109 protein-coding genes, 1 tRNA gene, 2 rRNA genes, 6 pseudogenes and 2 riboswitches (2 of these 120 only partly in view) are annotated in these 115,343 nt (G+C 46.0%); of the genes and pseudogenes, 71 read left to right on the plus strand and 47 right to left on the minus strand.

Annotation, left to right across the window (positions count from 1 at the left end):
• From QUE24_RS13150 to QUE24_RS13210, 13 genes and pseudogenes are all read left to right on the plus strand, one after another.
• Positions 1 to 4: transfer RNA gene (locus tag QUE24_RS13150), tRNA-Ala, on the plus strand (it extends 72 nt beyond the left edge of the window).
• 204 nt (positions 5 to 208) lie between these two features.
• A 23S ribosomal RNA gene (locus QUE24_RS13155) occupies positions 209 to 3,103 on the plus strand.
• Between the two features lie 96 nt (positions 3,104 to 3,199).
• Positions 3,200 to 3,314 (plus strand): 5S ribosomal RNA (rrf, locus tag QUE24_RS13160).
• 689 nt (positions 3,315 to 4,003) lie between these two features.
• Entirely contained in the window at positions 4,004 to 5,263 is a 1,260-nt protein-coding gene (rho, locus tag QUE24_RS13165; protein ID WP_286304264.1) for a transcription termination factor Rho, read from the plus strand.
• Between the two features lie 33 nt (positions 5,264 to 5,296).
• Entirely contained in the window at positions 5,297 to 6,217 is a 921-nt protein-coding gene (gene miaA / locus QUE24_RS13170; RefSeq protein WP_286304265.1) for a tRNA (adenosine(37)-N6)-dimethylallyltransferase MiaA, read from the plus strand.
• A 69-nt stretch (positions 6,218 to 6,286) separates the two neighbouring features.
• A complete protein-coding gene (hfq, locus tag QUE24_RS13175; RefSeq protein ID WP_286304266.1) occupies positions 6,287 to 6,511 on the plus strand; it encodes an RNA chaperone Hfq in 225 nt (74 codons plus the stop codon).
• A 10-nt stretch (positions 6,512 to 6,521) separates the two neighbouring features.
• Positions 6,522 to 7,667, plus strand: coding sequence for a ribosome rescue GTPase HflX (hflX, locus tag QUE24_RS13180; protein ID WP_286304267.1), 1,146 nt, complete (start codon positions 6,522 to 6,524; stop codon positions 7,665 to 7,667).
• Between the two features lie 87 nt (positions 7,668 to 7,754).
• The gene (gene hflK, locus QUE24_RS13185) at positions 7,755 to 8,951 is read left to right on the plus strand and encodes an FtsH protease activity modulator HflK (RefSeq protein WP_286304268.1); all 1,197 of its coding nucleotides are present in this window, start codon (positions 7,755 to 7,757) and stop codon (positions 8,949 to 8,951) included.
• Complete coding sequence (hflC, locus tag QUE24_RS13190) at positions 8,952 to 9,824, plus strand: protease modulator HflC (protein WP_286304269.1); 873 nt, start codon at positions 8,952 to 8,954, stop codon at positions 9,822 to 9,824.
• A complete protein-coding gene (locus QUE24_RS13195; RefSeq protein WP_286304270.1) occupies positions 9,821 to 10,018 on the plus strand; it encodes a DUF2065 domain-containing protein in 198 nt (65 codons plus the stop codon). Before hflC ends, QUE24_RS13195 begins: the two co-directional genes overlap by 4 nt.
• 84 nt (positions 10,019 to 10,102) lie before the next feature.
• Positions 10,103 to 10,938: pseudogene (locus tag QUE24_RS16005) on the plus strand (ATP phosphoribosyltransferase regulatory subunit); the annotation flags it as partial.
• 48 nt (positions 10,939 to 10,986) lie between these two features.
• Positions 10,987 to 11,214, plus strand: coding sequence for a hypothetical protein (locus QUE24_RS16010; protein WP_491562457.1), 228 nt, complete (start codon positions 10,987 to 10,989; stop codon positions 11,212 to 11,214).
• Entirely contained in the window at positions 11,207 to 12,502 is a 1,296-nt protein-coding gene (locus tag QUE24_RS13210) for an adenylosuccinate synthase (protein WP_286304272.1), read from the plus strand. Before QUE24_RS16010 ends, QUE24_RS13210 begins: the two co-directional genes overlap by 8 nt.
• Positions 12,503 to 12,534: 32 nt before the next feature.
• On the opposite strand, the gene QUE24_RS13215 is transcribed toward QUE24_RS13210, so the two are convergent.
• The gene (locus QUE24_RS13215) at positions 12,535 to 13,398 is read right to left on the minus strand and encodes an NAD(P)-dependent oxidoreductase (RefSeq protein WP_286304273.1); all 864 of its coding nucleotides are present in this window, start codon (positions 13,396 to 13,398) and stop codon (positions 12,535 to 12,537) included.
• A gap of 109 nt (positions 13,399 to 13,507) precedes the next feature.
• Between QUE24_RS13215 and glyA the strand changes: the two are divergent.
• The 15 genes and pseudogenes from glyA (at position 13,508) to olsF (ending at position 26,931) form a co-directional block, all read left to right on the plus strand.
• Positions 13,508 to 14,760 (plus strand): annotated as a pseudogene (glyA, locus tag QUE24_RS13220) (serine hydroxymethyltransferase).
• Positions 14,761 to 14,779: 19 nt separating this feature from the next.
• Positions 14,780 to 15,253: a transcriptional regulator NrdR gene (gene nrdR, locus QUE24_RS13225; RefSeq protein WP_286304274.1), complete on the plus strand. Its 474-nt coding sequence runs from the start codon at positions 14,780 to 14,782 to the stop codon at positions 15,251 to 15,253.
• A 105-nt stretch (positions 15,254 to 15,358) separates the two neighbouring features.
• Positions 15,359 to 16,465 carry a bifunctional diaminohydroxyphosphoribosylaminopyrimidine deaminase/5-amino-6-(5-phosphoribosylamino)uracil reductase RibD gene (ribD, locus tag QUE24_RS13230; RefSeq protein WP_286304275.1) on the plus strand — a complete coding sequence of 369 codons (1,107 nt, stop codon included), beginning with the start codon at positions 15,359 to 15,361 and terminating at the stop codon, positions 16,463 to 16,465.
• A 3-nt stretch (positions 16,466 to 16,468) separates the two neighbouring features.
• Positions 16,469 to 17,107, plus strand: coding sequence for a riboflavin synthase (locus QUE24_RS13235; protein ID WP_286304276.1), 639 nt, complete (start codon positions 16,469 to 16,471; stop codon positions 17,105 to 17,107).
• Between the two features lies 1 nt (position 17,108).
• A pseudogene (gene ribBA, locus QUE24_RS13240) lies at positions 17,109 to 18,229 on the plus strand (bifunctional 3,4-dihydroxy-2-butanone-4-phosphate synthase/GTP cyclohydrolase II).
• A gap of 2 nt (positions 18,230 to 18,231) precedes the next feature.
• Positions 18,232 to 19,374, plus strand: coding sequence for a lipid-A-disaccharide synthase (lpxB, locus tag QUE24_RS13245; protein WP_286304277.1), 1,143 nt, complete (start codon positions 18,232 to 18,234; stop codon positions 19,372 to 19,374).
• Positions 19,371 to 19,946 (plus strand): ribonuclease HII, encoded by a 576-nt coding sequence (gene rnhB / locus QUE24_RS13250; RefSeq protein ID WP_286304278.1) that lies wholly within the window; start codon positions 19,371 to 19,373, stop codon positions 19,944 to 19,946. Before lpxB ends, rnhB begins: the two co-directional genes overlap by 4 nt.
• 53 nt (positions 19,947 to 19,999) lie before the next feature.
• Positions 20,000 to 21,364, plus strand: a complete 1,365-nt coding sequence (gene pcnB, locus QUE24_RS13255) for a polynucleotide adenylyltransferase PcnB (protein WP_286304279.1) — start codon at positions 20,000 to 20,002, stop codon at positions 21,362 to 21,364.
• Positions 21,364 to 21,849 (plus strand): 2-amino-4-hydroxy-6-hydroxymethyldihydropteridine diphosphokinase, encoded by a 486-nt coding sequence (gene folK / locus QUE24_RS13260; protein WP_286304280.1) that lies wholly within the window; start codon positions 21,364 to 21,366, stop codon positions 21,847 to 21,849. Before pcnB ends, folK begins: the two co-directional genes overlap by 1 nt.
• Positions 21,849 to 22,508 (plus strand): deoxynucleoside kinase, encoded by a 660-nt coding sequence (locus QUE24_RS13265; RefSeq protein WP_286304281.1) that lies wholly within the window; start codon positions 21,849 to 21,851, stop codon positions 22,506 to 22,508. Before folK ends, QUE24_RS13265 begins: the two co-directional genes overlap by 1 nt.
• Positions 22,509 to 22,510: 2 nt before the next feature.
• Positions 22,511 to 23,305: a 3-methyl-2-oxobutanoate hydroxymethyltransferase gene (panB, locus tag QUE24_RS13270; protein ID WP_286304282.1), complete on the plus strand. Its 795-nt coding sequence runs from the start codon at positions 22,511 to 22,513 to the stop codon at positions 23,303 to 23,305.
• Positions 23,305 to 24,159: a pantoate--beta-alanine ligase gene (gene panC / locus QUE24_RS13275; RefSeq protein ID WP_286304283.1), complete on the plus strand. Its 855-nt coding sequence runs from the start codon at positions 23,305 to 23,307 to the stop codon at positions 24,157 to 24,159. The genes panB and panC overlap by 1 nt, the downstream gene beginning before the upstream one ends.
• 51 nt (positions 24,160 to 24,210) lie before the next feature.
• The gene (panD, locus tag QUE24_RS13280; RefSeq protein WP_091714420.1) at positions 24,211 to 24,591 is read left to right on the plus strand and encodes an aspartate 1-decarboxylase; all 381 of its coding nucleotides are present in this window, start codon (positions 24,211 to 24,213) and stop codon (positions 24,589 to 24,591) included.
• Between the two features lie 21 nt (positions 24,592 to 24,612).
• On the plus strand, positions 24,613 to 25,125 hold the full coding sequence (locus QUE24_RS13285) for a YqhA family protein (RefSeq protein ID WP_286304284.1): 513 nt from the start codon (positions 24,613 to 24,615) through the stop codon (positions 25,123 to 25,125).
• Positions 25,126 to 25,212: 87 nt separating this feature from the next.
• Complete coding sequence (olsF, locus tag QUE24_RS13290; RefSeq protein WP_286304285.1) at positions 25,213 to 26,931, plus strand: bifunctional ornithine lipid synthase OlsF; 1,719 nt, start codon at positions 25,213 to 25,215, stop codon at positions 26,929 to 26,931.
• Here the strand turns inward: olsF and QUE24_RS13295 are convergent.
• Both QUE24_RS13295 and QUE24_RS13300 read right to left on the minus strand, forming a co-directional pair.
• The gene (locus QUE24_RS13295; protein WP_286304286.1) at positions 26,928 to 27,386 is read right to left on the minus strand and encodes a YchJ family protein; all 459 of its coding nucleotides are present in this window, start codon (positions 27,384 to 27,386) and stop codon (positions 26,928 to 26,930) included. The two genes, olsF and QUE24_RS13295, sit on opposite strands and share 4 nt — an antisense overlap.
• A complete protein-coding gene (locus tag QUE24_RS13300) occupies positions 27,379 to 28,164 on the minus strand; it encodes an NAD(P)H-binding protein (protein ID WP_286306122.1) in 786 nt (261 codons plus the stop codon). The genes QUE24_RS13295 and QUE24_RS13300 overlap by 8 nt, the downstream gene beginning before the upstream one ends.
• Positions 28,165 to 28,405: 241 nt before the next feature.
• On the opposite strand from QUE24_RS13300, the pseudogene QUE24_RS13305 reads away from it, so the two are divergent.
• Positions 28,406 to 28,794, plus strand: a pseudogene (locus tag QUE24_RS13305) (retropepsin-like aspartic protease family protein).
• Here the strand turns inward: QUE24_RS13305 and QUE24_RS13310 are convergent.
• The 7 genes from QUE24_RS13310 to QUE24_RS13340 form a co-directional block, all read right to left on the minus strand.
• Positions 28,786 to 29,064, minus strand: a complete 279-nt coding sequence (locus tag QUE24_RS13310) for a hypothetical protein (RefSeq protein WP_286304287.1) — start codon at positions 29,062 to 29,064, stop codon at positions 28,786 to 28,788. The pseudogene QUE24_RS13305 and the gene QUE24_RS13310 overlap by 9 nt on opposite strands.
• Entirely contained in the window at positions 29,054 to 29,716 is a 663-nt protein-coding gene (locus QUE24_RS13315; RefSeq protein WP_286304288.1) for a lytic transglycosylase domain-containing protein, read from the minus strand. Before QUE24_RS13315 ends, QUE24_RS13310 begins: the two co-directional genes overlap by 11 nt.
• Positions 29,717 to 29,730: 14 nt before the next feature.
• Entirely contained in the window at positions 29,731 to 30,195 is a 465-nt protein-coding gene (locus QUE24_RS13320; RefSeq protein ID WP_286304289.1) for a CopD family protein, read from the minus strand.
• A 25-nt stretch (positions 30,196 to 30,220) separates the two neighbouring features.
• Entirely contained in the window at positions 30,221 to 31,744 is a 1,524-nt protein-coding gene (locus QUE24_RS13325; RefSeq protein ID WP_286304290.1) for a fumarate hydratase, read from the minus strand.
• Between the two features lie 10 nt (positions 31,745 to 31,754).
• Complete coding sequence (locus tag QUE24_RS13330) at positions 31,755 to 33,464, minus strand: proline--tRNA ligase (protein ID WP_286304291.1); 1,710 nt, start codon at positions 33,462 to 33,464, stop codon at positions 31,755 to 31,757.
• A gap of 62 nt (positions 33,465 to 33,526) precedes the next feature.
• The gene (locus QUE24_RS13335) at positions 33,527 to 33,862 is read right to left on the minus strand and encodes a phenylpyruvate tautomerase MIF-related protein (protein ID WP_286304292.1); all 336 of its coding nucleotides are present in this window, start codon (positions 33,860 to 33,862) and stop codon (positions 33,527 to 33,529) included.
• 11 nt (positions 33,863 to 33,873) lie between these two features.
• Positions 33,874 to 34,329, minus strand: coding sequence for a DUF4124 domain-containing protein (locus tag QUE24_RS13340; protein ID WP_286304293.1), 456 nt, complete (start codon positions 34,327 to 34,329; stop codon positions 33,874 to 33,876).
• Positions 34,330 to 34,386: 57 nt separating this feature from the next.
• Here QUE24_RS13340 and QUE24_RS13345 point away from each other — a divergent pair, with 57 nt between their 5' ends.
• Both QUE24_RS13345 and QUE24_RS13350 read left to right on the plus strand, forming a co-directional pair.
• Complete coding sequence (locus QUE24_RS13345) at positions 34,387 to 34,575, plus strand: hypothetical protein (protein WP_286304294.1); 189 nt, start codon at positions 34,387 to 34,389, stop codon at positions 34,573 to 34,575.
• A 14-nt stretch (positions 34,576 to 34,589) separates the two neighbouring features.
• The gene (locus QUE24_RS13350) at positions 34,590 to 35,225 is read left to right on the plus strand and encodes an RluA family pseudouridine synthase (RefSeq protein ID WP_286304295.1); all 636 of its coding nucleotides are present in this window, start codon (positions 34,590 to 34,592) and stop codon (positions 35,223 to 35,225) included.
• Here QUE24_RS13350 and QUE24_RS13355 read toward each other — a convergent pair.
• Together QUE24_RS13355 and QUE24_RS13360 are read right to left on the minus strand one after the other, a co-directional pair.
• Positions 35,218 to 36,549: an MATE family efflux transporter gene (locus tag QUE24_RS13355; RefSeq protein WP_286304296.1), complete on the minus strand. Its 1,332-nt coding sequence runs from the start codon at positions 36,547 to 36,549 to the stop codon at positions 35,218 to 35,220. The genes QUE24_RS13350 and QUE24_RS13355 overlap by 8 nt on opposite strands.
• Before the next feature lie 66 nt (positions 36,550 to 36,615).
• Positions 36,616 to 38,625, minus strand: a complete 2,010-nt coding sequence (locus QUE24_RS13360) for a sodium-translocating pyrophosphatase (RefSeq protein ID WP_286304297.1) — start codon at positions 38,623 to 38,625, stop codon at positions 36,616 to 36,618.
• A 122-nt stretch (positions 38,626 to 38,747) separates the two neighbouring features.
• Between QUE24_RS13360 and QUE24_RS13365 the strand changes: the two genes are divergently transcribed.
• The 6 genes and pseudogenes from QUE24_RS13365 to clpA all read left to right on the plus strand — a co-directional run bounded on the left by QUE24_RS13365 (position 38,748) and on the right by clpA (position 44,179).
• Positions 38,748 to 39,533: a sulfite exporter TauE/SafE family protein gene (locus tag QUE24_RS13365; RefSeq protein ID WP_286304298.1), complete on the plus strand. Its 786-nt coding sequence runs from the start codon at positions 38,748 to 38,750 to the stop codon at positions 39,531 to 39,533.
• Between the two features lie 165 nt (positions 39,534 to 39,698).
• Positions 39,699 to 40,238, plus strand: a complete 540-nt coding sequence (gene ppa / locus QUE24_RS13370) for an inorganic diphosphatase (RefSeq protein WP_286304299.1) — start codon at positions 39,699 to 39,701, stop codon at positions 40,236 to 40,238.
• Positions 40,239 to 40,311: 73 nt separating this feature from the next.
• Positions 40,312 to 41,157, plus strand: coding sequence for a phosphoserine phosphatase SerB (gene serB, locus QUE24_RS13375; RefSeq protein ID WP_286304300.1), 846 nt, complete (start codon positions 40,312 to 40,314; stop codon positions 41,155 to 41,157).
• A 75-nt stretch (positions 41,158 to 41,232) separates the two neighbouring features.
• Positions 41,233 to 41,544 carry a Grx4 family monothiol glutaredoxin gene (grxD, locus tag QUE24_RS13380; RefSeq protein ID WP_286304301.1) on the plus strand — a complete coding sequence of 104 codons (312 nt, stop codon included), beginning with the start codon at positions 41,233 to 41,235 and terminating at the stop codon, positions 41,542 to 41,544.
• 8 nt (positions 41,545 to 41,552) lie between these two features.
• The gene (clpS, locus tag QUE24_RS13385) at positions 41,553 to 41,879 is read left to right on the plus strand and encodes an ATP-dependent Clp protease adapter ClpS (protein WP_286304302.1); all 327 of its coding nucleotides are present in this window, start codon (positions 41,553 to 41,555) and stop codon (positions 41,877 to 41,879) included.
• 37 nt (positions 41,880 to 41,916) lie between these two features.
• A pseudogene (clpA, locus tag QUE24_RS13390) lies at positions 41,917 to 44,179 on the plus strand (ATP-dependent Clp protease ATP-binding subunit ClpA).
• A 344-nt stretch (positions 44,180 to 44,523) separates the two neighbouring features.
• On the opposite strand, the gene cobO reads toward clpA, so the two are convergent.
• From cobO to QUE24_RS13440, 10 genes are read right to left on the minus strand one after another with little or no spacing between them, the layout of a single operon-like run.
• Positions 44,524 to 45,132 carry a cob(I)yrinic acid a,c-diamide adenosyltransferase gene (gene cobO, locus QUE24_RS13395; RefSeq protein ID WP_286304303.1) on the minus strand — a complete coding sequence of 203 codons (609 nt, stop codon included), beginning with the start codon at positions 45,130 to 45,132 and terminating at the stop codon, positions 44,524 to 44,526.
• 9 nt (positions 45,133 to 45,141) lie between these two features.
• Positions 45,142 to 45,864 (minus strand): adenosylcobinamide-GDP ribazoletransferase, encoded by a 723-nt coding sequence (locus QUE24_RS13400; protein ID WP_286304304.1) that lies wholly within the window; start codon positions 45,862 to 45,864, stop codon positions 45,142 to 45,144.
• Entirely contained in the window at positions 45,864 to 46,925 is a 1,062-nt protein-coding gene (cobT, locus tag QUE24_RS13405; RefSeq protein ID WP_286304305.1) for a nicotinate-nucleotide--dimethylbenzimidazole phosphoribosyltransferase, read from the minus strand. The genes QUE24_RS13400 and cobT overlap by 1 nt, the downstream gene beginning before the upstream one ends.
• The gene (cobU, locus tag QUE24_RS13410; RefSeq protein WP_286304306.1) at positions 46,909 to 47,439 is read right to left on the minus strand and encodes a bifunctional adenosylcobinamide kinase/adenosylcobinamide-phosphate guanylyltransferase; all 531 of its coding nucleotides are present in this window, start codon (positions 47,437 to 47,439) and stop codon (positions 46,909 to 46,911) included. Before cobU ends, cobT begins: the two co-directional genes overlap by 17 nt.
• The gene (locus QUE24_RS13415; RefSeq protein ID WP_286304307.1) at positions 47,436 to 48,899 is read right to left on the minus strand and encodes a cobyric acid synthase; all 1,464 of its coding nucleotides are present in this window, start codon (positions 48,897 to 48,899) and stop codon (positions 47,436 to 47,438) included. Before QUE24_RS13415 ends, cobU begins: the two co-directional genes overlap by 4 nt.
• Positions 48,896 to 49,885 (minus strand): threonine-phosphate decarboxylase CobD, encoded by a 990-nt coding sequence (gene cobD / locus QUE24_RS13420; protein WP_286304308.1) that lies wholly within the window; start codon positions 49,883 to 49,885, stop codon positions 48,896 to 48,898. The genes QUE24_RS13415 and cobD overlap by 4 nt, the downstream gene beginning before the upstream one ends.
• Entirely contained in the window at positions 49,878 to 50,786 is a 909-nt protein-coding gene (cbiB, locus tag QUE24_RS13425) for an adenosylcobinamide-phosphate synthase CbiB (RefSeq protein ID WP_286304309.1), read from the minus strand. Before cbiB ends, cobD begins: the two co-directional genes overlap by 8 nt.
• Entirely contained in the window at positions 50,783 to 51,445 is a 663-nt protein-coding gene (gene bluB / locus QUE24_RS13430) for a 5,6-dimethylbenzimidazole synthase (RefSeq protein ID WP_286304310.1), read from the minus strand. The genes cbiB and bluB overlap by 4 nt, the downstream gene beginning before the upstream one ends.
• Entirely contained in the window at positions 51,442 to 52,731 is a 1,290-nt protein-coding gene (locus QUE24_RS13435) for a cobyrinic acid a,c-diamide synthase CobB (protein ID WP_286304311.1), read from the minus strand. Before QUE24_RS13435 ends, bluB begins: the two co-directional genes overlap by 4 nt.
• 7 nt (positions 52,732 to 52,738) lie before the next feature.
• Positions 52,739 to 53,317 carry a hypothetical protein gene (locus tag QUE24_RS13440; RefSeq protein WP_286304312.1) on the minus strand — a complete coding sequence of 193 codons (579 nt, stop codon included), beginning with the start codon at positions 53,315 to 53,317 and terminating at the stop codon, positions 52,739 to 52,741.
• 54 nt (positions 53,318 to 53,371) lie between these two features.
• Positions 53,372 to 53,565: riboswitch (cobalamin riboswitch) on the minus strand.
• 100 nt (positions 53,566 to 53,665) lie between these two features.
• Positions 53,666 to 53,857: riboswitch (cobalamin riboswitch) on the plus strand.
• Between the two features lie 62 nt (positions 53,858 to 53,919).
• Here QUE24_RS13440 and QUE24_RS13445 point away from each other — a divergent pair.
• The 11 genes and pseudogenes from QUE24_RS13445 (at position 53,920) to QUE24_RS13490 (ending at position 68,362) form a co-directional block, all read left to right on the plus strand.
• Entirely contained in the window at positions 53,920 to 55,740 is a 1,821-nt protein-coding gene (locus QUE24_RS13445; protein ID WP_286304313.1) for a TonB-dependent receptor domain-containing protein, read from the plus strand.
• A 128-nt stretch (positions 55,741 to 55,868) separates the two neighbouring features.
• Positions 55,869 to 57,059: an O-succinylhomoserine sulfhydrylase gene (locus QUE24_RS13450; protein WP_007144755.1), complete on the plus strand. Its 1,191-nt coding sequence runs from the start codon at positions 55,869 to 55,871 to the stop codon at positions 57,057 to 57,059.
• Positions 57,060 to 57,167: 108 nt separating this feature from the next.
• Entirely contained in the window at positions 57,168 to 58,967 is a 1,800-nt protein-coding gene (locus QUE24_RS13455) for a vWA domain-containing protein (RefSeq protein WP_286304314.1), read from the plus strand.
• Between the two features lie 346 nt (positions 58,968 to 59,313).
• Entirely contained in the window at positions 59,314 to 63,531 is a 4,218-nt protein-coding gene (locus QUE24_RS13460; RefSeq protein WP_286304315.1) for a hypothetical protein, read from the plus strand.
• Positions 63,532 to 63,627: 96 nt separating this feature from the next.
• The gene (locus QUE24_RS13465; RefSeq protein ID WP_007144758.1) at positions 63,628 to 64,956 is read left to right on the plus strand and encodes an FAD-dependent oxidoreductase; all 1,329 of its coding nucleotides are present in this window, start codon (positions 63,628 to 63,630) and stop codon (positions 64,954 to 64,956) included.
• Positions 64,957 to 65,040: 84 nt separating this feature from the next.
• Positions 65,041 to 65,463 carry a chemotaxis protein CheW gene (locus tag QUE24_RS13470; protein ID WP_286304316.1) on the plus strand — a complete coding sequence of 141 codons (423 nt, stop codon included), beginning with the start codon at positions 65,041 to 65,043 and terminating at the stop codon, positions 65,461 to 65,463.
• The gene (locus QUE24_RS13475; protein ID WP_286304317.1) at positions 65,463 to 65,894 is read left to right on the plus strand and encodes a hypothetical protein; all 432 of its coding nucleotides are present in this window, start codon (positions 65,463 to 65,465) and stop codon (positions 65,892 to 65,894) included. The genes QUE24_RS13470 and QUE24_RS13475 overlap by 1 nt, the downstream gene beginning before the upstream one ends.
• Positions 65,895 to 66,235: 341 nt before the next feature.
• Positions 66,236 to 66,706, plus strand: a pseudogene (locus QUE24_RS15945) (methyl-accepting chemotaxis protein); the annotation flags it as partial.
• Positions 66,707 to 66,769: 63 nt separating this feature from the next.
• Positions 66,770 to 67,147 (plus strand): CZB domain-containing protein, encoded by a 378-nt coding sequence (locus QUE24_RS15950; protein WP_417500337.1) that lies wholly within the window; start codon positions 66,770 to 66,772, stop codon positions 67,145 to 67,147.
• Between the two features lie 262 nt (positions 67,148 to 67,409).
• Complete coding sequence (locus QUE24_RS13485) at positions 67,410 to 67,898, plus strand: hypothetical protein (protein ID WP_286304319.1); 489 nt, start codon at positions 67,410 to 67,412, stop codon at positions 67,896 to 67,898.
• Positions 67,850 to 68,362 (plus strand): helix-turn-helix domain-containing protein, encoded by a 513-nt coding sequence (locus QUE24_RS13490; RefSeq protein WP_286304320.1) that lies wholly within the window; start codon positions 67,850 to 67,852, stop codon positions 68,360 to 68,362. Before QUE24_RS13485 ends, QUE24_RS13490 begins: the two co-directional genes overlap by 49 nt.
• On the opposite strand, the gene QUE24_RS13495 is transcribed toward QUE24_RS13490, so the two are convergent.
• The 4 genes from QUE24_RS13495 to QUE24_RS13510 form a co-directional block, all read right to left on the minus strand.
• Positions 68,309 to 69,037, minus strand: a complete 729-nt coding sequence (locus QUE24_RS13495) for a cytochrome c oxidase assembly protein (protein ID WP_286304321.1) — start codon at positions 69,035 to 69,037, stop codon at positions 68,309 to 68,311. The genes QUE24_RS13490 and QUE24_RS13495 overlap by 54 nt on opposite strands.
• A gap of 4 nt (positions 69,038 to 69,041) precedes the next feature.
• Positions 69,042 to 71,054 (minus strand): primary-amine oxidase, encoded by a 2,013-nt coding sequence (locus tag QUE24_RS13500; protein ID WP_286304322.1) that lies wholly within the window; start codon positions 71,052 to 71,054, stop codon positions 69,042 to 69,044.
• Between the two features lie 109 nt (positions 71,055 to 71,163).
• Positions 71,164 to 71,511 carry a hypothetical protein gene (locus tag QUE24_RS13505; RefSeq protein ID WP_286304323.1) on the minus strand — a complete coding sequence of 116 codons (348 nt, stop codon included), beginning with the start codon at positions 71,509 to 71,511 and terminating at the stop codon, positions 71,164 to 71,166.
• 11 nt (positions 71,512 to 71,522) lie between these two features.
• Positions 71,523 to 71,774 carry a hypothetical protein gene (locus QUE24_RS13510; RefSeq protein ID WP_286304324.1) on the minus strand — a complete coding sequence of 84 codons (252 nt, stop codon included), beginning with the start codon at positions 71,772 to 71,774 and terminating at the stop codon, positions 71,523 to 71,525.
• A 265-nt stretch (positions 71,775 to 72,039) separates the two neighbouring features.
• Here QUE24_RS13510 and QUE24_RS13515 point away from each other — a divergent pair, with 265 nt between their 5' ends.
• Together QUE24_RS13515 and QUE24_RS13520 are read left to right on the plus strand one after the other, a co-directional pair.
• Positions 72,040 to 72,918: a sugar phosphate isomerase/epimerase family protein gene (locus QUE24_RS13515; RefSeq protein WP_286304325.1), complete on the plus strand. Its 879-nt coding sequence runs from the start codon at positions 72,040 to 72,042 to the stop codon at positions 72,916 to 72,918.
• Positions 72,911 to 73,924 carry a fatty acid desaturase family protein gene (locus tag QUE24_RS13520; RefSeq protein ID WP_286304326.1) on the plus strand — a complete coding sequence of 338 codons (1,014 nt, stop codon included), beginning with the start codon at positions 72,911 to 72,913 and terminating at the stop codon, positions 73,922 to 73,924. The genes QUE24_RS13515 and QUE24_RS13520 overlap by 8 nt, the downstream gene beginning before the upstream one ends.
• A 21-nt stretch (positions 73,925 to 73,945) precedes the next feature.
• Here QUE24_RS13520 and QUE24_RS13525 read toward each other — a convergent pair whose 3' ends face one another.
• Positions 73,946 to 74,557 carry a TetR family transcriptional regulator gene (locus QUE24_RS13525; protein WP_286304327.1) on the minus strand — a complete coding sequence of 204 codons (612 nt, stop codon included), beginning with the start codon at positions 74,555 to 74,557 and terminating at the stop codon, positions 73,946 to 73,948.
• Positions 74,558 to 75,021: 464 nt separating this feature from the next.
• Between QUE24_RS13525 and QUE24_RS13530 the strand changes: the two genes are divergently transcribed.
• From QUE24_RS13530 to QUE24_RS13560, 7 genes are all read left to right on the plus strand, one after another.
• Positions 75,022 to 75,807 (plus strand): PhzF family phenazine biosynthesis protein, encoded by a 786-nt coding sequence (locus QUE24_RS13530; protein ID WP_286304328.1) that lies wholly within the window; start codon positions 75,022 to 75,024, stop codon positions 75,805 to 75,807.
• Between the two features lie 80 nt (positions 75,808 to 75,887).
• Positions 75,888 to 76,886, plus strand: coding sequence for an IS4 family transposase (locus QUE24_RS13535; RefSeq protein WP_286304329.1), 999 nt, complete (start codon positions 75,888 to 75,890; stop codon positions 76,884 to 76,886).
• A gap of 97 nt (positions 76,887 to 76,983) precedes the next feature.
• The gene (locus QUE24_RS13540; protein ID WP_286304330.1) at positions 76,984 to 78,183 is read left to right on the plus strand and encodes a hypothetical protein; all 1,200 of its coding nucleotides are present in this window, start codon (positions 76,984 to 76,986) and stop codon (positions 78,181 to 78,183) included.
• 125 nt (positions 78,184 to 78,308) lie between these two features.
• Positions 78,309 to 78,698, plus strand: a complete 390-nt coding sequence (locus QUE24_RS13545) for a hypothetical protein (protein ID WP_286304331.1) — start codon at positions 78,309 to 78,311, stop codon at positions 78,696 to 78,698.
• Between the two features lie 79 nt (positions 78,699 to 78,777).
• Positions 78,778 to 79,338: a WG repeat-containing protein gene (locus QUE24_RS13550; RefSeq protein WP_286304332.1), complete on the plus strand. Its 561-nt coding sequence runs from the start codon at positions 78,778 to 78,780 to the stop codon at positions 79,336 to 79,338.
• A 278-nt stretch (positions 79,339 to 79,616) separates the two neighbouring features.
• Positions 79,617 to 80,642: a sodium:calcium antiporter gene (locus QUE24_RS13555; RefSeq protein WP_286304333.1), complete on the plus strand. Its 1,026-nt coding sequence runs from the start codon at positions 79,617 to 79,619 to the stop codon at positions 80,640 to 80,642.
• Between the two features lie 44 nt (positions 80,643 to 80,686).
• Positions 80,687 to 81,196, plus strand: a complete 510-nt coding sequence (locus tag QUE24_RS13560; protein ID WP_286304334.1) for a hypothetical protein — start codon at positions 80,687 to 80,689, stop codon at positions 81,194 to 81,196.
• Between the two features lie 44 nt (positions 81,197 to 81,240).
• Here the strand turns inward: QUE24_RS13560 and QUE24_RS13565 are convergent, their stop codons facing one another.
• The 3 genes from QUE24_RS13565 to QUE24_RS13575 all read right to left on the minus strand — a co-directional run bounded on the left by QUE24_RS13565 (position 81,241) and on the right by QUE24_RS13575 (position 83,925).
• Positions 81,241 to 82,026, minus strand: a complete 786-nt coding sequence (locus QUE24_RS13565) for a hypothetical protein (RefSeq protein WP_286304335.1) — start codon at positions 82,024 to 82,026, stop codon at positions 81,241 to 81,243.
• A gap of 28 nt (positions 82,027 to 82,054) precedes the next feature.
• Positions 82,055 to 82,624, minus strand: coding sequence for an HD domain-containing protein (locus tag QUE24_RS13570; RefSeq protein WP_286304336.1), 570 nt, complete (start codon positions 82,622 to 82,624; stop codon positions 82,055 to 82,057).
• 344 nt (positions 82,625 to 82,968) lie between these two features.
• Entirely contained in the window at positions 82,969 to 83,925 is a 957-nt protein-coding gene (locus tag QUE24_RS13575; protein WP_286304337.1) for a hypothetical protein, read from the minus strand.
• A gap of 400 nt (positions 83,926 to 84,325) precedes the next feature.
• Between QUE24_RS13575 and QUE24_RS13580 the strand changes: the two genes are divergently transcribed.
• The 3 genes from QUE24_RS13580 (at position 84,326) to QUE24_RS13590 (ending at position 88,528) form a co-directional block, all read left to right on the plus strand.
• On the plus strand, positions 84,326 to 85,081 hold the full coding sequence (locus QUE24_RS13580) for a hypothetical protein (protein ID WP_286304338.1): 756 nt from the start codon (positions 84,326 to 84,328) through the stop codon (positions 85,079 to 85,081).
• A gap of 162 nt (positions 85,082 to 85,243) precedes the next feature.
• Positions 85,244 to 86,464, plus strand: coding sequence for a peptide antibiotic transporter SbmA (gene sbmA, locus QUE24_RS13585; protein ID WP_286304339.1), 1,221 nt, complete (start codon positions 85,244 to 85,246; stop codon positions 86,462 to 86,464).
• Between the two features lie 219 nt (positions 86,465 to 86,683).
• Positions 86,684 to 88,528 carry a lytic transglycosylase domain-containing protein gene (locus QUE24_RS13590; RefSeq protein WP_286304340.1) on the plus strand — a complete coding sequence of 615 codons (1,845 nt, stop codon included), beginning with the start codon at positions 86,684 to 86,686 and terminating at the stop codon, positions 88,526 to 88,528.
• Positions 88,529 to 88,681: 153 nt separating this feature from the next.
• On the opposite strand, the gene QUE24_RS13595 is transcribed toward QUE24_RS13590, so the two are convergent.
• Positions 88,682 to 89,844, minus strand: a protein-coding gene (locus QUE24_RS13595) for an IS3 family transposase (RefSeq protein WP_286304341.1) whose coding sequence is annotated in 2 segments (ribosomal slippage) — positions 88,682 to 89,589 and positions 89,589 to 89,844 — 1,164 coding nt in all. Because the reading frame shifts where the segments join, the coding sequence is not laid out codon by codon here.
• Positions 89,845 to 90,071: 227 nt separating this feature from the next.
• Between QUE24_RS13595 and QUE24_RS13600 the strand changes: the two genes are divergently transcribed.
• Together QUE24_RS13600 and QUE24_RS13605 are read left to right on the plus strand one after the other, a co-directional pair.
• Positions 90,072 to 90,383 carry a hypothetical protein gene (locus QUE24_RS13600; protein WP_286304342.1) on the plus strand — a complete coding sequence of 104 codons (312 nt, stop codon included), beginning with the start codon at positions 90,072 to 90,074 and terminating at the stop codon, positions 90,381 to 90,383.
• 180 nt (positions 90,384 to 90,563) lie between these two features.
• Positions 90,564 to 90,818, plus strand: a complete 255-nt coding sequence (locus QUE24_RS13605) for a ubiquitin-activating E1 family protein (RefSeq protein ID WP_286304343.1) — start codon at positions 90,564 to 90,566, stop codon at positions 90,816 to 90,818.
• A 14-nt stretch (positions 90,819 to 90,832) separates the two neighbouring features.
• Here the strand turns inward: QUE24_RS13605 and istA are convergent, their stop codons facing one another.
• Positions 90,833 to 92,299: an IS21 family transposase gene (gene istA, locus QUE24_RS13610; protein ID WP_286304344.1), complete on the minus strand. Its 1,467-nt coding sequence runs from the start codon at positions 92,297 to 92,299 to the stop codon at positions 90,833 to 90,835.
• 146 nt (positions 92,300 to 92,445) lie between these two features.
• Here istA and QUE24_RS15870 point away from each other — a divergent pair, with 146 nt between their 5' ends.
• Both QUE24_RS15870 and QUE24_RS13615 read left to right on the plus strand, forming a co-directional pair.
• Positions 92,446 to 92,562: an antitoxin Xre/MbcA/ParS toxin-binding domain-containing protein gene (locus tag QUE24_RS15870; RefSeq protein ID WP_350226588.1), complete on the plus strand. Its 117-nt coding sequence runs from the start codon at positions 92,446 to 92,448 to the stop codon at positions 92,560 to 92,562.
• A gap of 112 nt (positions 92,563 to 92,674) precedes the next feature.
• Positions 92,675 to 92,959 (plus strand): hypothetical protein, encoded by a 285-nt coding sequence (locus tag QUE24_RS13615; RefSeq protein WP_286304345.1) that lies wholly within the window; start codon positions 92,675 to 92,677, stop codon positions 92,957 to 92,959.
• Here the strand turns inward: QUE24_RS13615 and QUE24_RS13620 are convergent.
• The 9 genes from QUE24_RS13620 to QUE24_RS13655 all read right to left on the minus strand — a co-directional run bounded on the left by QUE24_RS13620 (position 92,949) and on the right by QUE24_RS13655 (position 101,687).
• Positions 92,949 to 93,428, minus strand: a complete 480-nt coding sequence (locus tag QUE24_RS13620; RefSeq protein ID WP_350226589.1) for a sodium/glutamate symporter — start codon at positions 93,426 to 93,428, stop codon at positions 92,949 to 92,951. The two genes, QUE24_RS13615 and QUE24_RS13620, sit on opposite strands and share 11 nt — an antisense overlap.
• A 29-nt stretch (positions 93,429 to 93,457) precedes the next feature.
• Positions 93,458 to 94,198 (minus strand): sodium/glutamate symporter, encoded by a 741-nt coding sequence (locus QUE24_RS13625; protein ID WP_286304346.1) that lies wholly within the window; start codon positions 94,196 to 94,198, stop codon positions 93,458 to 93,460.
• A gap of 85 nt (positions 94,199 to 94,283) precedes the next feature.
• The gene (locus QUE24_RS13630) at positions 94,284 to 95,036 is read right to left on the minus strand and encodes an SDR family NAD(P)-dependent oxidoreductase (RefSeq protein WP_286304347.1); all 753 of its coding nucleotides are present in this window, start codon (positions 95,034 to 95,036) and stop codon (positions 94,284 to 94,286) included.
• 179 nt (positions 95,037 to 95,215) lie between these two features.
• Positions 95,216 to 96,073 (minus strand): ABC transporter permease, encoded by an 858-nt coding sequence (locus QUE24_RS13635; protein WP_434013665.1) that lies wholly within the window; start codon positions 96,071 to 96,073, stop codon positions 95,216 to 95,218.
• 26 nt (positions 96,074 to 96,099) lie between these two features.
• Positions 96,100 to 96,345, minus strand: coding sequence for a hypothetical protein (locus QUE24_RS15955; RefSeq protein ID WP_434013666.1), 246 nt, complete (start codon positions 96,343 to 96,345; stop codon positions 96,100 to 96,102).
• 1 nt (position 96,346) lies between these two features.
• A complete protein-coding gene (gene rbbA / locus QUE24_RS13640; protein ID WP_286304348.1) occupies positions 96,347 to 99,109 on the minus strand; it encodes a ribosome-associated ATPase/putative transporter RbbA in 2,763 nt (920 codons plus the stop codon).
• 2 nt (positions 99,110 to 99,111) lie between these two features.
• Complete coding sequence (locus tag QUE24_RS13645; protein WP_434013667.1) at positions 99,112 to 100,128, minus strand: HlyD family secretion protein; 1,017 nt, start codon at positions 100,126 to 100,128, stop codon at positions 99,112 to 99,114.
• A gap of 72 nt (positions 100,129 to 100,200) precedes the next feature.
• On the minus strand, positions 100,201 to 100,572 hold the full coding sequence (locus QUE24_RS13650) for a TolC family protein (protein WP_286306124.1): 372 nt from the start codon (positions 100,570 to 100,572) through the stop codon (positions 100,201 to 100,203).
• Positions 100,573 to 100,577: 5 nt separating this feature from the next.
• A complete protein-coding gene (locus QUE24_RS13655; RefSeq protein WP_286304349.1) occupies positions 100,578 to 101,687 on the minus strand; it encodes an efflux transporter outer membrane subunit in 1,110 nt (369 codons plus the stop codon).
• A gap of 58 nt (positions 101,688 to 101,745) precedes the next feature.
• Between QUE24_RS13655 and QUE24_RS13660 the strand changes: the two genes are divergently transcribed.
• From QUE24_RS13660 to QUE24_RS13675, 4 genes are all read left to right on the plus strand, one after another.
• Positions 101,746 to 102,048 (plus strand): hypothetical protein, encoded by a 303-nt coding sequence (locus QUE24_RS13660; RefSeq protein ID WP_286304350.1) that lies wholly within the window; start codon positions 101,746 to 101,748, stop codon positions 102,046 to 102,048.
• A gap of 71 nt (positions 102,049 to 102,119) precedes the next feature.
• Positions 102,120 to 102,755 (plus strand): TetR/AcrR family transcriptional regulator, encoded by a 636-nt coding sequence (locus tag QUE24_RS13665; protein WP_286304351.1) that lies wholly within the window; start codon positions 102,120 to 102,122, stop codon positions 102,753 to 102,755.
• Complete coding sequence (locus tag QUE24_RS13670; protein ID WP_286304352.1) at positions 102,752 to 103,795, plus strand: Lnb N-terminal periplasmic domain-containing protein; 1,044 nt, start codon at positions 102,752 to 102,754, stop codon at positions 103,793 to 103,795. Before QUE24_RS13665 ends, QUE24_RS13670 begins: the two co-directional genes overlap by 4 nt.
• Positions 103,796 to 103,866: 71 nt before the next feature.
• Positions 103,867 to 105,735 (plus strand): lipase family alpha/beta hydrolase, encoded by a 1,869-nt coding sequence (locus tag QUE24_RS13675; protein WP_286304353.1) that lies wholly within the window; start codon positions 103,867 to 103,869, stop codon positions 105,733 to 105,735.
• A gap of 349 nt (positions 105,736 to 106,084) precedes the next feature.
• Here the strand turns inward: QUE24_RS13675 and QUE24_RS13680 are convergent, their stop codons facing one another.
• Positions 106,085 to 106,810: a phospholipase A gene (locus QUE24_RS13680; RefSeq protein WP_286304354.1), complete on the minus strand. Its 726-nt coding sequence runs from the start codon at positions 106,808 to 106,810 to the stop codon at positions 106,085 to 106,087.
• A 258-nt stretch (positions 106,811 to 107,068) separates the two neighbouring features.
• Between QUE24_RS13680 and QUE24_RS13685 the strand changes: the two genes are divergently transcribed.
• From QUE24_RS13685 to QUE24_RS13695, 3 genes are all read left to right on the plus strand, one after another.
• Positions 107,069 to 108,231 (plus strand): IS3 family transposase gene (locus tag QUE24_RS13685; protein WP_286304341.1). Its coding sequence is split into 2 segments (ribosomal slippage): positions 107,069 to 107,324 and positions 107,324 to 108,231, totalling 1,164 coding nucleotides; the frame shifts between segments, so codons are not numbered across the junction.
• Positions 108,228 to 109,454 carry a DEAD/DEAH box helicase gene (locus QUE24_RS13690; RefSeq protein WP_286304355.1) on the plus strand — a complete coding sequence of 409 codons (1,227 nt, stop codon included), beginning with the start codon at positions 108,228 to 108,230 and terminating at the stop codon, positions 109,452 to 109,454. The genes QUE24_RS13685 and QUE24_RS13690 overlap by 4 nt, the downstream gene beginning before the upstream one ends.
• A 429-nt stretch (positions 109,455 to 109,883) precedes the next feature.
• Positions 109,884 to 110,108 carry a hypothetical protein gene (locus QUE24_RS13695; protein WP_286304356.1) on the plus strand — a complete coding sequence of 75 codons (225 nt, stop codon included), beginning with the start codon at positions 109,884 to 109,886 and terminating at the stop codon, positions 110,106 to 110,108.
• A 341-nt stretch (positions 110,109 to 110,449) separates the two neighbouring features.
• On the opposite strand, the gene greB is transcribed toward QUE24_RS13695, so the two are convergent.
• The 5 genes in view from greB to gmtY are tightly spaced (at most 53 nt apart) and all read right to left on the minus strand, a layout consistent with a single transcriptional unit that may run on beyond the window.
• Complete coding sequence (greB, locus tag QUE24_RS13700) at positions 110,450 to 110,926, minus strand: transcription elongation factor GreB (protein ID WP_286304357.1); 477 nt, start codon at positions 110,924 to 110,926, stop codon at positions 110,450 to 110,452.
• A 3-nt stretch (positions 110,927 to 110,929) separates the two neighbouring features.
• A complete protein-coding gene (gene gmtX, locus QUE24_RS13705) occupies positions 110,930 to 111,520 on the minus strand; it encodes a gamma-mobile-trio protein GmtX (RefSeq protein WP_286306125.1) in 591 nt (196 codons plus the stop codon).
• A gap of 24 nt (positions 111,521 to 111,544) precedes the next feature.
• Entirely contained in the window at positions 111,545 to 112,462 is a 918-nt protein-coding gene (locus QUE24_RS13710) for a hypothetical protein (RefSeq protein ID WP_286304358.1), read from the minus strand.
• Positions 112,463 to 112,515: 53 nt separating this feature from the next.
• Positions 112,516 to 114,276: a VPA1269 family protein gene (locus QUE24_RS13715; RefSeq protein WP_286304359.1), complete on the minus strand. Its 1,761-nt coding sequence runs from the start codon at positions 114,274 to 114,276 to the stop codon at positions 112,516 to 112,518.
• On the minus strand, positions 114,273 to 115,343 hold the 3' portion of the coding sequence (gene gmtY, locus QUE24_RS13720; RefSeq protein ID WP_286304360.1) for a gamma-mobile-trio recombinase GmtY. The gene runs 246 nt beyond the window's last position; 1,071 of the gene's 1,317 nt are visible here — the last part of the coding sequence; its start codon lies off the right edge, out of view — the gene reads right to left on this strand; its stop codon occupies positions 114,273 to 114,275. Before gmtY ends, QUE24_RS13715 begins: the two co-directional genes overlap by 4 nt.

Consider the following 115,343-nt stretch of genomic DNA (forward strand, 5'->3'; position numbering starts at 1 on the left):
ACCACTATTTCTCTTTACGTGATACATACTGGATAGCTTATTTGATAAGTAAGTTACTCAGTGTTTATACACTGCTCTTTAACAAAACGGAAAGAAGTAACAAGGCAGAATGAAATACTGTAGTGATACAGCGTGACATTCTAAGTAAAGAAAAACTTATGTCGCAATAAGATAGACAATATGACTTCAAGTTAATTTGGGGTTATATGGTCAAGTGAATAAGCGCACATGGTGGATGCCTTGGCGATAAGAGGCGAAGAAGGACGTAGAAATCTGCGATAAGCGTTGGCGAGTTGATAAACGAGCTGTGACCCAACGATCTCCGAATGGGGCAACCCACTTACCTATGGTAAGTATCCTTAAGTGAATACATAGCTTAAGGAGGCGAACCCGGCGAACTGAAACATCTAAGTAGCCGGAGGAAAAGAAATCAACCGAGATTTCCCTAGTAGCGGCGAGCGAACGGGAAGTAGCCTGCAAGTGATATTTAACGTATTAGTGGAACATTCTGGAAAGGATAGCGATACAGGGTGATAGCCCCGTACACGAAAATGCGTTATTGGTACTAGGCTTGCGACAAGTAGGGCGGGGCACGAGAAACCTTGTCTGAACATGGGGGGACCATCCTCCAAGGCTAAATACTCCTTATCGACCGATAGTGAACCAGTACCGTGAGGGAAAGGCGAAAAGAACCCCGTTGAGGGGAGTGAAATAGAACCTGAAACCGTGTGCGTACAAGCAGTAGGAGCAGACTTGTTCTGTGACTGCGTACCTTTTGTATAATGGGTCAGCGACTTAATTTATGTAGCGAGCTTAACCGAATAGGGGAGGCGCAGGGAAACCGAGTCTTAATAGGGCGACTAGTTGCATGGATTAGACCCGAAACCTGGCGATCTATCCATGGTCAGGATGAAGGTTGGGTAACACTAACTGGAGGTCCGAACTCACGTATGTTGAAAAATGCGGAGATGAACTGTGGATCGGAGTGAAAGGCTAATCAAGCCAGGAGATAGCTGGTTCTCCTCGAAAGCTATTTAGGTAGCGCCTCGTATCTCACTCTCGGGGGTAGAGCACTGTTTGGGCTAGGGGGTCATCCCGACTTACCAACCCCATGCAAACTCCGAATACCGAGAAGTGCAATTACGGGAGACAGACGGCGGGTGATAACGTCCGTCGTCAAAAGGGAAACAACCCAGACCATCAGCTAAGGTCCCAAAATTATGGCTCAGTGGAAAACGATGTGGGAAGGCCCAGACAGCTAGGAGGTTGGCTTAGAAGCAGCCACCCTTTAAAGAAAGCGTAATAGCTCACTAGTCGAGTCGGCCTGCGCGGAAGATGTACCGGGGCTTAAGCCATATACCGAAGCTATGGATGCGTGTTTACACGCATGGTAGAGGAGCGTTGTGTAAGTCTGTGAAGGTGTGTTGAGAAGCATGCTGGAGATATCACAAGTGCGAATGCTGACATGAGTAACGATAAAGGGGGTGAGAGGCCCCCTCGCCGAAAATCCAAGGTTTCCTGCTCAACGTTAATCGGAGCAGGGTGAGTCGGCCCCTAAGGTGAGGCAGAAATGCGTAATCGATGGGAAACAGGTTAATATTCCTGTACTTGTTATTACTGCGATGGGATGACGGAGAAGGTTAGGTCAGCCAACTGTTGGATATGTTGGTTTAACTGCGTAGGCGTGCTGAATAGGAAAATCCGTTTGGCTTAGCTGAGACAGGACGACGAGTGCCATTAGGCGCGAAGTGATTGATACCCAGCTTCCAGGAAAAGTCTCTAAGCTTCAGGTAATAACGAACCGTACCCCAAACCGACACAGGTGGATGGGATGAGAATTCTAAGGCGCTTGAGAGAACTCTGGTGAAGGAACTAGGCAAAATAGCACCGTAACTTCGGGAGAAGGTGTGCCCCTGTTAGGTGAAGTGACTTGCTCACGGAGCTGAAGGGGGTTGCAATGACCAGGTGGCTGCGACTGTTTATTAAAAACACAGCACTCTGCAAACTCGAAAGAGGACGTATAGGGTGTGACGCCTGCCCGGTGCTGGAAGGTTAATTGATGATGTTAGTTTAGGCGAAGCATTTGATCGAAGCCCCAGTAAACGGCGGCCGTAACTATAACGGTCCTAAGGTAGCGAAATTCCTTGTCGGGTAAGTTCCGACCTGCACGAATGGCGTAACGATGGCCACACTGTCTCCACCAGAGACTCAGTGAAATTGAAATTGCGGTTAAGATGCCGTATACCCGCGGCTAGACGGAAAGACCCCGTGAACCTTTACTACAGCTTTGCACTGAACTTTGAACCTACTTGTGTAGGATAGGTGGGAGACGTTGAAGCGATGACGCTAGTTATCGTGGAGTCAACCTTGAAATACCACCCTGGTATGTTTGGAGTTCTAACCTACGCCCATTATCTGGGCGAGGGACAGTGTATGGTGGGTAGTTTGACTGGGGCGGTCTCCTCCCAAATTGTAACGGAGGAGCACGAAGGTACACTAAGCATGGTCGGACATCATGCGGTTAGTGCAATGGCAAAAGTGTGCTTGACTGCGAGACAGACACGTCGAGCAGGTACGAAAGTAGGTCATAGTGATCCGGTGGTTCTGAATGGAAGGGCCATCGCTCAACGGATAAAAGGTACTCCGGGGATAACAGGCTGATACCGCCCAAGAGTTCACATCGACGGCGGTGTTTGGCACCTCGATGTCGGCTCATCACATCCTGGGGCTGTAGCCGGTCCCAAGGGTATGGCTGTTCGCCATTTAAAGTGGTACGCGAGCTGGGTTTAGAACGTCGTGAGACAGTTCGGTCCCTATCTGCCGTGGGCGTTTGAGAATTGAGAGGAGCTGCTCCTAGTACGAGAGGACCGGAGTGGACGTACCCCTGGTGTTCGGGTTGTTGTGCCAACAGCATTGCCCGGTAGCTATGTACGGACGGGATAACCGCTGAAAGCATCTAAGCGGGAAGCCCCCTCAAGATAAGTTCTCACTGGGATTTAATCCCCTGAAGGGCCGTGGAAGACTACCACGTTGATAGGCTGGGTGTGGAAGTGCAGTAATGTATGGAGCTAACCAGTACTAATTGCCCGTGAGGCTTGACCATATAACCCCAAGGGAACTTGGGGAGTTGCGACCTCTTTACGCAATATCTTGTTACCGATTTCCGAGAGTCAGTTTAGAACTGACTATGCCAGTTATGCCTGGCGGCCATAGCGAGTTGGCCCCACCTGATCCCATCCCGAACTCAGAAGTGAAACGACTTAGCGCCGATGATAGTGTGGGAGTTCCCATGTGAAAGTAGGTCACTGCCAGGCTTTAATATAAAATAAGCCCATCCAAACGGATGGGCTTTTTTTATATCTAAAACCCTGACATGACTTCTCTTGATTTAAGTAAAGCCCCATGTGACCGCCATCGCTCCTGCATTGGCGGCATACCGTCCATCTATGGACATAACAAAAACGTCAGGAACGTTTTTGGACGACCAAAGGGAACTTGCGTAGCGATTTGCCCCTGGAATAGGGCAAACAAAGTAGGTCACCGATAACGGCTCCTGTGTTATCGCCATACATGACATCCCTGTAAATAACCGCCAGGCTTTTTTTATTATCTGCCGTTCAGACGTGTATACGTGAACGAAGTAACTGCCAATGGATTATGCATTTAAACTGAATGGGGTAGGAGCAAATTGAGACTGCCCTAAATTTCATAGGCTCCCTAAAAAGTCGATATGAATGGTGTAATTCTCGACTTGTACTAACTCACAGTATTTCAGCCAAGCTATTTTGATTAGTCAGTTTACTGACAGGAATAGAAAAACTGTTGGTATAATTAGCTTTTATTTCTAACATCGCGATATTTTGTACATAAAACTAGACGCCAGTCTTTATTACTGTTATTCTTACTTGCAGTTTTTAAAACCCCTCCAAAATTAAGTTAATTCAACTCATCAATCGGTGTGTTCAAGGCATTTCTATATCAAAATCCCATTCTTAGGTAATACATGAATCTGACAGAACTGAAAAAGCAGTCAGCTGCTGAATTAATGGAACTGGCTCTCTCCATGAATCTTGAGGGCTTAGCAAGAAACCGAAAACAAGAACTTATCTTTGCCATAGTCAAAGCGCACTCTAAACAAGGCGAAGATGTTATCACTACAGGTGTATTAGAACTCTTACCAGATGGTTTTGGTTTTTTAAGATCACCCGAAGATTCCTACGTTGCAGGTCCTGATGATGTTTATGTCTCACCTAGCCAGATTCGTCGTTTCCACCTTAGAACTGGCGACACAATAAAAGGTAAAATTCGTCCACCCAAAGATAGTGAGCGTTATTTTGCCTTGGTTAAAGTAGAAGAAATTAACTACGAAAAACCTGATAAGTCTAGAAATAAAGTCCCTTTTGAAAATCTTACGCCGCTCTTCCCCAATGAACGTTTTACATTAGAGCGGGGGAATGGAAGTACTGAAGACCTGACAGCACGTGTTATTGATCTTGCTTCACCACTAGGCAAAGGACAACGTGGTTTGATTGTTGCTCCGCCTAAATCAGGTAAGACAATGATCATGCAGTCAATCGCACAGTCAATTGCCTCTAACTATCCTGATAGTGATCTGATTGTGTTGCTGATTGATGAGCGTCCTGAAGAAGTCACGGAAATGCAACGATCTGTCAGAGGTGAAGTGGTCTCCAGTACGTTCGATGAGCCTGCCTCACGACACGTACAGGTTGCTGAAATGGTGATCGAGAAAGCGAAGCGCCTTGTTGAGCATAAACATGACGTTGTTATCTTACTTGACTCAATCACTAGACTCGCCCGTGCTTATAACACTGTTTCACCATCATCGGGTAAGGTTTTGACTGGTGGTGTTGATGCCAATGCCTTACAACGCCCGAAGCGTTTCTTTGGTGCGGCTCGAAATATTGAAGAAGGTGGCAGCTTGACAATCATTGCCACAGCCCTGATTGAAACTGGCTCTCGAATGGATGAAGTCATCTTCGAAGAGTTCAAGGGTACTGGTAATATGGAAGTATTGCTGGAACGTAAACTTGCTGATCGTAGAATGTATCCTGCCATCAATGTGACACGTTCAGGCACGCGTCGTGAAGAACTGCTGACAACAGAAGAAGATCTCCAAAAACTTTGGATCTTGAGAAAAATTATTGCTCAGATGGAACCTGTTGAAGCCATGGAATTCTTGATGGATAGGTTAAAATCGACGAAAACAAATGTTGAGTTTTTTGATTCAATGAAACAGGGGTAATCAAACTCTGTGCTTCCACCCGCCATATTTATTATGGGGCCTACAGCAGCTGGAAAAACAGATATTGCTATCGCCCTTGCAAAGAAGTATCCAGTAGAGATCATCAGTGTCGATTCCGCGCTTGTCTATAAAGGCATGGATATCGGCACTGCAAAACCAAATCGTTCCGTTCTAAGCCACTATCCTCATCATTTAGTTGATATTGTCGAACCTCATGAGCCTTATTCTGCTGGTCAATTCAAAGAAGACGCCCTCAATCTGATGGCTGATATTTCCGCCAGAGGTAAAGTTCCTTTATTGGTTGGCGGAACAATGCTCTATTTCAGAAGTCTTCAATATGGACTTGCTGACTTGCCCCCAGCAAATATGCTTATCAGAGAAAAGCTAAATCTGGAAATTCAGCAATTGGGCATTGAAGCCTTACACAATCGGTTAAAAGAAATCGACCCAGTCTCAGCAGCACGAATACACATTAATGATCCACAGCGTTTACAACGTGCTCTGGAAGTGTATGAAGTATCGGGTAAAAGTCTGACTGAATTGACTCAAGCAAGCCATGATAGTTTTGACTATAAAGTCACTAAGATCATTGTTTCACCATTTGATAGAGCCATTCTTCACAACAGAATAGCTGAGCGATACCAGACAATGATGAATGCAGGCTTTATTGAAGAAGTGAAAACATTATTTAATCGAAATGACTGTCATGCGAACTTACCATCAATACGTGCAGTCGGTTACCGGCAGGCATGGTCATATCTTGAAGGTAAGTACGATTATGATGAATTTGTTTATCGTGCAATTGTTGCCACACGTCAGATGGCGAAACGCCAGCTAACCTGGTTACGATCCCAGAATGATGGAATCTGGTTTGATAGTGGTTTAGCCTTGCCTATCAATGATGTAGAACGATACTTAACAGAGCAAGTACCCGAGTTGACGAATAATGCTTGACGATTCTGTTAAGGCTTTTAGAATGAGATATTAAACAGTCAAAAATAATAACAATATATGGAGTGAAAGATGGCAAAAGCACAGACTCTTCAGGACCCTTTCTTGAATGCTTTAAGAAAAGAAAATATTCCAGTTTCTATTTATTTAGTAAACGGTATCAAACTTCAAGGTCAGATTGATTCCTTCGATCAGTTTGTCATCTTACTTAAAAACTCTGTCAATCAAATGGTATACAAGCATGCTATATCAACTATCGTGCCTGCACGTAATGTTAATGTTAACCAAGAAGAATAGGAGTATTTGATTGTTCGACAGACCGGATATTCAAACAGCTTTCGATGATGCGTCAGAGAAAGAAGCTGTTGTCTTGGTTCATCTGAATTTTAATGATCCAGATTACGATGATTCTCAACAAGAGTTTATTGAATTAGTTGGCTCAACAGGTGCAGCGATTGCAGCGATTATTCAAGGAAAACGCCACCGCCCCGATCCTAAATTTTTTGCTGGTAGTGGTAAAGTTGATGAAATTGCAGAACATGTTCATGCCTCGCATGCAGCCTTAGTCATTTTTAACCATGAGTTGTCACCTAGTCAGGAAAGAAATCTTGAGCAGAAACTCAAATGCAGGGTGCTGGGCAGAACAGGTCTGATATTGGATATTTTTGCCAGAAGAGCACGTTCTCATGAAGGTAAACTCCAAGTTGAACTAGCCCAACTTCAGCATTTATCAACGCGACTAGTTCGAGGCTGGACTCACCTTGAGCGGCAAAAAGGTGGTATCGGATTGCGTGGACCTGGTGAAACACAGCTGGAGACAGACCGACGCTTACTAGGCCAACGTATCAAGTCACTTAAGAAGCGTTTGGGTAAAGTTCAGTCACAACGGGAGCAAGGCCGACGTTCACGACAGCGAGGCGGTGTACCTGTTGTGTCCCTGGTTGGTTACACAAACGTAGGCAAGTCCACATTATTTAACAAAATGACATCAGCTAAAGTTTATGCTGATGACCGATTATTTGCGACATTAGACCCAACTTTAAGAAGAGTTAAGCTACAAGAAACCGAACTCCTCATCATGGCAGACACGGTCGGTTTTATACGTGATTTACCTCATGATCTCGTCGAGTCATTTAGTTCGACACTTGAAGAGACGCGTGATGCTGAACTGCTGCTACACGTCGTTGATTGTGGCGCGAATGATCGTGATGATCTTATTCATCATGTGAATGAGGTTTTAAAACAAATCGAAGCTGATGAAGTCCGCCAGGTAATTATTTATAACAAAATAGATAAGGTCGATGATATTTCACCGCGCATCGATAGAGATGATAAGGGTAATATTAACCGTATTTGGTTGTCAGCAAGAACAGGTGAAGGGCTGGAATTGTTACGAGATGCCCTACATGAATATTTTCCAGAAGAATCACTTTCTGAATATGTTGATGCCTAGATACGGTTTTGGTTGCTTATAGTGACCATGTCCGTAAAATAGGCGTGTTTGAAATAAATTCTCTGTTTTTTCAATTTGGAGAGCTACATGGCTTGGAATGAACCCGGAAACGGTGGTAAAGACCCGTGGGGTAATCGTGGCAATGATGGGCCACCTGATTTAGACGAAGTTATCCAGAATATGCAACGTAAGCTTGGTGGCATTTTTGGTGGTAAAGGTAATAATAACAATAACAACTCATCAGGTCGGGGCGGTTTCTTTGGTTTTGGTTTGATTGCCATAATTGCTTTTCTGGTGTGGATCGCCTCAGGGATATACATAGTCGACCCAGCTGAGCGTGGCGTTGTTCTTCGTTTTGGTCAATATGCCACTACAACTATGCCTGGACCACATTGGCATCTGCCGAGCCCAATTGAAAAAGTAGAAGTGGTCAACGTTGAAGAAATTCGTACAGCTGAGATTGGTTACAGAAGCGGTGGTAGTCGAGGTGGTGGCACCATTCACTCTGAGTCACTGATGTTAACTAAAGACGAAAATATTATTGATCTCAAGATTGCCGTACAGTACAGAGTACAAGATGCACCGGCGTATCTTTTCAACGTCAGAAATCCTGATGTTATTTTGCGTCAAATGATGGAAAGTGCAGTACGTGAAACAGTAGGGCGTTCAAATATGGACTTCGTCTTAACTGAAGGTAGAAGCGCGATCGCTAACAGTACTGAGCAACTCTTACAGACAATGCTTGATTCGCATGAAATGGGCTTGTTAGTCACAAGTGTGAATATGCAAGATGTTCAGCCACCCGAGCAAGTTCAAGCAGCATTTGCTGACGTAGTAAAAGCTCGCGAAGACGAAGTTCGTCAAAAGAATCAGGCAGAAGCCTATTCAAATGATATCTTGCCAAAAGCCAGAGGTAGAGCGTTTAGAATTGTTCAAGAGGCTGAGGCATATAAGAGTCAAGTTATTGCAAAAGCAGAGGGTGATGCGAGCCGTTTCACTCAAGTCATGACGGAGTTTAATAAAGCACCCGACATTACAGCTGAGAGACTATACCTTGATACAATGGAATCCGTGTTTTCTAAGAGCCAAAAAGTGATGGTTGATATGGAAAATGGCGGTAGTAATGTACTTTATCTACCATTAGACCGCATGAATCGTCGTAACAGCAGTCCAACACAACTGGATTTAGATAGCTTTAATTATCCGTCATCTACGTCGGCTAATACTTCATCTTCAAACAAAAGCTCATCAAGCGATGATGCTCGTAGCAGAGGAGGTCGCTAAATGAGTTCCCGTTTGACACTGATTTTAATTTTACTGGCACTAGCCGTCATCACTTTATCATCATCTATTTTTGTTGTTGATGAGCGTCAAAAAGTACTTCTGCTCAGATTAGGTCAGATTGAAAAGGCTGACTTTAAGCCAGGTATTCATTTCAAAACACCTTTTGTCACAGATGTTCGTAAGTTTGATGCTCGTGAAATGGCACTCGACGCACAACCTGCTAGATACCTGACAGGTGAGAAAAAGAATGTCATAGTCGACTCTTTCATCATTTGGCGTATCAGCGATGTGGCAACCTATTTCAGATCCATGAGTGGTGACGAAGACCGTGCGGCATCGCGATTATCACAAATAATCAAGGATGGTTTGCGTGCAGAGTTTGGACGTAAGACAATTCAAGAAGTCGTGTCTGGTGACCGTGTGGCAATGGTTCAGGATATTCTGACAGAAGCTAACCGTGTAGCGGAAGGCTTTGGTATTTCTATCTCAAATGTGCGTATAAAACGTATTGATTTGCCTTCTGAAGTCAGTACATCTGTTTATACACGTATGGAAGCTGAGCGTGAACGTGTTGCAAAAGAGCTGCGTTCACAAGGTGCTGAAGAAGCGGAAAAAATTCGTTCAGATGCTGATCGTCAGCGTGCCGTTATTATTGCCGAAGCAAGACGTCAAGCAGAAGAGTTACGTGGTGAAGGTGACGCTAAAGCCACGGATATCTATGCTAGAGCATTCGGTGAAAATGAAGAGTTCTATTCCTTATATCGTCGACTATCAGCATATAAAAATGTGTTTAATGGTGACGACATGCTGGTCATTGAACCCAAAGGTGACTTCTTCAAACGTTTTAACGATGCTGAACTCCCTGTGAAGTGAGCGGAGAATTAGGCCATAGTCTTCTCGTAGCAACGGCATTAGTACTGATTATCGAAGGTTTAATGCCGTTTCTCAATCCGACTATGTTTAAACGCGCTTTATTACAAACGGCAAGCATGAGCGATACTCAAATTAGACTAACTGGTTTGATATGCATGCTTGTCGGTTTGATTTTTTTGTACTGGATAAATTAACTCATAATGACTATAAAAGAGAGCTGGCTGCTACCTGAAGGTATTGATGAGCTTATGCCTCAAGAAGCAACTCAACTTGAGAATATGCATCGAATACTGGTCGACTTCATGCGAGGTTGGGGATATCAGCTTGTTGTTCCACCCTTAGTTGAGTATCTGGACTCACTGCTGACTGGTACGGCAAAAAGTTTAGATATACAAACATTTAAGCTGACGGACCAAATGTCCGGCAGAATGCTGGGTATACGGGCAGACATGACACCACAAGTGGCCAGAATTGCTGCTCACAAGCTACGTCATCAATCAGATATTCTTCGATTGTGCTACATAGGTAGTGTTCTTCATACTTTACCTACCGGATTGAATGGGGTCAGAAATCCCATACAGCTAGGTGCTGAAATCTATGGTCATGCGGGACCTGAGAGTGATATTGAAAGCATTGAGCTGATGGTTGAGCTTCTAAAAAATCTGGCGCAGTATCAAAGATAGCGCTGGATATCGGTCATGTTGGTGTTTATAGAGGATTAGCCGAGTTTGCTGGGCTGACAGAAAGCCAAGAGCAAGAATTATTTTCTGCTTTACAACGAAAGGCTGTTACCGATATATCCGCTCTGTTAGACAGTTATCAGATTAGTAAAGATGCTAGGCAAATGTTGCAAGAGTTGTCTGAGTTAAATGGTGATAAATCTGTCTTGCCACGAGCTAAATCTGTATTAAAGAATGCACCAAAATCAGTGCAGCTTGCATTAAGTACGCTTGAACAAATTGCTGACGCGCTTACGCAGCGAATCCCAGGTATTGCTATTAACTTCGATCTTGCTGAACTGCGCGGATATCACTACCACACGGGCGTGGTGTTTGCAGCTTACAAACCGGAATCATCTTATGCTATTGCAGCAGGTGGTCGTTATGATGATATCGGTGAAGCCTTTGGTCTGGCTCAGCCAGCAACGGGATTTAGTCTTGACTTGAAGAAGCTGGCGACACAGCTCCCTGCTGAATCATTCAACCAGGAAACAATAGGTGTTGAGTGGGCTGAAGACAGCCATCTTCACGCCACTGTCAAATCATTACGTGAATCAGGAAAGGTGGTCATTTATCAATTTCCTGGTTCTCAGACTTCCACCACACATACATTGGTAAAACAAAATGGTCACTGGCAAGTGACTGAAATAGGAACACAAACTCGTGGCTAAAAATATAGTTGTAATTGGCTCCCAATGGGGCGATGAAGGTAAAGGTAAATTAGTCGATTTACTAACGGATAATGTCTCTGCTGTAGTACGTTTCCAAGGTGGTCATAATGCTGGTCACACACTGGTTATTGATGGCAAAAAAACGGTGTTGCATTTGATTCCATCTGGCATTCTCCGTGAAAACGTTCAATGCTTGATTGGTAATGGTGTTGTGGTTTGCCCTGAAGCACTATTGAAAGAGATGGCAGAGCTTGAGTCCAACGGGATTCCTGTACGTGAACGCTTAAAAATCAGTGCGGCCTGCCCATTGATTTTGCCTTATCATATCGCTTTGGATAAGGCGCGTGAGTCACGCTTAGGTAAAGCCGCTATCGGCACAACAGGTAGAGGTATTGGTCCCGCATATGAAGACAAAGTTGGCCGTCGAGGTCTACGTGTCGGTGACTTAATGAATGAAAAAGCCTTTGCTGAAAAACTAAAAGAAGTCATTGAGTTTCATAACTTTTCATTAGTTAATTATTACCAAGTAGCACCTGTTGATTATGAAACTGTATTAAAAGATACACTCGCAATGCGTGATGTCTTAATCCCACTTATTGCTGATATCCCAGCGATGCTTCAGGGGTATCATAAAGCGGGTGACAATGTCATGTTTGAAGGTGCACAAGGTGCTTTGTTAGATATTGACCACGGCACATACCCTTATGTTACTTCGTCCAATACAACAGCGGGAGGCAGTGCAACTGGCTCTGGTGTAGGTCCTTGTCATATTGATTATGTTCTTGGTATTACAAAAGCTTATGCCACGCGTGTCGGTGGTGGACCATTTCCATCTGAGTTGTTTGATGAAACTGGAAAATATCTGGCTGATAAAGGCATGGAAAAAGGTGCCACAACCGGACGTGACCGCCGCTGTGGTTGGTTAGATATGGTGGCACTGAATCGTGCTAGTTGGATAAATAGTATCACGGGACTATGTCTGACCAAGCTAGACGTGCTTGATGGTATCGAAACTATTCGTCTATGTGTTGCCTATGAAAAAGACGGTCAACCTGTCGATATCTTACCGTTAAGTGCAGATGAGTTCGAAGGTTGTGAGCCTGTATACATTGATATGCCGGGTTGGAAAGAGTCTACTTTGGGCATCACTGAATATAGTGAACTGCCTGAAAATGCCCGTGCCTATATAGAAAAAGTTGAAAGCCTCGCCGGTGTGCCAATTGATATTATCTCAACCGGCCCCGACCGACGCGAAACGATTGTTAGACGAGATTTATTCGAAGTCTAGACTTATAAAAAGCCCTCAAATGAGGGCTTTTTTTATGACTCTTTGGGCGAAACAGCCGCCATCAATGCTGAGTAATCAGTGTTATCAAGTCCCATATCCAGCGTTTTCTGTAGCAGTAGCTCAATGCCTCTGAGTGCACTTGTGTCCAGGCCTAGTTCGTTGGCAACGGTTAAGAAGAGGCGAGTGTCTTTTGCGAGATGTTTGGTTGGGAAGTTGGGTGCCGAGAAATCCCTGTCCACCATTCGAGTCAGTTTTTTATCAAAAGTGGGTGCATATAGGGCACTATCACGCACAATTTTCATAAACTGTTCAGTGGCAATGCCTTCTTTTTCGACTAAGGCCAAACTCAATGCAAAGCTGGCTGTCAGGCCTGCGATTAACTGATTCATAGCGAGTTTAACAGTCGCTCCTTGTCCAATCTCGCCTATGTACTGTGGTTCATGGCCAATCAACTCAAGTAATGGCAGTGCCGTATTAAAGTCAGATTTTTCACCTGCAGCCATTAAAATTAATTTGCCACTGCCTGCCTCAGGTAAACTGCCAAGTACAGGACACTCAAGATATCGACCGCCTGTCGTTTTTACACGATTGGCAAGTTCGCGTGACTCTTCAGGTGCGATTGTGCCCATCTGTATAATCAGACAGTTTTTAAACGTCTCAGTGTTGATATCGTCCAGTACAGAGTTGATGGCTTTTGCATCACTTAAAAAAAGTAAACAAATATCACACTGCTCAACTAGAGCTTGCGCAGATGTCGCTACAGCAGCGCCTCGAGCCTTTAACTCATCACACTTTTCAAGGCTGCGATTAAACACGACCAGTGGTTGATTCTCAGCTAATAAATGATGTGATAAGGCTTGCCCCATCAGGCCTGTTCCAATTAATCCTATTTTCATAAGCTATGATTTAATCCTTATGCGAATAAAACTGTCACTATGCCATAGATGCCAGCGACGTTGTGAGATAGAATAATGTCCCATTTTACAGTAGATACAGGGGAATACTGTGTACAATAAAAACATGACCATCGCTGGCTTTGACGATGACGTGTTCAATGCAATCGCTGCGGAAGATAAACGTCAAGAAGATCACATCGAACTGATCGCTTCAGAAAACTACACGAGCCCTCGTGTAATGGAAGCTCAGGGCTCATCTTTAACCAATAAATATGCTGAAGGGTATCCTGGCAAACGTTATTATGGTGGTTGTGAACATGTTGATACAGTAGAAGCTATTGCCATTGAACGTGCGAAATCGTTGTTTGGTGCTGATTATGCTAACGTTCAGCCACACTCTGGTTCACAAGCTAATGCTGCAGTTTATCTCGCTTTATTACAAGCTGGTGATACTATTTTAGGCATGAGTCTGGCACATGGTGGTCATCTGACACATGGCGCTAAAGTCAGTGCTTCAGGAAAAATCTATAACTCAGTTTCATATGGCTTGAATGCTGAAACCGGCGAAATTGATTATGATGAAGTCGAGCGTTTAGCAAAAGAACATCAACCAAAAATGATCGTAGCTGGTTTTTCTGCCTACTCTCGTGTAGTGGATTGGCAACGTTTTCGTGATATCGCTGATGCAGTCGGCGCTTATTTACTGGTTGATATGGCCCACGTAGCAGGGCTGGTTGCCGCAGGTTTATATCCTAACCCGGTGCAAATTGCTGATGTCACAACGACAACAACGCATAAAACATTACGTGGTCCACGTGGTGGTTTGATTCTGGCAAAAGCCAACCCTGAGATCGAGAAAAACTTAACTCGGCTGTTTTCCCTGGTTTCCAAGGTGGTCCTTTAATGCATGTGATTGCAGCTAAAGCAATTGCCTTCAAAGAAGCCATGCTGCCTGAGTTCAAAACCTATCAGGATCAGGTCATCAAAAATGCACGTGTGATGGCTGATGTGTTTATGACACGTGGTTATGACGTTGTCTCAAATGGTACTGATGACCATTTATTCCTAGTCAGTTTTATAGAAGCTGGCCTGACAGGTAAAGATGTCGATGCCTGGTTAGGCGCTGCTCATATCACGGTCAATAAAAATGCGGTTCCAAATGATCCACAATCACCTTTTGTGACATCAGGTATCCGTGTTGGTACACCTGCTGTGACGACTCGCGGTTTTAAAGAAGAAGAGTGTCGCGATCTGGCAAACTGGATGTGTGATGTCATTGACGCAGCGGGAAGTGAACAGGTGATTAACGATGTGAAGAGTAAAGTAAAAGCGGTTTGTGATCGTTTGCCTGTTTACTCATAAATAACCTCACGGAAACACTATGCGCTGTCCATTTTGTGGTGCAGATGACTCAAAAGTTGTGGACTCACGACTGTCGGCGGAAGGTGATGCCATCCGCCGACGTCGTATGTGCGTCGAGTGTAATGAACGCTTTACAACGTACGAAACGGCTGAATTAAGTCTGCCAAGATTGATTAAACGTGATCGCTCACGTGAGTTATTTGATGAAAATAAATTACGTGCCGGATTTATGCGAGCACTGGAAAAAAGGCCCGTCAGTATTGATGCCGTCGATACAGCCGTCAAAACTATTACTCGGCGACTGTGGGCAACGGGTGAGCGTGAAGTCGATAGTCGCTTGGTTGGCGACTGGGTGATGGATGCACTTCGTGAATTAGATGAAGTCGCGTACGTGCGTTTCGCCTCTGTCTACCGAAGTTTTCAGGATGTGAATGCCTTTCGTGAAGAAATTGAACGAATGGAAAATAAATCAGAACCGGACGATAAAAAATAAAGATGTTTATCTGCACTGATATCATGCTCTTACTGATAGTCAGTGTTTTATATCTTGTTGTATTCGATATGAATACATTGTTATTTCATTTTAAGAGAAATGACCATGGCTTCTGCTGAATTTTATATGGCAAGAGCCATTGAGCTTGCCAAAAATGGACTATACACGACTGACCCTAACCCTCGGGTTGGTTGTGTCATTGTGAGAGATAATCAGATTGTTGGTGAAGGCTGGCATCAGCGGGCAGGAGAGAGTCACGCTGAAGTAAACGCTCTACACCAAGCGGGTGAGCAGGCTAGAGGGGCGGACTGTTATGTCACGCTTGAACCCTGTAGCCATTATGGACGTACACCGCCTTGCGCTGATGCTCTGGTTAATGCTGGTGTGAAACGCGTTTTTATAGCGATGACTGATCCTAATCCCGTTGTTTCAGGTTCAGGCATACATCGCCTGAGAGAGGCGGGGATAGAGGTCCACACCAAACTGTTGAGCTCTGAATCAGAGAAGTTGAATCCTGGTTTTTCCTATCGTATGCGTCATGGTCGACCGTATATCAGAAGTAAAGTCGCCATGAGCCTTGATGGCCGAACAGCTATGGCATCGGGTGAGAGTAAGTGGATAACCGGCCCTGAAGCCAGACAGGATGTACAAAATCTGCGCGCGCGCAGCTCAGCCATTATGACTGGAATTGGTACGATACTCGCGGACGATCCGCAGTTAAATGTCCGTTTTTCTGCAGATCATGATAATTGGTACCCTTCTGGTCAGAAGATCAGACAACCGCTCAAAATCATTGTGGATAGTGATGGACGATTGCCTGCGAGTGCTCAAATTCTCAAAGAGGGTAAAGTACTGGTGATTACGGCCAATGATATTACTATCGCGGAACCAGCCGAATGTTTAGTTTTGCCCTCTGTAGACCAAAATATCGATCTGAATGCGTTGATGGCGGTACTGGCACAACGTGAAATCAATGAGTTGATGATTGAAGCCGGTGGCGTCTTGAATGGGGCATTGTTAAAAGCAGGTTTAATCGATGAATTAGTCATATACATGGCCCCCAAAATTATGGGCGATATGGCACGTGGTGTGTTTCATTTACCTGAGATGATGACAATGTCTCAGAATATTTCCCTAACAATTGATGATATCCGGGCAGTAGGTAAGGATTGGCGTATCACTGCAAGACCAATATATAACGAGGAATCTTAATTCATGTTTACAGGCATTATTGCAGCCATGGGACAGGTAACGTCTATCACCCCAAGTGGTGGCGATATGAGATTGAAAGTGGCGACCCAAAAATTAGACTTATCTGATGTCAGTCTTGGCGATAGCATTGCTATTAATGGTGTCTGTCTGACTGTGGTTGAACTTGATCAGTCTCATGTGAGTTTTGATGTATCAAAAGAGAGTCTCGAGCGAACTGCACTATCACAGATTACTGAAGGCTCACCCGTTAATCTTGAAAAAGCGCTTGCTGTAGGCGATCGTCTTGGTGGACATATGGTGAGTGGCCATGTCGACGGTCTTGGTAAGGTGTTAGAGATGACACCGTCTGCGCGCTCAGTACAGTTTCGAATGGAAGTACCCGCCAATTTGGAACGCTATATCGCTAAAAAAGGTTCTGTGACGATTGATGGTGTGAGTCTTACGGTGAATGAGGTTGGAGCGGGCTGGTTTGAAATCAATATCATTCCCCACACTATGCAGGAAACCATTATTAAAGAATATAAAGTGGGTACGGTTGTGAATTTGGAAGTCGACTTGATTGCTCGATATCTTGAGCGTTTGTTACCTGGACTCGACCCTGTATACGCCAGAGAAACATTGTCAGGAAACAGTGATACTTAATATGCAACTCAACAGCACAGAAGAGATTATTGACGATCTCAGACAGGGAAAAATGGTCATCATTATGGATGATGAAGATCGTGAAAATGAGGGTGACCTCATTATGGCTGCAGAAAAAGTCACACCAGATGCCATTAATTTTATGGCACGGTTTGGGCGTGGTTTGATTTGTCTGACGCTAACGGAAAATCGTTGTCGTGAATTACGATTACCACTGATGGTCAGTGACAATCAGACGCCTTATTCCACTAACTTCACTGTCTCCATTGAAGCGGCAGAAGGAGTGACGACTGGTATTTCAGCGGCCGACCGTGCTTTAACCGTGCAAGTCGCAGTTGATCCTGATTCACGACCTGAGGATTTGGTTCAACCAGGCCATATTTTCCCCTTAAAAGCACAGCCGGGTGGGGTGTTAACACGAGCTGGTCACACGGAAGCTGGCTGTGATCTCGCTCAGCTTGCCGGCTTATCTCCAGCAGCTGTCATTGTTGAAATTTTAAATGATGATGGCAGTATGGCCAGGCGCCCAGACTTGGAAACCTTTGCACAAAAACATGATCTGAAAATTGGTACGATTGCTGACCTGATAAGTTATCGACTTGAAAATGAAATGACCGTCGAAAAATTATCTCAATGTCAGTTTCCTACTGAGTATGGTGATTTTCAGCTATACAGCTTTCAGGATTCAGTCAATTCTCAGGTCCATCTAGCCCTCACCTATGGTGATATTACTCCTGATGAAGAAACGTTGGTTCGCGTGCATATGGCAGACCCACTCAGTGATATTTTAGGCTCGGTCAGGGAGCCGACACATTGGCCAGTTCCTCAAGTGCTGAAACAAATTCAACAAGCGGGTAAAGGTATTCTGGTTGTTTTGAGGTTACCGGCTCAGAATAAACAGTTAGCGGCCAAAATTGCACGTTATGAACGAGAAGACCGTGATGAGAGCCCTTTACCTGTTAAGGGGGCTGGGATCTGCGTACATTTGGTGTTGGTGCACAAATTTTGTCAGCATTAGGCGTGAAAAAAATGCGCGTGATGGGGACACCCACGAAGTTGACTGGTGTTTCAGGATTTGGACTTGAGTTAGTGGGTTATCTGGAAGCTGACGAGACTGAGTAAGCATGCCTAAATTATTTGTCGTGGCGGGTGAGGCTTCTGGTGATGCCCATGCCGGCAGAATGCTAAAAGCCTTGAAACAACACCGGCCGGATATTTCTGTTTCCGGTATCGGTGGTGAGACCATGCGTGAAGCGGGTGTGGATATTATCACCGATTTTGCTGAGCTTGCTGTCATGGGCCTGGTTGAGGTCATTAAACGCTACTCTCATATCAAAGCTGTTTTTGATAAAACCGTTGAACATTTAGCTTCAAGTAAACCTGACGCATTAATATTAGTCGATTACCCTGGGTTTAATCTAAAGCTAGCTAAAAAAGCGCGTGAATTGGGTATTCCGGTTATTTACTATATCAGCCCTAAAATATGGGCCTGGCGGGCTGGTCGAATCAAAGCCATAAAGCGTTATGTTGATCTGATGCTGGTGTTGTTTCCATTTGAACAGTCGCTATATGAAAAAGCCGATGTGGCTGTGAAATGTGTTGGTCATCCCTTAGTTGATGCAGTACATTCAGACTGGACTTCTGAACAGGCCAAGTCTCATTTTTCCCTTGATGCGAAAGCGCCTGTCTTAGGCTTGTTTCCTGGCAGTCGTCGGAGTGAGGTGGAAGCATTATTGCCAGTGATGTTAGCGACCGCCGAGCATATTCAACAACGTGATAATTCTGTGCAGGTTATTTTACCCTTAGCACCTGGGTTAGATCGGACGTTAATTGAGCCATATTTATCAGAAACGGCGGTGAAAGTGGAGGTCATTTCTGGTGAGTTTTATGATGTCGTTCGTAGCTGTGATGCGATTGTGGCGGCATCAGGCACTGTCACTCTGGAAATTGCTTTGTTAGGTGTACCGCATTTAATTACTTACCGGGTTGCGCCACTGACTTACCAGATTCTCAAACGACTGGTAAAAATTCCTTACGTGGGTTTATGTAATATTGTGACCGGAAAAAATGTCGTCACTGAGTTACTGCAGAGCCAGGTATCGGTAGCTGAGTTAGCGCCACGGTTATTATATTTTCTGACCGCAGTAGAAGCCCGACAACAGGCTCATATTGTTCAAGAACAAGTGCTTAAAGCGCTCGGGCCTAGCGGTGGCGCTGACAATGCAGCCAGAGCCGTTATTTCTTTTATTGATACTCATCATTCATGACAAATACGCTTATTATCGCCGGCGTTGATGAAGTTGGACGTGGCCCATTAGCCGGGCCCGTAGTGACTGCTGCTGTCATACTGAATCCTGATAACCCAATTGCAGGCTTGGCTGATTCAAAGAAACTCACTGAAAAACGAAGAGAGAGTCTGGTACCTTTAATCAAAGAGCATGCTTTAGCCTGGGCAATGGGACGAGCTGAGCCAGATGAAATAGACGAGCTAAATATTCTTCAGGCCAGTTTACTTGCGATGAAAAGAGCCGTTGAAGCCTTATCTATAGTCCCAGAACACGTGCTTGTCGATGGTATACATGCCCCTAAGCTTAATTGTCCCGTCACCACCATTATTAAAGGTGATCAATCTGAGCCCGCTATTGCGGCCGCTTCAATCTTAGCTAAAGTCGCCCGTGACCAAGAAATGATTGCACTGGAGGAACAGTATCCAGGCTATGGTTTTGCCAAGCATAAAGGCTATCCAACCAAGCAACATCAGCAAGCACTTCTAACGCTAGGGGTAACGGATATTCATAGACGCTCATTCGGCCCTGTTCATAAGGCATTATCACTGTAATGCCATTATATAAATCATAGAAAAATGGATGAGCGTGGTATTATTCAAAACTTATGCTGTCGTTAAATAAAATTTTCAACAAATTGGTGAGAGGCAAAAACGGCCAACATCCGCAACAAGGACGCGAACCGTTAATTATCCCTCGCAGTGAACACACCATATCGCGTAAACAGATTAGTCAACATGCACTCAAAGTGCTGTATACCTTGAAAGAGGGCGGCTATGATGCTTATCTCGTCGGTGGGTGTGTACGCGATCTTTTGCTAGGTTATGAACCAAAAGACTTTGATGTAGCCACCAATGCCTCGCCAGAACAAGTGCATGCGCTATTCAAACGCAGCCAGTTGATCGGACGACGATTTAAGCTGGTTCATGTTCGGTTTGGACGTGACGTTATAGAAGTCGCTACTTTCCGTGCGCCACCTGAGGCTAAACAACATGTTGATACTCAGGGCCGCATTATGCAGGACAATGTGTTTGGCACTTTAGAACAAGATGCCTGGCGACGTGATTTTACGATCAATGCGCTCTATTACAATATCAAAGATTTTTCTATCATCGATTACACTGGCGGAATGGCCGATCTCAATGCGGGCCTTATCCGTTTAATTGGTGATGTTGAAACACGTTATCGTGAAGATCCTGTTCGCATGTTAAGAGCCTGTCGCTTTTTAGCTAAGCTTGGCTTAAAGCTGGATAAAGAGACAGAGCAAGGCATTTTTGATTGGGCACATTTGATTCGAGATATACCGCCGGCAAGGCTGTTTGATGAAACACTAAAACTGTATCTGAGTGGCCAGGCTGCCATGACACATGAATTACTCTGTCATTACGGTCTGTTTGAGCATCTCTACCCACAAACTGCTGCGTTGTTGCATGAAGAACAAGACGGTTATCCAAGAACGATGCTGATGAAGGCATTAGAAAATACGGATATTCGTATCGCAGCCGGTAAGCCAGTGACACCAGCGTTTTTGTTTGCAGCAATATTATGGGAGCCAGTGCGGCAGCGTACGGTTTTATTGATGACTAATGGCATGCCAGAAATTCCAGCGATGCAACGTGCATCATCTGAAATTATTGGAGAACAGATCCAACGTGTTGCTGTTCCCAAGCGTTATAGTCTGGTCACCCGAGATATTTGGACTTTGCAGCCCCGCCTATTGAAGCGTCAGGGAAAAAGAGCATTCAAAACATTATTGCATCCCAAGTTTCGTGCTGGATATGACTTTTTAGCATTAAGAGCTCAAGCTGGTGAACCGTTGAGTGAAACGGTAGATTGGTGGACAAAATTTCAGACAGAAACAGTGAAACAGCAACAGTCCATGGTCGATGCTCTGGGCAAAGAGGGCAGCGTCAAAAAGCCTCGCCGTAGACGCCGTAGACGACCCGCAGCGAAAAAGTCGGAACAAAATTGATGCAGGTTTTTATTGGATTGGGAAGTAATTTAGACGACCCGCAGACACAAATTTTGACAGCGATAGAAGATATAAAAAATCTCGAAGATACACGTCTTTTACATCAATCATCGCTTTATCATAGCCCGCCAATGGGGCCTCAGGATCAGCCGGATTATGTGAATGCGGTTGTCGAGGTGGATACAGCATTGCCGCCACATGTATTGCTTGATAACCTGCAACAACTTGAACATAAACATGGCCGGGTGAAGAAACGCCATTGGGGCGAACGCACGTTGGATCTCGATATCTTGGTGTATTCCGATTATGTTATTGATGATGACAGACTCAAGGTGCCTCATCCAGGCCTAAGCGAACGGGCTTTTGTTGTCTATCCATTAGCCGAAATTGTTGCTGACTTAACTATTCCTGGACAAGGTCAGCTATCAGTAATCAAGCAAAACTGTCCTTTAGATGGCTTGAGAAAAGTGGAAACGCATAAATAATGAATCACTCACTATCACATCGTTATATTGTGGTTGAAGGACCTATCGGCGTAGGTAAAACGCATCTGGTAAAACGTCTGGCTGAGAGTTTTTCCGGCTCTGTTTTACTCGAACAGCCAGAACAAAATCCTTTTCTGGAAAAATTTTACCTTTATCCCAAACAATCCGCTCTTCCAACACAGCTCAGTTTTTTAATGCAACGCGTTAAGTTGGGTAAAACACTCAATCAAGATGACTTATTCAACGACTTGCACATCGCTGATTTCATGGTAGAGAAAGATAAGTTATTTGCTCAAATTTCCTTAGATGACGATGAGTTAGCGCTCTATAATATGGTTTATGATAATTTAACGTTACACCATAGAACCCCTGATTTAGTCATCTATCTGCAAGCATCATTGCCAGTGTTGAAATCGCGTATTGCTCAACGTGGCATTAGCTATGAGCAGCACGTGGAAGAGGGTTATCTGAAACGGTTAGCTGATACCTACGCGGATTTTTTCCACTATTACGATGCGTCGCCGTTATTGATTGTGAATGCAGAACAAATTGATCTAGTGAATGGTGATCAAGACTATCTGCAATTACTTGAACAAATCTGCAGTATTCAAAGTGGTCGTCATTATTACAATCCATTGCCCGTCTCAGAGAAGAAATAATCATGAGCCGTATTAGTCTTAAACATCTGCGTCAAATGAAAACGGCGCAAGAAAAAATTGCTGTACTCACTGCATATGATGCCAGCTTTAGTTACGCACTTGAGCAAGCCGGTGTGGATGTTCTACTAGTAGGTGATTCTTTGGGAATGGTTATCCAGGGACAAGAGAGTACAGTTCCTGTGAGTGTTGACGATATGATTTATCACACGGCTAATGTGATCCGCGGTAGTGATAAGTTATTTGTCATCGCTGATATGCCGTTTATGAGTTATGCCAACGCTGAACAAGCTATCAAAAACGCTGCTCGCCTGATGGCTGAAGGCGGCGCTCAAATGGTCAAACTGGAAGGTGGCGCCGTCATCACCGATACAGTTAAACAGCTAACTGCACGTGGCATACCCGTATGTGGACATTTAGGGTTATTACCTCAGTCAGTTCATCGGTTAGGTGGTTACATCGTGCAGGGTCGTGAAACACAGGCCGCAGAAGAATTGATTGCCGATGCCATCAGTCTGCAAGAAGCTGGTGCAGATATGCTGGTATTGGAATGCGTACCGGCAACCTTAGGGGCCGTTGTATCCAAACAGTTGGATATTCCTGTGATAGGTATTGGTGCTGGTAGCGACTGTGATGGGCAGGTGTTGGTAGTCTATGACATGTTGGGCTTAACGCCTGGCCGAAGACCACGCTTCAGTCACGACTTTTTAGCGGATACTGGCTCAATACAAGCCGCTCTGACAAGCTATGTACAATCGGTGAAATCAGGTGCATTTCCTAATGCGGAGCAGCAGTTCTAATGGCGATAGCAGAAAACTTGGGAGCATTACGAACCCGCATCAAAAGTTGGCGTCAACAGAATGAAGTGATTGCATTTGTACCGACAATGGGCAACCTGCATGAAGGTCATCTCTCTTTAGTACAAAAAGCGCGTGAGCTGGCGGATCGCGTTGTCGTCAGCATTTTTGTGAATCCGCTGCAGTTCAATGATAAACAGGATCTTTCTGATTATCCCCGAACATTGAATGAAGATATCCAGTTATTGAGTGAACTCGATTGTGAGCTGATTTTTACGCCGACTGAGGAAATGATTTATCCGAATGGTATGGCATCGTTAACCAAAGTCATTGTTCCTGGTGTCGATGATAAGCTCTGCGGCAAAGGTCGCCCTGGCCACTTTGATGGCGTCGCTACCGTTGTAACAAAACTATTCAATATGGTGCAGCCTGATATTGCCATTTTTGGTGAGAAAGATTACCAGCAATTAATGTTAATCAAGAAACTGGTGGCGGACTTAAATTTGTCGGTAGATGTGATTGGCGTGCCAACAAAAAGGCATGAGAGTGGACTGGCCATGAGTTCCAGAAACAGCTTATTGAACCAAAAACAATTAGTTCAAGCGCCGTTGATCTATAAAACACTGCTGTCAATGAAGCAAGCTATTGAAGAAGATGGCCTTACTGACTTCCATCAACTTTGTGCGACGGCGAAAGAAGAGTTACAAAAAGCGGGACTGGAACCTGAGTATGTCGATATTCGTCGCGCAAATGATCTGGAACTGGCTAATGCCAATGACAAACACATTCGTATTTTTGTGGCTGCAAGGCTGGGAAGCGTAAGATTAATAGATAATATTGCCTGTGACCTTGCCTGATTTTTGTTAAAAAGCGATAATATTGGGCTATTTCATAAGAACATTCTGGCTATGCAACTGACCTTTTTAAAAGCAAAATTACATCGTGCTTGTGTGACTCATTCCGAGTTGGAGTATGAAGGCTCGTGTGCAATTGACGGTAAGTTACTGGAAGCCGCTGGTATTCATGAATATGAGCAAATCCAGATTTACAATGTCGCCAACGGCGAACGTTTTACTACCTACGCTATTCGCGCAGAAGATGGTTCAAATATCATTTCAGTCAATGGTGCAGCTGCCCATAAAGCTTCCCCAGGCGATCGTTTAATTATTTGTGCATTCGCAACACTTGATGCCAAAGAAGTCGAAAACTTTAAGCCAACACTGGTGTATCTCGACGAAAAAAACGATATCACACACATGCGTCACGCTATTCCTGTTCAAGCTGCATAAAAAGAAACGAGTACTAAATCAATGGAAAGATTGTTTGAAAAAGCGCTCTGGAATAGTCGTTTTGTTGTACTGGTAGCTGTTATCGCTAGTCTGATTACCGCATTAGCCATGTTTTATATGGCAACGGTTGATGTCTATTATTTACTTTCTCATCTTGGCGAATACATGTCACCTGATTTGATTGGTGATGCCAGAAAGGATTTTCGTGCTGAAACCGTGGCACACGTCGTTGAGGTGATTGATGGCTATTTGCTGGCGACCGTACTGTTTATCTTCTCTCTTGGCTTGTATGAGCTGTTTATCAGTAAAATCGAAGAAGCAGAAGAGAGTGAGAACTCGAAAGTATTAGCTATTCACAGTTTGGATGATCTAAAAGCACGTTTAGGCCGTGTTGTTTTGATGATTCTGATTGTTAACTTTTTTGAACATGCCATTAGCATGGACTTTCACGGTCCGCTTGATTTGCTGGCGCTTGCTGGTGGTATTGGCCTTATCGCACTGGCTTTATACTTCTCCCACGCTGACGACCACTAATCGTCACAAAAACGTCATTAAAACGTTATAAGGCTGTCATATCTTCTCTCTATGCTTGCAAGCTGTCTGCAAGCATAGAGAGAAAACATGCTCAATATCGAACAAGCCGTTCAACAAAAATTTCCTAAATTCGAACGCTCCCGTCCTTGGATAAAAAAATCGACGATTAGCTTTCTGCGTAAAATTACACACGAGCAGGAAGTGAATCGATTCCTCGAGTTGCATCAGGATTTAAAAGGCTTCGATTTTATTGAGCAGGTGCTGGATTATTTCAATTTCAGTTACAGCATTAGCCACCGTGATCGCAATAATATTCCGGCAACAGGGCGGGTGGTCATTGTTGCTAATCATCCACTGGGTGCGCTGGATGGTTTGTCATTATTAAAATTGGTTGGTGAAGTCCGCCGTGATGTCAAAATCGTCGCAAACGATATGTTAATGAATTTTAACGCGGTCGACTCTTTGTTCTTACCTGTCGATAATTTATCGAAATCCACACGCAAAAGTAGTATTTCTCGCATTATTGATTCTCTGAATAATGAAGAAGCAGTGATTGTTTTCCCGGCGGGTGAAGTATCGCGCATTCGTCCTAGTGGTGTACGTGATGGTAAATGGAATACCGGTTTTCTGAATTTTGCTAAGAAAACCAACTCACCTATTCTGCCTATCTATGTCGGTGCCAGAAACTCTTCCTTGTTCTACAGTGCATCCATGGTCTATAAACCACTTTCTGGCATGATGTTGGCGCATGAGATGTTTAATAAAAACTCAAAGAACATCACCATGCGTGTTGGCGAACCTATTCCTTATAAACAAGTTGACCAACTGCCATTGGTGAAAGCAGAAAAGGCTAAACTATTACGCCGCCACCTCTATCGGATGGCAAAAGGTAAAAAACCGTTATTTGTTACAGAGCAAACTATAGCTCACCCACAGGACCGTCGTAATATTAAACGTGAGTTGCAATCGGCGGAGTTATTAGGCCAGACAGCAGATAATAAAAAGATCTATTTATTTGACTATCAACCTGATTCAGCTGTGATGCATGAAGTCGGCCGTTTACGTGAGTTTACGTTTAGGCAGGTCGGAGAGGGGACAGGGAAAAGGCGCGATATCGATCGTTATGATCGTGATTATCGTCATCTGATCTTATGGGATGAAAACGAATTAGAAATTGCTGGCGCTTATCGGATCGGTGAAGTGAATAACATACTGTCACAACCTGGCAGTCGTGGAATTTATAGTCAGGAGTTATTTTCTTACGATCCGGATGCGATGCAACCCTATTTTGAAAAGGGTATTGAGCTAGGCAGAAGCTTTGTCAGCCCGAAATATTGGGGCCGACGCAGTCTGGATTATTTATGGTATGGCATAGGCGCTTATCTGAAACGATACCATGATATCCGCTATCTATTTGGGCCTGTTAGTTTATCAAACAGTTATCCTGATTTCGCTAAGGCGTTAATCGTTGGTTATTATCAACACTATTTTCCAGATGATAAACACTTAGCAATAGCGAAAAATCCATATATTGCTGAGCGAAGTCTGCAACAACAAGTGTTGCAAACCTATTGTGGCACCGATGCCGAGGCTGATTTTACTGCCATGCGTGAGCAGTTAACGCATATGAATGTGACTGTGCCTACCTTATATAAACAATATGCCGATGTCTGTGAAGAGGGTGGTGTTCGGTTCATCGACTTCAATATCGACGCTGATTTTGGTCATTGTATTGACGGTCTGGTGATGGTCGATTTGGATAAATTAAAACCGGCTAAGAGAAAACGTTATCTGGGTGATGATTAACCGTGACAACGTTTTAGTTTTTTGCCACTGCCGCAGAAACAGGGATCGTTTCTGCCCAGTTTGACGGCTGGCAGAATAATGCCATCATGATAGAACCATTCACCACTTTCGCAGGTAAAACGTGAGCGTTCGTGGAGTTGACCTATCGGGTTGTCCTCATAAAACGCAACAAACTCCACTTCGGCCAGTTCATTTTTTTGTTGGTGATCCAAAATAAGTAATCCCAACCATTTTGTTGTGTTAACCGTATTTTGCAATAACTTTCGTTCATCTAATCGACGTTTCGATGGATGCAGTGTCGCGATTAAATAGTCTATCTCACCCAAATAAAATGCACTGTAACGCGAGCGCATCAGTTGCTCAGCATTTTCTGCACGATGTTGTTTTTTATGAAGCGGCTCGCAACATTCGCTGTAAGTAAGCTGGCTGAGACAGGGACATAAGTGATTATTCATAAGCACTAGCGGGAATAGACATTAAATCTGGATACTGAAACTGATAGGACAGTAATGTTTTCACTTTATCGTTGCTGACGATTTTATAGGAAGCTGCATTATCCTGATTAAAGTCTGGTACAGGCTGATTCATTAGCTCAGCTGCATGGCGGTAAAATTGTTTTTTGCTTGGATGTGTTTCTGCACAGCCATTAAGTACCTCTCCCCAGACGTGTTGCTCCAATAGCTGTTCAATGATGCCGATGCAATCATCAAGGTGAATTAAATTTACCGGGGCATCCGCCTGTTTTACTTGCTTGCCATTTCTGAAAAAACGGCCTGGATGACGTTGTGGGCCTATCAAGCCACTGAAGCGAATAATGCTAGTGGAGAACTCCGAAGACTGCCTAAACAGGGATTCTATTTGCCACAGAATACTCTCTTCGTTTTCATATTGACGTTCTTCTCTAACCCAGTCATTGGTATTTTGGTAAACAGAACTGGAGCTGATAAATAACACCTGTTTAATCGGGCTTTGTTCAATCTGTTTGATCAGCTGCTCATATGCCATTTTATTTTTATTGGTGATATTGATAATTAATGTGTCAGCGTCCAGAAACTGACTAAAGTCAGCTGGTGTTTCAATATCGATTTGGTAGGCATCAAAGCCTTGTTCAACCAATAAAGACTGTTTTTCTGAGTCACGTGTCGAGAGTTTAATCTCGGTATTAGCTCTCTGTAACTGTCTTGCTAAGCGTAAGCCTAACCAACCACTACCAAGAATACTGATGGTATTAATGACACACCTCTAATTGAATTATTCAGATGGCGACACCATATCAAGCATTAGTCTTATTGTCATGGTTGTTTATACTATGGCGACAAATATAAGGGGAAGAGCAGGTATGAGTGCACCTGATATATCAAAATTATTTTCCGGCAATATTGTCACCATATTGTTCTGGCTGTTCTTAATGGGGTCACTTACCTTATTCTTTAATGGCTATATTCAGCAGCGTGACAATCCGAATCAGGCTTTGATGTCCGCAAATTCAGGCACCGGAGAAGTCACATTAAAACGTAACCGTGATGGCCATTATCTGGCCCCTGGCTATATCAACGGTCACCCTGTTAATTTCTTACTGGATACAGGTGCTACTAATGTCAGTATTCCTGCTGCTATCGCAGAAGCGGCGGGATTAAAAAAGGCGCTACATCGATGGTCTCGACAGCTAATGGTGTGGTGCCAGTATTTCAGACCGATGTCGACACGGTTCGTCTTGGTGGCATTACCTTAGAGCATGTCGATGCGAGTATTAATCCGCATATGAGTGATGGTGTGGTTTTATTGGGGATGAGTTTTATGAAGCATCTCGATATTACTCAGCGTAATGGTGTGATGACGCTACGTGTACCAGTGTCAGGATAAGGCAATCTTAACTACTTTCATATATTCGAAAGTCATGCGGGCAATCACTTCTTTATCCGGGTAATAGACGATATCTACCCGCGCGCCATTCAATGATTTATATCGGCGTCGGCGTTTGTATTTAAAGGGGACATCCTGACCTTCTAATGTAATGGTATTCAATACCCACTCACCTTCTTCACGCTGAACATGTGAAGCCACTTTTTGCATGGTGGCGTGGATTAAATGGTCATTTTCAGCCAGCCATTTTTTTGTTTTTCTAACTTTCATGTTGATAACGTTGATGCAAAATGCTCACACGTTCTACATAAACTTTAGTCTCTGAGTATGGGGGAACATCATTATATTTTTTCACGGCATTGGGTCCTGCGTTATAAGCAGCTGTGGCGAGGCGAGTATTGCCTTTGAATAAAGATAGCAGCTCCGCCAGATATTTAACACCGCCTTCTATGTTTTGGTCGACATTAAAAGGCTTATCCACACCTAAGTCTTTTGCTGTACCTGGCATTAATTGCATCAGGCCCTGAGCGCCAGTTCTGGAAATCGCTTTTTTATTGAACGCTGATTCCGCATGAATAACGGCTCTGACCAAGGCGGCATCCACGTTATATTTCTTGGCATAGCGTTTTACTTCGTCAGCATAGGATGAAAAATCCAGTTTAATGGTATGCCAGTTTATTTTTGATGAGGGATTACAGGCATAACAGCTGTATTTTAAAATTTCGAAATGACCATGTGCAGGTTTTTGATCTGAAAAAACAAATCCTTCACCTGTTTGTGATTTGTATATGACAGTCTGTGATGTGGCTTGCCTAACATTACTGAACTCAATGGAACCATCCGGGTTTTGGATACGCTGAATGGTGTCTGCCACAGTCTGCTGACTTAAAAACACCATCAGACTGAGCAAGGACCATTTCATCAGCGTATTCATGTCTAAAACCAATAACGTCCAGAACTGGCGATCAGAATAGTGATAAGACCTAAGATCAGGTTGAGCAGAACCAGTTTACGTATTTGCGTTAAGGCTGTAGCACCTGCAATCCAGTCATGCTCTACTACTGCCCATTTCAGCTTTTTGAATGGATTAAAAAATACATGCATAAAAATGAGCATCATAAAGATGCCAATCAATAACATGATATGAACATGAATGCCGACTCCATCAACGCCGCCCATGCCACCTAGTAGAGAAATCATCCACACGCCAGTAAGCAATAGGGTTGCTATAGCCAACCAGACCCAATTGAAAAATGTTTTTAAGACACCTGCCCACAGAGGCAGACGCTGTTCCTGAGTGAGTAATTCAACTGCTGCAGGACGAAGGGCGGTGTAGGCAAAAAACATACCTCCCACCCAAATCACGGCAGCTAACAGGTGTAAAGGTAAGGCAATAATCATATGTAGGCTCTCTTTATATGTTTTGTTAATTCGTGTTTATGGGTATATCGGCAATGTTAATTTTCCATTCACTCGGACCTGTTTTGTGTACCGAATGACCTTCACTATCTACTGCCACAGTAACCGGCATATTTTCTACGTAAAATTCACGAATGGCTTCCATGCCCAGTTCTTCAAATGCCACCATCCGTGATGACTTAATCGCTTTTGACACTAAATACGCTGCGCCACCAATGGCAATCAGATAAACCGAATGATGTTGTTTTATTGATGCGACTGTTTCATCACCACGTTCCGCTTTACCAATCATGCCTAACAAACCGGTCTGTTCCAGCATCATATCTGTGAATTTGTCCATTCGAGTTGCTGTTGTTGGACCTGCAGGACCGACAATCTCACCTTTAACCGGATCGACAGGACCCACGTAATAGATAAAGCGATTATTGAAATCAAGCCCGTCAGGTAACGACTGACCATTATTCAGTAAATCGGCAATTTTTTTGTGCGCCGCATCACGTCCTGTTAACAAATGGCCTGACAACAAGAGCGTTTCACCAGGCTGCCATTCAGCGATGTCATCTGCTGATATATTGTCCAAATCAACATGACGAGTATTTTCTGCGGCTTCCCAGGTAATATCTGGCCAGTCATCCATGGAGGGTGGTTCAAACTCAGCGGGACCAGACCCATCTAGAGTGAAGTGGATATGACGGCTGGCGGCACAATTTGGAATCATGGCGACAGGTAATGAGGCAGCATGCGTTGGATAATCACTGATTTTGACATCCAGTACCGTGGTTAACCCACCCAGTCCTTGCGCACCAATCCCCAGTTGATTAACCTTTTCATACAATTCGATACGTAGCTTTTCAGCCGCCGTTTCTGCACCGCGATCCATTAATTCTTGGATATCGATGGGATGCATTAACGACTCTTTTGCCATCAGCATCGCTTTTTCTGCTGTGCCACCAATACCAATACCTAACATACCTGGCGGACACCAGCCTGCGCCCATGGTGGGTACAGTTTTTAATACCCAATCAACCAGATTGTCGCTTGGATTCAGAATGGTGAATTTGGCTTTATTCTCTGAGCCGCCACCTTTTGCTGCAATAAGAACGTCGACTTGATTTCCCATGACCAGTTCAGTGTGAATAACAGCCGGGGTATTGTCGCCAGTATTTTTTCGTTGACCGATGGGATCAGCCACAATCGAGGCCCGTAACACATTATCAGGATGAAGATAGGCACGACGCACACCTTCATTCACCATATCGTCAAGACTTTTAGTGGTTTCCCAATTCACATCCATGCCCACTTTGACAAAGACATTGACGATGCCTGTGTCCTGACAAATAGGGCGATTGTTTTCGGCACACATTCTGGAGTTCACCAGAATCTGTGCGATAGCATCTTTTGCCGCAACGGATTGTTCGCGCTCGTAAGCGGCCGTCATTGCCTGAATAAAATCTTTTGGATGATAACAGGCAATAAATTGCAGTGCGTCTGCAATACTGTCGATAAAGTCAGTCTCTTTAATGACTGTCATGTATTCAACCTCAGCTCAATTTTTGTTTGATGATGCTGACCACATCCTCAATCGCAAACTCTTCGCCATCACCGCTACGACGGTTTTTGTATTCAATCATGCCATTATCCAATCCGCGTTCACCTAAAATTAGGCGATGCGGAATACCAATCAATTCCATATCAGCAAAAGCAACGCCAGGACGCAGACCACGATCATCAAGTAATACGTCGACACCAGCATCAAGCAGCTGCTGATAGACTTCTTCAGCTTTTTCTTTAACTCGAACTGATTTATGTGCGTTAACAGGCACTAAAACTAATTGGTAAGGCGCAATAGATTCTGGCCAGATGATGCCGCGATCATCATGATTTTGTTCAATTGCAGCAGCGACAACCCGTGATACACCAATGCCATAACAACCCATGGTGATAACTTGTGATTTGCCGGATTCTGTCAACACAACCGCGTTTAATTTACTGCTGTAGTTTTCACCAAGCTGGAATATATGACCCACTTCAATACCGCGTGCGATTTCTAATGTACCTTCGCCATCTGGACTTGGGTCACCTGCCACCACTTTACGCAAGTCTGCTGTTTCAGGTTCAGCTAAATCACGCCCCCAGTTCACGCCAGTTAAATGTTTGTCATCCTGATTGGCGCCACAGACGAAGTCACTGACAAACGCAGCTGCATGATCAACGATAACAGGGATGGTTAAACCAACAGGCCCAACCGAACCAATATTGGCATGACTGATTTCAAGTACTTTTTCAGGGGTAACAAAGGTGAGTGGTGCGGCTACTAGAGGGTGTTTTTCAGCTTTAATCTCATTGAGTTCATGATCGCCACGAACAACCAGAGCCACAACCGAACCTTCTTCAGCACCTTCAACTAATAGTGTTTTCAGACATTGTGAAGCGGGTTTATCAAGGTACTGACTAACATCATCAATAGTATGCTGAGCAGGTGTTTCAACCACGGTCATGGTTTCAGCTGCCGCTGCACGTTCACCCTGTGGTTTTAAAGCTGCAGCTAATTCAACATTAGCGGCATAATCGCTTTTATCACTAAAGGCGATAGCATCTTCACCGGAACTGGCTAATACATGAAACTCATGTGAGGCATTACCACCAATACTGCCGGTATCTGCCTGAACAGCACGGAATTCCAAGCCGATGCGACTGAAAATACGAGAATATGTCGCATACATATTGTCATAGGTTTCTTGCAAAGAAGCCTGATCCAAGTGGAAGGAATAGGCATCTTTCATCAAAAACTCACGGGCACGCATTAAACCAAAACGTGGACGAATTTCGTCACGGAATTTAGTCTGGATTTGATAAAAATTGACCGGTAACTGTTTATAACTGCGAATTTCCTGGCGTACCAGATCGGTGATCACTTCTTCGTGAGTTGGTCCATAGCAGAACTCACGCTGATGACGATCGGTAATGCGTAATAATTCGGGCCCATATTTTTCCCAGCGTTGGCTTTCTTGCCAGAGTTCTGCAGGTTGAACTGAAGGCATTAACACTTCCTGCGCGCCAGCTTTATCCATTTCTTCACGGACAATGGCTTCAGTTTTTCTGAGTATTTTCAATCCCATTGGCAACCATGTGTATAAGCCTGATGCCAGACGACGAATTAGTCCGGCACGGAGCATTAACTGATGGCTGACAATTTCTGCATCTGCTGGTGTTTCTTTTAATGTGGAAATAAGCAGGTTTGAGGCGCGCATGTGTTTTTATTTTTCCTGTAATAATAATGGTTTAGCCCTAAGGCTGTGAGTGTTCTAAAAAGTTAGAAGGTGCTGTGATTCCATCCCCAGTTTTGTCGTTCTGAATCAGTCATGCTGATATAGATACGACCACCGTCAACGTTTAGATTATCGCTAATGAATGTGCATAAAGTATCTGAGAAGGCTTGGCGATCACCGGGTAGCCCAAGTGCTCGATAATCAAGCATAGCCGCAGGTGCATCGCTGCCAGCAAATGACATATCGGCGTTGTCATTCAGCACAATCATCACATAGCTTTCAGGCTTACCCGACGCTTTTGCAAGGGTTTCACTAGCTTGTTTAATGAATGATGACTTATCGTTAACTTGTTGATTCGTGTTGATATTAAGGTATGGCATAACGCTTCTCCTTATTGACAATGTTGTTTTATATTGTTGCTCAGTTCTTGTATTTTCTGCTGGCGCTCTTCTTCTTTAATACGCTGTAAATTGCCATTTTCATCATAAAAGCGCCCACCTGGATGGTTTTGATAGGCGGTAAGGGCGTCTTTGGCATCCTGACATTGTTTTTCAAGCTTAGCTTCTTGTGCCGCTTGTTGCTCTGCCTGTTGTTGTGCTTGTTGCCTTTCTTGTTCAGCGGCTTGTTGCTGAGCAATCAAGGCATCGATTTCTCTTTGGGCTTTAGCGGGATCAACAGGTGGTGGTGGCGGTGTTTTGATTAATTCTGCGGGAGCTGACTCGGGCGCTTGTTGGCTGTAATGCACTTGTCCCTGGTCATCGACCCATTTGTAGATATCGGCGCTGGCGGTGCCGGTAAACGTCACAGACAGTATAATCAGACTGAATTTGAGATTATCTCTTAACATTACATACACCAAAGCACTAAACTACGTTAATTCTACGCCAAAGCTAGCCATCATAAAATGTCTTATCACACAGACCGTTTTGAAATTCATTTACCTATTGAAAAATCAGGTGCTAATGCCGTTGATTTGCTTGCCGATGCCTGTGAGCTTTCTAAGCAACATCTAAAACGCATCATGCTCAAAGGTGCAGTTTGGGTGAGTGTCGGAAAAAAACACAGCGACTGCGCCGAGCCAAGCGCTTATTAAAAGCTGGTGAAACCTTGCACCTTTATTATGACAAAACAGTGTTAGAGCGCGAAACGGCCGAGCCAGAACTGGTAGCGGATTACGGTCATTATAGTGTGTGGAACAAACCTTACGGCGTATTATCTCAGGGCTCAAAATGGGGCGATCATTGCACGGTAACCCGTTGGGCAGAACGACAGCTTAAACCTCAAAGAAATGCTTTTGTCGTGCATAGACTTGATCGTGCAGCTAATGGCTTGATTGTGATTGCCCACGAAAAACAGGCAGCAGCAAAATTATCAGCCTTGTTCCAACAACGCGATATCGATAAGCGCTATCGAATCTGGGTTGAGGGCGAGTTTTCAGAGAAAGCAACCGTAGACGACCCGATCAGCGTTGACGAACCGATTGATGGACGACATGCTTGTAGTCATTTTGTATTTCTGGAATATGACTCAATACAGCAGCAGACGCTGTTAGACGTATCGATTGAAACAGGGCGGAAACATCAGATCCGCCGGCATGCTGCCAGTCTCGGATTTCCTGTGATAGGTGACAGACTTTATGGTCAGCGTAAAACCAATGAAAACTTGCAGTTAAGTGCCTACTATTTAGCTTTCACCTGTCCGTTTACACAACAGCATAGAGAATTTAATTTGTTAGCTAGTTAGCGTCATCTTTTTTTACAACAATGCGTTGAAATATGCCGGGTAAGTAGGCTGCTTGTGAAATCGCTCTGGCAATGAACAGTGCCATTAACGCTGCCCACAAGCCATGATTTTCATAGTCTTGCAATAGATACCAGGCCGGCAGGTAACAAATAAAGACGGAGAACATCATAGCGTTTCTCATTTCTTTGCCAAGCGTTGCTCCTACAAACAAACCATCAAACAAATAGGACCAAACAGCAAGTAATGGTGCAATAACTATCCAGATACTATATTGCTCAGCAAAAGTGGCCACAGCCGGTATATCCGTCAACATACTTATGATGTTTTGGTGGAATACGCTATAAACAAGACTGAATAAAGCAGCGACGGCTAAAGCCCATTGTCCATTCATAATAAGGCTGGCTTTCAGCATGGCTTTATCTTTGCGCCCGATAGCTTTACCCGTCATCACTTCCGTGGCATTGGCAAATCCATCTAAAACATAAGCCATAAAAGTAATAAAATTCAGTAGCACCATGTTCGCAGCCAGAACCACATCACCATGCTGAGCACCCTGGTTAGTGAAAAAAGCAAAACTGAAGATCAGGCATAAGGTTCTCAGCATAAAATTGCCGTGAATGGCTAATTGATGCCGTTGTTTTACAAACTGTTGAATGGCCTGTGGGAGATGCACTTTCCGCCATTGAAAGCCTCGTTTACTCAATAGATAAATGGCAAATATCAAGCCGGATAACTCAGCAATCACAGAGGCTAAAGCCACACCGCTGGCTTTCATTTCGAAGCCATTAACAAATAACAGGTCAAACGCAATATTGGTGAGATTAATCACAATGGCCATAGCTAACGCTGAACGCGCCGCACTATTGCCAATTAACCACCCCATAATCGCGTAGTTGAGTAATGTGGCGGGCGCGCTCCAGATTCGAACATAAAAATACTGTTCTGCCTGCGATAACACATCAGCACTGCCATCTATTAAGCTGAAAGCCATCTTCGCAATGGGCCATTGCAGCAAAAGCAATACCACAGCAATGCCTGATGCCAAAATTGCCGATTGGATTAACACTGACTCAGTTTGCTGTTGATTTCCATGCTCACTGACTTGTGATGTCAGGCCGGTTGTCACCATCCGCAGAAAACCAAAACCCCAGAACAGGAACGTGAATATCATGCTACCCAGCGCTACAGCACCCAGGTAGATGGGCGAATTCAGGTGCCCCATGACGGCGGTATCGACCAATCCCAGAATTGGTGTTGATAAATTTGCCAGAATCATGGGGCCGGCAATGGCCCAAATTTGTTGATGTGAGAGTGTCTTTTTCAATCGTGTATCCAGAAAATAAAAAGGCCACATCAAGGTGGCCTTTGTAGCGTTTTTTTGTATCTGAGCTCAGAGAAGCGGAGCAATAACCAAACTCACTATTGCCATCACATTGATTAAAATGTTCATGGCTGGACCCGAGGTATCTTTCAGTGGATCACCTACCGTATCACCGACTACAGCGGCTTTATGTATATCAGAACCTTTGCCGCCATGGTGACCTTTCTCTATATACTTTTTAGCATTATCCCATGCACCTCCGGCGTTCGCCATCATCAAAGCCATCATAACGCAACAGATCAGTGCGCCGGCTAACATGCCTCCCAATGCTTGAGGGCCTAAACCAAAACCAACAACAACAGGAGCTAACACCGCTAATAAACCAGGCAATACCATTTTATTCAAAGCCGCTTTAGTGGCAATATCCACACAACGTGCCGTGTCTGGTTTAGCCGTTCCCTCTAATAAGCCAGGAATTTCCTTAAACTGACGACGAATTTCGTGAATCATATCAAATGCCGCATCACCGACTGCTGTCATAGTGAGGGCACTGACAAGAAAAGGAAATATTCCCCCCAGGAACATGCCCATCAGCACCAACGGATTGTTGAGTAGTAATACAAAGCTGGTATCACCATGACTGATGGTTTCGATATAGGCACTGATAATGGCTAATGCCGCCAGAGCTGCGGCCCCAATGGCAAAGCCCTTACCAATAGCGGCGGTGGTATTACCTAATTCATCAAGTGAGTCAGTGATATCACGGGTTTGTTTACCCATTTCTGCCATTTCAGCGATACCGCCGGCATTATCGGCAACAGGACCATAGGCATCAATAGCCATGGTAATACCGACTGTTGCCAGCATGCCCACTGCTGCGATAGCGACACCATAAAGTCCTGCAACATAACTGGCAGAAAAGATAATGGCCGCGATGGTGACAACCGGTATGGCAACAGATTGCATGCCTAAAGCGAGTCCTGAAATCATTATAGTGGCAGGCCCTGTTTCACCGCTTGCTGCCAGTTTTTTTATGGGTGAACCGCCGGTGTAGTATTCGGTAACCAGGCCAATAATAATACCGCCTAAGGCACCTGATAATACCGCAACCCATAATTCACCGGCGCCACCCATCAGGCTAATCATCAACCAGGCAGTGAATATAAAAAGCACTGATGCGCCAATAGTGCCGATTCTTAATGCCACACTCGGAGCTTGTTGTGAAAACAGTTTGACACTGAGAATGCCTAAGATGGAGCAAATAAGGCCTGTAGAGGCGAGGGCCAGGGGCAGAAACATCAATGTTGACTGACTGTCAGCGAGTGACTTGATAGTAACTAGTCCCATTGTTGAGGCAATGGTGATACTGGCAATGATGGCGCCGCAGTATGATTCAAAAATATCAGACCCCATACCCGCAACATCACCGACATTGTCTCCCACGTTGTCGGCGATAACACCTGGGTTACGTGGATCATCTTCAGGTATACCGGCTTCGACCTTTCCCACTAAATCCGCCCCAACATCGGCTGATTTGGTGTAGATTCCACCACCCACTCTTGAAAATAAGGCGACCGACGAAGCACCCATGCCGAAGCCGTGAATAATATGTGTGGTTTGAGGATCATGGCCGTAGAGTAGGTAAAGAAAGCCTAACCCTAATAACCCCATGGCGGCGACGGTAAGTCCCATAATCGAACCACCGGAAAAGGCGACGGACAACGCTTCTGCTGTTCCTTGATTCTGTGCGGCAACCGCTGTTCTGACATTGGCTTTGGTTGAGGCATACATGCCAATGAAGCCAGCACAAGCAGAGCAGATAGCACCAATAAAGAAAGATAGGGCACTTGGCCAACCTAAATTCGAAAATCCCAGCGCCAAGATGCACAACAAGCAGAAAATGGCTAAGCGCGAATACTCCGCTTTCATAAACACCATCGCACCGAGATGAATTTGATCGCCTATATCAATGACCTTGCCTGTGCCTGCTGGTTTTTTGAGGATCGATATATAAAGGAGAAACGCGCAAAATAAACCGAAAACACCAAGAATGATTGGAACATAACTGAGCGATGCCATAGAATTCCCTCTCTTTTTATGAATTGTAGGTGGAACGTTTCTTATGGTTTCTTCCACTTATACTCGCCTGATATATCCAAGTAAAGTCAGAGACTTACCTTTGAATCGAAATACAGAGTGACATGATGTTGGAGTGGACTGCTTATCTGATTGCAGGATTGGTGTCTGGCTTATTGGCCGGGTTATTTGGCATTGGTGGTGGGCTGATTATTGTGCCTATTATGATGCTGGTGTTTGGTTGGCAAGGTATGTCATCCGATATAGCGATTCATGTGGCTATTGCCACTTCATTGATGACGATTAGTGTTACCTCTCTTTCGTCCATGCTGGCACATCATAAATTCGAAACCACTCAATGGCATTTGGTGAAGAAGCTAGCACCAAGTCTGGTTTTGGGGAGTTTTGCTGGGGCCTATATCGCTAGCTCCATGTCTAGCGATACTTTAAAGGTTTGGTTTGGTGTGTTCGCACTGTTGGTGGCTATAAAAATGTGGTTGCCACCACCTAAATCTGTCTCCTCTCAGTTTTTAGCCGCACCGAGTATTTTTTCTGCGGGTTTAGTTACGGGGATTGTCTCAGCCATGGTAGGAATTGGCGGCGGTTCGCTGGTTGTTCCTTATTTGGTGATGAGTGGACTTTCCATGCAACGCGCAGTTGGTACGGCTGCTGCCTGTGGTTTACCCATTGCGCTAAGTGGTGCAGTGGCTTATATGCTCATTGGTACACAACTGGACGGGCAATGGCAAAGTGGATTCGTTCATTGGCAAGCTTTTTTGGGCATCATTGCTACCAGCATCTGGGTTGCTCCTATTGGCGCAAAATTAGCCAAGACACTACCCAGTCAGATGCTAAGTCGTTTATTCTCAGTGTTTCTGCTTGGGTTAGGTATGGTCTTTCTCTTTCGTTAGGCCAAGGCTTTAGTCGTCTATTGCATCTTGATTTCGCGCATAAGGCAGCGCCAAGCTGGTGATGTCATCAAAGGAGACTACCTATTTATCGGTGGGAGTTTAACCTGAAGACCTTTTCTTCTATAATCAGCGACTTTGTTTATCTGCTATCTGGAGCATAACCCTATGAATCTCGACCGTGTTGGTTCAGGCAAAAATTTGCCGACAGACATCAATGTCATTATTGAAATCCCTTCACATTCTGACCCTGTCAAATATGAAGTGGATAAAGAAACTGGAGCGCTTTTTGTTGATCGCTTCATGAACACAGCGATGTTCTACCCATGCAATTATGGTTATGTTCCACACACTTTATCTGATGACGGTGACCCTGTTGATGTGCTGGTGGTCAGTCCATATGCTCTAATCAGTGGTTCAGTCGTGAGCTGTCGTCCAGTGGGCATGTTAAAAATGACAGATGAGTCTGGCGAAGATGCCAAAATCATCGCCGTACCACACGATAAAATGTACGATGATGTTAACGATATTAATGATTTACCAGAACGTTTGTTGAACCAACTTTCGCACTTCTTTGAACATTACAAAGATCTCGAAAAAAACAAATGGGTCAAAGTTGAAGGTTGGGTAGGTAAAGCTGAAGCGGAAACTGAAATTGTAGCCAGCGTCGAGCGTTTCAAATCAGCTCCTGTTAAACCACAATTTTAAATCTGACTGATTTACAATGATTCGGCGAGCTGATTAATCAGCTCGCCGTTTTTTTATCTAGTGCGGAAACATCATGACAACACTGGTACTTCAAGGCATCACTCTCACTCGCGAACTGGCTGAACAGATCGCTCATCAATATTCAGGTCAGCTTAATTGGTACAAGCATTATGCGACGATCATTCAGGCAACAGATATTAACTCTGAAACCGTTACGCATCTTCGTCAGCAATACGACTTCGATATTAATGCATTGCCAGAGGCATTTGATCCTACAACGGCTAAATTGCTCGTTACAGATATGGACTCCACGCTGATTACCATTGAGTGCATTGATGAAATTGCTGATTTTATGAACTTAAAACCACAAGTCGCAGCGATTACCGAATCAGCCATGCGGGGCGAAATAGACTTTGAAACTTCACTTCGTCAGCGAGTGTCGTTATTGAAAGGCCTTGATGTAGCTGTACTCGAACGTGTCTATGAAGAACGTTTGCAGCTCAGTCCCGGTGCTGAGCTAATGGTCTCTACACTAAAAAAACAAGGCTATAGTTTAGCGTTAGTATCAGGTGGTTTTACTTTCTTTACTGATCGATTGCAGCAGCGGTTAGGCCTTGATTTTACTCAGGCCAATAAACTGGCTGAGAAGGATGGCAAACTGACTGGAGAGGTGGATGGTGATATCTGTGGCGCACAAACAAAAGCAGATTTCCTACTTTCATGTTGTGAAAAAATGACTATTTCCGCACAGCAAACAATAGCGGTAGGGGATGGCGCTAACGATTTATTGATGATGGCTCCGGCCGGTTTAAGTGTGGCTTATCATGCCAAGCCCAAAGTGCAGCAACAAGCGGCGACGGCGATAAATCATAATGGGTTGGATGCTATTCTCGGCTTATTGCAGCTTGAATATAACTAGCCTAAGCTTGAAATTATAAAAAGCATCCCCATCTCAACAGACATAATAAAACTCCAAAACTATGAGGATTAAATAATGGACGTAATGGATAAAATTAAACAGGCGATTGAATCAAACTCTGTGATCTTATTTATGAAAGGCACGCCTGAGTTTCCACAATGTGGTTTTTCAAGCCGCGCCTCTCAAGCTGTCTCTGCCTGTGGTGCAGAATTTGCTTACGTCAATGTATTAGCTGAGCCAGATGTACGTGAAAACTTGCATCGTTATGCAGATTGGCCAACCTTCCCACAGTTGTATATCAACGGGGAATTAGTCGGTGGCTGTGACATCATCATGGAAATGTATGAGAACGGCGACTTGAAAAAAATGATTGATGAAGTGAGCTAAAAAAGGGCATGAGTCAGGAAAATGATCACGAATGGAACAACGACAACGATTTTGCCGTTGCGCCAGCCAAGCCAGACTTGAAGCAGCCGCCCAAGTATCGGGTGATTATGCTTAATGATGACTACACGCCGATGGATTTTGTGATTGAAGTCCTGGAAAACCTTTTTGGCATGGGGCGTGAGCGTGCTACACGCACCATGCTTCAAGTGCATACCGAAGGTAGTGCCTTATGTGGTATTTTTACCTATGAGATAGCTGAAGCGAAAGTCGAACAGGTCAACAGCTATTCTCAAAGCCACGGTCATCCATTGCAGTGTACGATGGAAGAGGAATGACCTAGTTCGATATCCAACCAACAAGGTGGAACGTAACATGTTAAGTAAAGAGCTCGAACAAACCCTCAGTCAGGCGTTTAATTATGCCCGCCAACGTGCTCATGAATTTCTTACCGTTGAGCATCTTCTGTTAGCGTTGCTGGAAAATGGCCAGGCATTAGCTGTGTTGAAAGCATGTGAAGTGGATATCACTGCTCTAAGACAGGAATTAAGTGATTTTCTCGCTGATAATTTGCCGACACTTGCCGAAGACAGTGAACGTGAAACTCAACCGACCTTGGCTTTTCAGCGTATTTTACAACGTGCTGTCATGCATGTTCAGTCTTCGGGTGGCACAGAGGTGACGGGGGCCAATGTTCTGGTATCCATCTTTTCTGAACAGCAGTCACAGGCTGTTTATCTGCTTCAGAAACAGGATGTCACTCGTCTGGATGTCGTTAATGCTATCAGTCACGGCGAAGTGGAAGATTCTGCCATGCACTCTGAGTCTGAAGCCAAAGTAGATAGCGACGAGGTGTCTGATGAAGATAAAAGTCCTTTAACGCTATATGCAGAAAATCTGAATGCTGCCGCCATCAAAGGTAAGATTGATCCCCTTGTTGGACGTGCACATGAGTTAGAACGGACGCTACAAATCCTCTGTCGCCGCCGTAAAAATAATCCTCTATTCGTGGGTGAAGCTGGTGTCGGTAAAACAGCCCTTGCTGAAGGTCTGGCAAGACGGATTGTTCATGGTGATGTGCCTGAAGTATTAGCTGAAACCACCATCTATTCATTAGACATGGGGGCGCTGGTCGCTGGTACAAAATATCGTGGTGATTTCGAAAAACGCTTGAAAGCCTTGCTACGGGAGTTGAAAAAACAACCGCATGCGATTTTGTTTATCGATGAAATCCATACCATGATAGGTGCAGGCAGTGCGGGTAACAGCACGATGGATGCAGCGAACTTATTAAAACCACTATTAGCCAGTGGTGAACTAAAGTGTATTGGTTCGACAACCTATCAGGAATATCGCGGTATTTTTGAGCATGATCGTGCTTTGGCTCGTCGTTTCCAGAAGATTGATCTGCCTGAGCCAAGTGTCTCCGAAACCATTGAAATTCTTAAAGGACTTAAACCTGGTCTGGAAGAACATCATAATGTCCGTTACTCCAATGCGGCTATTGAACAAGCCGCTGAGTTGGCTCATCGTCATATCAATGATCGCTTCCTGCCAGACAAAGCCATTGATGTTTTAGATGAAGTGGGCGCTGCTCAACGTATTGCGCCAAAATCAAAACGTAAAAAATTGATTGGTGTGAATGATGTGCAGGCTATTGTGGCTAAAATTGCCCGTATTCCTGCCAAAACGGTGTCCAATGCTGATAAAGATAATCTACGTAAGCTGGACGAAAACCTTAAACGCGTTATCTTCGGACAGGATGAAGCGATTTCTGCTCTGGGTTCTGCGATTAAAATGGCCCGCTCAGGATTGGGGCATCCAGAAAAACCGACAGGTGCTTTCTTGTTTGCTGGTCCAACGGGTGTGGGTAAAACCGAAGTCACTCGTCAGTTAGCTCATAATCTTGGCGTGGATCTGATTCGTTTTGATATGTCGGAATATATGGAAAGTCATACTGTTTCCAGACTGATTGGTGCACCGCCTGGTTATGTCGGTTTTGATCAGGGGGCTGTTAACGGATGCCATCATCAAACAACCTCACGCAGTGCTGTTGTTGGATGAAATTGAGAAAGCGCATCCAGATGTGTTTAATCTGTTACTTCAAGTGATGGATCACGGGACGCTGACTGATAACAATGGTCGTAAAGCGGATTTCCGTCACGTCGTATTAGTGATGACCAGTAATGCCGGTGCCGCTGAGATGAGTAAACCTTCCATTGGTTTCACCAAACAGGACAATTTAACTTCTGACGGTAATGAAGCCCTGAAACGAACCTTCACGCCTGAGTTCCGTAACCGTCTTGATGGCATTATTCAATTCAAACCACTGGATAAAGATGCCATTCTTCGAGTAGCTGATAAAGCGGTATTAGAGCTTGAAATGTTACTTGAAGATAAAAACGTCACTATCGAGGTGGATGATGCGGCTCGCCAATGGCTGGCTGACCATGGTTACGATGTTCAAATGGGGGCTCGTCCTATGGCCAGACTGGTTCAGGAGAAAATCAAACGACCACTGGCTGATGAATTGCTATTTGGACAACTAAGTCAGGGTGGGGGACATGTTCGTGTCACCCTAAAAGATGAAGATATTCATCTGGAAATGGACAGTGCATCGGAGGCTGTCAAATCCTGATTGATCCGTTCAAAATAGTGAAATAAAAAAAGCCCGGTAGTGTTCACTACCGGGCTTTTTGTTTTGTACTAGTCATTACTCTATGTCAACACTTTTCTACAGAGTTATACACTTGTCTTTTTTCTGTCATGCTTTTATTAAAAAGTTCCCCTAAGCGACTGATTTTTAATGCAGGCTTTATAACTGTCTGATTTTAAAAGATAAAATTATATGGTTATTTTTTAACCATTTCGAGAAGAGCCCTTGTACGAGAGGCACTTAGAGAGTAACTCCAAACTTAATCACAGAGTTATCCACAGAAAATGTGAGTAACTTTACAGTTATATGACAGCATAAAAAGGTGCTTATAACTCGATACCTTTCTGTGCTTTTATACCGGCCCGAAATGCATGTTTAACATCCTCAATACGACTCACGGTATCGGCGGCTTCTATGACACTGTCAGGAGCGCCTCTGCCCGTAATAATGACATGTTGCATGTCAGGTCGTTGTGCAATGTCATTCAACACTGTTTCTGCATTGAGATATTTCATTTTTAAGACGATGTTCAATTCATCTAATAACACCACATCAATGTCTGGATCGTTGAGCATGGCTTTGCAGACTTCCCAGCCTTTTTCTGCAGATGCAATGTCTTGCTCAAGGTTTTGGGTTTCCCAGGTAAACCCATCACCGACCACATGGTAGGACACTTCTTCAGGAAAACGACGAAAAAAGGATTCTTCGCCTGTGCTGAATGCACCTTTGATAAACTGAACTACGCCGACTTTCATATTATGACCGAGCGCTCTTGCCACCATACCAAAGCCTGATGAGCTCTTACCTTTACCGTTACCCGTAATAACTAATAACAGGCCTTTGTCTTTTTCTGCTTTTTGAATTTTTTCATCGACCACACTTTTATGGCGTTGCATACGTTTTTTATGACGTTCACTTTTTTCAGTATCAGACATTGGACGTTCCTAAAACACAATTAAAAAGAATAGAAAGCTGATTTCCAGCAATTCGACCATCGCGCCGGCAGTATCACCAGTAAAGCCATCCAAACGATGCTCCATCGCGTATCGAAGTAATAAGAATACGATCAAACCCAGTAACAGCGGCGTGAAACCAAGACAGAAAAAAGCAATGAGGGTAGTGATTCCCAGCATCCACTTCACTTGATTTACAGGTAGATAGTGTTTGAATACTGCACCGATGCCGTTGGGTCTGACATAGTCAGTCGTGAGAAATAATAAAGGCATCGCTGTTCTAGCGAGGATAATGCTCCAGATTAATGCATAAATTTGGCCTGAAGAAATAACGATTTCCAACAAGGCCAGTTTGAGTAATAAGGTTAACCCCAGGACAATCACGGCAATCGGACCGGCTGCAGGATCTTTCATAATCGCCAGCGTACGCTGTTTGCTGCCGATACCACCCAGCCAGGCATCAGCTGAGTCAGCAAGACCATCTATATGTAAACCGCCCGTCAACAATACCCAGACGGTCAGTAATAAAGCGGCGCTGAGTAAACTATAGGAACCGGGTAAAACAGATACGACACCAGATAAAATGAAACCGATAATCAAGCCAACTAGCGGATAAAAAACTAAAGAGCGTCCAAGCTGTTGTTCAGTTGCATTCGCATAACTGACAGGAATAATAGTGAGAAATTGTAGGGCTATTTGAAACGATAACCACATTATTTGTCTCCTTTACTGATGTTGGCTTGTTCGAATGTGGCCATACCATTGTGTAACAGACAGGCTTGGCGAAGAAGGGGAACCGCCACCGCTGCACCACTGCCTTCACCTAGGCGCATATCCAGTTTGAGTAATGGTTCAGCGTTTAAGGCCCCTAAAACAACTTGATGGCCTGGCTCAGCGCTTTGATGACTGTATATAAACCAATCTTTGCAGCTCGCTTGTATTTTCTCTGCGATTAATGCTGCCACTGTACTGATAAAACCATCTATCAGCACCGGGATACCTTGTTTGGCACACGTCAGATAGGCACCGGCCATTGCAGCGATTTCGAAACCTCCCAAGGTTTGCAATACGGTTAACGCATCCTTGTCGAGCTGCGTGGTATGTTGCTCAAGTGCTCGCCGAATAACGTTTAATTTGTGTTGAACACCTTGTTGATCCAGTCCTGTGCCGGGACCGACTAAATCTGTAGGGTCACATGCTAGTAAAACAGAGGCTAAAGCTGTGGCAGCAGTGGTATTACCAATACCCATTTCACCGGCAATGTACAGTTGCGTATTTTCAATATCACTGAATACATTATCACGGCCAATTAATAGTGCCTGCTGGCATTGCTGCTCAGTCATAGCCGAGCTCTGGCAAAAATTAGCGGTACCCGCATCGATACGTTTATCTAGTACACCTAGAATTTCTTCTAATGCTTCCACAGTACCAACATTGATCACATCGAGCTTTGCCATCAATTCCTGAGCTAATACACTGATAGCGGCACCGCCATTGGCAAAGTTTCTGACCATCGCGGCGGTGACAGACTGAGGGAAGGCTGAAACACCTTCAGCCATCACGCCATGGTCTGCAGCATAAACAGTGATGTGCACATGCGTCAGGTCAGGGATTTCACTGGCTTGTAAACTCGCTATTTTGACGGCTAAGTTTTCCAGCTGACCGAGGGAACCTGGCGGTTTAGTCAACTGCTGCTGACGTGCTAACGCTTTTTGTTCATGCGTCTTATCTACCGCCTTAATAGGTTGTTTGAGCCATTCAGCGAAGTTGTTCATGCAGTTGTCCTTTTAAAAGATGAGGTAAACCTGCCACGGTTAAGATGACGTTATCGCTGATTTTGGCGATACGTTGATGTAAAACACCGGCCTCATCACAATAACGACGCGTTAAGTCCCCCAGAGGCATCACGCCCATATTTGTTTCATTACTGACCATAATGATGTGTTTATCAGAGGTTTGCAGCGTATCCAAAAAAGCGGATATCTGTTCTGTTAGCAGAACGTCTTCAGCTAATAAAAGATTGGTCAGCCAAAGCGTTAAACAATCTACAAGCACGACGTCAGTTGTGGCTTTTTTTATGGCATCCGCAAGATACAGTGGCTGTTCAATGGTTGGCCAGTTGTCTGGTCTTTGCTGCTGGTGCTGTTTGATCCGTTTTGCCATTTCATCATCCTGCGCCTGCGCTGTAGCAATATAGGTGACGGATTCACTTGTGGTAGCTGCCCATTGTTCCGCTAAGCGGCTTTTACCTGATTTTGTGCCACCAAGGATTAACGTCGTTGTCATCATGCGTCCTCAAGTATCTGCATCAACTTATCCGTATCAATATGTGTAGCTACCATTTCTGCCAGTTTATTGATGTCATTTTCACGAAGTTGCCAATAATCAACAGATTCAACATTATCAAGACCTGCCCAACTCAATAACGCTTTTGCTGCTTCATCTTGTTCAAATAAACCATGCAGATAGGTGCCGATAATCTGTTTGTCATCACTGATGGCACCATCTGGACCATGTGACAGGTGTACAAGAGGCGATTTCAATGCGTTTCCTGTGCTGATACCCGCATGTATCTCATAACCTGAAATAGTGACAGGCGCATTATTGATAAGTAATTGCCCCTGATTTTGTCGTAATGTTTTATGGCCAGCCAATGTTGTTTCCATATCCAATAGACCAAGACCATCACTGCTACCTGGCTGACTTTCAATGCCATCCGGGTCATGAATTAGTCTGCCCAACATTTGAAAACCACCACAGATACCCAACACTTTGCCACCATAACGACAGTGTTTCTGAATCGCTTCAGACCAGCCCTGAGTTATCAGCCAGTCCAAATCTGCTCTGACATGTTTGCTGCCAGGCAAAATAATCAGATCGGCTGCGGGAATGGTTTCATCAGGGCCAATAAACTGTAAATTGACTTGAGGATGCAATCTGAGTAGGTCGAAATCCGTGTGATTACTGATACGTGGTAACACGGGAACAATAATATTAAGCTGTTTTTTCGAAGACGTGATTTGCTGCGTATTGACGGCATCTTCAGCTTCTAAATGCAGACCATGCAAATAGGGCAACACGCCTAACACCGGTTTACCCGTTTTTTGTTCCAGCCAGTCCAGACCTGGTTCTAATAAGCTAATATCTCCGCGAAAGCGATTAATAATAAAGCCTTTAATACGTGCTTGTTCTGACTCAGATAAACACGATAATGTGCCAACCAAATGGGCAAACACACCGCCACGATCAATATCAGCAATCAAAATGACCGGACAATCAACCGCTTCAGCAAAGCCCATATTGGCAATGTCTCGATCACGTAAATTGATCTCTGCCGGCGAACCTGCACCTTCAACCACCACCAGATCATAATTGGATTCAAGTCGGTGATGTGAGTCCAGAACAGCTTGCATCGCCACAGGCTTATAATCATGGTAAAAGCGCGCTTCCATATTAGCGACGGCTTTGCCATGGATAATGACTTGAGCACCGGAATCACTATTAGGTTTGAGTAATACCGGGTTCATATCAATATGCGGCGCCAGATGACAGGCTTGTGCTTGCACTGCCTGAGCCCGGCCAATCTCTCCTCCTTCAGCAGTCACCGCACTATTGAGTGCCATATTTTGTGGTTTGAACGGTGCAACACGATAATTCTGCTGCACAAACCAGCGACATAAGGCCGTGACCAACGTGCTTTTGCCAGCATCAGATGTGGTGCCCTGAATCATAAATGTTTTGTGTTTCATAACACTTCCTGCAGAGATTGCAGAGCCTTTTCTAGGTGTTGCCATTGTTGCTCATTGGCGGGCAACCCAAAGCGTAAACTGACAGGGGAGCTAAATAAGCGGGTCAGTACGGCTTGTTTTGCCAGATGTTGATGAATCTCGCTGGCGGCAGGATGTATCACCCATTGAAATAAATCAGTGCTGCCTGTGGGACTGAGATTATAAGTACTAAGCAACTGAGCTAAACGTTGAGACTGGTTTTGCAGTTGTTGAATGGTACGCTGCTGCCAGTCAGTATCCTTGAGTGCCTTTGTGGTGATAAAACGTGATGCAGTAGCAATGGGCCAGGGACCAAGATGCTCATCGACTTTATCGAGAATTGATTGTTCGGCGATTAAAAATCCAACGCGACAACCTGCCAGACCAAAGAATTTGCCTATCGATCTCAGAATAAGTAGTCCGGGCATGGCTGGTAGCTTACAAAGACTTTTCTCGGGTGTTGTATCAATAAAAGCTTCATCGATGATTAGCCAGCCATCACCTTGTTGTAATTGCTGATGCCAGGTTAATAGCTGTTCTTTACTATATCGCCTGCCGCTTGGATTGGTTGGGTTGATAATAATCAACACATCCGTATGAGCAATCACGGAATCAATCTCTTCATGAGCAATTGCTTGAACATCATGACCTGCTTTGTGCCAATTATAAGCATGCTCTGCATAACAAGGGGCTATCACTTTTACTCTGCATGGCCCACGTAACTGTGGTAAAAACTGTATAGCCGCCTGACTGCCGAGAAGGGCGACTAAAGATGGATTACCGTAATACTCTGCTGCCGAGTTGAGTAAATCATCATCTTGCTCTGGTAAACGGGTCCAGACAGATTCGGGTAATGTCGGAATGGGCCAGCCATTGGGATTGATCCCCGTTGATAAATCCAGCCAATGCTGGTGGGCGATACCATATTTTTTAATGTACTGATTGAGTTTACCGCCGTGTTCAAGCATAGCTGATACCTGTAATGATAGTGATGACGGCTATCCACAACAACAGACTATCCGTGACTAGATGTAAGGCCCGAGGAATATCATCTGCATTGGCTTCGCGATTTAAGCCAAGCGTTGGACGATCGTGCCAAATACCGTGATAACGTGCCTGGCCACCCAGCTCTATTTCCAGCGCCCCGGCACCTGCCGCCATCACCGGGCCAGCATTGGGACTATCCCATTGTTTAGCTTGCTGTCTCCAGCAATGTAGTCCAGAGCGGACATTGCCTACCAGTGCATAACTGAGCGCTGTTAATCGTGCCGGAATATAATTCATTAGGTCGTCAATACGGGCGGCAGCACGACCGAAATAGAGATAACGGTCAGTTTTATATCCCCACATAGCATCTAAGGTATTACTCAGTCGGTAAATAACGACACCGGGAAGGCCCGCCACAATAAACCAGAATAAGGCTGAAAAAATGGCATCGGCGCCATTTTCTAATACCGATTCGATACTGGCTTTAGGAATATGTAATGTTTCTCTGTCACGGCTGACGATGTAACTGGTTAAGGTTTTTGCTTGTTCAATATCGCCTTGTTTTAATGAAGTGATAATCGGTGCCACATGATCGTATAAGCTACGATGACCAATACAGAGGTAGAGTACGATAACGCTGAATATCAGGTTAAGTGATGGAATGTCACTGATACAATAGGCGATAAAAGCAAGAGGGGCGACCAGCACTAACCAGCCTAGCAGTCCTTTAATAAACTGCTTTTTAATGCCGTCATTAGCGTTGTACAGTCTGTTTTCAATGTGTTTGGTGAGTTGACCAAAACCCACAAGCGGGTGACGACGTGTTGGTTCACCGAGTAACCAATCAAGCAATAAAGCAAGAATAATAAACAGTAAGGTCATAAACTGGCCGGTTTATCCCAGTGGTTTTCATATAAAACAGAGTCAAGTTCAATGCCCTGGCGCCAGTTTTCCATTTGTAGCATCGGCTCTGGATAAAACTCATTAACATGACCCAGGCACAGAATGGCGACAGGGGAGGCACCTGAAGGCAGCTTGAGTAAGTCTGCCAATGCTTCTGGTTCAAAAATAGATACCCAGCCCATACCCAGACCTTCGACTCTGGCGGCCAGCCACATGTTCTGAATGGCACAGGAAACGGAGGCCAAATCCATATTCGGCATGGTTCTCCTGCCAAAGATATGTTCTTCACGTTTATCGCATAAGGCGACAACCAGGATTTCAGCACAATTATCCATGCCCTCGACTTTTAAACGCATAAACTCATCTTCACGTTCGTTCATGGCTTTGGCCGTTTCTATGCGTTCTTTTTCGACCAGGGCTTTTATCTTTTCACGAATAATGGAATCAGTAATTCGAATAATTCGCCAGGGTTGCATCAGACCAACGCTTGGGGCTTGGTGTGCGGCCATTAATAAACGTTTTAGCTGTTTCGGTGCAACAGGATCAGGTCGAAAGTGACGCATATCCCGGCGCTCGGCTATTGCCCTGTAAACCGCTTCTTGTTCTGCTCTTGAAAATTGATGAGGGGAATCACTCATGGTGATAACCACGCTGCAATAAGATGAGGGTTAGAGTAAAAGTAAAAATGGATATAGCTGGCGGTCAGACGCTCTTGTTGATAAACAGCTTCACTGACTGATTTGCCATTAGGACACTGTCCGCTTATTTCAGATTCTAATTCTGTGCTGAGTGAAGAATGATGATAAGTGTGACCTCTAATCGCTTGATTCTCAACGGTCACTTCCTGCAAACCAAGCGCGGTTAATCTGGCCTGGAGTTTCGCCTTAGCTGGCAAAATACCACACATTGTGGCGGTAACATCTGTCTTGTCTGTCAGCGTCTCGCAAAGGTATAACACGCCACCACATTCCGCGAGGATAGGTTTATTTGCCTCGTAATGTTGCTGAATAGCTTGTTGCATCTGTGTATTGGCACTTAATGCGGCCAAATGTAACTCCGGATATCCACCGGGTAAATAGAGACTATCGATATCAGGTAGCTCGGTATCATTGAGTGGAGAGAAAAAAACAAGCTCAGCACCTAAAGCCTTCAGACAATCCAGGTTTGCCTGATAGAGAAAAGAGAAAGCGGCATCTTTGGCGATGCCAATCTTTAAACCCTTTAGTAACGCTGGAAGTTGCGGAGTATCAATGAACGGAAAATCGATGTTTGGCAAAGACACCGAGTCATCAAAATCAAAAGCCTCAAGCGTATGGCTTAAACGTTGTTCTAAATCTTTAATTTCACAGGCTTGTTGTAAGCCTAAATATCGACTGGGTAAGGCATGTTCAGTTTGTCGGTATAAGGTAGCAAGGCAGGGAAGTGTTGTAGGCAGGGCATTTTTGAGCATCTCGGCATGACGCTCACTGCCGACTTTATTGGCGATAACTGCCGCCACCTGAGTATCTTGCCGATACTGATCCAAACCAACGGCAATCGCCGCGAAGGTTTGTGCCATGGCACTAGCATCAATAACGGCGAGAATAGGGATACCAAAAGCCGCTGCCAGATCGGCGGTGGATGGTTCGCCATCAAACAGTCCCATCACACCTTCAATCAGGATAATATCGGCCTGCTCAGCGGCTTCAGCGAGTAGTTGCTGACTATGTTGTTTGCCAACCATCCAAAGATCAAGTTGATAAACAGGGTGACCTGACGCCAGCTCTAAAACCATGGGGTCCAGAAAATCTGGACCCACTTTGAAGACTCGAACGTGTTTGTTTTGCTGCCTGTAATGTCTTGCTAGTACAGCCGTAACCGTCGTTTTACCCTGACCAGATGCGGGTGCAGCAATGACTACAGCAGCGCATGACTGCGACTGCATTTATTAACTACTTTTGATCAGCTTGATGTGTGGTTTTGGTGAAGTACATAGACACATGGCAAATCATGGCCACCACCAGATAAAAACTCATCACCGCCAGGTTTTTAGGGAAGTATTGAATAAAGCGTTGTGTGTATTCAGTGAATGTTGGATCAGGATAACGACCAGAGAAGAAGTAAAAACCACCACCACTAAATAATGTGGCTGCAGTGGCGGCTACTAATACACTGCCAACAAGAGGCAATAAGGTGGCAGCATTAAATTGGTATTTCGATGCATACCAGCGTCCAGCCATCCATAAGCTGCCATAAGCAGGAATGAGAAAACCGTAAGCAGGAGACATACAGAAACTAGTGCTCAATTGACCACCACCCAACAACACACTGGCGATATCGAGACCAGCCGCCATCGCTAAAAACACGGGAAACCAGGCTGCTGAACTGAGGTAAAGACCTGCTAAGAAAAAGATAGTCCATGATGCACTGGGTAATGCATCGACAGAAGCAAAATGATGACCTCGGGTCATAAACATTAAAAGCGCTAAGAGACCAGCAATAATTAGTTGCTGAGAACGAGATAAGGTCATGATGTGATTCTCCAGTGTGCCCACCCGCACACAATAGGTTTGAATTTGCCAAGAGGCACGTTGTATTTTCAGGCCGGTCTCCGGACTCGTGAGTGTAGCCTGATAAACACCTTCCCATACAGCACTGTACAGTGGCATTAGGTTTATCTGATCTCACTTACCGTTGCGGGGGCAGTGTCGGCATTATCTATTGATGCACCGACTTCCCGTTTACTCGCGATTGCAACACCTGAAACTCGCGATAGAATAAGGATTAATACGATATATTGTCAATTTGACGTGAAGAATAAACTCTCAACTTTAATATACGAGGATGGCGTAGGTTTGACGTATGGATGCGCAGCCATTACTATGCGCGGCTCTTCAGGTGCTCTGTTTAGGCAGAGTTAAACGGGAAGTTGGTGACAAATCCAACACTGCCCCCGCAACGGTAAGCGTTGAAAAGCACATCATTAAGCCACTGCGAATCTCGTGGGAAGGCGATGTGTCAGGCATAGCCACAACGTAAGTCCGGAGACCGGCCTGAGGTTTCATAACAACACCATAGTGTTGTGACCCTTTTAACCTTGGATCGCGGGTGAGCGTATCCTCAGGAGACAATTATGACCTTGTTTTCAAAGGCGTTGCCTTTGCGTGCTTGCACGCGCCTTTCAGCATTTACGCTGATTTCTTCTTTACTTTCTTTACCTGCCATCGCCAGTGATGAGCTTAATTCCATTACCGTCACAGCGAATCGTATGCCTACGGAAAATGCGTTGGCGCCTTCTACTGTTATTACACGTAACGAAATAGAAAAACTTCAAATTAACGATCTGCCTACGTTACTTTCCAGATTTCCTGGTATTGATATGATTCAACGAGGTGGTTACGGAAAAACGAGTGGTATCTCTATCAGAGGCAGTGACACAAAACAGATTCTAATTTTAGTTGATGGTGTTAAATGGCGCTCTGCAACCTCTGGCGCTGCTGCTTTGCAGGACTTTCCTGTTGAACAGATTGAACGCATTGAGATTGTGCGTGGTTCACGATCTGGCATTTATGGCTCTGAAGCTATAGGCGGTGTTATTCAGATTTTCACTCGTAAAGGTAAGAATGAAAAAGCCACACCCTATCTGACATTAGCCACAGGAACAAAAAATACACAAAAGGCAAGTGCTGGAATCAGTGGTGGTAATGCTTCAACACATTACAACTTGGGCTATAGCTACCTTTCAACCAATGGTATTGATGCACAAGATGATGAAAATCCAGATCACGATGGTTACCGCAATAAAAGTGTTTCATTTAATGTGAATCATCAATTGTCTGATAACTGGAGCATTGGTGCTCATTTACTCAGAGTCGATGGCATCAATGAATATGACGGTAATGATCCTATTTATAGCAAAATAAGCCAACAAGTCATGGGGGTAAATACAAATATATTTGTGTCAGACTTGTGGGAGGTTTCAGTTCAGCTATCTGAATCTCGAGATAAGTCACAAGAACACTCTCGTAGTGAGGATACAGATCATTTTAATACCTTGCTCAGAACCATTAGTTGGGTGAATACACTTCATATAAACCCTCAACAGAAAGTGAATATAGGCTTTGATTACGATCACGATAAAATTGATAGTAACTTAGCTTACACAGAAACATCTCGTTCTAATAAAGCTGTTTTTGCTAGTTGGCAAGCCAGCGAGGGTAAACATGATTGGTTATTGAGTGCCAGACATGATGATAATGAGGCATTCGGGCATAGAAGCACCGGTACAGCAGATTATGGTTATTGGCTAACAGAAAAGTTGCGTCTTTCTGCATCGGCAGGTACTGGTTTTAGAACTCCTTCTTTTAATGACTTGTACTGGCCGACAGCTCCAAACCCTAACTTGTTACCAGAAAAATCAAAATCATACACAGTTGGTATTACTGGAACGCCTGAGTGGGGACAATGGGCTGTTAATGCATACAAAAATGAAATACGCGACCTTATTGCTTGGTCAAGAAACAGCTCTGGAAACTTTACGCCATCAAATGTCAATAAGGCTAAAATTAAAGGTATAGAGTTTGAGGCTTCAACGTCTATTGCTTCTTGGGATATTTCAGGTGATATTTCATTCATTCAACCAGAAGATGGTGATTCAGGACGACAGCTTGTCAGAACGGCTAGACGTCTTGCCAACCTTCACATAGATAAAGACTGGAATGCATGGTCAGCTGGAGCAAGCTGGAAACTCAGAGGAGCAACGTTTAATGATAGAAACAATACCCAACGTCTAGGCGGCTATGGACTATTGGATTTGCGTGTTGCTTATAAAGTCGATCCGGACTGGACTGTTAGGTTAACGGGCCAGAATATGTTAAACAAGGACTATCAAACAGTCGAAGAATATTACAGCTTAGGTCGCACTGTGATGTTGTCAGTGAGTTATCAACCATAAAGCATAATGGTTCCACAAAAAATACCCGAACAAGTTTCGGGTATTTTTTTGTCTGAAACTCAGGATTCATCTGGTCAGTAGCCTGCTAAAAATATAGAATTGTCACATCTTTTTTATGTTGAACTCCCATGACAGATAAATATGACAATAAAGGCTTTGCCACCAAAGCCGTCCGTGTTGGTCACAAAAGAACAGCGGAATCTGAACAGTCTGAACCTATATTCCCAACGTCCAGCTTTGTCTTCGAAAGTGCAGAGCAAGCTGCAGCACGATTTGGTGGTGATGAGCCGGGTAATATCTATTCTCGTTTTACTAATCCCACCGTTCGCACATTTGAACAGCGTTTAGCTGCTTTGGAAGGTGGTGAGTCCTGTGTCGCTACTTCATCTGGCATGTCGGCGATTTTATCGACAATGATGGCCTTATTATCAGCCGGTGATCATATCGTTTCGTCGATGAGTATTTTCGGCACTACACGCGTGTTGTTTGATAAATATTTATCCAAGTTTGGTGTCAGCACCAGCTATGTGAAGCTGATTGATTTAGATGACTGGAAAGCCGCTATTACGCCAGAAACAAAAATGCTGTTTTTGGAAACGCCTTCCAACCCCATGAATGAAATTGCAGACTTAGAAGCACTCTCTGAGCTTGCCAAGGCCAATGATTGTTTATTGGTTGTCGATAACTGTTTCTGCACGCCGGCATTACAGCGACCGTTGGAGTTTGGCGCTGATATCGTTGTGCATTCAGCCACAAAATACATCGATGGCCAGGGCCGTTGTATTGGTGGTGCGGTGGTTGGCGATGCTAAGCGTGTGGGTGAAGATGTATATGGTTTCTTGCGTACAGCAGGACCGACGATGAGTCCATTTAATGCCTGGACCTTCCTCAAAGGTCTGGAAACCTTGGATCTCAGAATGAAAGCCCATTCTGCGTCAGCACTTGAGGTAGCAAGCTGGCTGGAGTCGCAACCTTTAGTAAGCCATGTGTTTTACTCAGGCTTACCATCGCATCCACAGCACGAATTAGCTAAGAAACAGCAGTCAGCATTTGGTGGCATTATTGCTTTTGAAATCAAAGGCGGTAAGAAGGATGCATGGTCTCTCATTAACGCTTTGGAGTGGCTGTCTATCACCGCGAACTTAGGTGATAGCAAAACGACCATCACGCATCCTGCAACAACAACACATGGACGTCTCACTGAAGAAGCGCGCGCTGCAGCCGGTATCACCGATGGAATGTTACGCCTCTCTATCGGCCTTGAAAGTGTGGATGATATTAAAGCGGATTTAGCCCGCGGCTTTGCTGCTATTAAATAACGGCATAAAATCTGCATAGCTCTGCCTAGATTGGAGTGGCTGTCAAAAAAATGTCTTTAAAAAGCGTAAAGACAGAAGCTGACAGCATAATGAACAAGGTAGATTGCTATGTTAGATTTCTTAAAGATCGCATTGCCATTAGCTTTGTTGGTGACTATGCCAACAAAGCTTGCACAAGCGGCTGAAACACCCAGTAGTGATGTTCGTGTTGTGATAGATGTCTCGGGCAGCATGAAAAAGAATGATCCCAAAAACCTGCGAGCACCTGCGCTGAGAATGTTAGTGGGGCTCATGCCAGATGACGCAAACTCAGGGGTTTGGACCTTTGCTAAGATGGTCAATATGCTGGTGCCATGGCAAAAAGTTGATGATGACTGGCGACAGAAAGCGATTGAAAAATCCTCAAAAATTCACTCCCTTGGTCTCTATACTAATATCGAGCTAGCCTTAGAAAAAGCCACAAAAACAGGCATAAAAAACGATCCTAAACAACGTCAAAGCTTGATTTTATTGTCTGATGGTTTTGTTGATTTACAACCAGGACAAAAAGCCAGCGAAGCCTCTCGCCAGCGCATCCTCAATGCGATTGTGCCTAGACTAAAAGCGGCGAATCTCGCCGTTCACACAATTGCCCTGTCAGATAATGCCGATCATGAACTGCTGAAAGCTATCTCAATGGAAACGGATGGCTGGTATCAACAAGCCAATACGGCTGATGATTTGCAACGTATTTTCCTTCATATGTTCGAAAAAGCCACCCAGCCAGACACTGTTCCTCTCGCTGATAATCAGTTCAAAATCGATAGCAGTGTCAATGAAATGACAGTGCTGGCTTTTCGAAAAGCAGGATCAGCAGAAACACAACTTAAAACACCCGACGGTAGAACCCTCACCGAGTTGGATCAATCAGATAAATTGCGTTGGTTACATGAAGATAGTTTTGATCTGATTACCATTGAAAACCCGGCGACGGGCGAGTGGCGAATTGATGCTCAGCTTGATCCGGATAACAGGGTAATGGTTGTCACGGATATGAAACTGGAAACCAGTGATTTACCTAATAATGTGCTGAAAGGAGAAAAGTTCGATTTTCACGCAACATTAACTGATCACGGAAAACCCATTACACGAAACGATTTTCTGGAGTTGGTTGACGGCTCACTCAAACAAAATTCTGAGCTGGAAGAAAAGCAGTTGTCGATGACATTGGACCCACAAAAAAGTCAGTTTAATGCCAAATTGGGGGAGGAGTTCACCGCTGGACGTCAAGATGTGATTGTCACCTTGAAAAGTGCGACGTTTGAACGTCAGAGACGCCAAAGTATCAATGTGATAGCAGCGCCTTACTATGTTGATTCCGAACGTCTACCTGGTGATAGTCGAAGTCATCGTATACAGGTTCAGGTCGAACCAACCCTAATAAAACCAGATTCTTTGTCGATAAAAGCATTATTAAGAGAAGAAAATGGTAGCGAGTGGCCATACGAGATGCAGAAAACGGATACGAACAATTGGCAGCTGACATTAACTGAACTCACGAAAGATGCCGATTACGAATTATCGCTTCAGTTACGCGGTGAAACGCCTGAAGGACGTCCGGTTTTTTTACAAGCTGAGCCTATCACGTTGAAAGATGAATTAGCGCTTGAACCAGCTGCTGAATTATTTGATGAAGAACTTGCTCCCATTCTGGAACCGATTACAGGTGAAGATGCAGCTGACGTCGATATTATGCCCTTGGATGATGACTTGATGCTAAGCGAGGATAATGAAGAAGCAGGTATCTCAATATCTGATAACACAAAACTTCTGATAGGTAATGCCATTATCTTAGCTCTACTGATAGCTGGCGTTATCTGGTGGCGAAGACAGAATGCAGCAACCGCAGCGGTGGGAGATATGCTTTGATAAATCTAACCGATCCAATGCTCGAGTTTCTGGCGTATGAACTGGCTCTGATTTTTGCTGTTATTGCTGGCATTTTATTAATAAGTAATCGGAAAAAAAGGCGGAAAGTTCATAATGCCGGGACCAACGCCGTAAAAAAATTAAGCGGGACCAGATATCGAGAGAGCAAAATCTCAGTCAGGTTTTACATGAAAAATACGCCCTAAGTGATGAAGCGCTCAAAGCGGAAGTAAACGACTTTCTTGAGCGTGAACGTCGCATACAAAAAAGTCTTATCAAAACCTATATAGAACAGGATGATAAAGCGTTTTTAGCTATTCCTGGCCTGGTTGAGCAAGCCGTTGACGTGGCATTGAACATCGAGCCAGTTGGTTCACACGCTAAGTCTCAACAATCTGAAGAAACAGCACCATCCGCAGATGATTTACAGCAACAGATTGATCACGCGGCACAAACGATGGAACGTTTACTGAGTCAGTATCAACAACTGACAGGGGCTTCAATGGCTGCGGCAGCTGTGCTTCCAACTGAGAAAGAGGATGTTGAGATTGATGAGACTGTGACCGAAGAGGAAACGCCAGCAGAAATTGACGAGGTACCTGAACCTCAGGAAGAGCAAACCTTTGGTGATGGCGATGAGATAAATCAGGTATTCGATGATCAGGCCGAGGTTCCATCACTCTCACCTGAGACAGATGTCAGTGAGCCAACCGAGCCTGAAGACGCAGCTGATACTGACACCCCTGATGCTGAAATACCTGCTAACAACGACTCTTCTCCAGAAGATGAGCCCATCTTATCTAATGAAGAACTGGATGCGTTATTAGACGGGGACGATTTTTCACTGGAAGATGAAAACGCAAGTGTTTCTGACCCAGATAATACAAACGAGACTACAGAGACAGAGAGTAGCAACGAGCCGGTTGATGTCGTTGAAATCAATGGTATTGCTGATGAAGCTGATTCGCTCCAACAGAAAGAACTCACCGATGAAGAGCTTCAACGCTTTACCGAAGTCACAGATGAGGTTGAAATTCCGGGGGCTGTGGATGATATTTTGTCATCACTGCAAGACACCGAAGAGAAGCAGCAAACATCAGTTGAGACAGATTCAGATACTGAAATCGACAACGAAGATATTGATGCCCTATTAGCACAACAAGATACTATTGCAGAGCCAGAGCCAGAGCCAGAGCCAGAGCCAGAGCCAGAGCCAGAGCCAGAGCCAGAGCCAGAGCCAGAGCCAGAGCAGGCAACTATTGATAACTTATCAGTCGATGAGTTTTTGGCTGATATCGAGCAGGCTGATACTACGGATGAACAGCTAGATTCCGGTGAGCAGCAAATTCAATCTGAAGAAAACAGTCCTGCATTAGAACAATCGCTTGATGATAATGAGTCTGAGCTGACACTAGATGAAACCATAACTGATGAAATTGACAGCAGTGAGGCTCAAGATGATCAGCAATCTGTTGATGTGACTCAAGCTCTTGACGTTGAAAACGAAGCAGTTATACCGACTGAATCAGTCGATGATATTAGTAGTTATATCGACGTAGATGGTAATGAGCCTGAAGCTGTTACGACTGATGAGTCCAAAGGCACTGGTGAAAGTAATTTGCCTGATGTAGAGCCAGAATCATCGGAGGCTTCAACTGATACAGAAATTGACAATATTGCTGAAGAACCCATCACAACAGAAGAACAGAATTCTGAGCCAGAGCTTTCTGAAGACGAGCTGAGTCTTGAGTCCATAGATAATGATGAAGCTCCAGCAATTGATGAACCTCAACTTGAAGCAGAAGCTGAAACCCCAGAGCTCGCTGAAGATAATGAACCAGAAGTATCTGACTTAACAGAGACCGAAACAGAAGTTGACAATATTGCTGAAGAACCCATCACAACAGAAGAACTGATTTCAGAAACTGAGCCAACGTTTACTGAAGAGCAGCTTAATGTTGATTCTATAGATAGAGACGATATACCTACAATCGATGAACCTGTATCTGAAGTCGAGTTGCCAGAATTCAGTGAAGACAATGAAACAGAAGTATCAGATTTATCAGAGCCTGAAGCAGAAGCTGGAAGCATTGCTGAAGAATCCACATCAACAGAAGAACTGAATTCAGAGCTTGAGAACGAGCTGACTGAAAACGAATTGAATGTTGAGCCGGTTGAGAGTGATGACCTACCAGTAATAGATGAACCTCAATCTGAAGCAGAAGCTGAAACCCCAGAACTCGCTGAAGATAATGAGCCAGAAGTATCTGAATTCTCAGAGCCTGAAACAGAAGAGCTGGGTTCAGAGATTGAGCAAGAAAATGAGATTGCTGAAGACCAGCTTACTAATGAGCCTATAGAAAACAAAGATATACCAGCAATTGATGAACTGGTCTCTAATGAAAATGAAACAGACAGTCAAGCTAGTCAGCCTGGATTTGTCGAAGATGTCCATGATGAGAATGCCGTCGCTAGTGAGAATTTAGTTGAGGTAGCGGAAAAAGCGACTGATGATACTCAAGAAGCGTCAGACATTGATGAGACGCTGGCGACAACTGAGCAGATAGAACTTGAAGAAAGTCTGGATCTAGAACCTGAACAAGCAGCGGTGGATTCTCCAGAAGATGAAACGCTCGCTGATAACATAATAGCTGATGAGTTAGAGCTGGCAGCTGAAGAGGGTGATGATGATATATCACCTGCTCATGATCTCAGTATTGAAGATGTTGAACCGCTCACAGATGATGTTATCGAACAAGTGGCATCAGCCGATGACAATGATGAGCCTGCCACTGAAGCAGCGTTAGAAGAACATTTGCTTGAGGCTGATGAGGCAATTTCTGCCCTGACTGAAGATGAATCAGAGTCCACTGAGCCCGATCATTCTGCCAATTTATCGTTAGATACAGATGAGGATGATGCGGAAAGCGTTCAACCTGAAGATATATCATCAGAACAGCAGCTTGAATCAGATGTAGACACAAGCTTGCCTGAAGAGGCTGAGACATCTCCGGATGAGTCGTTTGATATTATTGATGATGATGGTGAAAGCCTGCCTAGTTTTGATGATGAGCCATTAGAGAGCTCTACGCTTACATCAGACGACGATATTACAGCTGATGAATCAATGTCAGCGTCGGCGGATATTCCGAGTAAAGAACCCAGAAGCCTAAAAGACTTCTTAAAAACCGATACTTTCAATGTGAAAACCGCTTTGCCAGAAGCAAGTGATTTGGTGGAGTCGAGTCAAGTTACCGAAGATACGGCGTTATCTGTATCTGACGACGATGTGATGACATCGCCTGAAAATGACGTCATTGATGAAGATTTTGCTGGACAAACAGATTCAACAGAAGATGCTATTGTAGAGCCAGAGCCAGAGCCAGAGCCAGAGCCAGAGCCAGAGCCAGAGCCAGAGCCAGAGCCAGAGCCAGAGCCAGAGCCAGAGCCAGAGCCAGAGCCAGAGCCAGAGCCAGAGCCAGAGCCAGAGCCAGAGCCAGAGCCAGAGCCAGAGCCAGAGCCAGAGCCAGAGCCAGAGCCAGAGCCAGAGCCAGAGCCAGAGCCAGAGCCAGAGCCAGAGCCAGAGCCAGCATTCCAGACAGAAGCAGAACGTTTACGCTTACTGATGACGGCTGAAGACGAAACTGAAGAAGTTGATGCTGAGCCTGAAGTGGCTGAAGAAAGCCTTTCAAGTGATCAAGAGAGTTCAGTACCGTCTGAAGAAATTGCAGAAATGCGTTCAGAGCTGGATGAGCTGCGTGAAAAAGTACGCGCCAGAACGGCACAACTTCGTGCAGAGGCGAAAGCACGTAGCCAACAAACAGAGGTAAAACCTGAACCAGAAAGCACAGTTGATATGGCGAGTTCAGAACCGGCTTATGAACAGACGCCTGAGACAGAGACAGTAGACATTGAAGAGACTGATTCAATAGATGATGCTGACTCTCTGTCTGTCAGCGAGGATTCGCAAGATGATTCTGAGCCAAATTTATCTTTATCTGATAATGCCAACTTGTCCGAGCCTGTTGTTGAGGAAGAGTTTGATCTGGATGAGGTTGCACAAACTGTTGAGGATGAACTCACTGATATCGAGCCAGAGATAGAGCAAACAACATCAAGTTCTGTGACTGAGAACGATTTGAACTATGACGTTAACATTATTGATGAACGTCAGCTTGACGATAATTCAACGCGAATTTCGGCCATGTATCCAGCATCAGATGAGCAAGCAGATTCACCCCTTGTTGATGCGGCAGAGCAAGCGACTTCCGATGTAGAGCAGTATTTCAGTGAGGATGAACTTGATATCGGTGAACCTGTGAATCTGGTTGATCCGAAATCTGCTGTATCGGATATGTGGCAGGATCTGACTGAAGAACCATTGCCTTCTGATGATGACTTGGATCAGATGTTTAAAGAAATCAAAGATCTTGAAAATGCTTCTGATAATGAAGAAGGCGAGGACGACGAAGATGTTGATACTCAACAGCAGGATCGATTGCAGTCAATATTGTCTTCGATACCGTCTTTTTCGCAAATGAATAAGAAAAAAGATGAGGATTAGTCAGTAGGTTTCATCGCCGCGTTTCATCGCTATTTTTTGACTGCGGTGAAACGCTGATTCTGTTAAAATCGCCGGCAGTTTTTGCTGGGATTAAAAATGACAGAACAAGTCCATGATGTAGCCATTATCGGTGGTGGCGTATGCGGTACAGCACTGATGTATTTGCTCACTGAATACACCGATATACAACATATCGCTTTGGTTGAAAAATACGACCATGTTGCCAAAGTGAACTCTAACGGCAGAAATAATAGTCAGACGCTTCACTGTGGTGATATTGAAACGAATTACACCCTTGAGAAAGCCGCTAAAGTCAAAGCCGCGGCCCAGATGATTGTCAACTATGCTGATGAGCTGGCAGAACGTGATGAAATCATTTTTAAATACCCCAAAATGGTATTGGGCGTGGGTGAAAAAGAGTGCGCCATGTTACGTGAGCGTTTCGAACGTTTCCGCACCGTCTTCACTTCAATGCAACTGCTGGAAAAAGAGCAAATCGCTGAGATCGAACCCAATGTGGTGATGGTCGATGGCAAGATGCGTGAAGAACCTTGTGTGGCATTGGCTGTGTTAGATGAATACTCAGCAGTGGATTACCAGCGTTTGGCTGAAAGCTTTGTCGATCAGGCACAAAAGCGAACAGATAAAGATCTCAAGCTATTTCTGAACAGTCACGTCGAAGACATCATCGAAAAAGATGGCGTATTTTCTATTGTTACTCAGAACGCGGTTATCAAAGCAAAAACGGTCGTCGTTTCTGCTGGTGGACACAGCCTGCTATTAGCCCAGCAAATGGGATATGGTCTTGAACTCTCCTGTTTACCCGTTGCCGGTAGTTTCTATTTCACACCGCCCTTACTCAATGGCAAGGTTTACACCGTACAAAACGACAAATTGCCTTTTGCCGCAGTGCATGGTGATCCAGATGTATTGATTGAGGGTAAGACTCGCTTTGGACCCACTGCATTGTTATTACCCATGCTGGAACGCTACAACAGCAAAACCTTTTTTGAGTTCTTGCGTGTATTAAAGCTCGATTCACGGGTGATGAAAGTCTTCTGGGATCTGTTTAAGGTCAAAGACATTCGTAACTACATTCTGAAAAACTTCCTGTTTGAAGTACCACTGCTACGCCGCTGGTTGTTTATGAAAGATGCACGAAAAATCGTGCCATCTCTGCAATTAAAAGATGTCACCTTTGCCAAAGGTTTTGGCGGTGTTCGTCCTCAGTTAATTGATAAAAAATCATCTCAATTGATGCTGGGCGAAGCGAAAATCAACCCGGGTACAGGTATCGTCTTTAATATGACTCCTTCACCTGGCGCGACCAGTTGTCTGGAAAACGCCGAGCTGGATTTACGATTTGTGTGTGGGCGACTTGGAGCACAGATAGACGAAACCCGTTTAAGAGCTGACCTGCACTGATAAGACTAAAATTTGTTTCAGTCTTCGATTAAGCAGCCGATATAGCTTCATATAAGCATACTAGTTTTTCGATGGAGACAGCATATGACACTGCATTCTGCTCAGGCTAATGCCGGTAAGGCATCAGAGAAGACTCAGGTTTTCACCTTCTTTATCGAAGATATGATGTTTGGTCTCAATGTCGATTATGTGCTGATGCTGGGGCAGGATGTCGACTCCGTTCAAAAGGTCCCGGTGGAAGAACGTGGTCTGAAAGGGGTGATTAAATATCAGGGTATTGTGGTGCCGGTATTGGATTTTGCCCACCGGGTGGGTGTTAACTCTGGTATCGATAGTAAGGCCAAAATCATCGCCGAATTGAAGCTGCATGAGCAGGAGCTCAATGAGTGGGTCAATGCGCTGGAAATGGCCGTCAAAAATAGCAGTGAATTCACATACTCTACAGACTTGAAAAAAGCCAATTTAGTCAATGGCGAAAACAGTTTCAAACCAGAGATGACACTTTGATGGAGTTATTGTCTTTGTTTGATGTGACTCAGCAGACACTCTATGAAATGGCAGAACGTTTGCTTACTCTGAGCAATAGTGGCAACAGTCAGGATGCAATGGAATTATTGCGCCGCGAACGTGGTGCCACCATCCAGCGCATGAGTACATTATTTGCTCGTGCTGTTGAGCATTTACAAGCTGCTATGAGACAAGTCTTGTTATTCGTGACTGAAGATGGAAAAACGCCCAGATTTGCATTGTTGATAGACGAAATAAACGATGTGATTAGCTATGATGCGAGTGAGTTTCAGGCTAGTAATGCGGGCGCCCTGGCTCAGTTAAGTCAGATAGCAAAAGTACTGGATGGTATCTATACACGAGACAATAGCCCCGATTGTCTTTATTTCAATATTGATAAACTGATTGATGAGCCAATCTTAGTCACCTAACTTTTCAGTTTGGTTGAAGATGAGCGCATGAGTCGAGCCCCGTTTATTTTTTTGCCCGTTTACTCCCCGAACTGTCTGTGGTTATAACTCATAAAACTTAGTAGTGTTTTGTGAGCGTTACTTAATGAACCTTTAAGGATGAATTAACTGTGTTTTCAAAAAAACTAAAACAACAAATAGCAGCATTAGAGCAAGAACTGAAAGAGAGAGAAAAACAACATCAAACGCAACAAAATGAGCTGATATCCCAGCTAGCTGAAAAAGAGAGTGAAATAGCGAGTTTAAAAAGCCAGCTCAGTCAGGATGAAGGACTGATAGGTGTTCAGTTAGAAGGCGGCAAGATGCTTCAAACTGTCCGTGATGGATTATTACAGAGTGCAACAAGTCTTAGGGAAGAGAGAGAAACGCTGGATCAGTTAAAAGAGATTTTTGCTCAGACCACACAAGCCGTTGAGAAATTAAATCAACGAGCTGAAACCATTAATGCTCATGCAAATGAGAGTATTACAGTTGTTGGGGTGCTAGATAAAACAGCTAACGATATCAATGTATTGGTGGCCACCATACAAGAAATCTCAGAGCAAACTAACTTACTTGCGTTAAATGCTGCGATCGAGGCCGCCAGGGCCGGTGATGCCGGTCGAGGTTTTGCTGTTGTTGCCGATGAAGTCAGAAATCTTGCCTCAAAAGCCCATGATGCCAGTGACAAGATTGAATCATTAGTCAGTCAGGTTCTAAATCAGACAAGTAATATCAAAGGCATGGTGCAGGACAATCAAGAAGGTGCGCGTGAAGTATCGACCTCATCAGAACAAATTGGGGCTGTAGTGAGTGAAGTGCTACAGCGTTCAAATCAAATGCAAAAGATTATTCTGATGGCATCAACGGCCTCATTTCTCAATACGGTGAAGTTAGATCACGCTGTCTGGAAAAATCAGATTTATGCCGCTATCGATACTGAGAATTATCAATTTTCCGTAAACGATCACACTCAATGTCGACTGGGCGAATGGTACTATCGCGGAGCGGGTGCCAGTGAGTACGTATCACTTAGTAACTATAAATCTATCGAAAAACCGCATGAACAGGTTCATGTTTCTGGTAAAGCGGCGATTCAAGCGGCAGCGAATGGTGATAAAGCAGAAACACTCAATATGTTGTCGGCGATGGAGCATGCCAGTATTCAGGTAGTCAGTGCCATTGATGACTTACTGGATGAATACTTCAATCAACTGCATCGCTACTCAAAATAAAAAATAAACATGCTTAACAGTGGGGCATCCTCTTTTGATGATGCCCCATTTTTATCAACTTAGCGGGAAATGCTCCAAATAAGGGCAGGCTTATTAAGATAAGCGCTCTCATCTATATTGATAAAACTCTTTGCTTATAAACTCAAAGTTATTGATTATATTGAATTAATAATGCCAGAGTAGCCATTGCACTTTGCCTCAGTAAACAGCGGTTCATTTTTTGCTTAATCTCTTATTCTTAGCCATTCTGGGGATCTACATCATGTTCAGTCAGTCCGCTACGTTTGATGATGTGAATCAACATGCTCACTCCCTACAAAATTGGCCACAGGAATACGATCAAATAAGTGCGGGGCGGTTTGAAGGCTTTCTTGAAGATATTCAGCTGGATTCGGTTCGCGTGTTTAGAGAACGCATGAAGCAAAGTGTGGTTCAGGATACGCATACGCCGAAGGGTAAAATCAGTTTGATGATTCCACATCATGTTGAAGCGAGTGATGCCTCAGAACAAGCACGTCAGATTTTGTCATCGGGTATTACCTTATTACCGTATGAAAGCGACTTTTCCTTTGTGGGGCCAGCCCAACTCGACTACAGCATTGTTTCCATTGACCAACAGACATTTGCCGAACTGTTGAGTCACGATACTTATACTCGACTGATTGGGTTTAAAAAAGTTACGGTGTCAAGATGGACGCTGACATGCTCAACACCTTACGCCATGATCTGGCTTTGCTCGTATATAACCTGAGAACTGTGAATAAGACTGCGACCTATGCTAAACAGTTATTCAAAGCGATAGAGGATAAAATAATCCAGTTTGCTTTGACTATTTACGAAAGCGAAGAAACGCATAACAACTCGTTAAAACGTCTGGGCAATCAACACAACTACATTGTGCAGCGTTGTCATGAGTATGTGGCCTCCAGTGAAGGAAGTTGTGCCAGTATTGTGGATATATGCAAGGCCTTGTCTATCCCACACCGCACCTTGAATTATAGTTTCCATAAAGCGACAGGCACTTCACCAATGCAATATCTGCGAGCCGTAAAGCTCAATGCAGCCAAACGTGAACTAATAACAAGTGGTCTTTCAGTCACTGATGTGGCAGCTAATTATGGCTTTTTCCATATGGGCTATTTTTCTCAGGAATATCGTCGTTTATTTGGAGAAACGCCGAGCATGACGCGTAAACGCTACGCTGATCGAGTTTGATTGCCAGTAAAGGAAACCCGACACAATAAAGAGCAGACCACCGATAAATTGATCCTGAATGGGTGATAGCTGAAGCCAGGCGGGTAGATGACTCATCATCATATGATGATGGCTGGTATGTGTATCGGCATACATTGTGGGAAAGATAAACATCAACAGCCCCCAGAGTAATAAGGGCATCACCACTGTGACATTATTTAATTTCTGCCAATAAGATGATTTTTGATGGTGACTGAGCATGGATAAACATAAGGCCAGCCCACTTAATGCCATTAACCATTTCATACCGCTATAGATAATGGCACTCTGCATTAACAGTGGATGGAATGACGGTAACATCCATACCCAGGTCAATACTGCAAAAATGCTCATCAATAACGTAGTAGGCCAATGCGATAAGGTGTTATGTGCTCTGGTAATGGATGACTCTTTATGACGTAAAGCGCCAATCCATAATAATGGGGCAAAATGATGCACCATGACGCTTTGTAAACTGTGCAAGCTAATCGAATAACGAGCCAAGTCATCAAACCACGGCAGCATGCCAAGCAAAAATACCAGGTTACCAGTGAGAAATATGCCCGGTTTCGCCAGTAAGTTTTTCTTAACAGCCCATTGTTGCAGCGTGATAATGACTATCACGCTGCACAATAAATCCACTGAAACTAACCACATCTGACTATTCAGAACAGCAGCTTGAGCCAGATTTTACCGAACCGGTCACGGTATCAACGCTATGGTTATTCCCTTCAGCAGGCACATCCATTGCCGCATTACCCATAAAGAAGTTATTGGGTTTCAAGGTAAAGCCAACATACTCCACTGGCATGATGGGGAAGTCCTCTGGTTTACATACATGTGTGTGACCAAAGGTATGCCAGACCACGATATCCGTATTTTCAATCGGACGGTCTTTTTGCACGTAATACGGTAAACCTTCACCTTTATTTTGATTAGGATAAAAGCCGGACGCATTCATCTCGGCCGGATCATAAGGCGTTACCCATAAATGCTTTTTGGCAAAGCCAGCCCGCTTGGCAACATAACTATTATCATGAGCCAGCATCACTGGATTATGTTCAGCCACAAGTTTATAGCCGGTCGGATTACCCACGGCGTTGATGCTGTTGGGGTTGATAATTTTCCAGAACCGGCCGGTTTGACCATTGGCTTCACGAGCCGCTTCCAGTTCTGTTTTTAACACGGTAGCTTCTGTATTAAACAGATTGCCCCAAGGGTTTTCATCTTCATCCATTTCGCGGGGCGTGAAGTTGGTTTCGACCACGGAATTATTTTCACCATCAAGCATCATATGCAGGCGAGCACTAAAGAAATGTTGATGAGTAGGCCCATAGATTTCGGGTGTCACCATACCACCGAACTTAGGTTTTTCACCGGGAACCAATGCGCCTGTCTGAATAATACCGGTCAGTTTAGTTTCTTGTTGAATGGTGCCATCCTGATATAAATACCAGTAAAACCCGTAATCATAGTTACCCACAGTACAGAAGAAGCTGATAACCAAACGACGTGAGCGACGCATTTCATAGGTTTCACTGCGGAACTCGTAATGTTTCCATAAGGTGCCGTAATCTTCCTCATGCATACAGACGGCATTTTTCATCAAGAATGGCACGCCATTATCATCGACGGTTGGAATATCAAAATAGCGAATCGCGCCCAGACAGTCGCAGCCCAGCTCAAGCTGATTAGCCAGGCGGCCAAGACCATATTCACCGCCATCAAACGCACATTTCCAATAGTGGTTCAGATTGGTGTCAGAGTAGGGTACCGCCATATCGTTGATACTGGCACGATAAATAATCGGGCGCAGACGATCACCATCCTGGTAACTTAATTGGTTGAGTACTAAACCTTCGCGTGGGTTATAGCCCAGACGGAATTGCCATTTCTGCCAGTTCACTTTCCAGCCATCAACAGTGAAGCTCACACCTTCCGGCTGAGTTATTTGCAGAGGTTTAAGATCATCACGTGGCTTGGCGAGTGATGGGGTGTCGTAGTTGTGTTTAGTTTTAGGGACGGGAATATTCTGACCATCATCTAATAGCTCGATGACCTTACCTTCATTTAAATCGATAATCGCCACCAGACCATCAATAGGGCGAGCATAACCATTATCGACAATATCATCACGCACAAAAGCCACACCACGCATTAAGCGTCGACCACGGTATTTTTCTTCATCACCAAAATAACCAAATGACCATGGGTCGATTTGAATGGTCTCAATATCTTTATCGCTTAAGCCTCGGCGTTTCACCGCTTCAATAAAACCAGGATCAGCCTGAACAATATCGACACAGGTGAAGAACTCTTCCATCATGATGGCGGGTTGACCAGTCACTTCAGGATCAATCTGTTCCCAGCGTGTAATGGTGTTGGTATTAAGATCAATCATCGCTTCATGAATATCACCTGTGGCTTTATCCAGTACCACCGCAAAGGCTTGGCGTGAAAATGGCTGACCTTTTTCAAAAGCTAATACTTCCGCTTTTGCCGGTTCTTCAAGCTGCACATAAGGAAAACGACACTCAGCACCCAAGCCTTTTTCTTTTCTGAGTAAATCAGAAGCGATAGCAATTTCTTCTATCGTTAATGGATCAAGTGGGTGAATGGCTTTAACGCCAGGTGTTGTTTCGGGTTTATAGGATGTTTCTAATGCGTGATTCATAGTGACCTCGTCGTATTGTTTTTCTGCTATCAATACTAGTGAGATCTGAATAGACCAATATCGCAAAGTGGCAAAAATCGACATCCATGTCGTGCTGGAGAGTCTGAGTTTAGTCTGGCGCTTCTATTCTTGGTTTGTTAAAGCCTTTTTGTTCCATGCAATTTTCAAAAGCGGGGAGGTTACCACTGCTAGTTTCATGGCAGTCTTTTACGGCTGATTGCAGCTGTTCATCAACTTCTTTAGATGGTGCAGGTACAGATGACTGTGGCTTTTCATCAAATCCCTTTTGCTCCATACAGCTATCGAATGATTCAACACTACCCTGGGCAGAATCACGGCATGACTTCATTGCGTCTTCCAGTTCTTTAGGCACCATGCTGTCATCAACAGCATAAGATGGGGCCATCATGGCAAAAAGCAGTGTGATAAAAACGCCTGATATACATTCTTTATGCATAAAAACTCCTTTTAAAAGTTATTTTTTGGCACCGGGTTTGATACCAGATAACGAGCAATATGATTACCTGTGAGCCGTAAATACTCGTTTTTATTAACAATGAAATAGGTTTTACCTTGGTACTGAATTTTTCTGGCTGATGCTGGCAAAGATTTTTCAGCGTTTGGGTCATTTGAAAAATCAAAAGTAATAATCAAATACTTAGTCATTAAGCGTGTTTCCATAGTCATAGCAAAGTGTTTCATCAATTCTATTGCTGACATAGGTTAATGCGGGTTTAGAAAGGTAAAGTTTTATTATCACTTCAATTTCACTTTGCTTTTTGATATCGCCCCAAAAGTTATCATCGCCAGCACAAACCCAGTGCAATAAAGACCTTCTTCATCTCCACTTTTAAATTATCAGATACAAGGCACTCTCTGCTATGTAAGTCATGATAAGGCATTGATGGCTATTGATATTTATACATACATTTTGGCATGTTGTTTGCTGCATTCATCTTACTTTATTAATGAAGAGACCGTACAGATGACGATGAAGCTAAAGAATTTCAAAACAGTCTGGGGTCATACCGGTACCATTGAAGAAGCCGTTACCATGGCAAAAGAGGCTGGGTTCTCAGGTCTGGAAGCACCTGCCAAACATGACGATCCAAACCATTTCCCAGCACTGCAAGCAGCGATTGAAAAACACAATATTGAATGGATTCAAGAAATCTGCACCGCAGGGTCTTATGTACCGAGACGTCGTGCCAGTGTGGAAGAACATCTCGCTGATCTTGAATCACAAATCATTTTAGGTAAATCGCTAAAACCCCAATTTGTGAATGTGATGGGTGGCTGTGATGCCTGGCCGATTCAAACCAGTATCGACTTCTTCAAAGCCGCCATGGATATTGCAGATAAACATGGTGTGTTATGTTCGTTTGAAACACACCGAGGCCGCAGCTTTTATTGCCCATGGAATACCATGGCGATATTAGAACACCTGCCAGATATCAAGATTACCTGTGATTTTAGTCATTGGGTGGTGGTCAGTGAACGCTTGATGGATAGCGAATGGGATGCCATCGAACTAGCCGCTCAACATGCTCATCATATTCACAGTCGGGTAGGGTATGACCAGGGGCCACAAGTACCACATCCTGCAGCACCCGAATATCAAGCGGCTTTAGAAAGTCATCAACGTTGCTGGGAAGCCATTTGGACTGCTCAACGAGATCGTGGTTATACAGAAACCACCATGACCCCAGAGTTTGGACCAGATGGTTATTTGCACCATCTGCCATTTACTAATGCCCCCATTGCAGACCTCTGGCAAATCAATAGCTGGATTGGTCACACCGAGCAGCAGCATTTCGGGCAATGGAAACAAGCCACCAAGTTAGCTGAGGTGTCACATGGCTAAAACATTCCAACTACGTGATCCCGCTGGGGCAAAATATAGTATCGGTGTGTTGGTCTATATCACCGTCACTTACTTTGGTGGCTGGGCAGCGATGTTTGCCAATAACTGGATAATCAATATTCTGGGCATGATGGCCTGTGCCCACGGCATGATTATCGCGGCTTATTTATTACACGAATGTGGTCATAACGCCTTATTTAAAGACAATAAGGATAATGCCAAACTCGGTAAAGTCCTTAACTGGATTACCGGCAGTTGTTACGGCCGCTTTGAAGATATTCGTTATAAACACATGCGTCATCATGTCGATAACTGTGATCCCGTAGTATGGGATTACCGTAGCTTTTTAAAACGACATCCAGTTATGGAAAAGGTCGTCAAAGCAGCGGAGTGGGCATACATACCAGCCATTGAAATTATGATGCACACTATGCTGGTGTTTGCACCATGGGCTATTGAATCAAAGCGTGATCAACAACGTCGGGTTTTGACGGTGGTATTAATTAGAGGCGCGTTATTGCTGGCGGTGTTGCTGATTAGTGTCAAAGCGTTTGTCTTATACGCCGTTGCTCAATGCGTGTTGTTCACTGTACTTCGTTTTATGGACTGTTATCAGCATAACTATGAAGTGATTTTTAATCTGGATGATCCTGATGCCGTGTTCCCTCATCGTCGTGATTTTGAGTACGAGCAGGCCAATACCTATAGCAACTTATTGTCACACCGTTATCCGTGGCTGAATATGCTGGTGCTGAATTTCTGCTATCACAATGCTCATCATCAGAAACCCATATTGAACTGGTATGAGCTGCCGGCTTTACACAAAGAAATGGGTGAAAAAGTCGCACCACAAACGCTGACATTCTGGGAACAAGCTCGTTCTTATCACAAGCATCGTGTCGCACGTATTTATGCTGAAGAATACGGTGATGATGAAGTCACCACCTCATTAAAAGAGGGCAGAGCCGTCGGTGTGGATGCGTTAAGTTTTCTGACTGCGTTTTGATAAAACCAAAGCCCTTGGTCGTCACTGAGGGCTTTGTAATAAACGCACAAACTCGGTGACATAGAATTCGATATTCACCTCAAGCTGATTGAGCTTAGGGTTTACCATCCAGCTTTGCGTTACACCCATCAGATAGCTATACATGGACATAGCCACCACCTGGCTATCCGCACTGGCTTTGCTATCTGATTGCTGGCGATAGCGTTCAACAAAACTAGCAAAGGTGGTGATGAGCGATACCGTTAAGGCGCGTTCACGCTCCAGTGATGGCGATACCGATTCCGTGTATTCGGTTTTATTCAGCAAAATTTCAAACGACTGACGGTAATATGCATCATCAAACAATAAACTCAGCCATTGGCGAGCAAAATTACTGGCTGCTTCAACGGGCTCCTGACTGTCATCACACTGAGCAATCAGTTTTTCTAATGGTGCCTGAGAATAGGCCAAAATTTCTTCAAATAACTCTTCTTTATTAGCAAAGTGCCAGTAAATCGGCCCACGAGAACAACCCGCCTCATCAGCAATCAACCGTAATGTTGTGCCACTGTAACCACGCTGACCAAATAACTTTAACGCTGCATCAATCACTTTCTGCCGAGTTTTAGCTGCGTCTTCTTTGCTTCGTTTCATAAGTATTTTTCTTGGAGAAAATCAGATAGTAGCTTGAGGTTGTGGAAGCTTCAAATTTAGAGGAGTAAATGATTGTAGCTAGAGTGAATTTATTCCGTTTTATTGCTTAGTATCACAAATTGTGAAATATTCAGTCCAATATTATCGAGATTGGTGAGCTTAACGACTACATCGTCTCGTCAGCATGAAGGATTCGATTGAACTCAAAAATGGAGATTTTGCCATGCTAATTGCCTCTTCCGTGAAACAAATTCATTCCAAAGATAACAAAGTCTTGGCTCTAATTTTCCAACCTAGTTCAACTTTTTGGCTCTATTTCTCAAAAAAATTAATCGACATTTCATTAAAAAACAGATGGTTGAGAATTTTAAATCCGAATTATGAAGCGACTTCTTTAATATTTATTATGAAGCCAACGGCTTCATAAAACACACTGTTAGGTTTCCCATCACACACTACCGGACATGAAAATAAAACAATACCAAGTTGATGCCTTTGCATCCCGACCATTTGAGGGCAATCCGGCGGCGGTGTGTCCTTTGGAAAGCTGGCTGGACGATGACTTGCTTCAAGCTATCGCAGAAGAAAACAATTTGTCGGAAACTGCATTCTTCGTGCCCACAGCAAAGGGGTTTCGTCTGAGATGGTTTACCCCGGTCAAGGAGGTTGATCTATGTGGCCACGCCACATTGGCAACGGCCCATGTCATCTTCGAAATTCTTGGTTATACCGAATCGGCTATCATCTTTGAGACGCGTAGTGGCAACCTTTGTGTTGAAAAGGATAGCAATCAATTGAAAATGGATTTCCCAGCATTTCCGCCAACTCCATGCGAGGTTTCCGAAACCATTATTAAAGCCCTTGGCGTGCACCCTATCGAGTTGCTGGCTGCCGACGATTACGTGGCCGTGTTGGATAGCGAGACAACCGTTCGAGCCATCACCCCAAATCAAGCCTTACTTGCGCAGCTCGATTTGCGCGGTGTTATCGTTACTGCAACAGGTACTGATGTAGATTTTGTCAGTCGCTTCTTTGCCCCCAAGATCGGCATTCCCGAAGATCCCGTAACTGGCGCCGCTCATTGTAAGCTTGCACCATACTGGGCTGGGAAACTTGGGAAAAACTTTCTGTCCGCCAAGCAAGTCTCTAAGCGTGGTGGTAGCCTCAAATGTGAAGTCAAAGCCGATCGAGTCGTTCTATACGGAAATGCCGTAACGTTCATGGAGGCAGAGATTGCATTTGAAACCTAACAATGCCGTCAACTCGGACGCATTTTTCGTTCGCTGCGCTCACTACAAATGCGCTGGTTACGGCTGGCGTTAACTGTCTTATGAGCTTCAGAGCAGAATTAGAGAAGAAGTGGAAAATCACTATCGCCCTGCTAGGGGAGGCTCGCGCAGCTCTTTGCGAATGCGAGGGAGTTGGTAAGTGTGATTTAGATGAGCATAAAGGTCACTTTCTGCTTCGGGCAACCTTGGTATCACACCGTCGGGGTTTATGTCTTTATGAGGAAGTACACGATCTAAGTACCAAAGAAAAACCTAAAACACACCGTCAATTTCTGAGTCGTCTCGCTGACGTACTTGATCAGCAATGCCAACCGATTATTGTGACGGACGCAGGATTTAAAACACCCTGGTTTCGAGCCGTTTTAGCAATGGGCTGGGACTTTGTTGGTTGTGCTCGACTGCCAAATTTTTATAGTGTGGATAATGAACATTGGCAATGTATTACTCAGTTATATAAGCAAGCAACACAGCGGCCAAAACTCCTGAAGGGGGCGATTGCAAGACGAAACCCATTGCCATGTAACTTGGTTATTGTTAAGCAAAAATCAACGGGAAGAAAAGTGTTTAACCATGCTGGTTGTGAGCGTCAATCGAAACAACATCGGGTTCACAGAAAATCAGCCAATGATCCTTGGCTGTTAGCGACCTCTTTAAGTCATAGTGCATTCTTGGCGGTTAAAACCACCAAAATATATCGTTACCGCATGCAAATAGAAGAAGGTTTTAGAGATATGAAAAGCCACCGATTTGGACAGGGATTTGAATACAATAAAACGACACATAAAGAGAGATTATCTGTGTTAATTCTGCTGACAACGATTACCCACTGGATACTAATGGTGATTGGATTAGCTGCCCGGCAAACACAGCATCATCGTCAATATCAAGCGAATAGTTTGAAGACAGATTCGGTTTTATCCTTACCCTTTATTGGTTTTAGAGTCATTGCTGATAAATATGCGAAATTGAATATAAGAGAATTTATGAAGTCTGTCAGGGCACTTCATTTATCAAGTGCTTACTTATTTGAAACGCTATAATTTTTGTGGGGATCGTACAGAGTCTGACCCTATCGGTACATCGGTAATCTCTGATTCCGTTGGTACTTTACACAGATTCTAATATCAAGGAGTTTCAATGAAAGCAGTGATCGGAAGTTTGAAAAGGTTTTGGGAACGGTATAAAGATGAAAACCCTACTATTCAATTAAGTGTACCAATCGTAGGTGGCTTTGCTGCAAATATTCCCTTGAGTGAAAAAGGTAAAATGAAGAGAACAAGAGTTGGTTTTAATCCCCAAGATTTAAAAACTTCTTTTGTTGAATCTAAAACAGAAAAATTAATTCAATTTTATAATCAATATGAATTAGAAAAAGAGTATAAATTTAGCCGTTCACCGTATGCAGAAACTATACCTCTTAAGAGAGGAAATAAAGGGTTTTCGTATGGAAAAGATGTCGATGAGTTGGATGTTGTTTTTATAGACGCTAAATTCACACCTCCAGATTACTTAACCGAGCACTCAAAAAAAGCAGTTGATCTATTTAAAGAATTAAAGAAAATTAGGTTTAATGAAAAATCAGGTGAGTGGCAAAATGATTACTCAATTCGTATCACTAAATTCGATCTAACTGAAAATAAGGTTTACATTCAACCCGCAAACTATTTTGATCAAATCGCTACTAACTTAACTTTAGATTGGGCTTCAGGGGTATTAGGTGAAGATGAGTCATTAACGATTAGAAATAATTATGAAAAAGCTCATAATGGATTACTCCCTCCACTTATGTCATCAATACTTGCAAATACTTTGGGTGTTGCAGCTATCCTCGTTAATCCAGATACAAAAGAAGTACTGGTACCTATAAGAGGAACTGAACAGGCAATAATGGTTGAAGGTACGGGCAAGTTCCATTGTTCCGCATCAGGTGTTTTTGCATGGGATGAGTCTGAGAATATTAAAAATACACTATCATTTGATTTTTTCAGCCAAGGTATGGAGAAAGAAATAGAAAGTGAGATAGGATTGAAACCAGAACAATATGACCTTATCCCTCTTGCTTTTACCAGAGAGCTTGTTCGAGGTGGAAAACCTCAATTATTTTTCATTGCGGAAACACGCTTAGATATTGAAACTATTAAATCCGAAATGAAAATGGCTGAAGAGAATTGGGAGTTCATTGATATAGGTGATATTAATGAAAACAATCCTATGTATGAATATATAGCTTCTCCTTTAAATGCACCTCAAGAAATGTTTACATACGAAGGTTGGATGGGGTTAAAAATAGCAATGGCATATTTTTATAGCACAGAGCCCCCTTTTAACGCATGTTAGCCATTACCGTATAACAAGTTGCTTAATGGGCATAAGACCAATGGTGTCAGGCTCGATTGGTAAGCTGACCCTTTGCTTGAACTCAGTGGCAGACCCCATGAACACAGGCCTTAGGTGTTCTAACTATGCAAATTGAAGCTGTACTTTATCTACTTTTTTTATTCGGGTCGCCGTTTGTAGTTTATGTACTATCTAAAGAAAATCTTTTACCTGTAAAAGGTTTAGGTAAACTTGCAGGTATTAGTTTCGTCATTCTTTATGTGTTCATAGTTGGTTTAGCCGAGCTTACCAATTATCAACTTAAACAAGAGCTTGATTCTTACGATATAGACAGAGATGGAAGTTTTTCCGATGCTGAGTTTACCTCTGACGCAGAAGAAGCAATGAATCGTTACATTCAAGATACAGGACGAACTTTCGTACCAATAACCGGCTTCATATTCTCTTTTATCTATGTCGGGTTATTTTTTGGCATAATCAAACTATTTAATAAATATGTACTTAAACACACCTAAAAGGTAGGCAAAATCAGCTGTAAGAAGCGCGGCCTGGACTCGCTAACGCTGACCTTTGCGGACCGGGGTTATAAGGTCTATGAAAAGAGTCATCTCAATATTCATCTTGATATTTATCGGCTCAGTGCAGGCCGAAGATTTTGGAACTTGTGGTTATATTCCAAAGAAGACTGAGCAATATCAATATCCAGAATGGGAAGTGTTTGATAGCTGTGCTTCTTATGCCGCTGGTGTGTTGCGAATATCACAAGAGCATAGAGAGAGACTTCATTTTGGAACTGAAGATTTGGAGGTATTTTTTACCTCTGGTCAGTATTTCTACGTGAAACCTGATGGCAGATTTCTGCCTGTCATGTTTTACGATAACGGTGCTGATTATTTTCGAGAAGGATTAATTCGCTCCCAGAAAAACGGGAAAATCGAATTCTATAATAAGCATTTTGAGTTGGTACTTTCACCTGACTATGATTGGGCATGGCCATTTCATGACGGTTTGGCCCTTGTCTGTAACGGTTGTGTTCTGACGCCAATGGAAGATGGCCACCAAGCACTCGAAAGTGGCTTATGGGGCTACATAAACAAGAAAGGAGAGGAAGTGGTACCGGTCAAATACAAGTCTTCTGATCTTCCTCGCCAGTAAAATTTTTAAGAAAAGCCTGTTGGTCATTTATTATGTGGGTAGGGAGCGCCGTACAGCCATATATTCAAACTACTTCACTGATAGGGCTAACATAAAAGAGGTTTAGTCTGCATACTAGTAGAAGCGGTGTTTATCAAAGATGCTGACTGGTCCTTAAAAATCAATACGTAAACTAATCGCTTAATCAAGTATTCATCATTTCACACAATAAGCTAACGCTCATATGAGGTGCGGAAAGTGCGAAATAACACAATCAAATTAACAGGCTTTTCTCTCTCATGATTGATTTGTTCGTGGGATGGCCTGCCGCTACCTACATCAGCTTCGCTACTTGTACCATTATTATTTTATTTGCTGGTGTGCGTATCACTCGGTTAGCTGATGCCTTGGGAAAACGTACTGGGATAGGGTCTGCCTTATTTGGTGCCGTGCTTTTGGGCGGAACCACCTCACTGCCGGGCATCATTACCTCTGTGAGCACTGCCTGGCAGGGTTATGCCGATCTTGCTGTCAGTAACGCGGTGGGCGGCATTGCTGCACAAACGACATTCTTAATATTCGCTGATATGATTTACCGCCGTGCTAACTTGGAGCACGCAGCGGCCTCGCTTGAAAATTTAGTTCAATGCACTTTGTTGATTGCTCTGCTGTCGATTGCCTTGGTGGGGCTAACCGGCCCTGAAGTCACTATTTTTGCCATTCATCCTGTGTCTATCATTTTATTACTGGCTTATGGTTTTGGTTTACGCTTGATTTCCGATACTCAACATCAACCGCTTTGGTTTGCTTCGAAAACCAAAGAAACCAAGCCAGAAAGTGAGATATCCATCCCAGAAGGTAAGTTATCAACTTTATGGTGGAAATTTAGTGGCTATACTGTGGCTATTGCTTTTGCTGGTTATGGCATAGGTGAGACCGGTATTGCCAACGCCAACATCACAGGGCTTTCCGAAACCGTGGTTGGGACGTTATTTACTTCTGTTGCGACGTCATTACCGGAATTAGTGACGGTTTTATTTGCTGTGCGGATGGGAGCGCTTACATTAGCTGTTGGGGATATTATTGGTGGAAACAGTTTCGATGTGTTGTTTTTAGCCTTTTCTGACTTTGCTTATCAAGATAGCTCAATCTATCACGCCACAACACAAGACACGGCATTCATACTGACCATTAATTTATTGATGAGTACGGTTTTGCTGCTAGGTTTATTGCGTAGGAAGCGAAATGGTATTGGCAATATTGGCTTTGAAGGCTTTATGGTGCTAATACTGTATGCATTGGCCGTTGTTGTTGTGACCAGCTAAGCGCATATGAAAAATACTATGCAGTTGAATGATGAGGTGAGTCTATGAAAAGGGTGATGGTATTTGTGCTTTTGATGTTTCCGTTTATATCTTTGGCATCATCAGAGCAAGCTGTAATATCTCTTCTTAAAGCCGCACCGGAAAACGTTCAAGCATCATCAGAAACTCAAAAAGCATTAGAGACGCTTAAACAACATGGCATCATCAAAAATGAGCCTGATATTGTTGCGGAGTACAATCATATCTACATTGTAAATAAGCAGCTTCCGGTATTGGGTGGGGTGTTGTTGGCTTTAGATCATGAGTATCTTGAAGATTGGATAGGGTGTTGTGTCAATCCTGGCGTGGCTCTGGCTCTGCAGGTGAAAAAGGATAAGGATGACTCATCTGCGTTAGCGTCGTTTGCTAAGGAAAATCATTGCAAAGTGATGCCTTTTGAACAGTCAATCATGACAAAGGATCTAAAAGAGGCTGCCTTTGATCATCTCAAAAAAGAAGATATTTTGGTGCTGTCCTGTAAGTTAAGTGATAGGACTTATGAGTCTAGGGAGTAAACTACTACAAGCTGATTTAGGATTAGACTGACTAACTTCAGACTTTAATGTTCATTAATATAAGGTAACTGCTCTTGTAGTTCTTTTAATTCTTTTCTGTGGTCATATAAATCGTCAAGCTCTGAGTCTAATTGCTTAATCTGTACTAGTAGTTGTTCTAAATATTGTGATTTTGACATCATGTGACAACCTTCTTTCAGATCGGCGTCCAGATGGTTTTGTAATTCTTCAACGGTATTAATGAATGCCCCATTGTTCTTCTCAGCAGGGTTATAATCATTGATTAACAAGATAATGTCATTGACTGAAACGGGGACATTGATGTTCTTGTATTGACCATCAGCGATTTTTATTGAGGCTGGTTTTTGGTTTTTGGGATCATAGATAACGGGTATTATTTTGTTGATTCTTGCACCATATAATTCTGCGTAGCCTGGTTGTTGTGGATTTTTACTACCAGTCATGGCTTTTTTAGCAAAGTTGTGAACCTGTTTAATGTGCATCGTGGTGTTTTTGTCCGGCCAGTTTTCGTTTTTAGCGTCAACAATAACGGCAATATGAATACCCGCCTTTTGCTTTTTGAGATGTTCATCGTACATTCTCCAGAAGGTCTGGTAATCCAGCGGTTTTTTTAGCACGGGGATTGGTAGAAATTGTCCCTCACGTGCCTTTGCTTTAATCACTTCAGGTTCAACTTCAAATGTCAGCTCTTTTGGTTCAGCTAGCACCTTCGGACCGAAACTGACAACAAAGACCGCTATTAATGAGTACATCACATTGGCTGATTTTTTCATTTCTATGCCTTTAAGTAAGCTTGAGAATACATACATTTATCCGTTCCTTTTTCATTGAATCTGCTTAACCCGAGTTACCTAGGTGTGACTGAAGTATTTCAATGGCTTTTGAATAACGCTTGGAAAGTGAGGCTGCTTTCTCAGGAGGGAGGGATTTAAGTCTTTCAGGATCTGTATTGTCGAGCAGGTCACACAGTTTGACTTGGATTGCACCTAGTGGACCCGTCTTGGCCAGGTGTTGAATGCGTTGTTTATACGTTAGCCCATCATCAGCTTGTTTGGTGACAGCCTCTACAATGTGGATGGTCTTGTCCGAATAACCTCGCTCTCGTAATGCCTGAGGAGTGATGCCACAATCCTCTATCACATCATGTAGCAGGGCGGCATGACGCACATCTTCATCTGGATCTGGAAACAGTTTTTGTAATCGCATATGTACACGTAAAGGATGTTGTGCATAAGGCTGTCCAGCTTTATCTGTTTGTTTGGCATGGAGCTTGATAATCCATGTTTTTGTATTATGGATTGACCGCTCAATCTGCCTTGATGCCCATTGTTCATCGCTGACATTGTCATCATCGAAAATATCGTAAATGCCCAAGCTGTACATTTGCTCAGCTAAATTTGCATGCAATTCATCGTCAACATCAGGAAGGGCCTTACCGTCTGTATCTGTAATACAATTAGTGATCAGGAAAAGCTGATCTCTATAGATATCCTCATGCGGAGGAGCCCCCAGACATGATCCATTATTTCACTTAATGACTGAAGCTTATCAAGCCGCTGTTCTTCCGGGCCAGGGATACGATATAGTAATTCGGTGTTTCGATAATTGTTAGCACAGTATCGAACAATCGCTTTGATCGCCTCCCATTCACGGATAGAGGCATCAATGGTGGCGAACGCATATTCTGTTCGGGTGATGGAAATCATAGCTGTATTATTACTGAGTAATCTGTTTTATAGGATTGAGTCATCTTATTGTTGTTCTTTTTGTTTTATGACTTCCTGGTAGCCTTCCTTCACTTTTTTATCGCCTTGTAAGGCTTTCTCCCAGGCCATTTCTTCAAATGATTTAGCTTGTTTTCTAAATTGTTTGAAGTCTTCCATGTATTGAGCACCTTTAGCTAAGCTCGATTTGGAGCCTGATGAATCACTGTAGTGCTCGTGAGCATTTTTGAGAGATAAGAGGGCTTGTTTATTCTGAGTTAATGCAGAATTGAAATAAGCTATCGCATCTTCATTCAAGTTGAGTGCTTCAAAGAAAATTGGGTTTGCTGTATTGGCAAAGAACTGTTGGTAATCTTCACGCCGTTGCAAAGCGGTTTGCAGTGGTTTTTTGATTTTTTGAATAGCAACATTCACTGCTTTCATAAGCGTTTCGACGCCCGTTATCAATGACCGATTAGTATTGTTGTGGTTTTCTTGTTCAAACGCATATGATCCTTTATTGGCGTCCTTCCAATTTCTATAGGCCAGATCTTTAGTCAGTTTTACTTGACCTTGATCATCTATATTAAAACCTAATCTGTCAGGGTTGATACGCTCATCAGCAATGCCACCTTGCTTAGGCCTGAATCTAAAATCTATCACCTGTTTGTTATACAAGGCTGCATGAGGAAACTTCGGACATATTTTTTTGATTTCAGGAATGATGGTTTGCTGTAAGTAAGTAGCAGGGTTAGAAGTCAGAACCGACTGTCTGACTGCTTTATTGTCGTACTCAACGACTACTCTGACATAAGGATGGGAGCACCATTGACTGCCTGATGAGTAAAAGGAAGACATGGTGGTGAATCCTTTGCCTTCATGCAAAATGAAGTCATTCAAATCGTTATAGTAACGCTCACTTTTATCCTGTGCGCTCACCTGACCACAACACATTAAAAGAGCTAGCAATACCAAGACAGGTACATCTGATCGCTTTTGCTTCATAAAAGAGTCCTTTTTTATTTTGGCTAATGGTGTGGTGACAATATTAAGTCAATGCTTTCATTTTAATGGTAAGTGAGAAATGTGCAAACTCATATAAATCATAAGGTTACGGTTTGGTGCATATTGCTGGCGGGCTCGGCACTGTCAGTACTGTTAGATGTACGCCTAAACCATTATGTTTATCAGAAATGACACTGTAAGCAAATGTGTTATAGATTGATGGCAAATAGGCTTTTTCTTAGTTGTAAGATTCAAAATGAAAGAGGCAGATTGATCACCTAATGTGCTCGCTCAACTAGCCTCAGCATTCAGTTAATAAAACACGCTTAATCTAATGGATATGGAAGGATGACACCTTTCTTATGATGTTAACTGCGAATAAATAATAGAGGGATATGTGATGTTGAAACTGTTGTTACCGGTCGTACTTCTTTCTTTAGGTGTGGTTAATACACATGCTAGCGATATACGAAAAGAAAATCTGGGCAATGTTGAAGGTGTGATGGCTACCGCTCACGGGTATTGGAAAGGTGATCAAATCTTCTTCAGGCACGACGAAAGTTTATACAAAATAATGCTTTCAGCTTATACCAACACCGGGGCCTTCGACGCGGATATGCCATTGCAAGTGAATATGTCAGGGACAAAAAATACTTTATGCTCTACTTATTTTCTCGACAAGGACTATTCGTATGATGAAATGAATGCGTTTGCTGAACAGTATTCGAGATCAAAGGTCAGGCTGCTTAATGTCCATCAAGTCTATTTAAACAATAAACGGTTGCACTGTACCTTTACTGATTTTGACGTGCTGGCGACGCGACAGGAACTGGCTGAGCAACGAGAAAAAGAGAAGCAAAAAGTCATTCAGGAAAGAGAGGGCTTTAGCTTTGAAGGTGATTTGGACGTGCAAGTGCCTTATCTCACGCTCAGATTTAAAGGGGTCAACACGCCTCGTGTTCTAGATGGCGAAATAACAACTGAAACACTACATCATTATTGCGGTAATACCATTCCCTACACACAAGCCATGAAAAAAGAGCAATTGCTTGAGATTAGACAGGGCCTGAAACAATCTGGTGGTAAGGCAAAGCTAAATAGGCTAAAAATTTCGAGTGGGAAATGCACGGTGGAAGAGGTTGTTCCTGTAGGCTAGTACGAACACAAAATGACGTTTTTCTGCTACCGCTGTTCTTGTATGGATGCAGTGATAAGCACAAATAGGGATATTATTCGATAACATCTCGGTCGAAAATGTCTTTTGCTGGGTTCAAGCCCGATATAATTAACTGTTAATTTTACTTAAGGATTTACCTCTGTGTTTCGTTCCTTTTTCCCTCAGCCTAAACTGTTTTTTCTATCAGCACTTATCTGGACAGCCATTGTAGTGGCCTTTTGGTATCTATTAGGTGATGATATCGGGCGTTGGTTAGGATTTAATTTGCCGGATGGTGAGACCGAGCCCGTTATCGGCGTCGGTTTTTTTGTGACACCCCAGTTCCTTTGGTTTTACTGTTATTACCTGTTTGTCTCTGCTGTCTTTGCTTTGTTCTGGTTCACTTATTCACCGCATCGCTGGCAGTGGTGGTCAGTTGTCGGTTCCCAGCTGATTCTCTTTACAACTTACTTTTCAGTTCAGGTCATGGTCGCCATTAACGAGTGGCGACGCCCGTTTTTTGATGCCGTGCAAAATGCACTGAGTAAGGAGGGGAGTGTCACCTCAGACCTTTTATATGGACTGATTATAGATTTCGCTTCGATTGCTTTTGTCGCCATTATTGTGCTGGTGATGACAAACTTCTTCGTCAAACATTATGTGTTTCGTTGGCGCACAGCGATGAATAATTACTATGTGTCTCGTTGGGAAGAAGTGAGAAATATTGAAGGTGCTTCGCAGCGTATTCAGGAAGACACCATGCGTTTTGCCTCCATTGTTGAGGACTTGGGGGTCAAAATCATTGAATCAGTGATGACACTGTTTGCCTTCTTACCCGTGTTATTTGCCTTATCGAAATATGTCACTGAGTTTCCATTAATTGGTCAAATACCGGCACCTTTGTTTAATGCAGCGCTAGCCTGGTCAATTTTCGGTACTTTGGTGGTGGCTATTGCCGGTGCTAAGTTGCCTGGTCTTTATTTCAAAAACCAGCGTGTGGAGGCGGCCTATCGTAAAGAGCTGGTTTATGGTGAAGACCATGCTGATCGTGCTCAACCACCGACACTCAGAGAGTTATTCGGCAACGTCAGGAAAAACTATTTCCGTCTTTACTTTCACTATTGCTATTTCGATATCTTCCGCTACAGCTATCTGCAAGCCGATAATATTTTCGTTTATGTGATTTTGATACCAACCATTGCAGCCGGTGCCATCACGTTTGGTCTCTTACAACAAATCCTGACGGCATTCGGGCAGGTCTCAAGTTCATTTCAATACTTAGTTAATTCCTGGGCGACGATCGTTGAGTTGCAATCCATCCATAAACGTCTGGCTGGATTTGAGGCGACGTTTGAGGGACGGAAGATGCCAGAATTAGCGTGATTCATTACTGGAGAATGCGGTTAATATACGTTTTGCGTTTGATCTGTAACGGTTAACAAGATAGCTCTGATGCTAGCTTTTGATATGCGGTTTTTATATTGAATTGAACCGATAAAATTCATATCCGTTATGAAAAAAGAACGGCATAATATGGCAAACCAAATTCTGGTTCAGGCATTGACTGACAAGTCATGACGCATTTAATCATTGGAATATCAGATGATACGCATTGGGTGGTTGCTTTGCATTTTATACAGTTCGAGCGCATTGGCTGCGGGCGAAGTTGAAATTCCGCTTCTGGCTGAAACCAGTCACCTTCAAACGGCGATAAGTCGCGTCCTTGAATTTGATGAGAATGGTAAAGCGACACTCGGGCAAGATCCATGCAATCGCATTGATTTATCCGATATGAAGATGGCCACAGAGGATGACAAACTGTCGGTTGACATGGCTGTAGCGGCAACCACCGGAGTCCGAGTATTTGGTTCCTGCCGAGGGTTAACACCATGGCAAGGGCGTCTGGCATTAAAATTGATGCCTCAAGTGACCGAGTCTGGCCTTGCAATAGAGTTTATTCCCACATCGATTGAATTATCACGCCTCGATAATAGCCCCGGTATTCTAAGCAAACCTGTACAGGTGATTGCGGATGCCTTGGTGCTGCCACGAATGAAAACAGTGAAAATTGATCTGGGTGGGCCGCTTAATGAGTTGGATGGTTTAATAGAACAGTTACTAGGGCCAAATAGCACACAAAGCGTTGAGCAATCCTTGGTGCAACGCACGCATATTTCACGTCTCCAGACAGAAGAAACAGGTTTAAAAGCATGGATCGCTTTTCAGGTTCGGGCATCTGACCGGAGTCATAAATATTCTGAGCCGGTTTTAGATGCCGATGAAGCCGCACAATGGCAAACGCTTGAGGATGAACTCGATGGCTTCTTGACTACGATTATTTCAGTACTGGCTGAGTCAACTGACTCTCATGTGTTAAGAATGGAATTGCTCGCCATTTTGCTGGATGCAAGGTATGCGATTGCTGAGGCGCTGACAACCGATGACCCCGAGTCTGATCCTGTTCGTGAGTTATTTTTAACCACGTGGGAACGCTTACGTCCATTGATGAGTGAGCTTGAAGGAATGGATACGCCAGGCTTGGAAGTCGATTACAAACTAGCTGCATTTATTGCTGGTGGTGACGCGCTTCGTGCACTAGATGCACTTGGACCTGAATATGGTCTGGAAATGACTCGGGATGGCCTACGTAGACTTGCTCGCTTATTACTGGCTGGAACTGCACCACCACGATTTACGCCATTGCCGTTGGAAGTGGACGAAGATTTTCGTGACCTGTTTGGTTTTGATACTGGAAAGAAGTCTGCACCTACCATTGAAGTGACACAGAGTCTCGTTGAGACGGTAAGTTTATTAGGAACTTGGTTAATGCCAGTCGCCCATGCTGCAACCATCTCACCTGCAGAAGCCTTAAAAGGTATGGTGCCACAGCGCGACAACCTTGATGATTATCTCGATTTGGTTGCCAGCTTATTACAAGAACAATCCAAGAAATGGCTGACTGAGAATAAGAAAATGCCTGCCAGACTGACAGAGCGACTCGACCCACTTGTTCGGGCGACAGCATGGAAAGAATCCTGCTGGCGCCAGTTTTCTGGTTCGACTAAAAATCCCCAAGTATTGCGCTCGGCAGTGGGTGCGGTGGGTATGATGCAAATCAACGGCCGGGTGTGGCGTAAGGTTTACGACCTCGACCGACTGGTTGATGAAGTGGACTACAACGTGAATGCGGGTATCGATATTCTGACCCACTATATGATTGATTATGCGATTCGTCGTGGTGAGCACGAACAACCGGGTGGTGATGATAATTTGATAAAAGCAAGTTATGCCGCCTACAACGGTGGTCCAGGTCAGTTGGCACGCTACCGAAATGAAAATACACCCGCCAGATTACGTTCCATCGATAATACATTCTGGAGTTACTACACCAGTTTCAATTCAGGGCAGTTACCCGATATTTCAAGTTGTTATGTGGTCGGTCGCTAGTTCAAGATAACTTCAGATTTTTCTATACTTTGTCTCAGAAATAATAACTGTCTCTATTAAATAAAATCAGAATAAATAGATTCTATTCTTGAAGGTATGCACTTTTATCTCAGGTGCAGTTGTAAATTGTACTTAAGTACAATAGTGTAGTGGTCAACTAATTCCGGACACGGATTTAGACAGATCTTCCGCCTTTGCAGGAGGACATCCATCGTTAAATTGATGTGGCCGTTGCCAGTTGTAATAATCCATCAGGTAATAGCTCACATCACGCATTGCTTCACTTAAGTTGCTGTAGCCCAGTCTTGGCAACCATTCAGCCTTAAAGCTCCGAAACAACCGCTCCATTGGCGCATTATCCCAACAGTTACCACGGCGGCTCATGCTTTGAGTTATGCGGTAGCGCCATAACCGTTGTCGGTATTTTCGAGAGCTGTATTGGCTACCCTGATCACTGTGGAATAACACATTCTGTGGTTTACCCCGCGACTCATAAGCCATATCCAGTGCTTTTACGGCCAAGTCAGCATCCGGCCTGGCCGACATAGCCCATCCAACCACACGGCGGGTATATAAATCCAGTACCGCAGCCAGGTAATGCCAACGATTACCTGTCCATATATAGGTAATGTCTCCACACCAGACTTGATTCGCTCGGTCAGGCTCAAATTCCCGATTAAGCACATTGGGTATATCAGGCCGCTCAACGGTCGCCTGCTTATAGGCATGGGGGCCGGGCTGTTTGCAAATCAGTCCCAGCTCAGACATCAGTCGTCTGACCTTGAAGCGGCCAATCTCTATCGCTTCGTCCCGTAGCATGCCGACAATGGTGCGACTACCGGCGCTGCCCCGGATTTTTGTAAATAATTCATTCACCTTGGAACGTAGTTGCAGGCGCTTCACATCAGGCTGTGTCCGGCATTTCTGCCTGTCATAAAAGCTACTCAGGCCAACACCAAACAGTGGGCAAAGCAGGCTCAGCTTACCGTGCTCTCTCAATTGCTCTATCAGCGTGTAGAGCCGAGCTCGTCCGACATCAAGAGAGCGGTAGCCTTTTTTAATATGGTTTTTTCCTGCTCCAGGCGCTTCACCCGCGCTTCTAGTTCCTGAATACGCTGCTGTTCCTGCGTCAGCGCCTTGGAAGCAGGTGTATGCCCACCTCGTTCAGCTTGTAACTGTTTAACCCAGCGACGTAAGGCTGACTCACCCACACCGAGGGCTTGGCAGGCTTCTGGAACACTGTAGTTCTGGTCCACCACCAAACTCGCTGCCTCCAGCTTGAACTCAGGAGTAAAACTTCTTCTTTGTTTTGTCATTGAACACCTCTGTGGAGGTCATAGTACCTCCTAAAATGGTGTCCGGGATCAGTAAACCACTACATTTTGATTAATGTAATGCTCAGGGTGGCATTTAAAATGACTACGCTGCAGGAGTCTATGAATAACCGGATATTGCTTTATGCCGGTTAAGTAGATAACTACCACGTCCATCCAGTAATTGATACTCTAACGTCTATCTAAGACACAGCATGAGGCATATAGTCATGACTACAATTGGTGCTCTAATCTTTTTTTGTCTTGGTGCAATAGCTGGTTTGTTCTACGCCATGCTCGCAAGCATGGGCATATTGATGAGTTTGGGAATAAGGGATCAAGGGTGTAATACAGTTGAGCTGACGTTTGCATCTTTCTATTTCACATTGATGCTATTCATTGCACCTATGCTCGGACTAATCACACTTGTTTATACGGAACCGGGTCCCGGTGTAATCGGTGCGTTTATATCTACTTCTTTGACTTTTGGTTGGGTGATCAGAGTGACCTACAAACGTCTAAAATCTGAACATTCTAAATAGTATTCCATTCTTCATATTTACTAGCCTTACAATCCTCCTCAGACATAGCTCTCCTACCCCTTTTCAAAATCCGTATTAGACATCATCAATCACGTTATAAGTGGGGTTAACCTACTTGCGTCATTGTCACTTCGTGAGAACCTGAAAGTGTTTATTTAACTAACAAGACAGGAGACTCTCATGAAATTTTTAGTACCCCATTCATTTATTCAGAATAGACTCAAAATTGCAGTAGTTGGTGTAGGTGGTACGGGTGGAGAAGTTATGGATGCATTAACCCGTTTAGACTTTGGACTAAAGGCGTTAGGACACCCAAAAGGAATCCACGTCACAGCATTTGATGCCGATATTGTAGAGCCACACAATATCGGTAGACACCCAGAGCGATTGATAGTGACGGTGGAAGACCGGCAGACGGAGTTCTTTAAGCAGTAAGGCGACGGAGTCGGTCATATCGACGCCTCTTGGCTGCGGATCGAAGACAGCAAGTCGTCATAACTGACCAGGGTGTGTTGACTTGAAGCTGAGAATTCGAGATCGGGATTGCCACGAAGGTAGCGTGACTGGATCTCGGTAATTGACGCGAACCGGCCGGCCCGGGCCTCTATCAACAGGTCTTCCCCCAGCGATTGCTCGTCATCGTATTCAAAGGCCAGTCGCAGTGTTGTTACGATCCATTTGCAGGCTTCACGGGGTTCAAGATGCTCATCCGCGAGTTGCCAGTGTTGGCGGTAGCTGTCGTCCGGGAGCAGGTCATCACGCAGCTGAGAGTAACGGAAGGCCTGTGGCTTCGAGGCCAGCGAGCAGATCACGTGCCGGTAATTGACGCTGCGGGCGCGATTCTCACCGGGCTTCGGATACACGCGGGGTAAGGTCAGTGCCGGCTGCTGGCCGACGAACAACACGAGCTTGTCGTGGTGCAGGCGGATCTGTACAGACTCTCCAATCAGTCGTGATGGCACGGTATACACAACGCGGCGGACTTCGATCGTTGAGCTGCGTGTCACCTTGAGGTGGAGGGTCTGATACTCCGCCGCCGTAAACTCCGGCAGTGGCTGCAAGGCTGCCTGCTCTTCAAGTACACGGGTCCGGTTGCGACGATTGAGTTTGTCGGCAGCACAATCGATAAACTCCTGGTACTGCTCGATACTCTCGAAGTCATTGTGGCCGCGCAGTAACAGCTGTTGTGCCTGCCTCTTCTTGAGCGAGCCGTTGGCGCACTCCACCACACCGTTCTCATGGGACTGGCCCAGGTTATTTCGGGTGGGTGTCATGTGGTAATGCTGGCACAGCTCACTGTAAGCCTCCGTCCAGACATTCTGACGGTTATTGCGTGCCGCACTTAAGCTATCCGTGCGGTGCTCAACAGGGCTGCCACCAGCCTGCTGTAGGGCTCGCTGCAACCCCGTCGCCAGAGCCGCATAACTCTCACCGCCCTGAACCACGGTGACCGAGCGCCAGCCGCTGTAGGCCAGTCGAAACTGATAGAGCAGGTGTGGAAAGGCCTTGGACTGAATCGTAATGGGGTTATCCGGGTGGGTAAAATCCGAAAATCCCTGCTGTGCCAAAACAGCCTGCTGGCGAAAAATGACCTCGCGTTCTGGCCCATGCAGTGCTCGCCATTGCTTCACCCGGCGTTGCAGTGTGCGCAAGATGGTCTGGTCGTAATGCTCAGGGTACTGCTCCTGCAAGTAATCAAGCAGGGTTGTTCCGGTCAAATCAGGCTTGGCTTGTAGCAAAGGGAGCAGCTCTGTATCCCACACTGCTTCCAGGGGATCTTCTCGGGTGCGCCACTGCCGCTCGGTGTTAACGCGGGGGTTTTGTGCTGAGGTCTCGATGCGTCGTCCGGATCGAACGGAAATACCCGCCTTGGCGTCAGCCACTTCCTGGCTTGCGCCATTTTGTCGGTGCTGCATGAACAGCTCCTCTTGTCGGTTGGTTATGTGTTGGCCTGGCACCCTTTGCTCCACCATGGAAAACAAGGGGCCAATTGTTACACCCAACCGGCCAAGATAGTTGTCGCTAACCGGTCATCCTAATTGTCGCCGAACAGGCACCCAAAGTGGGAGCGGATCCTGATGCAATCAGCCATTGGCTGCGGACCCGAAATAGTCACCTGGGAGCACGGCCTCTGGAGCTGCTGAAGGGTAGAGACGGATTTGATGAGGTTATGAAATAACTCGGCGCGATCGATTCGTCACAGACCTCGTAATGAACCTGAAATTTTAGCAGTCTGGAAGGCTCCAGGACCTCACTTTCAATAGCTACCGTTTCTCCTGTCAGCCAGAGCCATGGCGCCAGATCTTATAGATGCGAACTTATCGTTCGGTGAGGTCGCAAAGCGAACATTCATGCCGCTGCTACTCACCGACGTGTATGCCATCCACCGTGATTTCGGCACGGCCAGCGCCGAACCCATACCTAAACTGACCGTCGCCGAAGTTGGCGGTATTTGTGGCAAGTTCGAAGATTTCTTGGCAATTCTCGACGGAAGGTCTGGCACAAGAGTCGTAAGTGGTGACGGCAAGCGCGCCCGCTATGAACTTATTAAGGTCTCGAACCAGGCTACGAAGTAAACCGGGGTCGATGACTTCCTCTTCCACGATTTTTGCCTAACCGGCCATCAGGCTGATTATCAGTGCGTTCGCAATATCGATGACCAACCCACATACCAACGGCACCACGATGAACGCCTCCCGTGCAGCGCCATGCTCCCGAGTGACCGCCGTCATGTTGACGATTGCGGTGGCAGTGGACCCTAACGCGATTCCGCCGAAGCCTGAACATCACTGCAGCCTGGTAATCCTTACCCATTGCCCGAAACACAACCAGAAGAACAAATGCGATAACCAGAAAAGTTTGCACCAGCATTGCCACCGTGATGAATCCAAGCACCGGTTGCAGCTCCCAAAGCCGCAGCCCCATCAACGCCATAGTCAGAAACAGGCCCAATGATATGTCGGAGATCAGGGCGAGACCTGGCTGCATGCTCGGCCAGTTCCATAAGCGCCCGTGCCCATTAGGCCTCACCCAGTCGCCGATCATACGAAGTAAGATTCCCGCCAGTAGTCAGCCTACAAAGTCAGGCAGCGTGACGGGGGGTACGCGACCAAGGCATTGATTCCATATCCCAGCATCAAGGCGAAGTTGAGCCAGAGCAATGCCAGCAGCACTCCGTAATAGTCCAGTTGGGCATGCTGCTCATCGCTATGTAGCGTACCAATCTCCAAAGCGCTGTCGCCGGAGGCTTGCAGCCGATGCCTGTGCATCAGCAGGCTCGCGATCGGGCCACCGATGGTGCAGGCCGCGATCAAGCCGATCATGTTCGCTGCCAATCCCAGTTCCTGCGCTTGGGCAATGCCAAGGGTTTGAACGAAGTGATCGGACCAGGCCAAAGTGGTGCCTACGCCTCCGGTAAGAGAAACCGACCCCACCATCAACCCGGTGCGTGGGTCCAGGCCGAAGGCGCGAGCCATCTCCATCCCGACCAGGTTCTGCAGCATCATGAACCCGACGGCCACCCCCGACAGGATTAGCAAGGGCCGTCCACCATGGCGCAGCGTGCGGGCATCCGTGCTCAGGCCAATGCCCGCAAAGAAATACAGCAGCAGCGCATTACGCGCTTCGAGATCGAAACTGAGCGTGATCCCCATCCCGTAGTGCAGGATGAAGACAACGAAGGCGCAGGCTAACCCGCCCACCAAGGCTTCCGGAATACTGTATCTGCGCAAAATGCTCCAACGCGCAACCAAGCCCTTGCCCACGAACAACAGTAGGATGGCGAGCGTGAAACCATGGAAGGCATCAATCGTCATCGCGCACTCTCCCCTCCCATGCGGAAATACCTGTTCGGCATGGAGCGCGGCGTGTGGAATGTCTGTAGTCTCATCGCCGTCAGACCTACCGCGCAGTGTAGCCGCCATCCGCGATGAGCTGGACGCCCGCAACGAAGCTGCTTCCTTCCGATAGCAGAAACGCTACGGCATGGGCAATTTCGTCCGATGTACCCAGGCGACCGATTGGATGCAGACCAGCGATCTCTTGGAGGGCCGATTGATCCAGGAAATCCAGGATGGGTGTAAGCACGTAGCCAGGGTGGATCGAATTGATCCGGATTCCCTTGGGCGCATAAGCCAGCGCTGCCGACCGGGTCAGACCGGTCACAGCATGCTTGGCTGCGACGTATGCGGGGCTCGCTGCGTCACCTACCACCCCCAGGATGGAGGAGATATTGACAATGGCTCCGCCCCCGGAGCGCAGGATGGCAGGAATCTGATGGCGTAGGCCATAGAACACGCCATTCAGGTTGACATCGATCACCCGACTCCAGGCGGCAGGGTCCAGTTCCCCTACCGGGCTCTGGCCGCCACCAATACCGGCGTTGTTGACAGCAAAGTGAAGGACTCCGAATGTATCGACCGCGCAAGCCACTGCAGCCTCAACGTCATCGATGCGTGCCACGTTGGCCACATTGGCCACGGCATGGCCACCCTCGGCATTGATGAGGCTGGTGACGCGCTGCGCATTGTCGGCGCTGACATCCGAGACGACGACATTCAGGCCGTTGCTCGCAAGAAGCCGAGCGATGGCCTCGCCAATGCCAGACCCCGCACCGGTGACCAGGGCTACGCGGCCAGAGAATGAGTACTGCATGGTGTTTCCTCCATAGGGGTGGTCAAGTTGCTGATAAGTCGGCTCAAGGGGGTGACAGCCAGTAGCGGGACGCTGCCAGGCATCGAGGCATTACTGCAGGTCATAAACCCTGCAGACTCGCTGGCGATAATTGCCACCAGTGCGGCTATTTCCTCAGGCCGGCTGAGGCGATCAAATGATCAGGCCATCTGGCCGATCGTTTTGCGAAAGCGTGCCAACGACAGGAAAAACAGCACCGTGCCAATCAGGGCCAGCGCCAGGAAGGGCTGCCATACCGTCTCCAAGCCGGCGCCCCGGTAGAGGATGGCCTGGCTCAGTTCCACAAAATGGGTGGTGGGTGCAATCAGCATGATGTTCTGCACGATCTCGGGCATGCTTTCGCGGGGCGTGGAGCCACCCGAGAGCATCTGCAGCGGCATGATGGTGAGCATCATCAACATGCCGAACTGCGGCATGTTGCGCGCCAGCGTGGCGATGAAGATGCCCATCGAGGTGGTGGCGAACAGGCTCAGTGCTGCGCCGGCGAAGAACAGCGCAATGGAGCCCTCGATGGGCACGCTCAGTACGCCGCGCACCATGAAATTCAGGGACAGGAAGGAGGCGATCAGCACGACCAGGGCCATCGACCAGACCTTGGAGAGCATGATCTGCGCGGGCGTGACCGGCATCACCAGCAGGTGCTCGATGGTGCCGTGCTCTCGCTCGCGGATCAGCGCCGCGCCGGTCAGGATGATGGACAACAGCGTGATGTGGTTGATGATCTGCACCACCGAGCCGAACCAGGCCTGCTCGAGTGCGGGGTTGAAGCGCGCGCGCAAGGCCAGGTCCACGGGCAGTGCGTCAGTCCCGCGATAACGCTTGACGAACTCGTTGACTTCACCCGTGAAGATCTGCTGGATATAGCCACTGCCGGTGAAGGCTTGACTCATTCGGGTGGCATCGACATTGAGCTGCGCGGCGGGCGATCGCCCCGCCAGCACGTCACGCTGGAAGTTGGGCGGAATAACCAGGGCGAAGGTGTACAGCCCCGCGTCCATGCCCGGGTCCACGTCTCTATAGTCGATCATGGCCGGCTGGGTGAACTGCGGGGGTAGAAGGCCGAGGCAACCCGCTGGGACAGCGCCGAATTATCCTCGTCGACGATGGCGATGGGCGCGTTGTGCAGCGTCTCCGGCATGGACGTGGCCGAGGTGTAGACCGACGCGGTGAACACATAGACGATGAGCACGAGCATCATCGGATCACGCCAAAGGCTCCACAGCTCCTTGACACCGAGGTCGTAGATGTTGGCAACGTTTCTTCTGCGCATCTCAGCGCTCCTGCTTCTTGAGTAGCAAAACGGCCGCACCGAGAATCACCGGAACCGACAGCAGCATCGACCACAACGGCCCCGCCAGATCGGCCAGGCCGAGCGCTTTGCTGAACACGCCACGGCTGATGGAGATCATGTGCGTGGCGGGGTAGATCTCGCCGATGAACTTGCTGGAGCCTTCAAGCGAGGACACCGGATCGATCAGGCCGGCGAACTGGGTGGCCGGAATGATGGTGCCGATCATGGCAAAGAACATGGCGGCGATCTGGCTGCGCGTGACGGCCGAGGCCAGCAGCCCCATGCCTGTCGCGGCGAAGGAGAAGATCAGCGCGGCCAGCGACAGGGTGAAGAAGCTGCCCGTGACCGGCACACCGAAGACGGTGACCGCGAGCAGGCTCATCAACAGGAAGTTCGCCATGGCCAGACCGACATAGGGCAGTTGCTTGCCAAGCAGGAACTCGATGCGCGTGACCGGCGTCACGTAGAGATTGGTGATCGAGCCCGTCTCCTTCTCGCGCACCACCGCCAGCGCGGTCAGCATCGCAGGCAGCATGAGCAGCAACAGCGGAATCACCGCCGGCACCATGGCCGGCAGGCTCTTGACATCGGGGTTGTAGCGAAAGCGCGTCTCGACGCTGGCATTGCCGGCTGCGCTGGCGCCGCCACGCTCGCTGGCCTGTGCCAGCAGCCAGTGCTGGTGCATGCCCTGAACGTAGCCCTGGACGGTTTCCGCGCGTTGCGGCATGGCGCCATCGAGCCAGGCACCGATCTGCACCGTCTGCCCCCGCAACACATCGCGGGCAAAGCCGGCGGGGATTTCGATGGCCAGCGACAGTTCGCCGTTGCGCATGCGCCGGTCGAGGTCCTCGTAGTCGACGATCGGCGCGTGCTCGGTGAAGTAGCGCGATCCGGCCAGGTTCAGCGTGTAGCTCTGGCTAAGCGTGGTCTGGTCGCGATCGAGCACCGCATAACTCAAATCCTCGACGTCCATGGTGATGCCAAAGCCGATCACGAACATCAGCAGCAGCGAACCGCCCAGCGCCAGGGTGGCGCGGACCGGGTCCCGCTGCAGTTCCAGTGTCTCGCGCCACAGATAGCTGAACATGCGCTGCAAGCTGAATCCGCCAGAGCCGTGCCCGCCGTGTTCAGCGGGCGCCGCCGATGGTTGCTCCTCGTGATCGGCGGCCCCGGGCTGGCTGGCCGGCGCCGCCGTGCCGCCCTCGGCTTCGACGAGGTAGCCGATGAAGGCCTCTTCAAGGGTTTTGGCGCCGCGCTTCTCGACCAGTCTGGCGGGCACGTCGCTGTCGAGCACCTTGCCCGCATGCATCATCGACATGCGGTCGCAGCGCTCGGCCTCGTTCATGAAGTGAGTGGAAATGAAGACCGTCACCCGGTCGCGCCGTGATAATTCGATGAGCAGCCGCCAGAACGCATCGCGCGCCACCGGATCGACACCGGACGTAGGCTCGTCCAGAATCAACAATTCGGGCTTGTGCACCATGGCGACCGCCAGCGACAGGCGCTGGCGTATGCCAAGAGGCAGACTGGCCGGCAGGCTGTCGATGACGTCCACCAACCCGAAACGCTCTACCATCTCTGCAACGCGGCCCGGAATGTCCTTGGGGGGCACACTGAATAGTTTAGCGTGCAAAGCCAGGTTCTGGCGTACCGTCATTTCGTTGTAGAGAGAGAACGCCTGCGACATGTAGCCAACTCGGCGTCGGGTGTCCAGGTCATGCGGGTCGACCTCATGACCGAACAGCCATGCTCGGCCCTCACTCGCCGGCAGCAGACCGGTAAGCATTTTCATCGTGGTGGACTTGCCGCAACCGTTGGAGCCGAGAAATCCGAAGATTTCACCTCGCCGGATGCGAAAGGAGACGCTGTCGACGGCGACGAAGTCGCCAAATCGCATCGTCAACCCTTTGGCCTCGATGGCGATATCGTCGGCGCCATCCTCCGGCAAGGGAGGAATTACCACCGGTTCATACCCGCGTTTTTTATGCTCCGGGAGCAGGCGGATGAATGCATCTTCCAGGTTCGAGCTACCAGTTCGCTCCAACAACTCCTGAGGTGTGCCAGTAGCGAGAACCTTGCCATCATCGATGGCCGTCAGCCAGTCGAAACGTTGCGCCTCATCCATATAAGCCGTAGCCACGATCACATTCATGCCGGGACGTTCGGCACGAATGCGCTCAATCAGATCCCAGAACTGCGCGCGCGCCAGCGGGTCTACGCCAGTTGTTGGCTCATCGAGAATCAGGAAATCCGGGTCGTGAATCAGCGCGCAGCACAGACCGAGCTTCTGCTTCATACCTCCGGAGAGTTTGCCTGCCGGGCGTTCCAGAAATGTGAACAGACCAGTGGCCCGGGTAAGTTCGTCGATACGCTGGCGGCGTTCCGCAGAGCCATGACCGAACAGGCGCGCGAAGAACTGCAAATTCTCTTCAACCGAGAGCGTCGGGTACAGGTTCTTGCCCAGTCCCTGCGGCATGTAGGCGATGCGCGGGCAAACCTGCTTGCGATGGGCTTTGCTGGCCATATCGCCACCCAGCACCTCGACCGTGCCCTCCTGGATGATACGTACGCCAGCCAGCAATGAGAGCAGACTCGACTTGCCTACGCCGTCGGGGCCAATCAGGCCGACCATCCGCCCGGCGGGAATGTCTAGGTCAATGCCATCCAGGGCCATGACGTTGCCGTAACGCAAGCGCACCTGTCTGACGCTTGCAACGGTCATGGGTTGCGCACTGTGGCTCATACTTACTCCGGCACGCGAAGGGACAAGTTCTCGGGCCACTCGGCATTGGCGTCGAGCTTGACCCAGGCCACGCCGGGCAGCCCGGTCTTGACCTGATCCAGGTGTTCACGCAGCAGATCCTGGGAAATCTGCCCGCGCACGCGGAACATCAGTTTCTGCCGCTCGCTCGCGGTTTCTACCGTCTTGGGAGTAAATTGCGCCACACTGGCGACGAAGGAAACGCTCGCTGGAATAACAAACTCCGGCGCGGCATCCAGAATGATGCGAACCTCGGTGCCCAGTGCGACGCGGCCGGCCACGGTCTCGGGCAGGAAGAAGGTGATGTACACGTCCGACAGGTCGATCAGGTTCAGGACACGTCCGCCGGCTCCGAGCACCTCGCCGGGTTGCGCCACGCGAACCTGAACCCGTCCGTCGCGCGGGGCACGCAGTTCGCTGTCGCGGATGTCCGCTTCGATGCGATTGATGCTGGCTGTGGCGGCTGCCACATTAGACTGTGCGCCAACAAGCTGCGCCTTTGCGACTTCCACTGCGGCGCGGGCAGCGGCGGTCTGTGCTTTGCTGGCCGCGAGCGTCGCCTGTGCGCCCCGCACGCGCGCCCGGTCATCGTCCAATTCTTGTATCGAGGCGGCACCTTCCCGGGACAATGTCTCTGAACGCTTCAGCCGCCGCTGAGCGGCATCGAGCTCCGACTCACGCTGACCAACGAGCGCCTGAGCAGCAATCACGTCAGCTTCGCGCAGTGCCACCTGTGCCTGCGCGGCGGTCACCGCTTGCTCAGCCTGCTGCCGCATGGCGAGCGCCTCGTCGAGCTGGGCCTCCATCGTTTCCAATTGCATTCTGGCCAGCGGCTGGCCCGCCGATACAAAGTCGCCTTCACGCACCAAAATGTCTTCGATGCGACCAGGCAGCTTGGTGGCAATGTCGATTTCGGTCGCTTCGATACGGCCATTGCCACTGACGAAGCCTTCACCGGGGCCGCTGTCGGCAAGCTTCGTCCAGCCCCACCAGGCCAGCACGACGACAACCGCTGCAGCGGTGACAAGGAGTTTTTTCTTGAGAGAGGGGGACAGTCATGGGGTCGGAGTGCCTTAACGGGTTGATGGGGTGGAAGCGGGAGCCGGGGCCACACCCTGTGCCTCACCGGTTGCGGCGAGAGTACCCCCGCCTAATGCGGCATACAGCGCCACCTGGCTGGACAGCAGCGCACGGCGTGCCTGTACCAGTTGTTGCTGAACTCCCAACAGATCTCGTTGTGCGTCCAGCACCTCCAGGAAGGCGGCCGTGCCGTTGTCGTAGCGCAACTGCGCAAGCCTTGCACGTTCGTTTTGCGCCTCCAGATTGGCCTGCTGGATCGTCAGCTGCTCGGCCAGCCAGTACTTTGCGCTCAGCGCATCGGCCACCTCGCGAAAGGCCGCTTGAATGGTTTTCTCGTATTCGGCTACGGCGATGTCACGGTGCACTTCGCTCAACTCAAGATTGGCGCGCCGCCGCCCCCATCGAAGATGGGTAACGACAATGTGGGCATAAAGGTCCAGGCGCGACTGCCGGAATCGAACAGACCTTCAAGATCGGAACTGGCCGTGCCGAAGCTGCCGGTCAGCGCAATGCGCGGGAAAAACGCAGCACGGGCCGCGCCGATGTTGGCATCGCGGGCACGCAATTGGTGTTCCGCCGCGATGATGTCGGGGCGACTTGTGAGCAGTTCCGAGGGCAAGCCAGCCCGGAGTTCGGCCAGCGCCGCTGTTTCATCGAAGGGCGCCTTGGTGGGCAGCGGGCCAGGATCGGCACCTACCAGCAGTGCCAGCGCGTGCAGTTGCGTGGCGCGTGCTTGCTCAAGCTGGGTTAGCAGCGCCTGAGCCTGGTTCAGCAAAGTTTGGACTTGAGTGAGGTCCAGCTTCGAGGTCGAGCCGACTTCAACGCGGCGCCGGAAAATGCGATAGGACTCCTCGCGGGTCGCGACGGTTTGACGGGCGATAGCCACGCGTTCGTCTATCTCGCGCAAGCCAAGATAACCGTCGGCCACCTGGGCGATTAGCGCCAGGTGGACGGCCTGGCGGGCCGCGTCGGAAGCCAGCCAGCTTTGCAGGGCGGCGTCTTCCAGATTGCGGACTCTCCCCCACAGATCCAGCTCCCAGGTGGTCAGCCCCACTTCAGCCCGATACTCGCCACCCACTTGCGACCGCCCCGACATATTCAGGTCGCCGGGGACGCGCGCACGCCCACCCTGAGCACCCACACCCACCCCAGGAAATCGATCCGAGCGCTGAATACGGAATGCAGCACTGGCTTCATCGACACGCAGCGCGGCCAGACGCAAATCGCGGTTGTTCGCAAGCGCGGTTTCGATAAGGCGTTGCAGCAAGGGGTCGCTGAAGTACGCCTGCCAGGGAAGCTCTCCCGCGAGTGCACCGTCGGTGCCTGATTCAAGATATGCAGGCCAGACTTCAGGTACGGGCAGCGGCGGGGTCTCTGGCGCCCGAGCGAGCGACATACAACCAGCCAATGCGACGGCACTCAGCGCCAGCAAGGCAATCCGCAGCCTGAAAACAGAAAATAAGGAAAAAGCTGGAGGCATTGTCACGTCCCAACCGGGGTTCGGGCTGGTGGAGTCTGAATGAAGAGGCGCATAGGTGATGGCCGCCGACGCGATGGGGAACGTAGCTGATGCAAACAATCCGCTGGTTTCTTACTCGCAAGCGATATCAAGCCCACGTCATCTCCTTAGTGATGTATTCACACTCATTCGTCTTTCGGCTGGTGATGATGTGATCTTCCTGCGGATCAGGCCGCCTGCACGCCTGAGGCATCTTTTACCACTAACCAAAACAAACGACTGGTTGGTTTTTTATAATTATACGATTATACTCCCGGAATCGCAACAGGCAGTTCACCAGGCGCTGCAGAGCTGTCAGTTGGAATTGCCTGGACTGGGTTGACCATGCTTTCATGATGGTACTGGTGATCAGCCCGCGGGAGCATCCCCCGTATTTCTGAACAGGACCCTTGAATGAGCACCAAGAAAGACGAAGTACCAGAAAAACGCCGCTACCTGTCCTCTGCCGCCAGAAAAGAGGAAATCCTGAACGCTGCCCTGATCGAGTTTGAGGACCGGACGTACAACGCCGTGACCATGGAGCGCCTGGCGGAATGCGCAGGTTTATCCAAAGCAGGTATCTACGCCCACTTCAACAGCAAGGAAGAAATTTTTCACGCCTTACTCGATCGTACAACGCAGCAGCTGCGGGATTTTCAGGGCTGGCTTCCTGATGAAGACCTGACGTTGCCAGAGCTGATAGATATCTACCTTGATCGCCTGTACAGGACGTTTAACTCTCCCACTACCATATCCATCTTCCGGCTGCTTCTGGCCGAAAGCGCCAGAGCGCCGAACCTGGTGACACGTTGGCGTGAGGAGGTTGCATACGGATTACAGCAACGGGCACAACTTATCATACAACGCTACATAGACCGGGGAGTCATTCGCCCGAGCGTCTTGACCGAGCACTTTTTCCCGCTGGCTCTCGCTCCCGCAATGCTGTGGCTGAACTCTGAAATGATATCCAAGGGCGACCCTTCCATACCGCTCACACAGACAATGGATGCGCACCGGCAACTGCTGCTTGAACTCTTGCAACCTCAATGAACTGGGAAAGGCAAAAGGCCAGCTACCTTCCTTTGCGTCTGGTGACTGGCTTTGTGGTACTGATGTTGACGGTCTGGGGCGCCCTGGCTCTCTGGCATCAGGTGGTGCAGCCGGCCGCCCGCATGGTCACCCTTGTGCTGTGGACGACCTCGGGATTGTCGGTGGTGGTTGCGCTGACGGGGCTGCCCAGTCGGAAGGCACACACTCTCACGGCAGTTACGTTCGCAAGTGCCGTCGCTATCATGACTGCCTGGTGGAGCACCCTTAAGCCCTCGCACGACCGTCTATGGGCTGACGAGGTCAGTCAGTTGCTGGAGGCCAGGGTCGAAGGCAACCATGTTCTGCTGAAAAATGTACGCAACTTCGAATGGCGCAGCGAAACCGACTACACGCCTCGTTGGGAAAGCCGAACGTACGACCTGGCCCGGCTGCGTAGCGCCGACCTGGTACTTTCTTACTGGATGGGGCCGAACATCGCCCACACATTGGTGTCGTTCGGCTTCGACGATGGCGAGCGAATAGTTTTCTCACTGGAAATTCGCAAGGAGCGCCACGAGTCCTATACGGCGGTCGGTGGGTTCTTCCGTCAGTTCGAGCAGGTTCTGGTGGCAGCAGATGAGCGTGACATCGTGCACACGCGCAGCAATGTGCGCGGCGAGGACGTTTACCTTTATCGGTTACAGATGAGCCAAGAAAAAGTCCGTTCGTTGTTTCTGAAGTATCTGGATGCTGCCAATGAACTGCGGCGCACACCACGGTTTTACAACACGCTGACCAGTAATTGCACAACCATTGTGTTCGAGCTGGCCCGACTGATCGCTCCCGCGTTGCCGATAGATTATCGCCTGCTACTGTCTGGACATTTTGCGGAATACGTCTACGACCTGCATGGATTGACGCTGGGTTATCGTTATGGTGAGTTGCAGACGCGGGGGCATATCAACGAACGTGCCCTTGCTTCTGATGCGTCGGACGCTGACTTCTCGGTGTCGATTCGACAGGGCGTACCAGGCATCCCCGCCAGCGAGGCAAACCCATGAGGTTTCCGCAGGCTTTTCGTCTCTTGACATGGGCGGCCATTGCTCCTCTGCTCCTGGGAGGCTGCTCGATAGTGCGCGAATTCGGCCCAGCGGTTGAAGTTCATACGCTGACGGCCAGGGAAGCCATCGAACTCAAGCGCGGCGACATTCTGACACGAGGCAAGCTTAGCGATGCGACTGTACAGACCATCAGGGTGTCAGCATTGGATGAGCAGGCTTGCGCAAAACCGGTCTCCCCGGCGTGTACCGAAGCCCTGGCTGCCGTGACGGGGGTTGCCACGGATAGACGGCTGGCTGCACTGTCCGAATTATGGCTGGCACAGGCCATGGAGCCTGGTCCCGAACAACAAGCCGCCTGGTTTGAGACGGCTCGTTATGCCTATGCCTACCTCTTCCACGGAGACCACACCCCGGGTGAGCGAGCCTTCGAGGACCGCCAGACACAAGTACGGGATTGGTATAATTATGCGGTCGAGCGTGCGGCCTCCGCGATGTTGGAGGTTCTGCATCAAATGCCTACGCAGTTGCCAGCGCACCCCCGCTGGGACATTGCAGGTTGGGAGCTGCAACTGGATATGCGCGGTGAGCGCTTGCCGGGCAGTACGGCGGTGCCAGCCGAACTCTTACCAGCCTCATCCCTGTCTTTCCGCGGAATGCGCAGTCTCTACCGACGCGACGGATTCGGAGCCGAGCTGGTGGCCGTCATGCCGGATGCCCCCTTGACGTCTGCCCTTACCAGCGAGGGTAGCTCATCAGCTAAACACGATCAGCAGCCACTACCCTGGAGCGAGATGACCGCGCCGCCCATGACGGTTCTGCTGCACCCTGACGGAGACGACCTGGACAGCGTGCTGCATACCCGTACCGCCCGTTTGACGGTGCATGATCCCTTTGAGGAATCGACTATCATGCTGCACGGCCAACGTGTGCCGCTGGCAGCCAATTTTACGGCCGGCTACGGCTTGTGGCTGGCCCGAGCCAACTTCAACCGCCAGTCTCTGCGAAGCCTGCTTGGGCGCGAGGGCGGCATTGACCGTCCGCACGTCTACCTGATGCAACCCTATAATCCGAACAGACGGATCATCGTCATGCTGCACGGACTAGCCAGCAGCCCGGAAGCCTGGGTGGAACTCGCCAACGAAATCCTGGGCGATGAGACCCTGCGCCAGCATTACCAAATCTGGCAGGTCTACTATCCGACCAACATGCCGATCGCCTTAAACCACGCGGCGATTCGCAAGGCGCTGGAAGAGACGCTGGCTCATTTCGACCCTTCCGGCCAGGCACAGGCATCATCCGACCTGGTACTGATAGGGCATAGCATGGGCGGCGTTATCGCGCGGTTGATGGTTTCATCAACCGATCAGTCGCTAGTCCAGCTGGCCTGGGACCGCGGTCGGCTAACACCGAAGCAAATCGAGCGCATAGATCCGATGCTGCGTTTTGAACCTTTTCCGCATATCAGCTGCGCCATCTTCATCGCAGCGCCCCACCGGGGTACGTCAATCGCGGCAAAACCCTTGGGGCGTTGGATGGCAAGTTTCATTCGACTTCCCGTTACGGTGCTCGAAGAGCTCGCCCAGACGCTGGTGCCCAATGCGGCGGCCAGCAGCCATGAAAGCCTAGGAAATATTCCGAATAGCGTCGACAACCTTGATGAAAATGATCCTTTCCTGGGCACGGCGGCGAACTTTCCCATCTCGGCTCAGGTGCGCTATCACTCGATCCTGGCGCAGACTAATGCCGACGTGCCGCTTGAGGATTCCGATGACGGCCTTGTGCCATACAGCAGCGCCCACCTTCCCGGTGCAGAATCTGAGAAAGTCATAATTTCGGGACACAGCGTGCAACAGAGCGCGGCTGCGGTACTGGAGATCCAGCGCATCCTCAAAGACGACATGATCCAAGGAAAAAAGCGCCCCCACTCATCGGTACAGTAGCAGTACACTCGTCCATTCTAGCCGCACTCGACCAATTACGCTAACCTACTGTCACATAACTACTTTTAGACCATCTGGCTTACGGTAGATTACCCCTGATTTTACTGGGTTTGCAGCGTTGCGTGAAAACTCATAATCCCTTGCTCCTGGCTTGAGTCCAGGTGGGATAGGAAGTATCAGCCGCATTACCGCATCGTCCAAAAAGTAGATACCCTGGGGGCCTCTGCGACAATCTCAAGGAACGCCTGAATCAGGCCAGCGAAACCCAGTGCCAACTGGCCGGCGACAGGCTAAAGAGGGGATTACCGGACTTACATTTGTAGATGCCTTCATCACGTTCAGCATTTACTTAGCGCACGATGGCAAATCCAAACCGAATCTGAAAGTCCTGTTTTCGATTAAAGGTTTCGAGCGTTTCGCCATAGCCCTTAAAAGTCCTCAGAAACAGATAACCGCCCGTTCGTTCGAAAATGCGTTTGCGGATCGGATACGACAGTTCGAGCTGAATGGTGGTTCTGCCATTGTCGCCGAGCCGAAATAAAGAAGAAATCAGCAGGTTCTCCTCAGTCCCTACCCGAAGCATCAAGTCAGAATAGCCCCGATAATCTGCAATATCGTCGTTTTCAGAGCCCTTAGCTAAATAACCGACAAGCTTCGGGGCAAGAGTCCATTGCTGGCCAAGTAGCGTGCGGCTCCACGCCGGCATCAAAAATAAAGTATCGATGCTTCGAGACCGGTCTTCGTCCTGCCCATTTGAAGCATGCTCATAGCCTACCCTCAGCAATCTCGCACCAAACGGACTGGATTGTGAATCAAACTCCCAGAATAAGCTGGGCCTGTAAGTGGAGTCCTCGAACGGCGCGGACTCCTCACTCAGGTTCCAGAGAGAGGTCTGGGTGTAAGCAACGTGCAGATCTTCCAACCAACTTGCGCGCCTCACCACAAAACCGTCCTCTGCAAAAACACGGTACTTAAGGCTTAGCTGAAATTCCGCGGTTGTATCGTCATCCCTCCCTAAGGCGAAGAACATCGGTTCATTAATGGTTAAAGCAGGCTCCTCATTTGACTCAGTCAAATAAGCGTTGCCGGAAGAATGACTTTGTGCTGCGTCACTTGCCTCCAGATTCTAAGGTGATAGAAATGCAAGCACAACAAGAGTTCGACTATTCAAAATATCCCCCAAAGTTTCATATGTCGGCCCACTACGCTCCTAACTCCCACTTTTGCCCCCACTCCTGCTGACCAGGAAATGTCGAAGTAAACAAAGTATGTAGTGGTTTACTGATCCCGGACACCATTTTAGGAGGTACTATGACCTCCACAGAGGTGTTCAATGACAAAACAAAGAAGAAGTTTTACTCCTGAGTTCAAGCTGGAGGCAGCGAGTTTGGTGGTGGACCAGAACTACAGTGTTCCAGAAGCCTGCCAAGCCCTCGGTGTGGGTGAGTCAGCCTTACGTCGCTGGGTTAAACAGTTACAAGCTGAACGAGGTGGGCATACACCTGCTTCCAAGGCGCTGACGCAGGAACAGCAGCGTATTCAGGAACTAGAAGCGCGGGTGAAGCGCCTGGAGCAGGAAAAAACCATATTAAAAAAGGCTACCGCTCTCTTGATGTCGGACGAGCTCGGCTCTACACGCTGATAGAGCAATTGAGAGAGCACGGTAAGCTGAGCCTGCTTTGCCCACTGTTTGGTGTTGGCCTGAGTAGCTTTTATGACAGGCAGAAATGCCGGACACAGCCTGATGTGAAGCGCCTGCAACTACGTTCCAAGGTGAATGAATTATTTACAAAAATCCGGGGCAGCGCCGGTAGTCGCACCATTGTCGGCATGCTACGGGACGAAGCGATAGAGATTGGCCGCTTCAAGGTCAGACGACTGATGTCTGAGCTGGGACTGATTTGCAAACAGCCCGGCCCCCATGCCTATAAGCAGGCGACCGTTGAGCGGCCTGATATACCCAATGTGCTTAATCGGGAATTTGAGCCTGACCGAGCGAATCAAGTCTGGTGTGGAGACATTACCTATATATGGACAGGTAATCGTTGGCATTACCTGGCTGCGGTACTGGATTTATATACCCGCCGTGTGGTTGGATGGGCTATGTCGGCCAGGCCGGATGCTGACTTGGCCGTAAAAGCACTGGATATGGCTTATGAGTCGCGGGGTAAACCACAGAATGTGTTATTCCACAGTGATCAGGGTAGCCAATACAGCTCTCGAAAATACCGACAACGGTTATGGCGCTACCGCATAACTCAAAGCATGAGCCGCCGTGGTAACTGTTGGGATAATGCGCCAATGGAGCGGTTGTTTCGGAGCTTTAAGGCTGAATGGTTGCCAAGACTGGGCTACAGCAACTTAAGTGAAGCAATGCGTGATGTGAGCTATTACCTGATGGATTATTACAACTGGCAACGGCCACATCAATTTAACGATGGATGTCCTCCTGCAAAGGCGGAAGATCTGTCTAAATCCGTGTCCGGAATTAGTTGACCACTACAAATAAACAAGTCCGCATAAAAGGAAGAGGTGGTGTTGGCAAGACGGTTATTCTTCTTCAAATGGCTTACAAGGCTTTCGATAGAAAGCAATTACGTTCTCTCGTGCTTACATATAATAAAGCACTTGTTGCTGATATGAGGAGAACAATGGCTCTATTGGGTGTTCCACGTAACATAGAGCAAGGCGGAATAAGTATTGACACTGTCCATTCTTTCATTAGAAAAATAATGAGTGAAGTGGGAATACTGAAACAAGAAGATAATTTTCTAGAAAATTATGAACAGCACAAAGAAAATCTCCTTGAGTTCATAAGAACAGGTGCAATCACGCAAGATGATATTGATCAATTACGAGAGAATAATGCCGAACTATTTCATTGGGACTTAGTTTTTATTGATGAGGGGCAAGATTGGCCATCAAATGAAATAGATTTAATCAGAACAATATATCCTCCACATAATGTCATCGTCGCTGATGGAGTGGATCAATATGTTAGGTCATCAATTGCAGACTGGGAGAGTGGACTAGGGAACACGATGTGCAGAACAAGGCGGTTGAGGAGGTGTCTGCGTATGAAATCTAATCTTGCTAGTTTTGTGTCAAGTTGTGCTGAAGAATTTGGTTTAAATGATTGGGATTTAGAACCCAGTAGTGAAGCCAATGGCGGGCGGGTTTTGATTGTTAAGGGCGATATGTCGAACAATTCGTCTGTGTATGAAAAAATCTGTGGGGAAGCCTCCAAGATGGGGAATTACCCAGTGGATATGTTAGCCTGTGTACCACCATCTTTAGTCAAGCATACGGATGATGCAGCATATTCAATTCCCGGCAAGGCAATTCTAAATAGCGGTGCTAAAGTGTGGGATGCAACGTCAGCAGACGTTAGAGAATATTATCCAACCGATAAGGATGCCCTTAGAGTTGTTCAATACGAATCATGTAGGGGGCTTGAGGGCTGGGCTGTAATAAACTACGCCTTAGATGAGCTTTTTGAAGTCAAACGCTCACAGTGGCTAAACTCCCCGGAAGAACTTGGAGGATTATTTGATTCTCAAGAAGATCTCGCAAGAAATTACGCGGCTCAGTGGATAATGATTCCATTAACAAGAGCAATGGATACTCTAGTAATTAACATCAAAGATTCAGAGTCTGAAGTCGGCCAAGTAATTGAGAAAGTCGCAATGAGATGTAAAGATTTTGTTGAGTGGCTCTAGTTTAGTCGTTAGTTAGTATGATTATTTGTATTAGCACATCGCTGTTTGTGACTGAAGAAAATCATCACAGTTATTTAATCTCAATTTCAAGGTCATTGTCTATAGTTCTTATATGAGCATGATCTGTTAACTACCGCTCTTCATCTTTATAGGTACTTCAATTCGCTCAATCGTACTGCTGGAATAAATTAGCTGTTCGACAATAAACTAAAAGGGCCGCCGATTTAAACTGAGCAATCTAGTTTCTGTTCATATGTAATGAAACTGAAAAAACGTTCTAGATGTATACTTTCCAAACGATATAGCCCAATGTGGACTGGATGGAGCCCTCGGAAAAGATCGCAAGTCTTATGATATAGCTGTCAGTACCAGTGACCTATGAATATGTCTAGCTTCTATTAATTCATTTTTGATAGGGAGTAGCTTTTAATGGTAAAGAATTTAGACGAGAAACTTAATGATGGACACATTATTGAAGCTCTAGACAGACTTCATTTTGCTTGTGTTTATACCGATGAATTTTTAGGGAATCATCCTTTAATTAAATCAGTGCCTGAGTTTGCTAATGAGATCACTAAAGCGGCTGAAGTTCTTGAGAGTTTGTATCAAAAAATCGGTTCCATTGAATCATCGAAACATATTAATATCGAATGAAAACATTTCATTATAATTGAGTATAGAGAATGAATGTACTTTATATGGCTTGGGGTCTTGTACTGATAGTAATACTCCCGGTATTTATCATCTTAAAATTTCGAGAGTTAATTGAAAATGGCTTTGAGTTATATGTATACCGATGGATCAAAAAGAACATCAATAAGCAATAACATTTGATTTTTTATTAATGATCCCTTATCAGACTATGTGCATACATCTATGATTCTGTGACTATTTTCATAGTCCAAAATCGGTATAGCATCATTCAATAATTCAGATCTACTTGGCAATAATTTTAATTATAAAATCTTAACTGATTTAATATTTGGTATGAATATTCAACCATGATTATATTCAATGGTTAATATTTCCCACTCCTTCTTGCCTTCTGGAGTAATCACAAAAATTATGTCTCCAACGGTTTTACCTAAGCATTTTTTTGCGACCGGAGCACTGACGGATATGTAATTTTTTTTGCTATAGATTTCATCGGGACCAACGATCCTAAAGGTCAGTGTTTCATCATTTTCATCGATTAATGTAACCCAAGCTCCAAAGTAAGCTTTACCTTCCTGAGTTGGGTTGTATTCTATAATCCTTAATTTTGACATGCGATCTCTGAGGTAGCGAACCCTGCGGTCAATTTCACGAAGTCTTTTCTTGTTGTACTGATAGTCAGCATTCTCGGAGCGATCCCCAAGGCTTGCTGCCCATTGCACTATCTTAGTGACTTCGGGGCGTTCCTTTCGCCAGAGATGATCTAATTCTTGTTGTAATTCAGTATGACCTTCAGGTGTGATGATGTTGGTATCCATAGGTTATATATTATTCAGTGCTTTATTTACAGCATCTACCGTTGCGGCTTTGAGTACAACTTTACTGTTTCCATCTACAATTTCACCATACTCTGAGATTGAAAAGCCCCATTTTCCTAAGAATTCTTCTGAAATGATGTATTCCAGAGCACGACGTTCTAACTTAGTAAGTTTATGGTCTTCATCAAGTGTAGAATTTTGATAGTCTCGAACTTCAATACGTGATCCAGGCGGTATAAACTCTCTAAGTTTTTTATTTGCTGCCGCTAATTCTGAAGCCTGTATACGTGCGAGTAGCTTGTGCTTGGGATTCTGGATTTCTTCAATCCAATCATCTTTTGATTTCGATTCCAGACGAGGTTTATCACCATGATGTTGTTCTTCAAATGAGTTTAGAAGTGCTCGATATTGCTCTCCAGACTGATTTCTCAAGCTTTGGGCTTTTGGAACCCCTCTTTTATAGCCTAGTCGAGAGATGGTGGCTACAGAAAAATCATACATGCCCCGTTGCGTTTGTTCTATGCAAATTTCATAGATGGAATCCAACGTCTTACAGACCTTTTTTGATGCAGTTTGTTTGAGTTTTTTAGTAATTCATCAGGTTTCATGAGGTATCTCTTACAATACTACTGGTATGGCTTTGGTTGTAATTAATTCTATTTCTGAAGGTTCTATTCTTTCTGGGCCTACTAAATCAGTCAGTTTCAGATGACCATCAATCAGTTTGTTGATTTTTTCCCATGAGTTTAATCGTGCTTTAAATAAAGCCACAAGTTGGTTACCAATAGTAAGCTGTTCTTCTTGGGAAAGCATGAACAGGCGGGGTGCAACCTCGTTAAAACTTGCCATTCTGTCAAGCATTTGTGATCGAGGAAATATCGCTCGCGAGGGATTACTACTTTCATATATCGTTGCATTTTCACATACTTCCTGAAGTTGCTGGAAGTGTGAGGCTTCGTCAAGCTCGATTTGTACTTCGGAATCTGGCATTTTTATTAGAGCTAGGTTTTTGTCGTCAGATTCGATCTGACCATTAGCAACTGACTGTGATAGTTGAATCAGCTTGTAGATAGCCTGGAGATCAGACAAGAGCATATCCATTTTTTTTGCTGCGCTTTCATATTCTGACTCTAATTTACGTACTTTGAATTCAAGAGGAGATCTTTGACTGAAATCAAATGTCTTTTGCTTCATCGTAGCAATGTATTCCTGACGATCTAGATCTTCTAGCTTGTGATTAATTACAGCAATTTTCTCCTGCAATTGCCGACATATCTCGGATTGATTGTTGGCTTCCAGAAGAATTTCGTTGGTGATAGATAGTAAACCGCCTAGGTAGACTGGCCCAGTTATAAAATGACGACAACGAATGCAATTCTGAAAGCCAAGGTATCCTGATGGAGTAGGGCTATGCACTTGGGTAGCACCGATTTCTTCGCCGCCATCATTGCAGCGTGTGGCTGCGAACGGGCATATGCCGTAATCGCGAAACACATAGTTCCCCGCAGGAACATCGTTAGTCAGTGATTGCAGCAAGTCTTGGTTGGCACCGACGAGGTTATTCTTGACGGACTCGATATTGTTTTGTTCTATGGCAGCTTGTGTGGCTTCAGCTTGCGATTTAAGCGCTTTTTTTCAGCCTCCTCGAACCTTTGCCGGATGTCTCGTTGAGTAACTTTACAGTAGTAAATAGACATAACAATGGATGAGTGTCCTACAACCTTCATTACAATTTCCACGGGCATACCCATGTCCATAATATATGCCGTAATTAGGCTTACTCGCATGGAGTGAGGCGTGTATTTTGATTTGTAATTCGATAGTCGGTAGGGGCTTCCTTTGAGCTCTGCCAGTTTGAGGCTTGAAGGTTGTATATGAAACAAAGCTGCAGCCAGTCGCATAGTGAGAGCCAAACCTGGGTTTTTGGGTTCAATATCGTTAAAAGCCCTGAACAGAAAACAGTTGACCCCCTTGGATTTAAGCTGCATCTCATTCAGGTTGGTTCGCACGCAGCGAGTCCAAGGTGTTGCTTCGGTTATTGGATTGTATTTTTGCTGCCATTTTCGGAGTCGAACTAGCCAGTAAGCGAGATCTTCAGGTATCCAGGTAATGGAATAACCTGCGCCGCTGTTACTGGTCTTGTTTGTTGTGACGTACATACCCAGATTTCCATCTGGCAGCCTCTTTATAAAGGACTGGGATTTTGTTGTGCCAGCAAGAGAACTGGTATTTTTGACCCACGTTATGGAGCCTTTATCGTCAAAACCGGCAATGTACTTATCACCTTCTCCAGAGTCATTGTAGGCAATCTGACGGCCTCTCAGAGGTACTTTTGTGAGGGTGAATGTGTGAAGCCAATCAATCGGCGACCACATGAAATATTGGTTACCTTGTTTTCGAACTACGCAGTCAGGATCTGAGTGGTCAATAAGGCTCTTTGGTACTTTTATCCAGTCGGTGTCGAATTTTTGCAGATGAGCCAGATCTCGAAATGTCTTGGCTCCGTCAGGAATAATCCATTCTTGAGTCTTTCGGACAAAGTAGTACTGAAGACATGGTTTGGTTGACTCGGTTCGATTAGGGGCTGTGACACTTTTATCTTCTGCCAGAAGCTGGAAAGGATTTCTGGCATCCATAACTCGAATAATTTCGCCAGTTTCCTCGTCTTCATCAGTCAGATCGTTACTAATGACGTGATTCAAAAACTCGTTAACAGCGATAATGACGTTTCTTCTGAGGTTGTCGGTGGGAAGTTTTTTTAACTCCTCACGAAAAGGTCGTATATTTACTCGTTTTTTGGTCAGCAGTTCTTGCGGCGATGGACTTTTGTCATGTTTTTCAACATACATTCTGACGAATCTGCAGAGATGATTGAGTTTTGTTCCGCCACCATAGGCTTGCTTCATGAATTCCGAGATCTTATCTGCCCAGAGTTGGAACTGGGGTGGTATGTACTCTGGTTTGAATGGTTTTTCTTTGCCACAGAAATCGAACCAGTTTTCCCATTCATTACCGTACGCTGTTTCGGGGGCAGCCGGGTAGCTTGGGTCATCTAGAGATTTGATCCATGAAGTGTATTCACGTTTAGAGGTGATTTTTTGTGACTGAACTTCCTTCTTGAGCACTTTGTATGATTTGATTTGTGGGATGTCAAAAAACTCTGAGTAACTGCTCCACTCATTTCTGAAGATCCTTTCAGGGTGAGCAGGAAGCTCAGGAATTTCTTTGTAACGCTGTCTGTATTCAACGGTGTTTGTGATGCCGTTTTCTTTGCAGATCGCTTTGAGTTCTGCCAAGTTTGATGCTGTCGTGGCTGATGTGAGGAAGTTTGTCTTCTTATCAGAGCTCATTTCTCAGATTGTCTCATTTCGGTTCTTATGTCTTCGCTTGTCGGTTTTATGTAGACAAGGCATGAGTTTGGGCTTTTATGATGCATTGCTTTCTGCAACTCAACTTGGCTCAATCCCAATTTTCTAGCCCGATAACCATATGCATGTCGATGACCGTGTTCAGTAGTGCCAAACTCTTTTTTGCATTCAAGGCCAATTCGCTCTACAGCCCGTTTGTGGCGCCGTTGAAAGTTTTTAATTGTTTCTGGCTCCCCATGATCATTCGTGAAGGCGAACGGGTGAACGTTATCGGGTTCAACTCTTTGGTATTTCAGATACTTCACCCATACACTCAGAAACTCTTTTGCTTTTTGTGTCGGGTTAAAGATCACCTCAAAATAGCCGTCTCTACTGGTCATGAGTGGATTCTTCCAGCCCGAATATAAGCGTTCAGTGAGCCTGTAAGTGTTTCTTGGCTTATAGGATGTCTCAGAAAGGAGATACTCAGCACGATTCTTGTACTTGGGATCTGGCGATCTGCCATAAACAGGATGATAAACGCGAACTAGTGCTTCATCTGGGTGATTTGGATGAATGGTTATGTCTGCTGTGTAGATATGGAAAATCTCACTTTTCCTGAGTCCCCCATAGTTTAAAAGCATGGTAATAGCCTGCGAGCGATAGTCCGGCTTTCCTCTGACCACGAAGCCGTCATGAATCAAACTCTCAATCTGAGCTTCAGGAAAACGTTCAGCTTTATCATTGCTGATTATAAGTTGGACGGGCGTATAGATTAGTCGTTTTCGAGTCGCAGCCTTTTGAGCTTCTGAATATGAGGAGAGGTGATTAAGGAAAACATTTGCATGTTTGTGATAGTAAGCACACCAGTTCATGCGCTCTTCCCAACTCGTTGCCTTACGAAAAGGATTGATTCGACCCTGATCATAGCCATCCTGCATAGCCAAAAAATCAGTGTAATGAGTCACATGAAAAAGAATATTATTCGCAACCGTGAGATCTCTCGGCTTCCAGAATAACTTAATGGGATCATCACTGCTTTGGTGGTTAATGGTTCCTGTTACCAATGC

Source organism: Methylophaga marina, assembly GCF_030296755.1.
GTDB lineage: Bacteria > Pseudomonadota > Gammaproteobacteria > Nitrosococcales > Methylophagaceae > Methylophaga > Methylophaga marina.

Coding starts and splice junctions, on each gene's coding strand:
- rho (WP_286304264.1), top strand. CDS start 4,004: ATGAATCTGACAGAACTGAAAAAGCAGTCAGCTGCTGAATTAATGGAA.
- miaA (WP_286304265.1), top strand. CDS start 5,297: ATGGGGCCTACAGCAGCTGGAAAAACAGATATTGCTATCGCCCTTGCA.
- hfq (WP_286304266.1), top strand. CDS start 6,287: ATGGCAAAAGCACAGACTCTTCAGGACCCTTTCTTGAATGCTTTAAGA.
- hflK (WP_286304268.1), top strand. CDS start 7,755: ATGGCTTGGAATGAACCCGGAAACGGTGGTAAAGACCCGTGGGGTAAT.
- hflC (WP_286304269.1), top strand. CDS start 8,952: ATGAGTTCCCGTTTGACACTGATTTTAATTTTACTGGCACTAGCCGTC.
- QUE24_RS13215 (WP_286304273.1), bottom strand. CDS start 13,398: ATGAAAATAGGATTAATTGGAACAGGCCTGATGGGGCAAGCCTTATCA.
- nrdR (WP_286304274.1), top strand. CDS start 14,780: ATGCGCTGTCCATTTTGTGGTGCAGATGACTCAAAAGTTGTGGACTCA.
- ribD (WP_286304275.1), top strand. CDS start 15,359: ATGGCTTCTGCTGAATTTTATATGGCAAGAGCCATTGAGCTTGCCAAA.
- QUE24_RS13235 (WP_286304276.1), top strand. CDS start 16,469: ATGTTTACAGGCATTATTGCAGCCATGGGACAGGTAACGTCTATCACC.
- lpxB (WP_286304277.1), top strand. CDS start 18,232: ATGCCTAAATTATTTGTCGTGGCGGGTGAGGCTTCTGGTGATGCCCAT.
- rnhB (WP_286304278.1), top strand. CDS start 19,371: ATGACAAATACGCTTATTATCGCCGGCGTTGATGAAGTTGGACGTGGC.
- pcnB (WP_286304279.1), top strand. CDS start 20,000: ATGCTGTCGTTAAATAAAATTTTCAACAAATTGGTGAGAGGCAAAAAC.
- folK (WP_286304280.1), top strand. CDS start 21,364: ATGCAGGTTTTTATTGGATTGGGAAGTAATTTAGACGACCCGCAGACA.
- QUE24_RS13265 (WP_286304281.1), top strand. CDS start 21,849: ATGAATCACTCACTATCACATCGTTATATTGTGGTTGAAGGACCTATC.
- panB (WP_286304282.1), top strand. CDS start 22,511: ATGAGCCGTATTAGTCTTAAACATCTGCGTCAAATGAAAACGGCGCAA.
- panC (WP_286304283.1), top strand. CDS start 23,305: ATGGCGATAGCAGAAAACTTGGGAGCATTACGAACCCGCATCAAAAGT.
- panD (WP_091714420.1), top strand. CDS start 24,211: ATGCAACTGACCTTTTTAAAAGCAAAATTACATCGTGCTTGTGTGACT.
- QUE24_RS13285 (WP_286304284.1), top strand. CDS start 24,613: ATGGAAAGATTGTTTGAAAAAGCGCTCTGGAATAGTCGTTTTGTTGTA.
- olsF (WP_286304285.1), top strand. CDS start 25,213: ATGCTCAATATCGAACAAGCCGTTCAACAAAAATTTCCTAAATTCGAA.
- QUE24_RS13295 (WP_286304286.1), bottom strand. CDS start 27,386: ATGAATAATCACTTATGTCCCTGTCTCAGCCAGCTTACTTACAGCGAA.
- QUE24_RS13310 (WP_286304287.1), bottom strand. CDS start 29,064: ATGAAAGTTAGAAAAACAAAAAAATGGCTGGCTGAAAATGACCATTTA.
- QUE24_RS13315 (WP_286304288.1), bottom strand. CDS start 29,716: ATGAAATGGTCCTTGCTCAGTCTGATGGTGTTTTTAAGTCAGCAGACT.
- QUE24_RS13320 (WP_286304289.1), bottom strand. CDS start 30,195: ATGATTATTGCCTTACCTTTACACCTGTTAGCTGCCGTGATTTGGGTG.
- QUE24_RS13325 (WP_286304290.1), bottom strand. CDS start 31,744: ATGACAGTCATTAAAGAGACTGACTTTATCGACAGTATTGCAGACGCA.
- QUE24_RS13330 (WP_286304291.1), bottom strand. CDS start 33,464: ATGCGCGCCTCAAACCTGCTTATTTCCACATTAAAAGAAACACCAGCA.
- QUE24_RS13335 (WP_286304292.1), bottom strand. CDS start 33,862: ATGCCATACCTTAATATCAACACGAATCAACAAGTTAACGATAAGTCA.
- QUE24_RS13340 (WP_286304293.1), bottom strand. CDS start 34,329: ATGTTAAGAGATAATCTCAAATTCAGTCTGATTATACTGTCTGTGACG.
- QUE24_RS13345 (WP_286304294.1), top strand. CDS start 34,387: ATGTCTTATCACACAGACCGTTTTGAAATTCATTTACCTATTGAAAAA.
- QUE24_RS13360 (WP_286304297.1), bottom strand. CDS start 38,625: ATGGCATCGCTCAGTTATGTTCCAATCATTCTTGGTGTTTTCGGTTTA.
- QUE24_RS13365 (WP_286304298.1), top strand. CDS start 38,748: ATGATGTTGGAGTGGACTGCTTATCTGATTGCAGGATTGGTGTCTGGC.
- ppa (WP_286304299.1), top strand. CDS start 39,699: ATGAATCTCGACCGTGTTGGTTCAGGCAAAAATTTGCCGACAGACATC.
- serB (WP_286304300.1), top strand. CDS start 40,312: ATGACAACACTGGTACTTCAAGGCATCACTCTCACTCGCGAACTGGCT.
- grxD (WP_286304301.1), top strand. CDS start 41,233: ATGGACGTAATGGATAAAATTAAACAGGCGATTGAATCAAACTCTGTG.
- clpS (WP_286304302.1), top strand. CDS start 41,553: ATGAGTCAGGAAAATGATCACGAATGGAACAACGACAACGATTTTGCC.
- cobO (WP_286304303.1), bottom strand. CDS start 45,132: ATGTCTGATACTGAAAAAAGTGAACGTCATAAAAAACGTATGCAACGC.
- QUE24_RS13400 (WP_286304304.1), bottom strand. CDS start 45,864: ATGTGGTTATCGTTTCAAATAGCCCTACAATTTCTCACTATTATTCCT.
- cobT (WP_286304305.1), bottom strand. CDS start 46,925: ATGAACAACTTCGCTGAATGGCTCAAACAACCTATTAAGGCGGTAGAT.
- cobU (WP_286304306.1), bottom strand. CDS start 47,439: ATGATGACAACGACGTTAATCCTTGGTGGCACAAAATCAGGTAAAAGC.
- QUE24_RS13415 (WP_286304307.1), bottom strand. CDS start 48,899: ATGAAACACAAAACATTTATGATTCAGGGCACCACATCTGATGCTGGC.
- cobD (WP_286304308.1), bottom strand. CDS start 49,885: ATGCTTGAACACGGCGGTAAACTCAATCAGTACATTAAAAAATATGGT.
- cbiB (WP_286304309.1), bottom strand. CDS start 50,786: ATGACCTTACTGTTTATTATTCTTGCTTTATTGCTTGATTGGTTACTC.
- bluB (WP_286304310.1), bottom strand. CDS start 51,445: ATGAGTGATTCCCCTCATCAATTTTCAAGAGCAGAACAAGAAGCGGTT.
- QUE24_RS13435 (WP_286304311.1), bottom strand. CDS start 52,731: ATGCAGTCGCAGTCATGCGCTGCTGTAGTCATTGCTGCACCCGCATCT.
- QUE24_RS13440 (WP_286304312.1), bottom strand. CDS start 53,317: ATGACCTTATCTCGTTCTCAGCAACTAATTATTGCTGGTCTCTTAGCG.
- QUE24_RS13445 (WP_286304313.1), top strand. CDS start 53,920: ATGACCTTGTTTTCAAAGGCGTTGCCTTTGCGTGCTTGCACGCGCCTT.
- QUE24_RS13450 (WP_007144755.1), top strand. CDS start 55,869: ATGACAGATAAATATGACAATAAAGGCTTTGCCACCAAAGCCGTCCGT.
- QUE24_RS13455 (WP_286304314.1), top strand. CDS start 57,168: ATGTTAGATTTCTTAAAGATCGCATTGCCATTAGCTTTGTTGGTGACT.
- QUE24_RS13465 (WP_007144758.1), top strand. CDS start 63,628: ATGACAGAACAAGTCCATGATGTAGCCATTATCGGTGGTGGCGTATGC.
- QUE24_RS13470 (WP_286304316.1), top strand. CDS start 65,041: ATGACACTGCATTCTGCTCAGGCTAATGCCGGTAAGGCATCAGAGAAG.
- QUE24_RS13475 (WP_286304317.1), top strand. CDS start 65,463: ATGGAGTTATTGTCTTTGTTTGATGTGACTCAGCAGACACTCTATGAA.
- QUE24_RS15950 (WP_417500337.1), top strand. CDS start 66,770: ATGGCATCAACGGCCTCATTTCTCAATACGGTGAAGTTAGATCACGCT.
- QUE24_RS13485 (WP_286304319.1), top strand. CDS start 67,410: ATGTTCAGTCAGTCCGCTACGTTTGATGATGTGAATCAACATGCTCAC.
- QUE24_RS13490 (WP_286304320.1), top strand. CDS start 67,850: ATGCTCAACACCTTACGCCATGATCTGGCTTTGCTCGTATATAACCTG.
- QUE24_RS13495 (WP_286304321.1), bottom strand. CDS start 69,037: ATGTGGTTAGTTTCAGTGGATTTATTGTGCAGCGTGATAGTCATTATC.
- QUE24_RS13500 (WP_286304322.1), bottom strand. CDS start 71,054: ATGAATCACGCATTAGAAACATCCTATAAACCCGAAACAACACCTGGC.
- QUE24_RS13505 (WP_286304323.1), bottom strand. CDS start 71,511: ATGCATAAAGAATGTATATCAGGCGTTTTTATCACACTGCTTTTTGCC.
- QUE24_RS13510 (WP_286304324.1), bottom strand. CDS start 71,774: ATGTCAGCAATAGAATTGATGAAACACTTTGCTATGACTATGGAAACA.
- QUE24_RS13515 (WP_286304325.1), top strand. CDS start 72,040: ATGACGATGAAGCTAAAGAATTTCAAAACAGTCTGGGGTCATACCGGT.
- QUE24_RS13520 (WP_286304326.1), top strand. CDS start 72,911: ATGGCTAAAACATTCCAACTACGTGATCCCGCTGGGGCAAAATATAGT.
- QUE24_RS13525 (WP_286304327.1), bottom strand. CDS start 74,557: ATGAAACGAAGCAAAGAAGACGCAGCTAAAACTCGGCAGAAAGTGATT.
- QUE24_RS13530 (WP_286304328.1), top strand. CDS start 75,022: ATGAAAATAAAACAATACCAAGTTGATGCCTTTGCATCCCGACCATTT.
- QUE24_RS13535 (WP_286304329.1), top strand. CDS start 75,888: ATGAGCTTCAGAGCAGAATTAGAGAAGAAGTGGAAAATCACTATCGCC.
- QUE24_RS13540 (WP_286304330.1), top strand. CDS start 76,984: ATGAAAGCAGTGATCGGAAGTTTGAAAAGGTTTTGGGAACGGTATAAA.
- QUE24_RS13545 (WP_286304331.1), top strand. CDS start 78,309: ATGCAAATTGAAGCTGTACTTTATCTACTTTTTTTATTCGGGTCGCCG.
- QUE24_RS13550 (WP_286304332.1), top strand. CDS start 78,778: ATGAAAAGAGTCATCTCAATATTCATCTTGATATTTATCGGCTCAGTG.
- QUE24_RS13555 (WP_286304333.1), top strand. CDS start 79,617: ATGATTGATTTGTTCGTGGGATGGCCTGCCGCTACCTACATCAGCTTC.
- QUE24_RS13560 (WP_286304334.1), top strand. CDS start 80,687: ATGAAAAGGGTGATGGTATTTGTGCTTTTGATGTTTCCGTTTATATCT.
- QUE24_RS13565 (WP_286304335.1), bottom strand. CDS start 82,026: ATGTATGTATTCTCAAGCTTACTTAAAGGCATAGAAATGAAAAAATCA.
- QUE24_RS13575 (WP_286304337.1), bottom strand. CDS start 83,925: ATGAAGCAAAAGCGATCAGATGTACCTGTCTTGGTATTGCTAGCTCTT.
- QUE24_RS13580 (WP_286304338.1), top strand. CDS start 84,326: ATGTTGAAACTGTTGTTACCGGTCGTACTTCTTTCTTTAGGTGTGGTT.
- QUE24_RS13590 (WP_286304340.1), top strand. CDS start 86,684: ATGATACGCATTGGGTGGTTGCTTTGCATTTTATACAGTTCGAGCGCA.
- QUE24_RS13600 (WP_286304342.1), top strand. CDS start 90,072: ATGACTACAATTGGTGCTCTAATCTTTTTTTGTCTTGGTGCAATAGCT.
- QUE24_RS13605 (WP_286304343.1), top strand. CDS start 90,564: ATGAAATTTTTAGTACCCCATTCATTTATTCAGAATAGACTCAAAATT.
- istA (WP_286304344.1), bottom strand. CDS start 92,299: ATGCAGCACCGACAAAATGGCGCAAGCCAGGAAGTGGCTGACGCCAAG.
- QUE24_RS13615 (WP_286304345.1), top strand. CDS start 92,675: ATGGCGCCAGATCTTATAGATGCGAACTTATCGTTCGGTGAGGTCGCA.
- QUE24_RS13620 (WP_350226589.1), bottom strand. CDS start 93,428: ATGATCGGCGACTGGGTGAGGCCTAATGGGCACGGGCGCTTATGGAAC.
- QUE24_RS13625 (WP_286304346.1), bottom strand. CDS start 94,198: ATGACGATTGATGCCTTCCATGGTTTCACGCTCGCCATCCTACTGTTG.
- QUE24_RS13630 (WP_286304347.1), bottom strand. CDS start 95,036: ATGCAGTACTCATTCTCTGGCCGCGTAGCCCTGGTCACCGGTGCGGGG.
- QUE24_RS13635 (WP_434013665.1), bottom strand. CDS start 96,073: ATGGACGCGGGGCTGTACACCTTCGCCCTGGTTATTCCGCCCAACTTC.
- QUE24_RS15955 (WP_434013666.1), bottom strand. CDS start 96,345: ATGCGCAGAAGAAACGTTGCCAACATCTACGACCTCGGTGTCAAGGAG.
- rbbA (WP_286304348.1), bottom strand. CDS start 99,109: ATGAGCCACAGTGCGCAACCCATGACCGTTGCAAGCGTCAGACAGGTG.
- QUE24_RS13655 (WP_286304349.1), bottom strand. CDS start 101,687: ATGCCTCCAGCTTTTTCCTTATTTTCTGTTTTCAGGCTGCGGATTGCC.
- QUE24_RS13660 (WP_286304350.1), top strand. CDS start 101,746: ATGGCCGCCGACGCGATGGGGAACGTAGCTGATGCAAACAATCCGCTG.
- QUE24_RS13665 (WP_286304351.1), top strand. CDS start 102,120: ATGAGCACCAAGAAAGACGAAGTACCAGAAAAACGCCGCTACCTGTCC.
- QUE24_RS13670 (WP_286304352.1), top strand. CDS start 102,752: ATGAACTGGGAAAGGCAAAAGGCCAGCTACCTTCCTTTGCGTCTGGTG.
- QUE24_RS13695 (WP_286304356.1), top strand. CDS start 109,884: ATGGTAAAGAATTTAGACGAGAAACTTAATGATGGACACATTATTGAA.
- greB (WP_286304357.1), bottom strand. CDS start 110,926: ATGGATACCAACATCATCACACCTGAAGGTCATACTGAATTACAACAA.
- QUE24_RS13715 (WP_286304359.1), bottom strand. CDS start 114,276: ATGAGCTCTGATAAGAAGACAAACTTCCTCACATCAGCCACGACAGCA.